Here is a 115,343-nt window from a genome sequence, read left to right as displayed (position 1 = left end):
CTCGGATATTCACATAGAGCCACGACGGACGGTTACCCAGGTGCGTTTCCGGATCGACGGGGTGCTGCACAACGTCTACGAATTCCCGGAACACGTGGGCGTTGCCGTCACCAGCCGCCTGAAAATTCTCGGGCGTCTGAATGTGGCCGAGAAGCGGCGGCCACAGGACGGCCGAATCAAAACCCGCAAACCCGACAACCGGGAAGTGGAACTGCGCCTGGCCACCATGCCCACCGCCTTTGGCGAAAAGATGGTGATGCGGATCTTTGACCCGGATGTGCTGCTGAAGTCCTATGAGCAACTGGGCTTCGGCAAGGACGACCGCGAACGCTGGCAGACCATCACCTCCCAGGCCCACGGCATTGTGTTGGTCACCGGCCCGACAGGCTCGGGCAAGACCACCACCCTGTACTCAACCTTGAAGCAGATCGCATCGCCGGAGCTGAATGTCTGCACCATCGAAGACCCGATCGAGATGGTGGAGCCCGCCTTCAACCAGATGCAGGTCCAGAACAACATCGATCTGACTTTCGCCGCGGGCGTGCGGGCACTGTTGAGACAGGACCCGGACATCATCATGATCGGCGAAATCCGCGACCTGGAGACCGCCGAAATGGCTGTTCAGGCCGCCCTCACCGGCCATCTTGTGCTCTCCACCCTGCACACCAATGACGCGCCCAGCGCCATCACCCGTCTGATGGAACTGGGCATTCCGCCCTACCTGATCCGGGCGACTGTTCTGGGGGTTATGGCCCAGCGTCTCGCCCGCACCCTCTGCCCACATTGCAAGGCACCGGGGCCGGCGGATGAGCAAGCCTGGCAGACCCTGACCCGGCCCTGGAAAGCGCCGGTACCGAAACAGTTCTACCAGCCGGTTGGCTGCCTGGAATGCCGGAATACCGGTTACATGGGACGCGCGGGTGTGTATGAGATCATGAGCCTGTCCGGCAACCTGACCCGGCAGATCACCGAGCGCTGCGAACTCGAGCAGCTGCGGCTGGACGCCTACAAAGAAGGGATGAAGTCACTCAGACTGGGTGGCGCTCAAAAAGTCGCCGCGGGGCTGACAACCGTGGAAGAGATCCTGCGGGTGACACCGGAAAGCCAACGCTGATTCGCCAGCGAGTTCAGGCACCGGGCCGCATTCCACACTGTTCCAGCAAGGCCTGCCAGCTTTCAGTATGGCGCGCCATGGCGGCGTCCAGCTCAACCCACAGGCTGTCGTCTGCCACCTGAGACAGGTGCTTGCGATACCAACGGGCGAACTCGGGCGGCATCACCGCCCTTTGTCGCTCCGCCATCATCGCCAAGGGTTCGATCAGCTCAACCCGGGCCCGGCGAAGATCACTCATGTAGGGCTGTATCTTTTCGATGTAAACACTGAAGAACATGCTCTGGACAATCTCTGACTGATTGTTCGGCTTGCCCTTGAGACACAACGGACGTTTTTGAATTCGCTGTTGCAGCAATGCGGTGGCGTCATTCAGTCGAGTTTTAACCAGTGCGGCACTGTTGATCAGCTGGCCGGCTCGGTATTCCGCCTGCCAGCGTTGCTGGACCGCACCGGCAAACTCCAGCGCGCTTTCTTCCAGCGCCTCCTTTCCCAGAGCATTTGCCTCTAGCGCATTCGCTTCCACTTTTCCCGCCAACAGCGCGCCCACGACCTGATTCATCCGATCACTGTCGCGGGCCAGATCCGCCACCGGATTGCCCTCACTCTGAACCGGGTAATAACCTTTGGCCAAGGTAAACAGGGTCTCGATCTCCTCGACGCCCCAGGTGGCATTCCAGATCGCAATCGGCAGGGTTTCCCGCTTGCTGGCAATGGCTTCGTTCAGCACCTCCACCAGATCTTCGTCTTCGGTTTCCGGGATACAGTCCTGGGCTGCGCGAATAAAGCGCAGCTCATAGCGCAGCCGGTTCAGCGGCTGCATAACCTTGCCCATCACCGAATTCTTCTCACCTACTACGAACTGCAATTCACAGCCGTAGAGCGAGAGGAAATCGAGCATACCCAAATCAAGCTCGGGCATGGTCAGTACGCGGTCACGGCGACGGGGAATGTGGGTGGGGGAATCGATGGCAGAAAGCTCGGGCTCTGTTTCCAGAACCCGGGCAACCCGTTCGACGTATTCGTCCATCATCGGACGGGCTTCAGAGAAAGGATTACAGGCGCTCAGCACCACCATCAACAGGCCCGGAACGCACATCCTGATCCATCCTGTACCGGGCATGAATATCTCCTGATGGGTTACGCCAAGGGCGGATTACCGCTTCCGAAGCAGGGTATCCACCTCCGAAAAAGTGCGGGCGACAAAGCGGCCAGTGTCCGGCAGGTCTCCATCGCGAACCAGCCAGGCCGTCTGCATTCCTGCCGTTTCGGCCGCTTCCAGTTCCGCCTCAACGTCGGACAGGAACAACACCGTGGACGGTTCTACCCCCAGCTCACCGAGGATGGCCTGATACGACCCGGATTCTTTCTTGCCTCCGACCCGGGTATCGAAATAGCCGGAGAAGTACGGGGTAAAGTCGCCCGCCGTGGTATGGCCAAAAATCAGCTGCTGGGCTTTAACCGACCCGGAAGAATATACGAACAGACGCAGGCCCCGATCATGCCAACGCTGCAGGTAATCGGCGGCGTCATCGTAGATGTGGCCCTTGAGTACGCCCTGCTGATAACCCTGCTCCCAGATCAGGCCCTGGAGAGTCTTCAGCGGCGTTTCCTTGCGATCCTCACGAATCCAGGCCTGAAGCCTGTCGATCAAGCCATCGATATCTTCGCGATCAACGCCAGCGGTGGTCGCCACCGCATCCAATTGCTCCGCGACCAACGGGTTGTCCGCGTGCTGAGCCCGAACAAAGTCAGCCAGGTGCTCGCTGGCATACGGAAACAGGACATCGTGAACGAAGGAAATCGAACTGGTGGTGCCTTCGATATCGGTCAAAACAACCCGAATCATTCGACCGCTCCCGCCAGCGCTTCGTAGCGTGGCAACCGTCCGGCAATGTCTTCGCCAGTGAAGTCGGCAACCCAGCCTTCCGGATTGGTAAACAGGCGAACGCAGGTAAACGCAGGTTCCGGCCCCATATCAAACCAGTGCCGGGTGCCATTGGGCACACTGATCAGATCGTTCTTCTGGCACAGTACCGCCAGCACCTGGTCACCAAAGTGCAGATAGAACAGTCCCTGCCCTCGAACAAAGAACCGTACCTCGTCTTCGCTGTGGGTATGCTCATCCAGGAATTTCTGGCGAAACGCTTCTTTCTGCGGGTTGTCCGGGTTCAGGCTGATGACGTCGGCAGTCTGGAAACCGTTCTCGGCTTTCAGGGTCGAGATTTCGTCCTGGTAAGCCGCCAGAATGTCTTCCGAGGAAGCATCGGCCGGCAGGTCACGGGTCGGCCACTGTTCAAAGCGCACGCCGTGCTGGGCCAGCAGGTCGCGAATTTCCGACGGGTTGTCGGTTACCGTATTGGCCGTCGCTGGCTGGCTTTGATCAAAAACACTCAAGGTAGTCATGGGCGAACCCTCATGGTTTCAAGCTCACATTCAAACAAAAATTCGAAGGCTTCGACATGGCGCAGGCAATCGGCCATGGTTTTGCCCCAGGTGTAGAGGCCGTGACCGCGAATCAGGTATCCGGGCTGATCCGGATGGGTGCTGAACCAGGCTTTGGTATCGCGAGCCAGGGCGTCGATATCCTGGGTATTGTCGAACACCGGCACGGACAACACCGACTCATGGGTATCGACACCGCTGAACGCCTTTTGCAACTCGTAACCTTCCAGCACCAGCGGCTCACCCGCTGCCAACAGGCGGCTCAGCACCGTGGCCTTGACCGAATGGGTGTGCAACACGGCGCCGACCTCCGGGAAGACCTCGTACAGCACCGTGTGCAGACGGGTTTCGGCGGACGACCGGCAATTACTCTGCACCGGCTTACCGGCCAGATCCACCACCATGACGTCGCCCGCACCCAGCTGTCCCTTGTGACGACCGGATACGGTGATCGCAATGTGCTGGTCATCAACGCGCGCGGAATAGTTGCTGCTGGTGGCCGGTGACCAGCCTCGCTGGTACAGGAATCGACCGGCACCGACGATCTCGTCGGCCGCGATGGCATATCGGGTTACATCAAACACAGATTCTCCCTCAGGATCTGACGCCTCTTTCGAGGCGTTCACGTGAGGACATTATAGGGATGGTGAGGCGGCCCGCAAATGGTGACGCGCGGCAATCAGATCGGCGACCACGGAGATGGCGATCTCAGCGGGAGTCTTACTGGGAATGCTGACACCAATAGGGGCGCGCAACCGGTCGAGAGCCTGTTGATCCAGGCCCAGGGAGGCCAGCCGAGCACGGCGGGCGTCTGACGTTTTCTGGGATCCCATGGCGCCGACATAGAATGCAGGCGTCGTCAATGCCGCCAGCAGGCCCATGTCATCAATGCGCGGATCGTGCGCCAGAGCGAGCACCCCGGACCAGGGATCAGCGAAGCGCTGGGCCACCAGGTCGTCCGGCAACTTCCGGTTCAGCGGGATATGCGGGTGACCCCAGCCTTCGGCAAAGGCATCCCGGGGCTCACAGATTGTCACTTCGAAATCGGCCGCCATGGCAAACTCGGCGACATAGCGGGCAACCTCACCGGCGCCGATCAGCAACAGCCGACACTCAGGCTGCAGTACCTGCGCCAGGCATTCGCCATCGAAGTTTACCGACGAACCGGGCTGACCCACGGCCGGCTCAAGCTCCGGGGGCGCATCCAAACGGACCCGCCGCAATACTGGCTCGCGGCGATCCAGCGCTGACGCCAGGGCGGCAACGTGCTCAGCGGCATCAGCGCTGTGCAGTGGCTCCACCAATAACCGGATCCGGCCACCGCAGGGGAGCTGAAAGTTATCGCGATCGTCGTCGGTGATGCCATAGTCAATGAGCACCGGCTGTTCCGGCCCATCGCTGGCGGTTCGGCGCAGCAAGTCCTCTTCCAGACAGCCACCCGATACCGAGCCACTCCAGCGCCCTGACTCGCTGACCGCGAGCCAGGACCCTACCGGTCGTGGTGACGAACCCCAGGTTTCGACAATGGTACAGAGCCAGACTCGCTCGCGCTCACCTGCACCTCCACCCACACCTTCGCCCTCGCCCAGACCTAGCCAGCGAGCAACATCATGAATGACCGAGGCGTGGCCGGAGGTCAGTGCGCGCGTGTTCGACATATCAGGCATCCGCGGTTAACGGTAGGGAGCGCTGACGTTTCCCTGTGAGCGCAAAAAGCGCGTTGCCTAGAGCCGGGATCACCGGCGGTACACCAGGCTCGCCAACACCGGTCGGCGCCGCCTCGCTGTCGACGATATCCACCGTCACCTCCGGGCGTTCATACTGGCGCATCAGCCGGTAGTCGTGGAAATTGCTCTGCTGAACCTCGCCCTGCTCCAGGGTAATCTCGCCATACAGAGCAGCGGTCAAGCCGAACAGGATGCCGCCCTCAATCTGGTCCTCGACGATTCTCGGATTCACCACCTGGCCGCAGTCAACGGCACAGGCAACCCGGTAGACGCGGATTTCACCGTGCTCGATGCCGGCTTCGACCACCTGAGCAACGTAAGTGCCAAAGCTCCGGAACAGGGCAATGCCCCGAGCCCGTCCCTCGGCCAGAGGTTCGCCCCAGCCCGCCAACCTGGCGGCACGGTCGAGCACCTCCTGGTGCCGTGGTTCATCCGCCAGCAGTTTCCGGCGGAACTGATAGGGATCCTCCCCCGCCTCATGGGCAAGCTCGTCCATGAAGGTTTCGACCGCAAAGCCATTGTGGGAGAAGCCCACGGATCGCCACCAGGTCACCGGCACCCCGGGATCTGTGTGGGTGTGACGGATATCGATGTTGCTCACTCCGTAGGGGTATTCGATCGCGCCCTCAATGGCAGACATGTCTTTGGGAGTGGCAATACCCTCAAACAATAGCCCAGCAGAACCCAGGCTTTTGTAAAGGAACTTGGGAGCCCAGGGGTATTGAGCGGGCGCGGCGTTACGCACGTACCAGTCCAGAATTTGGGGGCCGACAATCTGGTGATGCCAACCGGTCAGTTCGCCGTCCGCCAGCGAGGCTTTCATCCGGTGCAGCATGGCGGGCCGGAACAGGTCGTGACGGGTATCCTCTTCCCGGGACCAGATCACCTTAACCGGCTTGCCAATCTTGAAGGAAATGGCAGCCGCCTCCTCAATAAAATCCTGAGTCAGCCGACGCCCGAAGCCACCACCAAGAAACGTGGTGTGGATGGTGACGTCGCCTGGGGACAGGTCGGTCACCCGGGCCACGGCAATCTGCCCAAGATCCGGAGCCTGGGTCGGCGCCCACACTTCGGCCCGATCGCCCTGGTACCAGGCTGTTGCGTTCATCGGCTCCAGGGTGGCATGGGCCAGGTACGGCTGCGCGTATTCAGCGGAAAGTACCGTCGACGCTGCTTCGGCGGCGTCATCAAAATCGCCTTCACTGCGCTCGGACTCGCCCCGATCCTCGTCCGCGGCCTTGCGATAACCGTCGAATACGTCACTGGTGGACACTGACAGGGCGTCGGAGAAATCCCAGGTGACAGTCAGTGCAGCCTGGGCTTTCCGTGCCCGCCAGTATTTATCGGCGACCACGGCGACGCCCCGCTCAATCTCGACCACATCGACAACGCCAGGCATGGCCCGGACTTCGTCGCCGTTAAAACTGCCAACCCGGCCGCCGTAACGGGGTGATCGAGTCACCACGGCGTAAACCTGTCCCGGCAACTCAACATCAATGCCGTACTCGGCGGTGCCGGTGGATTTGGCCCGGGCGTCCAATCGGTTGCCTTGCTTGCCAATAAGCTTCCACTCACTGCGCGGCTTGAGCGAAACCTCGCCCCGTATCACTTCCTTGGACGCCAGCTCCACCAACTGGCCGTAGCGCAGGGAATCAATTCCATTCGGATGAACCACATGGCCATCTCGAACCGTGCAGGCATCGGCTTCTACCTCCCAGATTCGGGCCGCAGCCATTTTCAGCATCTCCCGAGCCGAGGCCCCGGCAGTACGCAGCGGCTCCCAGCTGGTGGCAATGCTGGTACTGCCACCGGTGAGCTGCAGATTGTAGAGGGGGTTGCGGTATTCCGGTGCCGCCGGCGCAAACCGTGGCGTGATGGCGGCGGGCGCCACCTCCAGTTCTTCGGCAATCAGGGTAGTCAGTCCGGTGTAGGTGCCCTGCCCCATCTCAACCCGTGCCAGGGTAAAGTAGATTTCATCATCACGGGTCAGCTCAAGCCAGGCATCGGGCTTCCACTCTCCGGTTTCGGGCTCGTAACCGGTTTGCACGCCGGCGCAGCCGGGCAAAGACAACGACAACATCAAGCCGCCGGAAGCACCGGCGCCTGCTTTCAGGAACGCACGTCGGTTCATGGTCATGTTACGCGCCCCCCTGCTGATCCGGGCGCGAATCCGCAGCCACGGACTCTACCGCGGCGATGATGCGGGAATAGGTGCCGCAGCGGCAGATATTGCCCGTCATGGCGGCAACGATATCGTCACGGGAAGGCGATGGATTGCTAGCCAACAGATGGGCGGCACTCATGATCTGACCGGACTGGCAGTAGCCGCACTGTGGCACGCCCTGTTCGATCCAGGCTTCCTGCAGCGCGTGCAGGCGATCCTGGTCGCCCAGGCCCTCTATTGTGGTGACCTGAGCCCCGGCAGCCAGCTCAACGGGGGTTGAGCAGGAACGCACTGGCTGACCATTGAGATGCACCGTGCAAGCACCACACAGCCCTGCGCCGCATCCAAATTTGGTGCCTTTCAGCCCCAGTTCATCCCGAACCACCCACAACAGAGGGGTATCTCCCTCCACTTCGAGCAAACGCTCCACGCCATTGACCGTCAGGCTCGCCGCCATGTTTCTACTCTCCCTCACACGCCCCCGGCTTATCCAGGCGCACAGTTTTATTGTTTGATTATCCCAGGCGCGTTCGGAACGAGCCGTTTACTTAACGACGTCTTCGCCTTCCTTGTTGACCCAGATTTTGCGTTCACCGTCTTTCATCTGGCCGTTGGTGTCCCATACTTCGCGGTTCTCGGTAGCGCTTTCCAGCTCGCCGTTGTCATTCCAGATAACCCGATCCTGACAACCGGCCAGTGCGGCCACAGCTACTATCATCAATACCAGTTTCTTCACCTTGCATACCTCTCAGGGGTCATTTGAGTAATCATCGATGGGGGCGAAGCGATTATCGCCGGCTATGAAGCTCACGGTTGTGCTGCTTGTCTCGATCGCCCTTACGAACCATGACATAGACAGCACCTGTGCCACCATGGTGTTTCTGGGCCGAATGAAAGGCCATGACATCGTCCAGCTCTGGCAGCCACTTAGCCAGGTAACTTTTCAGCTGGGCAACGCCATCAGGATTTCGCTCACCCTTGCCGTGCAGGATGATAACCGAACGCAGGCCATAGCGAACGCAGTCGCCAATAAAGCCAAACACTTCCCGCCGGGCCTGCTCGACCGTCATCCGATGCAGGTCCAGCCGTGCCTCAATTGGATACTGACCCAAGCGGAGCTTGCGAAAGACACCGTGCTGGATGCCGGGGCGCTGCCAAGTCAGAACGTCGTGGGCCGTCAGCGGCTCCACCATATCGGACGTTAATGGGTTACTGTCCTTGACGGCCTTAGCCACGGCTGCACGCTGACGCTCCAAATGACCAGGAGTGAGATCCCTGGGCGTCTGGACTTCCGCACGGTTGGGCTTTTTGATCCGCCGGACATCTTTCATTTCTTCCAGAAAGCTCAGGCGTTCTTCTTTAGTCGTCATGGCAGTGCTACTAATACCTAATGAATTCGGAAACTTTACCACCCGCTCCGCTTACCATAAAGAATCGTCGCGCGGTCTCAACTTTTCCTTCAAACTCTTGCCGTTCGGCGTACATTCAGTGAACTACACTGGAAACGGAAACATCACTGAAGCAAAGGCTCCCTTCATGGCAGCAGCAAATCCGGACAGCTCCCGACCGCAGAATACTCGTGCCATCATGACGTTTCTCCGGGAGCATGCCCCCTTCTCCAGCATGGACGATACCCATCTCGCCCATTTCGCCGAGCACGCGACCCTGCGTTTCTATGCCGATGGCGATGAAGTCATTTCGCCGGACGACGGCGTCATTAAACGATTTTACGTGGTCAAGCAGGGACGGATTCGCGGTGAACGTCACAACGCCAAAGATGACCGAACCGACACTACGTTCGAAATCAGCCTGGGCGAGTGCTTCCCCCTGGCCGCGCTGATCGGTGAGCGACCTACCAGGACCCTGCACCGGGCCGCCGGCGACACCTTCTGCCTGAGCATCGAACAAGACGCCTTTATCACGCTGTTTTCCGCCAGCGACCCGTTCCGGGATTTCTGCCTGCGCGGCGTTAGCAGCCTGCTTGATCAGGTGAACCAGCGCATCCAGTCCAGCGCCATGGCGTCCATTGGCTCCAGCAATTCCCTGGATACACCACTGGAACGCTATGCGCTCAGAAACCCCATCGTCTGCTCGCCCGATCTGCCAGTCGACAAGGCTGTGGCGCGAATGCATGAAAACAGCGTTGGCAGCATTATTGTTACCGACGACAACCGGCATCCCACCGGCATTTTCACGCTCCGGGATCTGCGCACCCTGATCGCTGAACACAAAGCCCCACTGGATTCGCCCATCCGCCAGGTTATGACTCAGGATCCTATCTGCCTGCCGGCCCACGCCGATGCCTTCGAAGCGGCGATGCTGATGGCGGAGCATCATTTTGCGCACCTGTGCGTGGTGGACGATGAACACTGCCTGATCGGCGTGGTGTCTGAGCGCGACCTGTTCTCCCTGCAGCGGGTCGATCTGGTCAATCTGGCCCGCACCATCGGCACCGCAACCCATTTGCGTACCCTGGTCAGCCTGCGGGCCGATGTCTCCCGCCTGGTCGACGCCATGCTCGCGCACGGTGCTGATTCAGGCCAGGTGGTGAAGATCATCACCACCCTGAACGACGTCACCGTGCGCCGGGTGCTGGAACTGAACATCAAGAAAAACGACCCGGGCATCCCCTTCACCTGGTTGACCTTCGGCAGCGAGGGGCGCCAGGAACAGACGCTGCTGACCGACCAGGACAATGGCATCCTGTTCGAGACGCCGGAGGGAATGACAGAGGATCAGGTACGGGAGAAGCTGCTGCCGTTCGCGCAGACCGTCAACCAGGAACTGGCCGAGTGCGGCTTCACCCTGTGCAAGGGCAACATCATGGCCAGCAACCCCAAACTGTGCCTGAGCGCCGACGAGTGGGACGACTGGTTTATCCGGTTTATCGATGCCTCAACACCCCAGAACCTGGTCTATTCGTCGATATTCCTGGACATGCGAGCGGTGTTCGGACCGACCAAACCGTTGGAGGAGTTACTGGACAAGGTGCTATCCCGCATCCACAAGAACGCCCTGTTCCAGAAAATGCTGGCCGGAAACGCCTTCCAGCGGAAGCCGCCCCTGACCATGTTCCGCAACTTTCGCTACGTGACCGATGGCAACAGGCAGGCCCTGGACCTGAAGCGACAGGGCTTGGCACCGTTCGTGGAATCAGTGCGGGTGTTTGCCCTGGCCAACGGAGTGGGCACCGCCAACACTCTGGAACGGATGGACGAGCTGGCCAAGAAAGGCGTTTTTGACCCGAAAGACGCCAATGCCTGGAAAGAAGGCTACAGCCTGATTCAGGCCATTCGCATGCGCTCGCACCAGGAGCAGCTGAATCGCGGCGAGGAACTCAGTAACCTGATCGACCCGGACGATCTGAACCCTTTGGACCGTCGCATTCTGAGGGAATCGTTCCGTCAGGCCCAGCGCCTGCAGCAGAAGCTGGAGCTAACCTATCAACTCTAATCGAAACTCCGGGGAGTCGGGTCTGAACCATGCTTGATCAAATCAAACAATGGCTGGATCGGCGCCGGGGAAGCCGGGGCGGCCACCTTGATCTGGACAACCTGCCCAACGCGAAAGCTCCAGGCGACCAGCTGTTGTCCGATTGTCGGCTGATTGTTCTGGACCTGGAAACCACCGGCCTGAATGCCGCCAAGGATGAGGTCATCGCCATCGGCGCTGTCGCCATCAGTGGCGGGGCAATTCAGCTCAGTGACCAGTTTGACCTGATTCTGCGGCGGCCGGAACTGGACATCACCGAAACGGTACTGATCCACGGCATCGGCAACGAAGCCCTGACCCAAGGCCACGAAACCGAGGACGCCCTGCTCTACCTGCTAGAATGGATGAACGGCGACCCGGTACTGGCGTTCCACTCGGCCTTCGACCAGAAGTTCCTGGAGAAAACTCTCCGTAGCCAATTAGGCTACACCGCCAGTCACACCTGGATGGACGTCGCCGACCTAATGCCGGCCTTCTTACCAAAAGCTAAACCGGGTGGAAAAGGCCTCGATCACTGGAGCGAGTGGTTCAGCCTGGAGGCAAGCGCCCGCCACAATGCCGCAGCCGACGCTCTGGTGACCGCGGAACTAACCCTGGTGGCTTTAAACAAGGCTCAAAAGGACGGCGTGAAAACCCTCCGCCAATTGCACGACAAACTTCACTACCACCGACGCCTCCAGAACATGCATCGATTCTGAAGCAGGCTCAATTCAGCACGCTAAAATACAATCAAATCTTGGCCAAACGACTGAGATTTAGACTTATTGCCAATATCCATAAAGCAGTTGACGGGTAAAGTCAGAGGGGACGACAAGTCGGAGCTTTACTATATGAATAACAAATGCTCTATCCGGAAAACCCCATACAAGAACCGCTCGTTCGCCAAAACAAAAATACAGGAGTGAACCTATGTCAGGTCATAGCTACGACGCTGAAAATTATTGGAAGGCAAACCTGCGCCTGATTGTCGGAAGCCTGGTCGTTTGGGCCCTGGTTTCTTACGGCTTTGCGATTCTGCTTCGCCCCATGCTCGCCGGTATTCCCATCGGCGGAACCGATCTGGGCTTCTGGTTCGCCCAGCAAGGCTCAATTCTTACGTTTATCGCCCTGATTTTTCACTACGCATGGCGCATGAACAAAATCGACGAAAAATTCGGCGTGCATGAGGAGTAAGAACCAATGAGCCAATTTGCTATCAACATAATTTTTGTAGGGGGCTCGTTCCTCCTCTATATCGGTATTGCGATCTGGGCAAAAGCCGGCAGTACCAAAGACTTCTACGTTGCCGGGGGCGGCGTGCACCCGATCACCAATGGTATGGCGATCGGCGCTGACTGGATGTCCGCAGCATCGTTCATCTCCATGGCGGGCCTGATTGCCGCCGGCGGTTACGCCAACTCTACTTTCCTGATGGGCTGGACTGGCGGCTACGTGCTGCTTGCCATGCTTCTGGCTCCCTACCTGCGGAAGTTCGGCAAGTTCACCGTACCCGAGTTCATCGGTGATCGCTTCTACAGCAAAAACGCACGCCTGGTAGCGGTTCTCTGCCTGATCGTAGCATCGGTGACCTACGTTATTGGTCAGATGGCGGGCGCCGGCGTTGCCTTCTCGCGGTTCCTTGAAGTAGACGCCACCCTGGGCCTGATCATTGCCGCAGTCGTGGTCTTCATTTACGCCGTTCTCGGCGGTATGAAGGGCATCACCTACACCCAGGTGGCGCAGTACTGCGTGCTGATCATTGCCTACACCATTCCTGCGGTGTTCATTTCGGTCCAACTGACCGGCAACCCGATTCCCGGTCTTGGTCTGTTCTCCACTCATGTGGACTCTGGCGTGCCGCTGCTCACCAAACTGAACCAGGTCATCACTGATCTCGGTTTTAACGAGTACACTGCGGACGTCGACAACAAGCTGAACATGGTGCTGTTTACCCTGTCACTGATGATCGGTACTGCAGGCCTGCCCCACGTCATCATTCGCTTCTTCACCGTGCCGAAAGTTGCCGATGCGCGCTGGTCCGCCGGCTGGGCCCTGGTATTCATCGCCCTGCTGTACCTGACCGCGCCGGCTGTTGCTTCCATGGCACGCCTGAATCTGATGACTACCATCTACCCGGATGGCACCGCGGCCGCCCCGATTGAATACGACGAACGTCCGAACTGGGTCCGGGAATGGGAAGTCACCGGTCTGATCCAGTTCACCGACAAAAACGAAGACGGACGCATTCAGCTTTACAACGACAGCCCGGCGTTCGAATCTGAGGCGCAATCCCGCGGCTGGGAAGGCAATGAACTGGTGGTCAACCGGGACATCCTGGTACTGGCCAATCCGGAGATTGCCAACCTGCCAGGTTGGGTCATTGGCCTGATCGCAGCCGGTGGTCTGGCGGCCGCCCTGTCCACGGCGGCCGGTCTGTTGCTGGCAATATCCTCGGCCATCAGTCACGACCTGATCAAAGGCTCGATCAATCCCAACATCTCCGAAAAAGGTGAACTGCTGGCAGCACGGATTTCCATGGCCGTCGCGATAGTGGTGGCCACCTGGCTGGGCGCCAATCCCCCGGGCTTTGCGGCCCAGGTGGTGGCGCTGGCGTTCGGTATTGCCGCAGCGTCGCTGTTCCCGGCCCTGATGATGGGTATCTTCTCCAAGCGGGTTAACAACACAGGTGCTATTGCCGGCATGCTGACCGGTCTGGGCTTCACCCTGGCGTACATCTTTGTGTACAAGGGTTGGCTGTTCATTCCGGGCACCAACAACCTGCCAGACACTCCGGAGAACTGGGTGCTGGGCATCTCTCCGCTGTCCATCGGCGCGGTTGGTGCAATCGTCAACTTTGCGGTAGCCTTCGTGGTATCCAACGCTACTGAAGAGCCGCCCGTTGAGATTCAGGAGCTGGTTGAGAGCGTTCGTTACCCACGTGGTGCGAGCCAGGCTCAAGACCACTAAGCTACACGCGACCTGATTCAATACATTGACAGGTTGTACTGGACGGGCTTCCTCGCCGAGGAAGCCCGTTCTTTTTTAAGGAAACGACTTTATGTTCTGGACCTTTGTCGCCACTGTTTTCTGTGGCCTGGGCGCCGCCGGGATTGCCCTCGGCATTCGTGCCGCCACCCGCAACCACGCCCCCAAGTGGATCATCCCGGCGTTTGCCGGACTGGGTATGCTTGGTTACCTGATTCACGGTGAGTACACCTGGTACGACCACAAGAAAGACATGCTCCCCGAAGAAGCGGTGGTCGTGGACACCGAAACCGACGGCATCCTCTGGCGCCCCTGGACCTTTGCCTTCCCCTATGTCACGGCTTTCTCCACGGTCGACACCAAGAGCATTAGCCAGGATACAAACAACCCGGACATCATTCGCTTCACGCTGTACCGTTTTGAGCAGAAGCTGACGGACGCCATTTCTCATCGGGTCCATATTCTCAACTGCCAATCCCGGGAACTGGTGCCACTGGGTTCCGATGGCACACCGCGGATCGATAACATGAAACTGCTCGACACCACGGATAGACTGCTGACAACCGTCTGCACCAGCTGATATGACGATCCCAGAATGCCTGCAACCGAGAGAACCGCGTATCCATGATTAGTGCCTGGCTGCTGGTTTTAATTTCCATCACCTACATCTCGGTGCTGTTTTTCATTGCCTGGGCCGGTGACAAACATCCCGGGCTTTACCGGCGCAGGTTCGCGCGCACGCACATCTACGCGCTGTCCCTTGCGGTTTATTTCACCTCATGGACCTTTTACGGCGCGGTTGGCCGCGCCACCCAGGAAGGGCTGGGCTTTCTCCCCATCTACCTTGGCCCCCTGCTGGTGTTCATCTTCGGCGCCCCCTTGCTGCGCCGGATCATCTACATCAGTAAGCGCAACAACAGTACTTCGATAGCCGATTTCATTGCCTCGCGCTATGGCAAGTCCCAGTCACTTGCCGCCATGATCGCAACCTTTGCACTGATTGGCAGCGTTCCCTACATTGCATTGCAACTTAAAGCCATATCCATGGGCTTTAACGTACTTTCAGAAACCGGACCAGCTATTCATGTAGGCAGCAGCGCACCCTGGGCCGACTCGGCCTGGTACATCACGCTGGCACTGGCCGTGTTTACCGTGTTGTTCGGCACCCGCCACCTCGAATCCACCGAGCACCATCGGGGCATGATTCAGGCCGTCGCATTTGAGTCCCTGATCAAGCTGGTGGCGTTCGTGGCCGTGGGCCTGTTCGTTGGCTACGGACTCTACGGTGGCTTTGGTGATCTGCTTGGCCGGGTGCAGGACGCCGACCTCGTTGGCACCCTGACCATGGACGGTGTTGAGGCCCCGGCATTTATCACCCAGACCCTGGTGGCAATGCTGGCGATCATCTGCCTGCCGCGACAATTCCATGTCATGGTGGTCGAAAACACCGATCATCGAGATTTCGAAGTCGCACGCTGGGCTATGCCCATCTATCTGATTGTTGCCAGCGCCTTTGTGCTGCCGATTGCCGCCGCTGGCCTGCTGTCGCCCGGGGGCGTGACCGGTAACCCCGACATTCTCATCCTGCAACTGCCGATCCAGGCTGGTGAGAAATGGCTCGCCATTCTCGCCTTCCTGGGCGGCGGTTCAGCGGCCGCGGCCATGGTGATTGTCTGCTCGGTGGCCATCGCCACTATGGTCAGCAACGAAATCATCATGCCGGCGCTGTTGAAATTTTTCCGGCCCCGAATGAACCGCCGTGCCGACCTAAGCCACCTGTTGTTAAGAATCCGCCGGATTGCCATTTTTGTGGTGCTGCTGACTGCTTACGGCTTCTACCGCATGGCCAGCGAAGACTACAGCCTGACGGCGTTTGGCCTGTTGTCCTTTGCCGCCGCCGCGCAGTTTGGCCCTGCTCTGGTCGGCGGTATCATCTGGCGCCGAGGTAACTACATGGGGGCGGTCTGGGGGCTGGCACTGGGTTTTTTGATGTGGTGCTACACCCTGCTGTTGCCGGCCCTGGCGACCACCGGCTGGATGACTGACACCCTGATTGACCAGGGCCTCTGGGGCCTCGGTTGGACTCGCCCGACGGCACTGTTCGGCTCTGACCTTGACCAGATCAGCCACGGCATTATCTGGAGTCTTGGCATCAACACTCTGGCCTACGTGGTGCTGTCGCTGCTGACACGTCAGCGGGTGCGCGAGAAGATCCAGATTGCGTCGTTCTTCCATGACCCACAACCCAGGGCCGAAACGCCCCAGCACCAGAGCTGGCAAGGCGAAATCCTGACCTCGGATCTGCAAGCATTGACCGACCGGTTCATGGGTGAGGAGCGGTCCGAGACTATTTTGCGCAATTACGAACGCCGCAATGCCATTCGCCTGCACCCTCAGCGTCCTGCCTCCAATCACCTGATGAAGTACATTGAGCGCCAACTGGCCTCGGTGATTGGCGCCTCCACAGCGAGGGTGGTCCTGGAATCGACACTGACCGGCCGTGACATGCAGATCGAGGACGTCGTCAGCATTGTCGACGAAGCCTCCCAGGCCATGACCTTCAGCCGGGAGTTGCTGCAATCTGCTATTGAAAACATCCGCCTGGGGGTATCCGTGGTCAACCACCAGCAGCAACTGGTGGTCTGGAACCAACGTTATCTTGAGCTGTTCACCTACCCGAAAGGGTTCGTACGAGTGGGTCGGCCAGTGGAAGATCTCATGCGTTATAACCTGACTAACGCTAACCTGTCAGCCCGACGCATTGATGAAATTATTGCCGACCGCTGCGGCAGCATGCGTCATGGCCAACCCATGTCGTACGAGCGCCAACGGCCTGACGGCACTGTGATACGGGTCGATGGCAGCCCCATTCCCGGCGGCGGCTACGTGACCACCTTCCAGGACATCACCGCCATGCGCCGGACCGAGCAGGCGCTGAAGGAAACCAACATCTACCTTGAGCAGCGGGTCAAAGAGCGTACCCAGGAACTGCAGGTCATCAACGAGCAGATGTTGAAAGCGAAATCCGTTGCTGAACAAGCAAACCAGAGCAAGACCCGCTTTCTGGCATCCGCTAGCCACGACTTGCTTCAGCCCCTCAACGCTGCCCGATTATTCACCTCGGCGCTGGCCGGAAAGTCTCCAGAGGGCGAAGAAAAGGATCTGGTTGATCACATCGACAGCTCCCTCGGTGCGGCTGAGGAAATCATCAGCACGCTGCTGGACATTTCCAAGCTGGATGCCGGAGCGCTGGAGCCGGACATTGGCGTATTCCCTGTTAACGACATCCTGCGCCACCTGGCCACCGATTTCTCGGCGATCGCCAAGGATCAGGGGCTGGAGCTGCATGTAGTGCCGAGCACAGCGTGGGTACGGTCTGACGCCAAGCTGTTGCGCCGGGTGGTACAGAACTTCCTCTCCAACGCCATTCGCTACACCCCAAAGGGCAAGATTCTGCTGGGTTGTCGACGCCTGAAAGGCTTTCTCCGGATTGATGTCTGGGATACCGGTCCGGGTATTCCGGAAGACCAGCTAGCGCACATCTTCGAGGAATTCCGCCGCTTCCAGACCGGCCGCGACAAAAAAGGCCTGGGTCTCGGCCTGGCCATTGTCGACCGGATCAGCGGTATGCTCGACCACCCGGTCACCGTGCACTCCATCCAGGGTCGTGGCAGCCTGTTCGGCATAACCGTCCCGTTGGCGGCACCGGAACAGATACCCGCCGTTGCTCCACAGCCCGCAACCGGATCCCGCCGGGTTTCAAGCCTTGGCGGCCTCCATGTGCTGTGTATCGACAACGACCCCGCCATTCTTCAGGGCATGGTCGCGCTGCTGGGTAACTGGAAGTGCGATGTCACCGCCGCGGAAAGCCTGGATGACGCCACCGACCAGCTCAACGGCCACGCTCCTGAGATCATCCTCGCCGACTACCAGCTGGACGATAACAAGAACGGCCTGGATGCCATGGACAGTCTGAGAGCAGCGTTGAGTGAGAACATTCCGGGAATCCTGATTACCGGCTACATGGCGCCGGAAGTGCGAGAAGATGCCATTACCAGGGGCTACCATCTGCTCTATAAACCTGTGAAGCCCGCTGCACTGCGGGCTCTGGTCAACAAGTTGCTGAAGCAGAAACGGTCATGAGCGAATCCAGCTACCAAGCGGACGCCTTTCACAAACTAACGTACCTGGTCATCGACGACTTCGAGAACTTCCGTCTGTCCCTGCGGCAGATGCTTCGAGCCTGTGGGGCCGATCAGATTGAACTGGTTGGCAACGCCAAGCAGGCAATCAAATACTGCACTTACAATCATGTGGATGTGGTGCTATGCGACTACAATCTTGGTGAGGGCAAAAATGGCCAGCATGTGCTTGAGGAGCTGCGCCATAAGAACCTGCTGAGACGCTCATCGCTGTTTCTGATGGTCACTGCGGAAACCTCCAAGCAAATGGTGATGGGGGCACGGGAGAACCAGCCCGATGGCTATCTGACCAAACCCATCAACCGTGCCATGCTGGAGCAGCGTCTGATCACACTGCTTGACCAACGCAAGGCACTGTTGCCGATTAACCGGGAAATCGACCGGGAAAATTACCCAGAAGCCATCTCACTCTGCCTCCAAGCCCTGCCCCGGAATCCCCGCCATAAGACCTGGCTCTTGAAGACACTGGGTGATCTCTACTTTCGCCTGGGGGATTTAAGCCACGCCGCCAAGGTCTTTGACGACGTACTTCAACAGCGGGAACTATCCTGGGCCAGGCTCGGGCGCAGCCAGGTGCTGCTGGCTAATCGCAGCCACGATCAGGCCGTCGCCAATCTCAAGCAGCTAATCGATACCCACCCCGATTATATGGAAGCCTACGACCTGCTCGCCGACGGCCTACGCCAGCAAGGCAAACTTTCTGAAGCACAGCAGGTGCTCGAACAGGCCATCGTGCAATCACCCAATGCCCTGCTACGGCAAAAGCAGTTGGCGGAGGTTGCCGAGGCCAATCAGGACATCGACGCCGCGGCCGATGCCTGGCGCCGAACGGTATCACTCGGCACCCACTCGATACACGACAGCGCCGACCATTATCTGGCCTTGGGACAGAGCCTGTCAGAACTCGGCGAGGACGAAGACAATGCTGAGGCCGTTGAACACGCCACCGAGGCCTTAGAAATTCTTGGCTCCATGGAGAAGCGCTTTGCCGACCAGCCGACCGTGGGTCTTCGCAGCCGAATTGTTCAATGCCGAGTGCTGTTTGGACAGGGACAGCATCGAGAGGCAGAGGCACTTCACAACAGTCTCAAGGCGGAATTCGACAGTAACCCTCTGATTGATCCCGACACCAGCCTGGACTACGCCAAGACCCTATTTCGAGTTGGCCGGGACGGGGACGCCAGAGATCTTCTGGGACGCCTCGCTGAGCAGCACAGCGACGAGACAGAGCTCCTGAAACGCATCGAAGCTCTGCTGGATGAACCGGTCGGGTTCCGCCAAAAACTAAAGGCCCGAAACCTTACCCGTGATGGCATAAAAGCGTTCGAGGCTGGCGACCTCACAGCCGCGGCCGCAGCGTTTACCGAAGCGCTCGTAGTGGTTCCAAACCACACTTCGCTAAACCTGAACCTGGTTCAGGTCTTGCTGAAAATCTACGAGGCGGATCCAACCAGTCGCGAACCACTGGAACAGTGCCGGGCAAGACTGGACCGCCTGCAGGGGTTGCCTGAACAACATCGACAACATCGGCGCTATATCGCACTGAGCCAGAAACTGAAGGGATTAACCGCATGACCGATCCCAAGGACCTCACCAACCGTCCCAACCTCGCCAATGACAGCGACCAGAGCATCGACTTCTCCATGGTCCTGGCCTCAACCGTCCATGACATGAAAAACTCGCTGGGGATGCTCCTGAACTCCCTGGACGAGCTAAGAACCGAACATGGCTCCACCTTCGATGGCTCCCCACGGTTCAACACCCTGCAGTATGAAGCCGAGCGCATGCACAACGATCTGGTGCAGCTGCTGGGAATCTATCGTCTGGGTGAAAAGAAACTGTCGGCTCACGTTGAGGAACATTACCTGCCCGACTTCCTGGACGAGCATATGGCACGCCATGCGCCACTGCTCCAGGGCCTGGGTATAGAAGCGTCAATCGAAGCTGGTGATATCACCGGGTTCTTTGACGCCGACCTGTTGACCGGGGTGCTCAACAACACCATCAATAACGCCCTGAGATACTCCCGAAGCAAGATTCGCCTTACGGCCGAAGTACGGGATGGTTATTTGGTATTGGGAGTAGAAGATGACGGCGAGGGTTATCCCGAGAGCATGCAACACACAGGGACCCTGAGCTTTAAATCCCTGGACTTCAACACCGGCAGCACCAGCCTGGGGCTGTTCTTCGCGTCCTCGGTTGCCGGGTTGCACCGGGAGGGCAACAGAACCGGGTCTATCAAGTTGCACAACGGTGGCCAGCTTGGTGGCGGTTTTTTTGAGATCTGGCTGCCCTAGCCAAAACGACCCCAAACACCTCCAAAAACGCTCTTCCAGCTTATTCCTCGCTGTGACTTTCGTTCAGGCAATAAAAAACCCCAGCCTCGAGGAAGCTGGGGTTTTCGGTATTAAGAGTCTGACGATGACCTACTCTCACATGGGCAAGTGCCACACTACCATCGGCGCAGGCTTGTTTCACTTCTGAGTTCGGGATGGGATCAGGTGGTTCCAAGCCGCTATGGTCGTCAGACAAAACGGTTGATCACTGGGGGGACGAGAAAGAAGTGTGATGTTGATTTCGTTGCGTTATCCGCAATTGTCTTGGGTGTTATATAGTCAAGCCGCACGAGCAATTAGTATCGGTTAGCTCAACGCCTCGCAGCGCTTACACACCCGACCTATCAACGTCCTGGTCTTGAACGGCTCTTTAGGGACCTTAAAGGTCCAGGGAGATCTCATCTTGGAAGGGGCTTCCCGCTTAGATGCTTTCAGCGGTTATCCTATCCGAACATAGCTACCGGGCAATGCGTCTGGCGACACAACCCGAACACCAGCGGTTCGTCCACTCCGGTCCTCTCGTACTAGGAGCAGCTTTCCTCAAATCTCCAACGTCCACGGCAGATAGGGACCGAACTGTCTCACGACGTTCTAAACCCAGCTCGCGTACCACTTTAAATGGCGAACAGCCATACCCTTGGGACCGGCTTCAGCCCCAGGATGTGATGAGCCGACATCGAGGTGCCAAACACCGCCGTCGATGTGAACTCTTGGGCGGTATCAGCCTGTTATCCCCGGAGTACCTTTTATCCGTTGAGCGATGGCCCTTCCATACAGAACCACCGGATCACTATGACCTACTTTCGTACCTGCTCGACGTGTCTGTCTCGCAGTTAAGCGGGCTTGTGCCATTACACTAACCGCATGATGTCCGACCATGCTTAGCCCACCTTTGTGCTCCTCCGTTACGCTTTGGGAGGAGACCGCCCCAGTCAAACTACCCACCACACAGTGTCCTCAACCCCGATAAGGGGTCCAAGTTAGAACCTCAAACATGTCAGGCTGGTATTTCAAGGTTGGCTCCATGAGAACTGGCGTTCCCACTTCAAAGCCTCCCAGCTATCCTACACAAACATGCTCAAAGTTCACTGTGAAGCTATAGTAAAGGTTCACGGGGTCTTTCCGTCTAGCCGCGGATACACCGCATCTTCACGGCGATTTCAATTTCACTGAGTCTCGGGTAGAGACAGCGCCCCCATCGTTACGCCATTCGTGCAGGTCGGAACTTACCCGACAAGGAATTTCGCTACCTTAGGACCGTTATAGTTACGGCCGCCGTTTACCGGGGCTTCGATCAAGAGCTTCGCACGAATGCTAACCCCATCAATTAACCTTCCGGCACCGGGCAGGCGTCACACCGTATACGTCCACTTTCGTGTTTGCACAGTGCTGTGTTTTTAATAAACAGTCGCAGGGGCCTGGTATCTTCGACTGGCGTCAGCTCCACCCGCAAGGGGTATCACCTACAACCAGCGTGCCTTCTCCCGAAGTTACGGCACCATTTTGCCTAGTTCCTTTACCCGAGTTCTCTCAAGCGCCTTGGTATTCTCTACCTGACCACCTGTGTCGGTTTGGGGTACGGTCTCGAATAGCCTGAAGCTTAGAAGATTTTCCTGGAAGCATGGCATCAATGACTTCCCGCTCTAAAAGAGCAGTCGTCGTCGCGTCTCAGAATTGTGGACCCGGATTTGCCTAAGTCCACTCCCTACACGCTTAAACCGGGACAACCGTCGCCCGGCTCACCTAGCCTTCTCCGTCTCTCCATCGCAGCTATCCAAGGTACGGAAATATTAATCCGTTTCCCATCGACTACACCTTTCGGTCTCGCCTTAGGGGCCGACTCACCCTGCGCCGATTAGCGTTGCGCAGGAACCCTTGGTCTTCCGGCGTGCGGGTTTTTCACCCGCATTGTCGTTACTCATGTCAGCATTCGCACTTCTGATACCTCCAGCAAGCTTCTCAACTCACCTTCGCAGGCTTACAGAACGCTCCCCTACCCCGCATACAAAGTATGCAGCCGCAGCTTCGGTGACCAGTTTGAGCCCCGTTACATCTTCCGCGCAGGCCGACTCGACTAGTGAGCTATTACGCTTTCTTTAAAGGATGGCTGCTTCTAAGCCAACCTCCTAGCTGTCTGAGCCTTCCCACATCGTTTCCCACTTAACTGGTACTTGGGGACCTTAGCTGGCGGTCTGGGTTGTTTCCCTCTTCACGATGGACGTTAGCACCCACCGTGTGTCTCCCGGATAGTACTCACAGGTATTCGGAGTTTGCATCGGGTTGGTAAGTCGGGATGACCCCCTAGCCGAAACAGTGCTCTACCCCCTGTGGTATTCGTCCGAGGCGCTACCTAAATAGCTTTCGGGGAGAACCAGCTATCTCCGGGCTTGATTAGCCTTTCACTCCGATCCACAAGTCATCCCCTGGCTTTTCAACGACAGTGGGTTCGGTCCTCCAGTTGATGTTACTCAACCTTCAACCTGCTCATGGATAGATCGCCCGGTTTCGGGTCTATGCCCAGCGACTAAATCGCCCTATTCAGACTCGGTTTCCCTACGGCTCCCCTAAACGGTTAACCTCGCCACTGAACATAAGTCGCTGACCCATTATACAAAAGGTACGCCGTCACAGAACAAGTCTGCTCCGACTGCTTGTACGCATACGGTTTCAGGATCTATTTCACTCCCCTCACAGGGGTTCTTTTCGCCTTTCCCTCACGGTACTGGTTCACTATCGGTCAGTCAGGAGTATTTAGCCTTGGAGGATGGTCCCCCCATATTCAGACAGGATACCACGTGTCCCGTCCTACTCGATTTCACTAAACTCAGGTTTCGGATACGGGGCTATCACCCACTATGGCGGCACTTTCCAGAGCCTTCTCCTACCAATTGTTTAGCTTAAGGGCTAATCCCCGTTCGCTCGCCGCTACTTAGGGAATCTCGGTTGATTTCTTTTCCTCGGGGTACTTAGATGTTTCAGTTCCCCCGGTTCGCCCCTTACACCTATGTATTCAGTGCAAGGTACCCGACCGAAATCGGGTGGGTTTCCCCATTCAGAAATGTCCGGATCACAGCTCGTTTGCCAGCTCCCCGAACCTTATCGCAGGCTTCCACGTCTTTCATCGCCTCTGACTGCCAAGGCATCCACCGTATGCGCTTAGTTGCTTGACTATATAACCCCAAGACAACTGTGAACGAAGCAACGCTCGTTACCAGGCAAGCCTGATAAAGAGGTTATTTCGAGACAGTTCCTTGAAGCGATATCACAACCACTTCAACGACAACACCGGATAACGCTTGAAATCGCTATCACTTGAATACGTCCTCTCGGAGATAATGAGAGAATCGTACTCGTGTTCTTTCTCGTCCAATTTGTTAAAGAGCAAATCTGACCCAGTGATCAGAAAGAAGAACTTCGCTTAACAACCGATGTCATTAAACCGAAATGCTTGTTTCTGGACACTGCTAACCGAAGTTAGTCAGTAAATATTGGTGGAGCTAGGCAGGATCGAACTGCCGACCTCCTGCGTGCAAGGCAGGCGCTCTCCCAGCTGAGCTATAGCCCCATTTAAGCTACCTCAAATTGTCCAACTCCAGGAGTTGAGCAATTTTGGTGGGTCTGGGTGGACTTGAACCACCGACCTCACCCTTATCAGGGGTGCGCTCTAACCACCTGAGCTACAGACCCAATGGTACGGGCCTGATAGACCCATCTGCTCTCTTTATTAATCAACCAAGTAATTCGTGTGGACTCTGACCGAAGCATTCGGCTTCGTTTAAGGAGGTGATCCAGCCGCAGGTTCCCCTACGGCTACCTTGTTACGACTTCACCCCAGTCATGAACCACACCGTGGTGATCGTCCTCCCGAAGGTTAGACTAACCACTTCTGGTGCAATCCACTCCCATGGTGTGACGGGCGGTGTGTACAAGGCCCGGGAACGTATTCACCGTGACATTCTGATTCACGATTACTAGCGATTCCGACTTCACGGAGTCGAGTTGCAGACTCCGATCCGGACTACGATGCGTTTTGTGAGATTAGCTCCCCCTCGCGGGTTTGCAGCCCTCTGTGCGCACCATTGTAGCACGTGTGTAGCCCTGGCCGTAAGGGCCATGATGACCTGACGTCATCCCCACCTTCCTCCGGTTTGTCACCGGCAGTCTCCCTAGAGTTCTCAGCCGAACTGCTAGCAACTAGGGATAGGGGTTGCGCTCGTTACGGGACTTAACCCAACATCTCACGACACGAGCTGACGACGGCCATGCAGCACCTGTGTCAGAGTTCCCGAAGGCACCAATCCATCTCTGGAAAGTTCTCTGCATGTCAAGGCCAGGTAAGGTTCTTCGCGTTGCGTCGAATTAAACCACATGCTCCACCGCTTGTGCGGGCCCCCGTCAATTCATTTGAGTTTTAACCTTGCGGCCGTACTCCCCAGGCGGTCAACTTAGTGCGTTAGCTGCGCCACTAAGGATTCAAGATCCCCAACGGCTAGTTGACATCGTTTACGGCGTGGACTACCAGGGTATCTAATCCTGTTTGCTCCCCACGCTTTCGCACCTCAGTGTCAGTGTTGGTCCAGGTAGCCGCCTTCGCCACTGGTGTTCCTTCCTATATCTACGCATTTCACCGCTACACAGGAAATTCCACTACCCTCTACCACACTCTAGCCTGACAGTTCGAAATGCCGTTCCCAGGTTAAGCCCGGGGCTTTCACATCTCGCTTATCAAACCACCTACGCGCGCTTTACGCCCAGTAATTCCGATTAACGCTTGCACCCTCCGTATTACCGCGGCTGCTGGCACGGAGTTAGCCGGTGCTTCTTCTGTGAGTAACGTCAAGGCTAGCCGATATTAACGACTAACTTTTCCTCCTCACTGAAAGTGCTTTACAACCCGAAAGCCTTCTTCACACACGCGGCATGGCTGGATCAGGGTTGCCCCCATTGTCCAATATTCCCCACTGCTGCCTCCCGTAGGAGTTCGGGCCGTGTCTCAGTCCCGATGTGGCTGATCATCCTCTCAGACCAGCTACGGATCGTCGCCTTGGTGGGCCTTTACCCCACCAACTAGCTAATCCGACATAGGCACATCCAATAGCGCAAGGTCCGAAGATCCCCTGCTTTCTCCCGAAGGACGTATGCGGTATTAATCCGGGTTTCCCCGGGCTATCCCCCACTACTGGGCAGTTTCCTATGCATTACTCACCCGTCCGCCGCTCGTCAGCGGGTAGCAAGCTACCCCTGTTACCGCTCGACTTGCATGTGTTAAGCCTGCCGCCAGCGTTCAATCTGAGCCATGATCAAACTCTTCAGTTTAAATCATACAAGAATCCGAAGATTCTCTATTCTTGCTCAAGACAAAACTCAATTTCGACGAGTCACTGTCCTGATATTTCGTATCCGAAATACCTCGGCCAGCGCCCACACGAATTACTTGGTCAATTTTTTAAAGAGCGGTTGAGCTGCTGCTCAATCAAGGTGGCGTATTCTACATCGTGTCGCCGCCTTGTCAACCGTTTATTTTCAATGTTTTCCGTCTCCGGAAAGCGCCGAAAATCAACCGGCTTACTGCTTGTTTCGAGAGGCGCATTCTACAGCGAATCGAGCCTCTGTCAACCGCTTTCTGAAGAATTTTGAAACTCAATTTCTTCAGCATTTTCAAACGGTTGCCTTCCTCGGTAGCCGCTGCGTCAGTGGCTTGTCCCTCAGAAGAGATGCGCATTCTACAGACCTGCCCCGAGGTGTCAACGGTTGGTTTTAACTTTTTTCAAAAACCGTTTCTGACCGCCTCAAACCACCCTCTCACAGGGCCCTCTATTGTAGACCACTATAGACAATCCCGCCTGGCTAGAGTTCCACCTTTACGGCCGTCGCTGCTGCACGGGCTTGATCACGCGCCTGCTCAACGGTTTCCCCGCGAGCCAGGGCTACACCCATACGCCGCCGACCCTTCAATTCCGGCTTGGCAAACAGGCGCAATTGAGTGTCTGCCTGAACCAAGGCATTTTCCAGACCGGAGAAACGAACATTGTCAGACTCCCCCTCGGGCAGGATAACCGCAGAGGCCGACGGGCCATTCTGCCTGATCGCCGGAATCGGCAAACCAAGGATCGCTCTTGCATGAAGGGCAAACTCAGACAGCTCCTGGGAAACCAGGGTAACAAGACCGGTGTCATGGGGACGCGGTGAGACTTCCGAAAACCAGACCTCGTCATCCTTTACAAACAGCTCTACGCCATACAGTCCGTAGCCACCCAGATTGTCGACGACAGCACGGGCAATTTCCATGGAACGGTCCAGCGCCAACGGCGACATTGGTTGGGGCTGCCAGGACTCCCGGTAATCACCATCTTCCTGCCGATGCCCGATCGGGTCACAGAAGGAAACGCCATCGCGATGCTTCACCGTGAGCAGAGTGATCTCGTAATCGAAATCGACAAAGCCCTCGACAATCACCCGCCCCTTACCGGCACGACCACCAGACTGGGCATAATCCCAGGCAGCATCCACACTATCGTCACCCTTTACTGTGCTCTGCCCTTTACCGGACGAACTCATCACCGGTTTGACCACAAGAGGAAGACCTACTTCCTTAATAGCAGCGAGATATTCATCCCGGGTGCCCGCAAACCGGTAAGGTGAGGTTGGCAACCCAAGTTCCTCAGCGGCAAGCCTGCGAATACCCTCGCGGTTCATGGTCAGATTCACAGCACGAGCGGTTGGGATTACCCGATAGCCCTCGTCCTCCAACTTCACCAACTCTGGCGTCGCGATGGCTTCGATCTCAGGAACAATAAGCTGGGGCTGCTCCTGTTCAATGACCCGACGCAGACTGGCGGCATCCAGCATATCAATGACGTGACTTCGGTGTGCCACCTGCATGGCAGGCGCGTCGTCATAACGGTCGACGGCAATCACTTCCACGCCATAACGCTGAAGCTCAATCACCACCTCTTTACCCAACTCGCCTGCGCCGCAGAACAAAACCTTGAATGCGCCGTCTTTATAGGGAGTGCCGATTCGAACCGTGCTGGTCGTTTCTGTCATGCCTGAACCTGTTTTCCGTTTAGGGGAGTTTCAGTAGCCTGGGGTCAAAGCGCCACGCTCTCTTCGCGCACGGCTACCTGGCGCAGCACTTCCCTGCGCTCGTCGTTGGTCATTTGTGTCCAGCGGAGAATTTCATCACCCGTACGCTGACAACCAATGCACATGTCGTTTTCATCTAGAGCGCATACCTGCACACAGGGAGAGCGCACGTTATCGGCCACACTCATCGGGACGGCTCACAAGGTTTCAGCTTGGCCAGGTAACGAGCGCCATTTTGCACATAGTGCTCCGCGCTCATCTCCAGCATCTTTTTCTGGTTGTCATTCAGCTCCCGTTTGATCTTGCCGGGCGAGCCAACCACCATGGATCCATCCGGGATCTCCATGCCTTCGGGAATCAGGGTATTAGCCCCGATCAAACAGTGCTTGCCAATTTTTGCACCGTTGAGCACCACCGCGTTAATGCCAATCAGGCTGTAATCGCCGATATCGCAGCCATGGAGCATGGCCTTGTGGCCGACGGTAACGCCCCGCCCCAGGGTCAGCGGAATGCCCGGATCGGTATGAAGCACCGAGCCATCCTGGACATTACTTTCAGGGCCAATGGTGATCAGCTCGTTGTCACCACGAATAACCACGTTGAACCAGACACTCGATTTTTCCATCAAGCGCACACTTCCTATAACTGACGCGTTGTCCGCAACAAACTGACCTTCGCCACTCAGTTCGGGGATTCGCGTATCCAGTTCGTAAAACATATCAGCCTCCAAAGCCTGCATCGGGCGGTTCGAGCAAATCGATACCGGCATCGTACACAGCGTTCATAAAATCAACCAGAACCACCGCCGACAACCCCCATATCTGATATCGATCCCAGCGATAACACGGCACGTAAAATGTGTGATTAAGGAAGTTCAGCGCGTCCGTACGCTCACGCCGATCTTCAAGTAAAAACGACAAGGGAACACGAAATACGCTCTCAATCTCATGTGGATTGGGTTCCATGGGGTGGTCCACGGGTATTACGCCGACATAAGGCGTGACCAAAATGCCGTATCGGGACATCACCTGGCTCAAGGGGGCTATGATCTGCACTTGCTCAGGAGGCAAGCCGATCTCTTCGTGAGTCTCCCGCAATGCGGTGGCAGCCAGCGATGGATCCCCGGGATCCCGCTTTCCGCCGGGATAGGCAACCTGGCCCCGATGAGTGTTCAGATTCGAGGATCTCAACGTAAAGATCATTTCCGGGTTACGATGATCGTCTGTAATAGGCACGAGGATACCGGCTTCCGGATAATCCAGTGCCAGCTGCCTGGGTGCATAGCCCGCCAAACGTTCGGCAAGTAAATCGCGCAAATTGTTGCTCCAGGAGTACATCGCAGGTTGGATGAGACAGAGGCAGCCACGATCGTTAAACTGACTACCAAACCAATTTCCAGTATACGGGGAAACACATGAAGTACTGCAGCACATGCGGCCATCTGGTTGAACAACGCATCCCCGAGGGCGACAACCGCCACCGCTATGTTTGCGTAAGCTGCGAGACCATACATTACCAGAACCCTCGCATTGTCGCCGGCACGGTTCCCATCTGGCAGGGCAAGATCCTGCTGTGCCGCCGTGCCATCGAACCCCGGTACGGCTACTGGACCCTACCAGCAGGCTTCATGGAAAACGCCGAGACAACCGTAGAGGCCGCTGAACGGGAAACACGGGAAGAGGCCCTGGCCGAGGTCGACATCGAGGGCTTGTACTCGATCATCGATGTGCCTCATATCAACCAGGTGCACATGTTCTACCGTGCCACCCTGAAAAACGGCGAATTCGGAGCGGGTGAGGAGTCACTGGAAACCCAGCTGTTTGCCCTTGAGGACATTCCGTGGAACGAGCTCTCCTTCCCAACGGTCCGAAAAACCCTGGAACTGTTTCTTGAGGACTTCCGAAAAGAATCCTTTGGCGTCCACGTGCAGGACATCCGGCACACTATGTCCGCAGCATCCCGCAAGGACTGATCACAGCTCCTCGATTCTGTATACCTCGTAGGCAGGCTCTTCATAGGGATGGGCCTGCTTCAGTGCCTTCAGCGCCTCACCGACCAGGGCGTCTTCACACACCAGCTCCACCTTGTACTCCGCTACTACCTCCAGCTCACCCTGATTGCCCAGGAAAGGATCGCTACCTGCCAGCGGTCGAAACTGACCCTGCCCCAGAGATTGCCAGGCACAGCTGTCGTAATCACCGATCCGGCCTGCACCGGAATTGAACAGCGCATTCTTGGTCTTTTCCAAGTGAGTCTCGGGCACGAAATAGCACAATTTATACATGGCACTCCCCCTGAATATTCGGATATTTTTTGTACAGATTAATGGCTTAGAAACTTACCCACAGAATCTGTGGATAACTCTGGGGAAAGTTTTTGGGAACACGCCCCAAAACCCCGGAATTACTGCACTCGTGTCAAATTGGCGACAAAATCACCCGATTGATTTTATCGTTATTTATCAACACGTTATATTAGGCGCACAAAAATTGAACCTGCTTCTCATTCTTTGTTCACAGAACGCACAACCAAGCACCGTCAGTGTGCATAAAACAAATGAGTCAAGGGCTATTTTGCCAAAAATCCGGGTTTTGGGCCTTGATATTTGCGTCAATTACGGGAATCCATGACATAAAAAAACCGGCCGTGGGAAATATCGTCGTCAGACATTCCCAGGGCCGGCTTTGTTCAGTCCGCAGCTTTAGGCGAACCAGTGCCTCGCATTCCTGAACATGCGAATCCAGGGACCGTCCTCTTCCCAGCCCTCGGGGCGCCAGGAGTGCTGCACAGCCCGGAATACCCGTTCCGGGTGAGGCATCATGATGGTCACCCGACCATCGCGGGTCGTCAGGCCTGTAATACCACCTTCAGAGCCGTTCGGGTTGAACGGATAGCGTTCCGTTGCCTGACCACGGTTGTCGACATAACGCAGTGCTACCAATTCGTTTTCGGTGAAACTGGCCGCATTACCCACACCGTTGAACTCGATCCGGCCTTCGCCGTGAGCGACGGCTATGGGCATACGTGAGCCCGCCATACCATCAAGGAACGCCGACGGTGACTGCATCACTTCCGCCATTACCAGGCGAGCCTCGAACTGCTCAGACTGGTTGCGCACAAACCGCGGCCAGCCCTCGCTACCGGGAATCAGTTCATGCAGATTGGACAGCATCTGGCAGCCGTTGCAGACTCCCAGAGCAAGCGTATCCTGACGATTGAAGAAACCGGCAAACTGATCCCGAACCCGATCACTGAACAGAATTGACTTTGCCCATCCTTCACCCGCACCGAGCACGTCGCCATAGGAGAACCCACCGCAGGCCACCAGACTATTGAAGCGTTCCAGCGTGACCCGTCCGGACAGCAGGTCGCTCATGTGAACGTCTACTGATTCGAAACCGGCCCGATCGAACGCAGCGGCCATCTCTGTCTGGCCGTTAACGCCCTGCTCTCTGAGCACTGCAACCTTCGGACGCGCGCCTGTATTGATATAAGGCGCGGTGATGTCCTCGTTGATGTCGTAAGTGAGCTCGGCACTCAAGCCCGGGTCTTCGGCATCCAACAGGTTGTCGAATTCCTCCTGGGCGCAATCGGCATTGTCACGCAGGGACTGGATACGGTAACTGGTTTCAGACCACAGACGCTGCAGTTCAACACGTGGCTCATCCACCACGGACTCACCCTCGAAGCTCAGCCGCAGCTGATCGTCGTCGTTCAGGGTACCAATCACGCTGGTATGGTCACCAAGGCCGGCGCCAGAGAACTGTTGCAGGACAAAGTCGGTGTCCTCACGGCGAACCTGAATGACCGCACCCAGCTCTTCATTGAAGAGTTCGCGGGCGAATTGCGACGCATCTTCTGCCAGCCCATCGAGTTTGACGTCAACGCCGGTGCGGCCAGCGAAGCTCATCTCGGCCAGGGTGACAAACAGACCACCGTCAGAACGATCGTGGTAGGCCAGCAACTTCGCATCGCTGATCAGACCCTGAATAACCGCAAAGAACGCCTTGATGTCTTCTGGATCATCGAGATCCGGGGCCACCGCGCCTACCTGGCGATACACCTGGGCCAGCGCTGAACCACCGAGGCGGTTCTGGCCGGCAGCCAAATCAATCAGGATAAGGTCAGTGTCACCGGCATTGGTGATCAGCTGCGGCGTCAGGGTCTTGGCCACATCGGTGACCGGCGCAAAGCCACTAACCACCAGGGAGAGTGGCGCAGTAACACTCTTCTGCTCACCGCTGTCCTCTTCCTCCCACATGGTCTTCATGGACATGGAGTCCTTGCCCACCGGGATAGTGATACCCAATTCGGGGCACAGCTCCATACCGACAGCCCGCACGGTTTCGTACAGGTTTTCGTCCTCGCCCGGATGACCCGCAGCGGCCATCCAGTTGGCGGACAGACGAATATCGGAAAGCTTGCTGATCGGGGCAGCCGCCATGTTGGTGATCACTTCACCAACCGCCATACGGCCTGAGGCCGGCGCATCGATAACCGCAACCGGAGTGCGCTCGCCCATGGCCATGGCTTCACCGGCACGGACGTCGAAGGAACTGGAAGTAACCGCCACATCGCTGACCGGCACCTGCCAAGGGCCAACCATCTGATCACGGGCGACCAAGCCTGTGATGGTCCGGTCGCCGATGGTGATCAGGAAGTTCTTGGAGCCCACCGACGGCAATCGCAGAACCCGGCGGATGGCATCGTTCAGGTCAATCTTGGTGGAATCAAAGATTGGCTTGGTAAAGGAAACGCGGCTGACACTGCGGTGCATGCGTGGTGGTTTACCAAACAGCACGTCCATCGGAAGATCAACCGGCTTGTCATCGAAATAGGAATCGCCCAGCTCGAGGTGGTGGCTCTCGGTAGCCTCACCGATCACGGCATATGGGCACCGCTCACGACGGCAAAGCGAGTCGAACCGGTCGAGATTCTCTGGCGCCACCGCCATGACATAGCGCTCCTGGGATTCGTTACACCAAATCTCCAGCGGAGACATGCCCGGCTCATCGCTGGGAATATCCCTCAGCTCGAACTTGCCGCCGCGGCCGCCGTCCTTCACCAGCTCCGGCATGGCGTTGGACAGACCGCCGGCACCCACGTCATGGATAAAGCAGATCGGATTGTGATCGCCCATCTGCCAGCAGCGGTCGATCACTTCCTGGCAGCGACGCTCCATTTCCGGGTTGTCGCGCTGAACCGATGCAAAATCGAGGTTCTCGTTACTTGAACCAGAATCCATGGACGAAGCGGCACCACCACCCAAACCAATCAGCATGGAAGGACCACCGAGCACGATCAGCTTGGCGCCAACCGGGATATGGCCCTTCTCCACGTGATCTTCACGAATGTTGCCCAGACCACCGGCGATCATGATCGGTTTGTGGTAACCGCGTACTTCGTCGCCCGCCGCACCCGGCACCTTTTCCTCAAAGGTACGGAAGTAGCCGGCCAGGTTCGGGCGGCCAAATTCGTTATTAAATGAAGCGCCGCCAATGGGCCCCTCAATCATGATATCCAACGCTGAAGCAATGCGCTCTGGCTTCCCGTACCCGATTTCCCACGGCTGGGTATCGCCCGGAAGGTTCAGGTTGGACACCGTGAATCCGCTCAGCCCCGCCTTGGGCTTGGAGCCACGCCCGGTGGCACCCTCATCACGGATTTCACCACCGGAGCCTGTGGCCGAGCCCGCGGCCGGCGCGATCGCGGTCGGGTGGTTATGGGTTTCCACCTTCATCAGGATGTGGATGTCTTCCTGGTTGTAGCCGTAGACCCCTGTCTCCGAATCCGGGAAGAAACGGCCACCACGGCTGCCACGAATAACGGACGCGTTGTCCTTGTAAGCAGACAGCACCCCTTCGCTGTTCATTTCGAAGGTGTTGCGGATCATCGCAAACAGCGATTTTTCCTGACCTTCACCGTCGATATCCCAAGAGGCGTTAAAAATCTTGTGCCGGCAATGTTCCGAGTTGGCCTGGGCAAACATCATCAGTTCAACGTCGGTTGGATCCCGCTGAAGATCAGTGAACGATTTCGCCAGATAATCAATCTCGTCTTCTGCCAATGCCAGGCCCAGGCGACTATTGGCCTCGACCAGGGCCGTACGACCACCCGCCAGAACCGGCACCCGGCCAAGCGGCCGAGGCTCTTCATGACTGAACAGCAGTTCGGCGCCGCCCATCTCATGGAATACCTTCTGGGTCATGCGATCGTGGAGCAGTGCCGCAATTTTCTCGCGCTGAGCGAGCCCCAGTTTCTTGCGGGCACGGATGTAAAAAGCCGTGCCACGCTCAATACGGTGAATCTGGCGCAGGCCACAATTACGGGCGATGTCCGTCGCCTTACTGGACCAGGGCGACAAGGTGCCGGGCCTGGGAACAACCAGGAACAGGACGCCGTCAGGCTCCTCAACGGGAACGCTGGGACCGTAGGTCAGCAGTCGGTCGAGGATGGCCTGTTCAGACGCTGACAGGCTGTCTTCCAGATCGACGAAGTGCATGAACTCGGCGTATACATGCTCGACTTCAGGAACAGCATCCTGGATACGAGTGTGTAATTTGCGGGAGCGGAATGGCGAAAGCGCGGGAGCGCCGCGAAGTTCAAGCATGATATCAACCTGTATCGCGCGAAACGGGGGATGTCTGGGTGCAATTTTGAAAGGCCGACATGATACTCGAAAGCGAGGTCGGGATACAGCGCCGTGGTAGGGAATTCCCCGGAGTACAATTGACATTGTTTTGCATGTAAATTGATCAACTTTGTTGACCCGCTCACCGGCAGCGACGATCATAAAGGTGTGGCAATGGAGGCTACACCGAGTGTGACACAGGGTGCGTCCAATACTCACACACTGACGTATCCCGACGATTCAGCTGTAAGGGAGTCCAGGGAATTGCTCAGATTCTTGACTGCTTTCGCAGCCGCACCGATTCAGATGATCCTGTTGATCAGTGCAGCTGTGGCCTTAGTTGGCTGCTCGCGCCCCAGTACACTGCAGGAGGTTCTCGCAGAGGACGTTCTGCATGTGATTACCCGTGAAGCCCCCTCGATTTATTACGAAGGGCGAGACGGTGCGACCGGCTATGATTACGAACTGGCAAAACGGTTTGCCGATGAACTCGGCGTCGAGCTGAGAGTTCGCGTGGCCGACGATAACACCGAAATTCTGTCCGTACTGTCCAGAAATTACGCCCACGTCGGCCTCGCCGGTTTGTCGGGTCAGCCGGGCATTGCCGGCCAATACCGAGTGCTGCCCACCGGAATCACCGCGCAATCGGTGGTGGTATATCACCGGGATCTTATGCGCCCGAAATCTCTGGACGACCTGACGGGCCAAACCCTTCACCTGGTTGCTGAAAGCAATCATGAACACCTGATCGCCGATAAGAATCAAGGTTTCGACTGGCGGGTTCATCCCAGCATTGATGCGGCCGGTGTTCTGGCGCGGGTGGAAAGTGGTGAGTTTGCCTATGCCGTGGTGTCATCCAACGAACTGGAACTGAACCACGTTTTCTATCCCCACGTGAAGAAAGCCTTTTACCTGGGAGAGCCAGAGGAACTTGCCTGGCTTTTCCCCGCCGACCAGGACAACACACTGGTCAACGCCGCCAGCGAATTTCTGGACAAATTGGAGGCCGATGGCACGTTGGACCAACTCGCTGAGCGCTTCTACGGCCACCTCGATCAGCTTAACTATGTCGGCGCACGGACCTTCATGCATCACGTGGACAACCGCCTGCCCAAGTACGAGGCGCTGTTTCAGGACTACGCCAGCGATTTCGAGATCGACTGGCGGTTGCTCGCCGCTATTGGCTATCAGGAATCCCACTGGCGCCCCAATGCGGTTTCGCCAACGGGTGTGCGTGGGCTAATGATGCTGACCCGGAATACCGCCAGCTACATCGGTATCAATAACCGGATGGATGCCGAGGAAAGCATTCAGGGTGGCGCCAAGTATTTCCGAATGGTGCATCGGAAGATCCCGAATCGGATACCGGAACCGGACCGCACCTGGTTCGCGCTGGCCTCCTATAATGTCGGCTTTGGACATCTTGAAGATGCCCGTCGCCTGACTGAAGGCGCCGGCAAAAACCCAGACCGGTGGATGGACGTTAAAGAGTTCCTGCCGCTGCTGGCTCAGAAGGAGTGGTACACCAAGACACGTTTCGGCTTCGCCCGGGGCCACGAACCGGTGCTTTACGTGCAGAATATTCGCCGATATTACGATGTCCTGGCACGAATTACCGAGCGGGCACAGCCTGATGCTGCCCCGGCGTCTGAGGTGGTGAATCTGGAACCCCGGAACCCGGATACCGCCTCTGGCCCAAAGAGCCAGCCAGACATGCGGGCAAGCCTGCCGCCCGAATTGGGTCTGATCCCGCCGACGCTTTAGCAACCCGTCGGCGGTTACTGCTCGGGATTCCTTACTTCCAGCGCACGTTCAATCTGACTCCCGGAATATCCGCGACGATTCAGAAATCGGGCCTGACGCACCTTCTCATCCCAGTCATTCTGCAGGTTTTCCAGGCCAAATCGCTTTTCCCTGAGCAACACAGCGCGGCGGCACCAGTCTTCTTCGGTCATTTCATACAGGCACTCCGGCGTTCGGTGCACACCCCGCTGCTGAAGCTCCCCGAGAATGCGCAACGGTCCGTAACCGACGTCTATCCGCTGCCGGGCGTACACATCCGCAAACCGGTCGTCGTCCAGCCATCCCTCGGCCTCATACTCGTCCAGCACCGTCTCAATAATGGCCGATTCGATCTTGCGCTGGCGCAGTTTCAATGACAGCTCGAGCCGGCTGTGCTCGCGCCTGGCCAGCAGCCTCAACGCCGACGAGCGGGCCTTGTATTCCTGATCATCCTGATTTTCCGGTTTTGCCATTTAAACCCTTCCCGCGCGCGTCTTCAAAACGCTAGACTAGCCACCAAATTCATTCCTGCCGGAGCACACCGGCAGGCCGTATCCGGCTTCCTGATTTGGCAGCCGATGGCCGGTGGCGGCTTACTTTGCCCGACACCGTGAACTGGTTTCAATCCTAAAGGATACCTTCATGGCCGCATTCCTCCAGAAACTGTTTAAATCCCGCAAATCCCCGGGCACAACCACCAAACCGCAAAAGCAGCTCAAGACGCCGGACATTGAGAAGGCTGAGCAAGCGGAAAAAGCCGAGAAGGACGAAGCACGAGCCAACCTCAGGGAATCTCAGTTGAAAGCCCTCCAGGGCTCACCTACTCAGAGGGAACTTGCCGACTTGGCCATCAGCGGTGTCACCGCCGAAGTGCGCCTGAATGCAGCGACCCGTTTGACCGACGACGACTGCCTGCAGGAGGTTCAGAAGAAGGCAAAAGGCCGGGATAAGAGTGTCTACCAGGCGGTCCGGCAATCGCTGCAGAACCTTCGTGAGGAACAGGCCCGGCTTGAGGCTATTTCCGAAGCCATCACGGCCCTGATCAAAAACGCAAACGAGCAGGCCCGGAGCGATGATACCAAGCTCTACGAGGCACGCCTGGAAACCCTGAACCAGAAATGGGCCGGGTTGGAAGCACACGCCACCGAAGAACAGGCGCAAGCGTTCCTCGAAGCCAGCTACGGCTGCAAGGAACGACTGCGGGCCATTCAGTCAGCCCGCGAGGAAGAGGCACGCCATCTGGAGCAGACGCGGCAACGGGAAGAAACCCTGAGCCTTCTGTCTACTACCCTGGAAGACTTGCGTGGCCAGTCCCCGGACACCCTGCCCTCCCTGTCGTCTCTGGATGCCCTGCAAAAAACCCAGGAGAACCGCTGGCTTGAAGCCACTCGCGACACACGCGTGGACAAGCAGCAGCAGAAAGCCTACGAGGCCACCATGTTGGGACTGCGAACGTACATAACCGCTGTTCGCCAGATTGGTCAGGTCAGGGAGACACTAACAGAACTGGCCGAAGCGGCTGCGTCCGAGGCCGTTTCCGATGAACAGCGCGCCCAGGCCAAAGCCCTGAGTCAGGACATCAACTGGCCCGACGGCTTCCCGATGCCGTCCCTGCTGGTGCCGATTCACAAGCTGGCTGGCCAGCGCAAACAGGCGGCACCTGCCAAGGCAGAAGATCTGAAAAAGCAGAAAACCATCGCTGCGGATCTGGACGCCACCATTGCCAATCTGGAAGCCGCGTTGGAAGCCAAGCAACTGAAAGAATCGCGGCAGCTGTACAGAGGCGCGCAACAGCAGTTCAAATCACTGGATCATCGCCACGGCAAGCCATTCCAGGCTCGAATGCAACTGCTCACCGGCCAACTCCGGGAACTCAGCGACTGGCTCGGCTTTGCCACCGAACCGAAACAGATCGCCCTGTGCGAACAGATGGAACACCTGGCCGAGCAGCCCATAGAGCCGGAAGCGAAGGCCGAGCGCATCAAGGAACTCCAGAACGAATGGCGCAACCTTGGCGGCTCTTCAGACCGGGAGCTCTGGTCACGCTTTAAAGCTGCTTCGGACAAGGCTTACGAGCCTTGCAAGGAATACTTTTCCGCCAAGTCGGGCCTCAAACGCGCCAACCTGGACACACGCCGGGCGATCTGCGCGGAGCTGGAATCTTTCCTCGCCAACGCTGACTGGTTCAGCATCGACTGGAAGGCCGCTGAAAAGATCCACCTGACGGCACGCCAGGAATGGAAAGCCGCCTGGCCTGTGGAGTTTCGGGAGAACCGACAGGTACAGAAGCATTTCGACAGTCTGCTTAAAAAGCTGGAAGCTCCGCTGGATGAAGAACGTCGGAAAAACGAAGCCCTGAAGCAAGAAATCGTCGACAAGGCCGTTGCCCTGATCGATCACGAGCCCCTGCAAGATGCCATGAACCAGGCGAAAAACCTGCAGTCCGATTGGAAAGCCATTGGCATTACCCGGCACCGTGAAGATCGCAAACTCTGGCAGGCTTTCCGTAAAGCCTGTGACCAGATTTTCGCCCGGCGCGATGCCCAGCGCAGTGAACAACAGCAGGCCACTCAGGCCGCTGATGGCGCCGCCGTGGCAGCACTGCAGGAAACCCAGGGCATTCAACGGGGCCAGGATGTCAGCGTGCTGACCGACTCGCTGACGACGCTGAACAACCTTCAAACGCTCGCGCTGTCATCCGACGTAAAGGAGCGCGTTCAGGAAGAGAAACGGCGATTAAAAAAGGCCGTGGCCGATCAGCAAATGCTGCAGGACATCAGCACCTGGCAATCACTGGTGTTGGCCCGTACCAACGGGCAGCCAGAGCCGGAGCAGGTACCCAAGCACTGGCCGGATCTGGCGGCAGAACAGCAGGGGTGTGATCACGGCGAACTGGTGATACGAGCCGAAATCCTCGGCGGCGTCGATTCGCCCGCCTCGGACCGGCAGCGCCGTATGGAAATTCAGGTGCAGCGCCTGGCAGAAGGCATGGGGTCTTCAGAACAGAATACCGATCAGATGGTGGAGCTGGAGAAACTGGTCGCTAACTGGTGCCTCAAGTCCGCAGGGCAGGCACCGGATCAGGCCCTGGCGAAACGACTGAATAACGCTCTGGCCGCCGTGGCTTCGGACTGAACAGCCAGTTCACTCACGCTGATGCTCCCGAACGAAATCCCTGGCGGACATGACCTCTGCCAGGGATTTTTCTTTCATACTCTTGAGTTCCTCATCCGCCAGGTAGAACATCATATCGATGGAATGTCGGTAATACCGGTTCGGCAGACGGTTCAACGCCACGCACATCACATCGGTCAGATAGTCGGTGGTATCCGCCTCCTGCCGCGTGGCGTCAATCGCGTCCAACACCAGCCGTTCGTAAAAGTTGTCGATGGCATCTCGAAGGGACATGTCACTGCGCCTCTCGTGGTTTCATACACTTACCATTAACCATAGAAGTCCCCAGTGGCGTTGTCATATTGGCTGAGCAATTTCGCCAATTCGATTGGCAGCCCCCGTCATTACCCCCACTCCCCTCAAACCGCTATGGTTACGCCATCAGCATTTTTATCCGTAACAACAACGATCAGAGGACAGACCATGACCACCGAGGCGTATATTTTCGACGCAGTCCGCACGCCGCGAGGAAAGGGTAAAAAAGACGGCTCGCTGCACAGCGTCAAGCCGATCACCCTGCTCACCACCGTGTTGAACGCACTCCAGCAGAGAAACCAGCTGGATACCGCGCAGGTTGACGACATTGTCATGGGCTGTGTCACTGCCGTCGGCGACCAGGGCGCGGATATCGCAAAGACCGCGGCCCTGGCCGCAGACTGGGATGAGAAAGTGGCCGGTGTGACCCTGAACCGGTTCTGTGCCTCTGGCCTGGAAGCCGTCAATCTGGCGGCGATGAAGGTTCGCTCCGGCTGGGAGGACTTGGTGGTTGCGGGTGGTGTCGAAGCCATGTCCCGAGTACCCATGGGCTCCGACGGTGGTGCTTGGGCTTCCGACCCCGATACCAACCTGCACACCGGTTTCATGCCCCAGGGCATCGGCGCCGACCTGATCGCCACCCTGGAAGGATTCAGCCGGGAAGACGTGGACAGCTTTGCCGTGAAATCCCAGCAGAAAGCCGCCAATGCCTGGGCCAACGGCTATTTCGCCAAATCCATCGTACCGGTCACCGACCAGAACGGCGTCACCATTCTCGACCGGGACGAGCAGGTTCGCGCCGACACGACCGTCGATTCCCTGGCAGGCCTGAAACCCTCGTTTCAGATGATGGGCGAAATGGGCTTTGATGGCGTGGCCCGGGAAAAATACCACTACGTCGAGAAGATCAACTACGTGCACCACGCCGGTAACTCCTCGGGCATTGTCGATGGTGCCACCGCCGTATTGATTGGTAGTGAGGCCAAGGGCAAGGCCATGGGCCTGACACCGCGCGCCCGCATCGTCGCCACCGCCGTGACCAGCACCGATCCCACCATCATGCTGACGGGCCCGGCGCCGGCTGCGCGCAAGGCCCTTGAGAAGGCCGGAATGACTGTCGACCAGATTGATCTGTTCGAAGTGAACGAGGCCTTCGCCTCGGTGGTGATGCGGTTCCAGCGGGAACTGTCGGTTCCGGATGAAAAGGTCAATGTGAACGGCGGCGCCATTGCCATGGGTCACCCGCTGGGTGCCACCGGTGCCATGATCCTGGGTACGCTCCTGGACGAACTGGAACGCCGGGACTTGCGCTTTGGCCTCGCCACCCTGTGTGTGGGCGGCGGTATGGGCATTGCCACCATTATTGAACGCGTCTGAACCCGACCCATTTCTGACAGGAGAACTGATTATGAGTGCTATCCGTTACGACCTGGGTTCAGACCAGATTCTGACCCTTACGATCGATATGCCGGGCCAGTCGGCCAACACCATGAATGGCGCGTTCCGTGAGGCGCTGACCGAGACCGTCGCCCGGGTGAAACGCGACCTGGACGACCTGCGCGGCATCATCATCACCTCGGCCAAGAAAACCTTCTTTGCCGGGGGCGACCTGAAAGAGCTGCACAAGGTCACCCGCGACGATGCGCAGGCGTTCGAAACCATGGTGAACGGCCTGAAAGCCGACATGCGTACGCTTGAAACCTGCGGCAAACCCGTGGTTGCCGCCATCAACGGCAGCGCCCTCGGCGGCGGGCTGGAAATCGCCCTCGCCTGTCATCATCGAGTGACATTGAACGACGACAAACTGCAACTGGGTCTGCCCGAGGTCACCCTCGGCCTGCTGCCCGGTGGTGGCGGCACCCAGCGTCTGCCCCGGATGATCGGTCTTGAGGCGGCGTTTCCCTACCTGATGGAAGGCAAGAAAGTGAATCCGGCCGCAGCCTTGAAGGCCGGCATTGTCGATGAACTGGTCGACACACCAGAGGATCTGATTACCCGTGCCCGGGCATTCATCGAAGCCAACCCCAGCTGTCATCAGCCCTGGGATCAGAAAGGCTTCAAGCTGCCCGGCGGCGCGCCACAGCATCCTGCCATGGCGCAAAAACTGGCGATTGCACCGGCCATGCTGAAGCAGAAGACCAAAGGCTGCTATCCGGCGCCGGAGCGCATTCTGTCGGCAGCCGTTGAAGGCGCTCAGGTCGATTTTGATAACGGCAGCCTGATCGAAACCCGATACTTTGCCGAGCTGGTTATTGGCCAGGTCGCCAAGAACATGACCGGCACCTTCTGGTTTCAGCTCAATACCATCAAGGCCGGCGGCAGCCGTCCCGAAGGCATTGAGAAGGAATCCTTCCGGAAGGTCGGAGTGCTTGGCGCCGGCATGATGGGCGCGGGCATTGCCTACTCCACCGCCTCCCGAGGCATTGAAGTGGTGCTGAAAGACGTTTCGGTCGAAAACGCCGGAAAGGGTAAAAGCTATTCGGACAAGCTGCTGGCCAAGAAAGTCAGCCGGGGCCGGATGACGGAAGAGCAGAAGGCAGAGGTTCTTGGCCGCATCAAGGCCACCGACAGTGCTGACGATCTGGACGGCTGCGATCTGGTCATCGAGGCGGTATTCGAGGACAGCGACCTGAAAGCCAAGGTCACCCAGGAAGCGGAGTCGAGGCTTACGCCCAATGGCATCTTCGCCTCCAACACCTCCACCATTCCCATTACCCAGTTGGCCGAAGCCTCCAACGCGCCGGAAAATTTCATTGGCCTGCACTTCTTCTCACCCGTGGACAAAATGCAGCTGGTGGAAATTATCGTGGGCAAGAACACCTCCGATGACACCCTGGCCCGGGCGTTCGATTACGTGCAGCAAATCGGCAAGATCCCCATTGTGGTGAATGACAGCCGCGGCTTCTTCACCTCCCGAGTGTTTGGCACCTTTGTAAACGAAGGCATCTGCATGCTCGGCGAGGGCATTCACCCCGCCAGCATCGAGAACGCCGGCGTTTTGTCCGGAATGCCGGTTGGCCCTCTGGCTATTTCCGATGAAGTCAGCCTGACCCTGATGCGTCACATCCGCGACCAGAGCAAGAAAGACACTGAGGCGGCTGGCAATACGTGGCGCCCTCACCCGGCCGAGGCGGTGATCGATCAGATGCTGGATCGCCATGCCCGCAAGGGCAAAGCCGCCGGCGCCGGATTCTACGAGTACCCGGCCAACGGCAAGAAATACTTGTGGCCAGAGCTGGAAACCCAGTTTGTCGATGCAGACAAGGCCCGCTCGGTGGCGTTGCAGGATCTCAAGGATCGGATTCTGTTCATTCAGGCCATCGAAACCGTTCGTTGCCTGGAAGAAGGCGTATTGCGCACCATCGAAGACGCCAATGTGGGCAGCATCTTCGGAATCGGCTATGCGCCCTGGACCGGTGGCGCTATCCAGTTCATTAACCAGTATGGCGTCCGTGCGTTTACCGAGCGGGCCCGGGAACTGTCGCAGCAGCACGGCGAACGATTTGCACCGCCGAAACTACTGCTCGACCAGGCCGAGGCCAACACCCCGTTCGCCTGACCATCCTGTGAGAGGGGCCCTGCCCCTCTCTTCAACACCAACTGTCCGACTCAACACCAACTGTCCGACGTCATACATGACAATTTCATGGACAGATTGTCACGAACCGAAACCACATGCCTATGGCAACGGTGATAGCGCTTGCCTACAATAAATTGATTCGCCAACGGGTTTGAACGGTTCTGTAATTCGGACCGGCGCCCAGCACCGTCAGGTAAGCATTTATGACCATCGCGGAAAGATTTATCGCCAAGCACACCCCAGCCAGACCCACCCGAACCAGACTCTGCAAGGCCCTAACCATGGCTCTGCTGGTCGCGGTGCCCTGGGGGCTGCAGGCGAAGGTCGATGAGTCGCTGACTTATGAGCCCGTTGCGCCGACCATCGATCAGGCCCGAGCCAACATCCTGATTGCCCGCCAGCTGCAGTTCACCCATTTTCGGGATCTGGGTATCAGCGACGAGCTGTCCGGCGACGTGTTCGACGCCTACCTGGAATACCTGGACGGCCAACGAATTTATCTTACCCAGCAGGACCTGAACAAGATCAACCGGGTTAAGAGCCAGCTAGGCGCGGCCCTGAAAACCGGCCAGCTCCAACCCGGATTCGATATCTACAACCTGGTTCAGCAGCGGGTCATCGAGCGGCTCCAGTTCGCCCTGGATCTGATCGACGACGGCATCACCGAACTGGACTTCAGCGTCGATGAAAGCATTCTGCTGGATCGCTCCGATGCCAAATGGGAGGCCGACACCAAAGCGCTGGACGCACTCTGGGTAAAGCGCATCAAAAATGCCGTGCTGGCGCAGCGACTGAATGGCACCGACGACGAAACCATAGAAGAGAACCTGCGTCGCCGATACGAAGGCCAACTTAAGCGGGCCTACCAGGCGCGTAGCGAAGATGCCTTCCAGGCCTACATGAATGCCTTTACTGGCATGTGGGATCCGCACACCTCCTACTTCTCGCCGCGCACCTCCGAGAACTTCAACATCAACATGAGCCTGTCGCTGGAAGGTATTGGCGCGGTGCTCCAGTCTGATAACGAATACACCAAGGTGGTTCGCCTGGTTCCTGGAGGCCCCGCCTCCAAGCAGGGTCAGCTGCAGCCCGCCGACCGCATCGTCTCGGTAGCCCAGGACGACAAAAAACCGGTCAACGTCATAGGGTGGCGCCTCGATGAGGTTGTCGATCTCATTCGCGGACCGCGGAATTCCGTGGTTAGCCTGGAGGTGATTCCGGCCAACGCCAGCGATGAAACCATCACCAAGACCATTGCCATCAAGCGCGACGAGGTCAAGCTGGAGGAGCAAAGCGCCAGCAAGGACGTGATTGAGCTTGAGCGCGGCGGCGAAGAATACACCGTGGGCGTAATCACCATTCCTACTTTCTACGCCGACTTCCAGGCGATGCAGGCCGGTGATCCAAATTACAAGAGCACTACCCGGGACGTGCGCAACCTGATTACCGAACTGGAACAGGAAGACGGCGTTGATGGTCTGGTCATTGATCTGCGCAACAACGGCGGTGGCGCCCTGCACGAAGCCAACGATCTGGTTGGCCTGTTCATCGACAAGGGGCCGACGGTTCAGATCCGCAACGCCAACAACGACGTTCAGATACTCAACGACGAGGACCCGTCGGTTTCCTACGACGGCCCGCTGGTGGTGCTGACCAACCGGATGAGCGCGTCTGCGTCTGAGATCTTTGCTGGCGCCATTCAGGATTATGGCCGCGGCCTGGTGGTGGGTTCGCAAACCTTTGGCAAAGGCACGGTACAGGCCGTTCGGCCTTTGAACCATGGTCAGCTGAAGATTACCCAATCCAAGTTCTACCGGGTGTCCGGCGGCTCCACGCAGCACAAAGGGGTGATTCCGGACATCGAAATTCCATCCCGGATCGACAACGACCGTATCGGTGAAAACGCCCTCGACCACGCCCTGCCCTGGGACCAGATCGAAGCGGTTCCCCATAATCGTTACTTTGATTTCAGCGGTATTATTGATGAGCTGAGAGACCGTCACGAGGCACGATTCTCTGACAGTCCCGAGTTCAGCCTGCTGCAGCAGGAAATCAACTTTCTGAAAGAGCAGCGCAATCTGGATTCCGTGAGCCTGAACTTCGACACTCGCAAGAACCAGCACGACCAGATCGAGCGGACCCGGCTGAACATCGCCAATGCCCGTCGCGAACTACGTGGAGAGGAGCCTTTTGCGACCCTGGAAGACCTCGAAGATTGGCAGGATCAGCAAGCCGCTGAGCTGGACAATACTGACGACGAGCTGGACTTTGTCATTCGAGAAGGCGGACACATCATGGCGGACATGTTGGAGCTGGATCGGCAGATGGCCTCCATTCTGACGCCGCGTCAAATTGCGGCGCAGGCACCAGCCCAATAATCGGAACGGGACGGAGTATGTCAGAGAACGACAAGGACGAGCCGTCCCGAGCTTCACGACGCGCGCTTCAGGACACCCTGCTGGATGCCCTGCACGCAATGCGGTCGATGGAGGAAATCAAGAAGCTGGAAACCGCCAGTGATCAGGAACCCAAGGACTCCGAAGGCCTGATTGACCGGCTGACCAATCTTACCGGCTCGGCCATCCGCTTTGGCGTTCGGGCAACCGATACTTCCATGCGCGTTGGCCGTGCGCTGATTAACTCCCAGGACCAGCTTCGAGCTATGCTCACCGCGGGCCAGTCCCTGAAAGACATCCGCGAAGTGGCCGGCCTGACCCTCTCGGAGATGAGCGAAGCTCTGGATCTCAGGGACAAATCGGTGCTTGAGGCTATCGAAGACGGCACCAGCACGCTGTCTTTCGAACTGATCCTACGCCTTGCCGCCCTGATTGCCCGGAATGACCCCATCCCGTTCATCATGCGCACCACCCGCAACTACAACCCGGAAGTCTGGCAGATGCTGAACGATTGGGGGGTTGGCCGGCTGCCGTTGCAGTTCGAGCGGGAACGGGAGTTCATCAACATTTTCCGCCGGCACGATGACGCGCGGAACCTGTCCGATGAAGGTTTTCAAAAGGTGCTGGAGTTTACCCGTCAGAGCTTCGAAATGTCCCTGCACTTCGTTGAAGAACAGGAAAAGCAGGTGGCCGAGCTGAAAGCCACCCATGCCGAAAACCTTTCCGAATCAGCCGCCGAAACCACAAAGCCTGGCAAAAAACCGCCAGACACCCGGGGCAGCAAGCCCTCAGCCAAATAACTGACGCATCCCGTTGATGTCCGGGTTGTGAACCACCCCTTTTTCGGTAACGATCACGTCGATCAGATTCGCCGGCGTGACGTCGAACACCGGATTGAACACGTCCACGCCCTCCGGCGCAATCGGGATGCCACGAAACTCCCGGATCTCCGTTCCCTCGCGCTCCTCAATGGGAATGTCCTTACCCGACGCCAGTGCCATATCCACGGTGCTGGACGGTGCCACCACCATGAATCTAACCCGATGGTGACGGGCCAGAACGGCCAGGCTGTAGGTTCCGATTTTGTTGGCCACGTCGCCATTGGCGGTGATGCGATCAGCGCCAACCACCACCCAGCGCACTTCCCTGCTCGCCAGGATGGACGCTGCTGCACCATCGGCGTTCAGAGTGACCGGAATGCCCTCCTGCGCCAGTTCCCAGGCAGTCAAACGGCTACCCTGAAGCCAGGGGCGGGTTTCATCCGCGTACACCCCGTGCAGTAATTTCTCCTCATGCAGGCGGCGGATCACGCCCAGGGCCGTACCATAGCCGCCGGTGGCCAGGGCCCCCGTGTTACAGTGGGTCAGTACCGACAGTGGCTGTTCCGGCTGCATGGCTGCCAGGGCGTGATCCGCCATGGCCAGATTGGCGGCCAGATCTTCCTCATGGATTGCCACGGCCTCTGCAGCCAGGCGCTCGCAGGCTTCAGCCAGGGAATGGCAGTCGTGGAACACCCTCTCCATGCGCTGCAACGCCCAGAACAGGTTAACCGCTGTTGGTCGGGACGCCGCCAGCTCGCGGATTGCCTGTTTGATGTCCGCTTTCCAGTCGCCACCACCGGCATGGCGGGCCGCGAGCGCCACCCCGTAGGCGGCACTGATGCCAATGGCCGGAGCACCCCGCACGACCATGTCGCGAATAGACTGGGCAACCCCGGATGCGCCCTCCAGCGTGATCCAGTGTTCCTCGGCAGGCAGGAGCCGTTGATCCAGTAAGTCCAGGCAGTGCTCATGCCAACGCATTGCCACGGTTCCAACCACTCTTGAAGAGGCGGGCGAAGAAGGACTCGACATAAACACAGCTCCGGTTCTGAAACGCTGAAAAGCGCCAGTATAACGTTTATACTTCCGGGCTACATTTTCAAAGCGTGGAACTCCGCGCCCGGCTCTGAAGGCAGGTAAATGACGGCAGACACCATCACCGCAGCCGATATCCGCATTAACGCCCGTTGGGTGATTCCCATCGAACCCGAAGCCACGGTCCTGGAGCACCAGGCCATCATTATCCAGGGCAACCGGATAGCCGCGGTGATCTCCCGACAGGAGGCCGATGAGCGCTTTCGCACCCGTGAGACCGTCGATCTGGATCATCACGTGGTCATGCCCGGCCTGATCAACCTGCATGGCCACGCGGCCATGTCGCTGTTCCGGGGTTTGGCCGATGACCTGCCGCTGATGACCTGGCTAAACGACCATATCTGGCCGGCCGAGGGTGAGTTCATCAATGAAGACTTCATTGCGGACGGCACCCAACTGGCCATGGCCGAAATGCTGCGCACCGGTACCACCACGTTTTCCGATATGTACTTTTTCCCGGAGATCGCCGCCCAGGCCGCCCACGATGTTGGTATGCGCGCCCAGATTGCCTTTCCGCTGCTGGATTTCCCGACGTCCTGGGGTTCGGGGCCGGATGAGTACCTGAGCAAGGGCGAAGCCTTCATTAACAGCTGGCAAAACGACGATTACATCACCCCTGCCATTGGCCCCCATGCGCCTTACACCGTCTCCGACGGCCCAATGCAGGGTGCCATCTCACTGTCGGCCAGCACCGGCGCACCTATCCAGATCCACCTGCATGAAACCGAGTTTGAAGTCGCCGACGCGACCGAGAAACTCGGCCAGCGCCCCTTGGCGCGCCTGGCCGATCTCGGACTCCTGGGGCCGAACACCCAGTGCGTGCACATGACCCAGGTGAACGATCAGGACCGGGAAGCGGTCGCCCAATCCGGCGCCCACGTCATCCACTGCCCCGAATCCAACCTCAAGCTGGCCAGTGGCCTGTGCCCGGTTCAGCAATTGATGGATTCCGGGATAAACGTCGCCATTGGCACCGACGGTGCCGCCAGCAACAACGATTTGGACCTGTTCGGCGAACTGCGCACCGCGGCAATGATTGCCAAAGTAGTGGCCGATGACGCCTCTGCCCTGTCTGCCCACCAGGCTCTCACCATGGCCACTCTAAACGGTGCCAAAGCCCTCGGCCGTGACCATGAGCTTGGTTCGCTGGTATCGGGAAAACTGGCGGACCTCATTGCCGTGGATCTGAGCGACCCGTTCCTGCAGCCGGTCTATGACCCCGCGTCCCACCTGGTCTACAGCAACCACGGCCGGGCAGTAAGCCATAGCTGGATTAACGGCGTACCTCAATTACAGGATGGCCGCCTCACCCGCATTGATGTAGCTGATCTGATGCTCAGGGTGGATAGCTGGAAGGAACGCATCCGTCAGCAGCAGGCCAAATAACCATACTTCGAAGGATTTCTCAGGCATCAGACCATGACAAACCAGAACGTAGACCGGAATGAAATTGCAAAGTTTGAGGCGTTGGCCAGCCGCTGGTGGGATCCCACCAGTGAATTCCGGCCGCTGCACGACATCAACCCGTTGCGTTTGAACTACATCGATGAGCGGGTGCCGCTGGCCGGCAAACGGGTGTTGGACGTTGGCTGCGGTGGCGGCCTGTTGTCCGAAGGCATGGCCCAGCGCGGTGCTCATGTCACTGGTATCGACATGGGCGAAGCCCCATTGTCGGTGGCGAAGCTGCATGGGCTGGAAAGCGGCATCACCGTCGATTACCGGCAGATCACCGTTGAGGAGTTGGCCGAGGATGCCGACCACTCCGGTCAGTACGACGTCGTCACCTGCCTGGAAATGCTCGAGCACGTGCCCGACCCGGCTTCTGTGATCAAAGCCTGCTCTGCCATGCTCAAACCTGGTGGCCATCTGTTCGTGTCCACCATCAACCGCAACCCCAAGTCCTTTCTGTTTGCGATTGTCGGTGCGGAGTATGTACTGAACCTGCTGCCCCGGGGCACCCACGAGTGGAAGAAGTTCATTCGGCCCTCGGAAATGTCCGATCACCTGCGCCACGCCGGGCTGGAAGTGCTGGAGCTGACCGGCATGACCTACAACCCCGTCACCAAGATTTACAAACTGGGCCGCGACGTCGACGTTAATTACATGATGCATTCCCGAGACGACCGTGAAGCCTGACGCCACCCCTTCAGCCGTCCTGTTTGATCTCGACGGCACGTTGATCGATACCGCCCCGGACTTCATCCGGTGCCTGAACCAGCTGCGCCAGCAGCATGGGCTGGCATCCCTGCCGGCAGCTCACATTCGCCGGTCCGTATCCAACGGCGCCCGTGCCATGGTACGGGTGGGCTTCGGCCTGGAGCCGGAACACCCGGACTACCTCGCCAAGCACACCGCCTTTCTTGATCTCTATGAGGAAGGGGTTGCCGTGGAAACCCGCCTGTTCGAGGGTATGGACCCGATCCTGCTGGGGCTGGAGCAGCGCGGCATTCCCTGGGGCATTGTTACCAACAAACCGGTGCGCTTTGCCGCCCCGCTGGTTCAGGCCCTGGGGTTGGCGCAACGCTGCGCGGCGGTAATCTGCCCGGACCATGTGGCAGAGCGCAAACCACACCCGGAGGCCTTGTTCCTGGCTTGCGACCAGATTGGTGTGGCGCCAGACCAGGCTATTTATGTGGGCGACCACGAGCGGGACATCGAAGCTGGGCGCAACGCCGGGATGAAGACTATTGCCGTGCGCTACGGCTACATCGAAGAGCCTGCGTCCGTTGACCACTGGCAGGCCGACATCATCGCCGACACCGTCAGCGACCTGGCAAAGCTGTTACAATAAGCGCCAGATTTGAACCCGGTTCCCAAACCGGCAACTGCCTGACACGGAGACAGGTTATGCACGATTACCACGCCCCCGCCGATCTTCTGCAAGACCGCATCATCATGGTGACCGGGGCTGGCAGCGGCATTGGCCGGACAGCTGCCCTGGCCTACGCGGCCCACGGCGCCACAGTGATCCTGGTCGGTCGTACCGTTTCCAAACTCGAAACGGTATACGACGAAATCGAAGCCGCCGGTCATCCCAAGCCGGCCATTGTGCCGATGAACTTCGAGGGTGCTGCGGTTAAAGACTACGAAGAACTGGCAATGACTCTGGAAGACAATTTCGACCGCCTGGATGGCATTCTCCACAATGCCGCCATCCTGGGAGACCGCAGTCCGGTTGAGTTGTACGACCCGGAAATGTGGAACAAGGTGATGCACGTGAATGCCACCGCGCCCTTCCTGCTGAGCCGGGCGATGATTCCCCTGCTGCGCAAATCCACCGACGCCTCGGTGATCTTCACCTCCTCCGGTGTCGGCCGCAAAGCTAAGGCGTATTGGGGTGCTTACGCGGTGTCCAAGTTCGCCGTGGAAGGCCTGAGTCAACTGATGGCTGATGAGCTGGATGACGAACGCCACAACGTGCGCGTGAACAGTCTGAATCCCGGCGCTACCCGTACCAATATGCGGGCGCACGCCTATCCGGCCGAGAACCCGCAGCAGAACCCCGCACCGGAAGAGCTGATGCCCATTTACCTGTACCTTATGGGTAAAGACAGCCAGGGCGTTAACGGTCAACAACTGGATGCGCAGCCAAAATAATGGAGCTGCTGTTCTATACCACTACCCAGTGCCACCTGTGTGAGCTGGCCGAAGCGCTGCTGGTCAATACGCCTATGCCCGCGCCGATTCCGGTCGACGTGGTGGACATTGCCCAGTCCGAAGAACTGGTTGAGCGTTATGGAACGCGCATACCGGTCCTGCGCCGTAACGACACTGGCGCCGAACTGGACTGGCCATTCACCAGGGATCAGTTACTCACGTTTCTTCAATGAGGATTGCCTGACATGCTTATGGTCATTTCTCCTGCCAAGACCCTCGATTACGAGAGCCCCCTGGCGACGGAATCCCATACCCAACCGGAGTTTCTCGATCACGCCTGCGAGCTGATCGATCAACTCAAGGAACTCGAACCTCACCAGGTCAGCAACCTGATGAGCATCAGTGAAAAGCTGGGCCAGCTCAACGCCGAGCGCTTTCAGAACTGGCACACGCCGTTCAACCTGGATAATGCCCGCCAGGCTGCGCTCGCGTTCAAAGGCGATGTCTACACCGGGCTGGCCGCCGAGAGCTTCAGCGAGGACGATTTTGCCTTTGCCCAGAACCACCTGCGCATGCTCTCAGGGCTTTATGGTCTGCTGAGGCCGCTCGATTTAATGCAGCCTTACCGGCTGGAAATGGGCACTAAGTTCGAGAACAGCCGCGGTAAAGATCTCTACGCCTTCTGGGGCAGCATCCTGACCGAGGAGCTTAACCGCCTGCTCGCCGCCGACGACGGAGTGCTAGTGAACCTGGCCTCCAACGAGTACTTCAAGAGCGTCAAGAAGAAAGAACTGAATGCTCGCCTGGTCACACCGCAGTTCAAGGACTGGAAAAACGGCCAGTACAAAATGATCAGCTTCTACGCCAAGAAAGCCCGCGGCTTAATGTGCCGCTTTGCCATCGAAAACCGGATCACCCAGGCCGATGATCTGAAAGGCTTTAACCTCGACGGCTATTACTTCAGCGAGGAACAGTCCGAAGGCAACAACTGGGTGTTCCTGCGGGACCAAGCTTAGCTATTGAACCAAGGTTTTCTACCCGATGAATGAAGCAGTGTTTTCACAAATCGCCATGCTGGTGCTACTGACCGGACTTATTGTCTGGATGGGCATCATCGTCTGGGACCTGGCCAAGAAATCCAAGGCCGGTAAGTTTGGGACCTTGGCGCTTTTTATTGTTCTTGGGGCCGGGGTCGTTGGTTTTCTGGTCAAGACCGTGATGGTGGAGATTATGAATCTCTGAGCTCTGACGCCTGAGTCGTCACTTTACGGCCACTAACCGGTGGCCGTATCATCCCTGCCCCTTTTTCGTTTTCTGAATCGTCTAATCTTTTAAACGCAAGGATCAAGCCTGATGTGGTTTCGTAATGCCCGTGTTTTCCGATTTACCAAACCCTTTGATATCTCAGCTGAAGAGCTGGAAGAAAAACTCCAGGCCGACACCTTCAAGCCCTGTGGCCCCCAGGAAACTAACCGGCAAGGCTGGGTGCCTCCGCTCGGCAAGCACGGTGAGCTGCTGGTTCACAGTGCCGATGGCTACCACCTGATTGCCCTGCGCAAAGAAGAAAAGATCCTGCCCGGCGCGGTGGTGAAAGAAGCCGTTGAGGAGAAGGCGGAAGCCATCGAAATTGATCAGGGGCGAAAGGTTCGTCGTAAGGAAAAAGACGAAATCAAAGAGCAGGTCATGCTCGAAATGCTGCCCCAGGCGTTCTCGAAGAACCGCCGCAGCTTTGCCTACCTGGCTCCGAAAGACGGCGTTCTGGTGGTCGATGCCGGATCTGCCAAGCAGGCCGAAGACCTGGCCTCAACCCTGCGCAAGAGCCTCGGTTCGCTGCCAGTCCGGCCGCCAGCGGTGGAACAGGCACCGGCGTTTACGTTTACCGGCTGGCTGAACGAAAGCATCGACATTCCCGGAAAAGTGGTTCTGGGCAACGAGTGCGAACTGAAGGATCCGTCAGAAGACGGTGGTGTTGTTCGTTGCAAGGGGCTGGACCTGAAGGCCGACGAAATCCGCAGTCACCTGGACGCCGGCATGCAGGTCACCAAGCTCTCCCTCACCTGGGACGATAACGTGTCGTTCGTGCTAGACGAAGAGTTGGGCATCAAGCGCCTGAAATTTGGTGAGACCCTGCAGGAGCAGCTGGATGACATCGATACAGATGATGCCGCTGCCAAATTCGACGCCGCCTTCACCCTGATGACCCTGGAGCTGTCCCGGCTGATTCCGGGCCTGCTCGAAGCCATGGGTGGCGAGGACCGTTCGGCCATCGTCGAGGAATAAGTCTTGCGGACAGGAGCTTCCCTAGTGGGAGCTCTTGCCCAGCCGCTCCCGCTGCCAATCCTTTTCCGGCTCATTCAACACCAGCCGGAGATCCATCACTTCTTCTTCCAGATTGTACTTGACCTCAAAGCCCAGATGCTCTGCCAGTTGTAGCATTGGTCGGTTATCAGGTAGCACATTACCCACCATTTCCACCGTGCCGCGAGCTCGACAGTAATCGATCATCTTCTGCATCAGCGCGACACCCAGGCCCTCGCCTTTCATCTTGTCGTGCACCATCACCGCGAATTCGCACTGCAGGTTGTCGGCGTCGGTCCAGGTGCGCACCGTGCCCAGGGTTTCCTCGCCCTCAGCGTCTTCACGGGGCGCATTCGCAATGAACACCATCTCGCGATCGTAATCAATCTGGACCATCTGCGCCACATCTTCCCGTGAGAAGTGTTTGCGGTATTGGAAGAACCGGTAACGAATGGATTCCGGAGACTGCAGCTCATGAAAGGCACGGTGTGCCGGCTCGTCCTGGGCCAGTACCGGGCGAATGATAACCCGGCGCCCGGATTTCGGCAGCACGATCCACTCCTCCAGCTCCCGGGGATAGGCCTGAATGATTGGCTGGCTCGGTTGGTCGCAGACACTGATAGCAATGTTGACGGCAACGGCGCCCTGCTCGTTAAATAGCAGCGGCGAAATTTCCAGGCCCTGAATTTCGGGAATGTCGATCACGATCTGGGACAGGGTCACCAGGGTTTCGGACACTGCCCGAACGTCCTCGTCCGGTTGCAGGCTATTTTCTTTCAGCAGCTTGTACATGTAGGTCCGCCGCAGCAACTCCCGCGCCAGCACCATATTCAACGGTGGCAATGCAATCTGACGGTCGGTGGTAACGTTGATCTCGGCACCAGAGGCCCCGCACACCACCAATGGCCCAAACAGCGAATCCCGGGTGATGCCAACGCTGAATTCGACGCCACCGACGTGCTGGTACGAATACTGGACGGCAAATCCCAGGAAGCCGCTATCAGGAAAATGCAGCCGGTACTCTTCCATCAAGTAACGGCATGCGTCGATGATCGCCGGCTCGCCGTTCAGCTTCTGCATGGTCCCCTTGTAACGACGCTGACTGGGGCTAAGCTTGACGAACGGCTGACAGGCCTGCTCATGAATGATGGTGATATCCACCGGCCGGCGCTCCACCGCAAAGGCCTCGAGCACTTCCTCCATGTCGTCGCAGTACATGGTGTCGATGGTGTTAATGCCGTAATCCGCAGTCAATTCCCGCGCTTCCTGGTTCGACAGATGATTGCGGCCAGCACGCAAGGCCTTGAGCACTACCCGTCGGGTATGACTGCGATCGGCATAATGATCAGTGAACGACTCCGGGGTTTCAGTCAGCAAGCGTTGCACCCGCTGGTGCCGAACATGCTGCATGAAGGCCATGACCGCTTTTTCCGGGCTAAAGAACGAAGGCACCCCTGCCTGATAGAACTCGTCCCGGGCATCCATCACCGTGCTCTGGCCGAGCCAGCAGGTAAACACGTTCAAGCGCGTACCCTGAGCGGCCTGGACCACCGCATCGGCGATCTGCAGACTGTCTTCAGTCAGACTGGGCGCGTACATGACCAGCACGTTGGCCACTTCCGGGTCTTTGGCCAGCACCTTGATGGCTTTTGAATACAGCTCAGGCGAGGCATCGTAGTTGAGGTCGATGGGGTTTCGGCGAGTCCAGTACGGTGGCAGCATTTCGGCCAGCGCTTCGATGCTTTGATCTGATAGCTGGGCCAGTTCTCCGCCCAGATCCGCCAACCGGTCAACCGCCAACACACCCGGCCCTACCCCATTGGCCATGATGGCCAGGGTTTCGCGGCGTAGCGGCCGCATCCGGGTCAGCGTTTCCAGGGCATCGAACATCTGGCCAAGGCCATCCACCCGCAACACACCGGCTCGTTGCAGCATAGCGTCGTAGATCGGATCACTTCGATACAAACCAGCCGGAAGCTGGTGGGCAAACCATTCCGACTCCGGCACACGACCGGATTTCACCGCAATCACTGGCTTGGTCCGGGACGCAACCCGGACCGCCGACATGAACCGGCGCGGGTTGGGTATATTCTCAATGTGCAGCAGGATAGCGCGAGTCTGGGTATCCTGCGCCAGGTAATCGATCAGGTCATCGTGATCGATGTCCATGCCATCACCAAGAGTCAGGAAATAGGAAAAACCCACCCCCCGGGCGAAGGCCCAGTCTATTACCGAGCTGGCGATGGTACCGGACTGGCCAACGAAGGCCACCTTGCCGGGAATCGCACCCATGTGCGCGTAGGTCGCGTTCAGACTCCGGGCCGGCACCATCAGCCCGATGGTGTTTGGTCCCAGCACGCGAATGCCAGTCTCCCGCGCGGCTTCGCGTACCGAATACATCAGCGGCTGCCCGGTTTTACTGTGAGTCCGGGACATGCCCCCGGTCATTACAATGGCCGTACGCACGCCCGCTTCGCCCAGCCGCTTGATGGTCTTGGCAACCGTGTCCGGCGGCGTACAAATAATCGCCAGCTCTGGCGAAAAATCCATCTTGGCGACCTTTTTGACGCAGGGAACGCCATGAACGTTGTCGTAATCGTTCTGGTTGACCACCAACAGCTTGCCGGGATAGCCGCCGCCCATGAGGTTTCGCAGCACCATGCCACCAAGGCTGTTCGACCGCTCCGACGCACCAATTACGACGATGGAGGCGGGATTAAACAGACTTTCAAGGTATCGGGTACTCAAACAGACTCTCCTTGGGTGTCAGGCGCTTGGCGCTAAAGGTGGTAACTCTCAGAAATCAGGTAAGTTATGACTGACCTTCTTATCTTAGGCCCAGATCGATCGATGTAAAACGGCTAGCCCTGGCTTTACGACCAAAGAAACACGGCAGCCTAGTTTATTCCCTGATAACATTGGTGAAAATACAAGCAGATTCAGGGCGTTCAGACACGTATGACCACGGCATTTTTTTCCCACGACGACTGTTTGAAGCACAACATGGGCCCGGGACATCCGGAGTGCCCGGAGCGGATTTCAGCCATTCTCAGTTACCTTGCCGAAACCGGTCTGGATCAGAATCTGGACTGGGTCCGCCCGGAAGAAATCACCCGTGATCAATTACTGACCGTACATCCTGAACAGTATCTGCACCAACTCGACCTGATGCAGCCGACCCGTGGCCGGGTGTTTACCGATCCTGATACCGCAATGATGCCGGATACCTTGCGGGCCGCTCGTCTGTCAGCTGGCGCCAATGTGCAGGCCGTGGACATGGTTATGAGTGGCCAGGTAACGAATGCCTTTGTCTGTGCACGACCACCTGGGCACCACGCTGAACGGGCAAAATCGATGGGGTTCTGTTTCTACAACAACATCGCGTTGGCCGCGATGCGGGCCCTGACCTTCCACCAGCTGGAACGGGTGGCCATCATAGATTTCGATGTGCACCAGGGCAATGGCACGGTGGACATTGTCGGTGGCGATGAGCGCATTCTCATGTGCTCAAGCTTCCAGCACCCGTTCTACCCGCACTCCCACGTTCACAGACAGGCCAGCAACATCATCAACACCCCGATTGCCGCTGGCTGCGCTGCCATCGAATACCGCAAGACCATCGAGAATGCCTGGATGCAGAGACTGCGAGACTTTGATCCTCAACTGATCCTGATTTCAGCCGGCTTCGATGGCCACGCGCAGGATCCCCTGGCGGAACTGAATCTGGAAGTGGAAGACTATCGCTGGTTAACAGAAATGATTGTCGGCGTGGCCCGTGACCACGCCAATGACCGGGTCATTTCAACCCTGGAAGGTGGTTATCACCTCAAGGCCCTGGCTGAAAGCGTTGCGGCTCATGTACAGGTACTAAAGTCGGTCAATTAACCCGGACCATCCTCGGCTGAATCGCCGCCATAACCGTTGGCCTGCTGAAGCTCGGGGCGCTCGCCCTCACGCTGCAAGCGAATGTTGGTTCGGCGGTTGTCCGCCGGGCGCCGTGAAACCGGGTATTGGTCGCCATGGGCACGCACGGTAATCAAATCCTCGGACATACCTCGGGCTTTCAGATAGTCCGCCACCACATTGGCGCGCTTTTCAGACAGCGCCCGATTGTCAATCCGGCTGCCCAGGCGGTCACTGTGGCCATCAACGAAGACTCTCTCGACGCTGGGGTCAGCCAAAACAAAGGTGACTACGTTGTCCAGCAATGCCCGATCGCCGTCGGACAGACTGGAACTGCCACTGGCGAACGGAATGCGGGAACGGCGGATCTGGTCGTAATTCACCGGCAGCAGATTCGCGGTGCAGGCCCGGTAGTTCTGGAACTGCCCGGAGAAATTGACGTTAGATACGTGCACTCGCACCAGGCGGCCATCAAACCAGGATTCCCGGCTGACGGTGGGGCGCATACCTTGCAACAGGCCCTGGACTAGCACCATAGCCTGACGGGTATCCAGCAGCACCGGACGATTACTGTCCGACACCGTCACTTTGCCCATGGACCTGGGCGCAACACCTGGCCGCCAGGCCGGTGCTTCCACCACCAGAGTACCCCGGCCCGGTCGCATCAACGGGGATGACGATTCGAGGAAAAACGTCAGTTGCTCCCCTGCCCGGTGCCGGAAGACCGCCTTGCCGTATCCGGGAACTTCATGCACCAGGGCGCATTCAAAAACGGACTCCGACAGGTACCACTGACTGTTCTCGATACCGGCACCGTAGCTCGCGGCATCAACAGAGGCCGACACCCCAAGCGCCAAGGCGCCGAGCAGATTCGGAAATGATTTGGGAAAGCTGGATGCCATAACGGTTTACCGACGCTCTTGGGTATTTCAGCATATAGCCTGTTTAACGGCGCCCGTCGCACCGACTTTAGCGCCGGATACAAAAACAAACACTCGCCCCTTCTGCTATAATCCGCAAAATTTTCTCAGGGCCATGGCCCACTGACCGAATCGCGGAAACCGCCCATGACCGATCAGATCACCCTCACCCGGCCCGACGACTGGCACCTGCACGTTCGCGACGGCGACATTCTCGCCGACGTGGTGCCAGCCACCGCAGCCTGCTTCGGGCGAGCCATCATCATGCCGAACCTGGTACCGCCGGTCGTTACGGCGACTGACGCGACGGCCTATCAGGACCGAATCCTGGCGGCCGCCGAGGGCACCGACTTCCAACCGCTGATGACTCTGTATCTGACCGAGGGAACCACGCCAGAGACTATCCGAGAAGCCAAGGCTGCGGGTGTGGTGGCTGCAAAACTCTACCCGGCCGGTGCGACCACCAACTCGGCGTCGGGTGTGAAGGATATTCGCAACATCTACCCCGTACTGGATGCCATGGCCGAATGTGGCATGTTGCTGCTGGTTCACGGCGAGGTCACCGACGCAGACATCGACATTTTCGACCGTGAGAAGGTCTTCCTGGAGCGGGTTCTGGCCCCGACCATGGAAGCCTTTCCCAACCTGAAGGTGGTTCTGGAGCACATCACCACCGCGGATTCCGCGGAGTTTGTGCAACAACACAAGGGTGACAACCTGGCCGCAACCCTGACGCCCCAGCACCTGATGTACAACCGCAACCATATGCTGGTGGGCGGTATTCGGCCGCACCTGTACTGCCTGCCAATTCTGAAGCGTAACCGCCATCAACAGGCCCTGCGCGATGCCGTCGCCAGCGGTGACAAGCGTTTCTTCCTGGGGACCGATTCGGCGCCCCACTCCAAGGACCGCAAGGAAGCCGCCTGCGGTTGCGCCGGCTGTTACTCAGCCTACGGCGCACTGAGCCTGTACGCAGAGGTGTTCGATGAGCTTGGCATTCTGGACAAACTGGAAGCATTCGCCAGCTTCAACGGCGCAGACTTCTACGGTCTGCCGCGCAACAGCGACACCGTTACCCTGGTGCGCGAGCCCTGGACCATGCCGGACCAGCTACCGCTGGCCAACGGCCACATCGTGCCACTGAAGGCGGGTGAAACCGTTCACTGGCGCCTTGCGTAAAAAACCATCCTGACTTTTTATCACCTGGCACGACCGGAGTTTGAGTGACTGACGAAAACAAAGAACCGCATCCGCTGTCCCGCCGCTTTCGCGGCTTTTTACCCGTGGTTGTTGACGTGGAAACCGCAGGTTTCAACCCGGAACGGGATGCCCTCCTTGAAGTGGCCGCCGTGCTGCTGACCATGGACGAAAACGGCTACCTGGTGCGTGGCGAGACCCACGTACAACAAATCGATCCGTTTGAAGGCGCCAACCTGGAACAGTCGGCCCTCGATTTCACCGGCATTGATCCGTGGAATCCGGAGCGGGAAGCCGTCCCCGAACGGGAAGGCCTGAGCGAAATTTTCACGCCTATTCGGAAGGCAGTGAAAGCCTTTGACTGCAAGCGAGCGGTGCTGGTGGGCCACAATGCCACCTTCGACCATAATTTCGTCTTTGCCGCTGCCATGCGTTCGGACATCAAGCGCAATCCGTTCCACCCTTTCTCAACGTTCGACACCGCTACCCTGGCCGGTCTCGCCTATGGCCACACCGTTCTGGCCCAGGCCTGCAAGCTGGCCGGCATTCCGTTCAACAACAAGGAGGCGCACTCCGCCGCCTACGATGCCGAAAAAACCGCCGATCTGTTCTGCGGCATCGTCAACCGCTGGAAAGAGCTGGGTGGGTTTCCACCGCCACCGGTGGAAGAATCGGAGTAACAGTCATAAAAAACCCCGCCAAGGCGGGGTTTTTCATCACTGGGCGCTAGCTTACCAGTAGATGCCACGCATGATCGCCGCGAAGGCCACCTGCTCGGACGACACCTTCGGCTTCTGGCCAGACTTGCTGCCCGCCGCTGCCGGTGAATCCGGGAACATGCGGTAGCCGGTGTTCATCACGATCTCACCCATCTTCGGCGCCAGTGCATGCAGTACCTGGGCAAAGATACCCAGACGCGTTGCAATGCGCTTCGGACGGTAGACAATGGCTTCGGCAACCATGTCGGCTGCTTCGTCCGGAGTCAGAGTCGGCACAGAATCGTAGATCTTGGTCGGCGCGATCATCGGCGTCTTCACCAGCGGCATGTTGATGGTGGTGAAGGTGACGTTGCGATCTGACCACTCAGCTGCCGCACAGCGGCTGAACGCATCCAGGGCGGACTTGGACGCTACGTACGCGGAAAAACGCGGCGCGTTGGTCAGTACACCGATGGAAGAGATGTTGATCACGTGTCCGCGACGACGCTCCAGCATCTTCGGTGCGAAGCCCATGATCAGGCGCACGGAACCGAAGTAGTTCAGCTGCATAGTGCGCTCGAAATCGTGGAAACGGTCGAAGGCCAGATCCAGGGAACGGCGGATTGACCGGCCGGCGTTGTTAACCAGAACATCGACATGACCGTGGTTGTCCAGAACGGTCTGCACGAAACGGTCGGCGTCTTCCATCTCTGAGAAGTCACACTGGTAGGCGTGCACACTGGCGCCGCGGGATTCAAGGTCCTCAGCCACTTCTTTCAGGCGCTCCGGCTTGCGGGCACCGATAACCAGGATGGCACCTGCGTCCGCCAGCTTTTGCGCGGTGGCAAGGCCGATACCGGAGGTTGCGCCAGTCACAACACACACCCGCCCCTCAACGGTTCCGCGCAGAGTGCGATCTTTGAACAGGTCGGGATCCAGGTTGCGCTCCCAGTAATCCCAGATCACTGCGGAGTAATCGGTGAGCCGCGGCACTTCAATACCGGTATCCTTCAGCACCCGCTCAGTTTCACGGGCGTCGAAACGGGTTGGGTAGTTGATGAAGGACATGACGGAAGGCGGAATGCCCATGTCATCCAAGAGTGCGCTGGTCAGTCGCTTCACCGGCGGCAGGTTCTTCAGGCTCTGGCGGATGAACGGCGGGATGAATCCGAACATACGGGAGTCAATGCGCATACCCATCTTGGGCGCGTGACCCGCTTCCGAGAAGATGTTCAGGATTTCGCCAACCTTGTACGGGTCGGAATCCACCAGGTGGAAGCACTTACCGTCTTCACCGTCCAGATGGGCAATGTGGTCCATGGCGTTAACCACGAAGTCCACCGGTACAATATTCAGTCTGCCGCCCTCGATACCAATAGTGGGAACCCACTGCGGTAGCGCGTGACGAATTTTCTGGATCATCTTGAAGAAGTAATAGGGACCATCAACCTTGTCCATTTCACCGGTCTTGGAATGGCCAATGACCATGCCCGGACGGTAGATACGGAACGGAACCTTACACTCCTCGCGCACCAGCTTTTCAGATTCATGCTTGGTGAGCAGGTAGGGATGATCCAGCTTCTCCGCTTCTTCAAACATATCTTCGCGGAAGGTGCCCTTGAACATACCGGCGGCGGCAATGGAAGACACGTGATGGAAGTGCTTGGCACCCATGGCTTCAGCAGCATTCACTGCAGCGCGAGTGCCTTCAATGTTGGTCGCCTGCTGGGCTTCTTCGTCGGCACCCATGTCATACACGGCAGCCAGGTGGAAGAAATGATCGATGTTACCTTCCAGCGCTTTCATGGCCTTGGCATCGATGCCAAGGTTCTTGCTAGTGAGATCGCCAATAACGGCCTTCACCTGCGACTCGTCTGCACCCCAGCGCTCTCTCAGCTGGTCAAGCTTGCCGAGCGACTGCTCGCGCACGAGTACGTGAACCGTGCCCCCACGTGCCAACAGTTTTTCAACGAGAAAACGGCCAATGAATCCGGTGCCACCGGTCAGGAAATAGTTCATCAATTCTCCACCCTGGTTGTTGCCTATTTATTGTCTATCCATGCCGGTACCCTCTTAGACTTTAGTCGTAAGAATTGCCGGGAATGACGGCATTGTACTTAATTGCAACCTTCATGTATCGAACTTTTTTAGAGCATTTGCTCTGTAACTTGTTGTTTTTATTAGAGCCATTACTCTAACTTTAGACAGGGAGCCGCTCGGGGCGCCTGTCTGTCGAGCCGACACAACGGTTCTGAGATTAGCACATCAAGCGATCACTGCACGCCCTTGCGCTCGATTACCGGAAAGCAATGAAACACCCCGCCAGCAATGACATAATCGGGAACTTATTGCGCCGCCTGGCGTCATCAACACAAGCTCCAATCAAGCACTTGCGGAAACCATCATGAACAAAGACGATCCCAACGCCGAACGTTACATCACCATTGCCCGCGCCTGCCTCAAGGCCATTAATGATACCGCCGAACATTCCGGCAGCCGCGAAGAAAAGATTCAAGCGGTGTACCAAGCCATCGATTCCGCATTCCAGGCTGAATTCTCTGAGTACCGGCAATCTGTTGCCATCATGGCCACCGTATTAGAACGTATCGCTTCCGGCCAGCTTAATGCCGATAGCGCCGCAGACCTGGCCCGGAAAACTCTTGATCAGCAGCCGGAAACTACCCGCAACGCTCTGATGCACTGAGCAAGTCTGAACTCGCAATCAAAGAACGAGGCCTTATGAGCACTGGCACCCTCCGTACCACCATCGCGCGCCCACGTTTCGCCGGCAGCCTGGCTTTGATCGCCCTGCTCTTCAGCAGTGCGTTGGCCCTTGCCGCCGAATCGCCCACCAAGAGCCCAGGCGACGATAATGACTATCGCATCCTTGAGCTGGATAACGGCCTGCGCGCAGTGTTGGTCTCGGATGAGGACGCCGACAAGGCGGCTGCTTCGTTGAATGTTGCCGTCGGTAGCGGCGACGACCCAGCGGATCGTGAGGGACTTGCCCATTTCCTCGAGCACATGCTGTTTTTGGGTACTGAAAAGTATCCGGAGCCCGGCGAATACCAGCAGTTCATCAAGAGCCACGGCGGCAGTCACAACGCGTTCACCGCCTTCCAGGACACCAACTACTTCTTTGATGTTGAGGCCCAGTTTCTGGAGCCTGCGCTGGACCGGTTTGCCGAGCAGTTTGCGGCCCCTTTGTTTACCGCGGAACTGGTAGACCGTGAGCGCAATGCTGTGCATTCAGAGTTCAGCTCCAAACAAAAGGAAGATGGTCGGCGCTTTTACTCGGTCAAAAAGGCGGCCAGCAACCCCGAGCACGCCTTTAACCAGTTTGCAGTGGGCAACCTCAGTACGCTGGAGAATACCGAGGACAACCCGCTGCGGCCCGATCTGATTCAGTTCTGGAAAGACAGCTACTCCGCCAATCTGATGACCTTGGCAGTGTATGGCCCGCAACCGCTGGATAAGCTAGAGCAGATGGTACGCAGTCGCTTCGATGCCATTGAAAACCGCCAGCTCACGCAGAAACCACACCCGGCTGCCTTTTACCTCCCTGAAGCACTGCCAGCTAAAGTCACTGCTGATGCCATCAAGGATGTGCGAAGCCTGACTCTGTCGTTCCCCATTCCGTCCCAGGAAGCGAATTACCGCACCAAACCGGCAAGCTACATCGCCAACCTGTTGGGCCACGAAGGCCCGGGCAGTCTGTTCGATGTACTCAAGCGCGCGGGACTGGTGGAAAGCCTGTCCGCCGGACTGGGCATGGATACCGGCGAGAGTGCCACGCTGGAAATCAGCATGACGCTGACACCGGAAGGATTGCGCCGCGATGACAACATCCTTCCGCTGATGTTCGAGTACATCGCCCAGGTTCGAGCCAACGGCATCAGCGAACAGCGCTTCCGGGAAATGCAACAACTCGCCCGGATCGATTTCCGGTTCCGGGAACAAAGCGACCCCATCCATGAGGTCATGTCCCTGTCCCGGCAGCTGCAACACTACCCGACCAAAGACGTTCTCAGTGCGCCCTGGTTGCTGGAGCGCTATGCTCCCGAGCAATATTCGGCCATTCTTGATCGCCTCACCCCAGAGAACCTGATGGTGTTTGTGCTGGCCCCGGAACCGGCCCTTGAGAGCCCGCAGCAGACCGCCTGGTACGGCGCCGAATGGCAAAAGCAGGCCCTTGAGCCAGAGCGCCTGCTACGCAACGCACTGCCAAAACTGGCAACCCAGCTTCGCCTGCCCCAGCCAAACCCCTTTGTGCCTGAAGAACTCGGCATGGTGCCCGGCCCAAGCATGAACCAGCCAACTCAGCTGGCCAGTCGCGACGGCCTGGAAATCTGGTTTGCCCGGGATACCCGGTTCAATACGCCCAAGGCCAACGTTTTCCTGAGCCTGAGAACCCCGGCGGCGCGGGTGTCGGCCCGCAGCACCGTGCTGACGCAATTGCTGGTGGATGCGGTGAACACCAACCTGAACGCCTGGGCCTACTCGGCGCGTCTCGCCGGCCTGGACTACAGTGTGTACCCGCACCTGCGCGGCGTGACCGTGCGTGTCGGCGGTTACAGCGACAAGCTCCACACCCTGATGAACCGCATTCTTATGCAAGTGGCAGAGCCGACGCTGACCCGTCAACGGTTTGATATTGCCCGCCAGAATCTGGTGGACAGCCTGGAGAACAAAGCCAAAAATCGCCCGGTGGAACAAACCTCCGAGTTCATCCAGACCGCACTTATCGAAGGTGCCTGGAGCACCGAGGACAAATTGGCCGCGGCCCGGGAAGTCACTCTGGACGAACTGAAGTCGTTCTCAAAGGCATTGCTGGCCGAGGTGGACCCGGTGATGCTGGCCCACGGCAACCTCACCCACGCCTACGCGCTCAACCTGGCGCAGCAGGTTCGGGCGGTCGTGCTTGATGACAGCGCCATAGCCACCGTCGACCGGAGCCGGGTACGTCAGCTTCCGGCACAGGAAACCCAGGTGACCCTGGACGTTGAACATCCGGACACCGGCTACACCCTTTACACTCAAGGCGACAATACCGGCTTTAAGGAGCGCGCGCGTTTCCGGCTGCTGGCGCAAATCATCAGCAGCCCGTTCTACGAAGAACTGCGCACCAACCGGCAGCTTGGGTACATCGTCTACGCTACGCCTTTCGAGATACTGGAAACCCCGGCTCTTGGTTTTGTAGTGCAGTCTCCAGGCGCCAGCCCGGCGCAGATTGATCAGGCCGTGCGGGAGTTTTCCGAAGGGTTTGAAGCGACTATCTCTGGCCTGGACGAAGCCAGCCTAAAGCGCGAAAAGCAGGCGGTGATCAGCAAATTACTGGAACGCGACCGCAAGCTCGGAGACATTTCCAGCCGTTACTGGCGCGAAATCGACCGCAACGCCGCCGGCTTTGACTCCCGAGAAAAACTGGCCAACGCCATTGCATCCGTAACCAAAGCGGAACTAGTGGAGACGTTCAAGCAGGCAATTATTGAACGGCAGCGCGCCTTGCAGGTGGTCACGGGCCAAGAGAAAACCAATGCCGATGGCAGCCTGAGCCGATTGATGGCCCTGCCACCGGTGCCAGCCGGCTGAACTAGGCCTCAATCAGGCGCTGAAAGCGAGCCCAGTCTTCGGGCTCGTCCACATCCCAGCGGGGCTCCAGCAAACTGACGCAGAGCCCCAGCTGTTCAAGCCGGGCCTGGGTTTGCGCCAGAACCCGCTCACTTCCCCAGTCAATGTCATCCAGCATACCCGGCACCACGCGGCTGGCGCCGATCAGGACGTAGCCGCCGTCATCAGACGGACCGAGCACCACATCAAATTCATTCAGCTTATCCAGCGCCTGACGCACGTATTGTGGATCCACCGAGGGGCAATCGCTGCCAATCACCACGGCCCGGGAGTGCTGCTCCAGAGAAGAGGTCAGCGCAGCCAGCATCCGGTCGCCGAGCGTCCCACCTTGCTGGATTTTCTGCTCCAGGCCAGCGCATTCCAGGTTATGCACGATAGAATCGGCCTCCAAAGGAACCCGTTCAAGTTCGCGATCCCACCAGAATTGCACCGGATAACCGGTGGCACAGAGGTTGTCGAGAACCGCCAGAGTCAGGGTGACGTGAGCGCGAAGAGCACCACCGGCACCGAGCGCCGGCATCAAACGTGTCTTTACCCGGCCCTCTTCCGGCCATTTAGCGAATTGCATTAACACTGCTTTCGAGCAGTTGGTATCAGGCATTGCGGACATCCGAGCGGTAGGCCTGGGCCAGGGATTCCGGCGACTCGCCGCGCCAATAGCGCCAGCGTAACCGCCACATCAGAAAAATCGTACGCCACGGCCCCAATTTTTCCCAGCGCCGGCTGTCGGTGATCACGGGCGAACGAACACAAAACGGACGGGAGGCCAGACGCAGGCGCCGGGAAAACTCGACGTCTTCCATCAGCGGCAGCAACTGAAAACCACCCAGAGCTTCAAACACATCACGGCGAACGAACATAGCCTGATCGCCGGTGCAGATTCCCGTCAACCGGGACCGGGTGTTCATGAACCAGGCTATCACACGAAACAGAGGCCGCTGCGCGCTCAAGCGCACATCGAACCGACCCCAGGCACGGCGGGTCGCCATAAAGTTCTGTAAACGCGGGAGAGCATCGGAAGGAAGCCGGGTATCGGCATGCAGGAAGAGCAACAAATTGCCACGGGCGACCGTTGCACCGGCGTTCATTTGGGCGGCACGGCCCTTTTCCGCATCGACAACCCGATCGCACAGTGGCCGTGCGAGCGCAGCAGTGCCATCGTCACTGCCAGCATCCACCACAATGATTTCGTGGCCGGCACGTCTCAGCGGCGCCAGCGCTTTGAGGGTACTTTCAATGCCGGTTGCTTCGTTCCACACCGGCATCACCACACTTAGGAAAAACTGATCAGGCAACGTTCACTCCGGGATACCTAGGAATCTGGGCTACACCTTGAGCCGCCCGCTTCAGACCGCTATCATACCGCCCTTCCTGAGAAATTGCCCCCGTAGCTCATCTGGATAGAGCGTCCCCCTCCTAAGGGGAAGGTAGCAGGTTCGAGTCCTGCCGGGGGTACCAGTTACCCTTCCATCAAGACCCTCCACATCCAATCGTTTTAAAACGATTTCTACCTGAAATCCAGTCCGTCCTTAGTCCATCTATATCTATGCTCAGCCACAACCTTTTGGGTACACCCAGACGTTTCACTGAAATTCGCCCGAAATCGACAGTCCGAGGCACGAGCGTTAATCGCTGACGGCGTAGACCCCGATGAGTTCAAAAAGCAGGAGAAAGCCGCTGAGCAAGAGAAAAGCGATACCTTCAAGATAGTGGCTGAGAACTGGCTGAAGCTGAAAAAAGCAAGCTCTCCGAAGGCACCCTGAGGATTGCACGCAGAAGACTGGTGACTTGGGCCTATCCGAGACCAGGCCATCTAACTATCGCGGGAGTGGGGATTGGTACTGAAGCGCCAGCCGTCGCGGCAGCATACCCACAATAGGCACCTGCATAAGCACCGACCACACCAGCCGTTTTCCTTCCGTAGTTGTTCTTGCCAATCCGCCGGGACATGCAGTTGAGGCATTAAATATTACCTCTGTGAATTGGGAAGAAAGGTAGCGTGAGTGCGTTAGTGACTTGGTTCTCAGAGGTGGTATCGGTATAACCTAGCCCAGTGCTTGACGTATGAGCAGCTCAAGGGTTTTATGATCACCTTTGGTATTTAATCCGGGTCGACCAATGCTCTTCCGAAACGTCACCACCGCATTGCTAAGTATTCTGCTTTTGCTCGGCACCGTACCATCGGGTCTAGCTGGGGTAGCAATGGGTGCCACTGATGCGATTGGCAGTGAGACTCATTGCCGTGGAATGGGTCAAGATTATTCGGCTGATTTGGAATCTGGCACCGCCAAGGTACCGACGAACTGCAGTGATCCTGAGAAGATGAACTGTTTGCGGATCGCAGCGCAATGCCCCTTAATACCGCTATATGCGCTAACAGGCGCAAGCTCCATTCCAAGTATTCGGCCCACCACAGGTTTTCGTGCCGCACCGATCAGTGCGGAATATCAGAGTCCTATCTCAGACGTTCTCACGCCCCCACCTGATTCTCGCTCCTGAACCACTGTTCCGCCGAGTCCGGGCTCCAAAGCTCGGCACAAGAATATCCGCTCGAACACAAAAGCAGTTCTGGCAATGGCTACACGGATCCGGATCTGCGCGTAAGGAGAATGACGATGAAAACCACTACGTTCAAAATGATCGGTGCAGGTGCTGTTCTTGCCGCCGCCATCGCTAGCGTTTCCGCTTTTGCCCACAAGCCTGAACAGCAAGGTATGGGCATGATGGGCGAACACATGGAGACCATGGGCGGCATGATGGGAATGATGTCCGGCATGTCCGCCGAGGATCGTTCCAAAATGCAAGCGGAACCCACTCTAGTAAACGGCGTATCGGGTAAAACCGATCATGCAATTACCGTTTACAAGAGCCCCAATTGTTCATGCTGTGCCGACTGGGCAGAGCACCTTGAGAGCAATGGATTCGAAGTGAACATTGAGAACACGAGCAACATCAACGAAATCAAAACCCAACATCAGATTCCACGGGACATGGCTTCTTGTCATACCGGCATTATCGACGGCGTGGTGATCGAGGGTCATGTTCCAGCGGACGACATCAAGGCCTACCTGAAATCACGTTCTCAACCATTCGGCGACAAAATACTCGGCCTCGCTGTCCCTGGCATGCCACATGGCACACCAGGCATGGAAACCGGCAGGCAGGATAACTATGACGTGATGGCATTTACCGCCGACGGCAAGGCTCAAAGCGTCAAACGATACGAGTTCTGATATGCCGGACCTCGCAACCTGGGGCACTCTGGCCGCCTTTCTCGGCGGCCTTGTGTCCTTCTTCTCCCCTTGTACCCTTCCGCTCGTACCGGGTTATCTATCCGTTGTGACCGGCGGCGCGGTAAGCGAAGCCTCAAATAGGTTGAAGGCTTTTTGGTTGAGCCTTTGTTTTGTGATGGGGTTCAGTTTGGTTTTTGTCGCGCTCGGTGCGAGCGCCAGCCTCCTGGGCCAATGGCTGATGGCCTACCGTCAGGAAGCCAATCTGGTGGCAGGCACACTGATTTTGCTGATGGGGCTATTCATGCTGGGTTGGTGGAGCATGCCCGCACTGCAACGCGACTGGCGCCTGGGGCAGACACTGGAAGGTGGGAGGCCAACGGCGGCCTTTTTGCTGGGTGTGGCCTTTGCCGTCGGATGGACGCCCTGTATTGGTCCCATACTTGGGGCCATTCTGGCTCTGAGCTCTACGCATGCCAACGCCGAAACGGGAATGCTGTATCTGGCAATATATTCGTTGGGACTGGCGTTGCCTTTTCTTGGGAGCGCCCTGTTCATTGAGCATTTTCGCAAGCGCATGCGCGGCCTGAGCCGCTGGAGCAGGTTTCTGAGAGCGCTGGCTGGTTTGGTGTTGATTGTCATGGGCGTGATGGTGTTAACCGGTCAAATGACTCGGCTTGCCACATGGATGCTATCCACATTTCCAGTTTTGGGAGAGCTCGGCTAATGTTTTTCAGGAAGTGAGAATGCCTTGGTCTTCGAGTCGCAATAACGGTCTGCTTCAAGCCTCTGTGGTTTCGATGATCCCGGTGTGCAATGACGCAATTAGAGGACAATGAACGTCCCCTTTTTGCCTATGGCATCGGGCGACCATGTCGCTCAGAACATTCTCAATCCTCTCGAGCTTTTTGATCTTTCCACGTACGGACTCCAGTTTGTGCTCGGCCAGGATACTGGCTTCCTGGCAGTGGGCGCCATCTTCCAGCCGAAGCAGGTCGATAATCTCGTCGAGACTGAAGCCCAGGTTCTGCGCCGATTTCACGAACGTCAATCGATCAATATCGGCAGAACCATAGCGTCTAATTCCGCCGGGAGGGCGCTGGGGCTCCGATAACAGACCCCGCCGTTGGTAATAGCGAATGGTCTCGACATGGACACCGGTTGCCTTGGCCAGCCCCCCGATAGTCAGTGGATTTACTTTATTCACCATGCGGGCTTACTCCGTAGTTGACTACGGCATTAGTTTACTTCATCAACTAAGGTCACTAATAGAGCATTTGCCCATGCAAATCATGGACTACCTTACCTTATCCTGCACAGCAGGATAGTTGTTTGACATCCTTGGTAAAGGTTTGAGCGCACAGCTTCAAACCTTCTACCATCGTCAGGTACGGGAACAGCTCATCGGCAATCTCGTTGACGGTCATGCGCGCACGTAGCGCCATCACCGCAGTCTGGATCAGTTCGCCGGCCTCACCCGCCACGGATTGCACACCCAGTAACCGCCCGCTTTCACGTTCCGCGACCAGTTTGATGAAGCCTCCGGTATCAAAATTGACCAGGGCCCGTGGCACGTTGTCGAGGGTCAGGGTGCGGCTGTCAGTGACCAAGCCTCTTACCTCGGCGTCGGCTTCAGACAAACCGACGGTCGCAATCTGCGGATCGGTAAAGACCACTTCGGGCATGGCGCTGAGATCGAGCCGCGCATCACCACCGGTCATATTGACCGCTGCCCGACTGCCACCGGCAGCGGCGACATAAACGAACTGCGGCTGGTCGGTGCAGTCCCCAGCAGCATAGATGTCGGGCACCGTGGTACGCAGACCGTTATCGACTAAAATCGCCCCGCGGGCAGCCTCGACGCCGATAGCCTCCAGGTTCAGTTTGTCTGTGTTCGGTGTGCGTCCCACGGCCACCAGCAGCCGATCGGCCCGCAGCTTCCCCGCGTTCGTGGCGAGAACGAACTCCTCATTGGTATAGCTGATCTGGCTCGCCTGCGTGTTATTCAGAACCTTGATACCCTCGGCCTGGAACGCGGTTTCAATGGCCTCGCCAACCGCCGGGTCTTCACGGGAAAACAGCCGGCTACGCGCCAGGATGGTCACCTCACTGCCCAGCCGGGCAAACGCCTGTGCCAGCTCCACTGCCACGACGGACGCCCCGATGACAGTCAGCCGGTCTGGAATGGTGTCGCTGGCCAGTGCCGTGGTGGACGTCCAGTACGGCGTATCGGACAACCCCGGAACCGGAGGAATGGCTGGCCGCGCACCGGTACCGATGAACGCTCTGTCAAAGCATACTTCGCTTTCCGTGCCGTCAGCTCCCGTCACTGTCAGCGTATTGGAATCGGTAAAACGGGCCTCACCCTGCAGGACAGTGATCGCCGGATTGTCTTCGAGAATCCCCTCATATTTCGCAAGACGAAGTTCATCGACCCGGGCCTGTTGCTGGGACAGCAACCGGGGCCGATCAATCGAAGGCTCGACCGCCCCAATGCCCTCGTCGAACGGACTGGTGCGGCGCAGATGGGCTACGTGAGCGGCGCGGATCATGATCTTAGATGGCACGCAGCCGATATTGACGCAGGTGCCACCAAGAGTGCCACGCTCGATCAGCGTTACCCGGGCTCCGCGTTCCGCCGACTTCAAAGCGGCGGCCATGGCACTGCCGCCACTGCCAATCACAGCAATGTGCAGATCGTTATCACTCATAAACACCACTCCTGAACGAATGTGCTATTGCAACAAAGTCTTGGTTTTTGATGGCTACTCCTGTTTTTCCAGGGTCTGTTTGAGCGTGGATGGATAGCCCGCGTTGGTGGTGGCCTGAGTTAATGCTTCAACGGAGGTTTTCTCATCGTCGAAAATAACCGTCGCATCACGCTCCTCATAGCGGACCTGGACAGAACTCACCCCATCAACCCTCTTGAGAGCGGCTTTGACGGTGATCGGGCAAGCCGAACAAGTCATTCCGGGAACCGACAAGGTCACCGTCTTTTGCGCCGCCAAGGCAGGCAGGCTGAACAGCGTGAACACTACGGCAGTGATCAGGGACTTTTTCATGATGTATGGCCTCTCAGTAAAATAGCGGTAAGACGAAAGGGAACGCCAACGCAATCAGTACGAGCAGCGCGACGATCCAGAAGGTGATCTTGTAAGCGGTGCGCACTTGCGGTACTGCGCAGACCTCGCCCGGCTGGCAATCCTGTGCAGGCCGGTATATCCGACGCCAGGCAAAGACCATCGCCACCAGAGCAGCACCAATAAACCACGGCCGGTAAGGCTCCAGAGCGGCAAGATTGCCGATCCAGGCACCGGAAACACCGAGGGTAATCAGGACCAGAGGGCCAAGACAGCAGGCCGATGCGAGCACTGCTGCGACCCCGCCTGCGATTAACGATCCCCGACCGGATTTGAACTCTGATTTCAACTCTGACATTACGACGGTTCCCTTCATGACTTTGCTGGCTATCTTCAAAATACTTCCGTAGTCGGCTACGGAGTCAAGCCCTGCAGTCCTATAGAAAGTTCAGCGCTCTTGACCCCGTACCGTGGTACGGGCACTAAACTTATATCTCGAATCTATTGGGTGGGAGTTCTGCCATGACAGACATGACCATTGGCAAAGTGGCTGACGTGGTGGGCGTTGGTGTCGAGACGATTCGTTTTTGCGAACGCCCCCCGCGCCGATGCCGGTGATGGGCGGCAACGGGCGCTGGCAAAGCTGAACGATGTCGACCAGAAGATTGGCCAGTTACGACAAATCCGACAGGGGCTTGAGGCACTTGTCGACCGTTGCCCCGGACAGGGTGCGGGCTATTCCACAAACCTCATGAACCGGACAGAGTAATTCCTTAACGCCGTTTCTTGGTACGGAGTCTACCGTCGAAACGCAGTTTCATCTCACCAGAGGGACGCGTCATGTCAAAGCAATATTTCTTGGTTTTAGCAGCCCTAATCTTCAGCGTTTCGGCGATAGCAGCCGACAAACACTACGTATTGGGCGTGGACGGCCTGGCCTGTCCCTTCTGTGCCTATGGCATCGAAAAACGTCTGAATAAAGTAGATGGCGTCACCGATGTGCAGGTCGATGTGGGTGAGAGTCTGGTGCGTGTCACTCTTGAAGAGGGCAAGACCCTCTCAGAGGAGCGGGCACGTCAGGCTGTCGACGAGGCCGGCTTCACGCTGCGCTCATACTCAGAGGCCGAAGGTGAAACAGGAGGCAGTGATGCGAAATAACAACCAGTCAATAGGCTTGTCCCTGCTGGTCGGCGCCCTGGTACTGATCGGTGTGCCTTCGGCACAAGCAGCACCCAACACCTTTAACACGGCTCTGCCCGTGCCGCAGGGTGAAACCATCTGGCGGGAGCAACTGGTCTTGCGGGAACGTTCCGACGGTGGCCCCATGGATCGTGAGGTCTCGGTCCAGGCTCTGGGCAGCGTACTCGGCTATGGCATTACCCCGAAGCTCGCGGTGTTCGGCGTTATCCCTTACTTTTTCAACAAGGCACTGGACGTCACCACTCCCATGGGCCGAATTGAGCGGGATACCGGCGGCATCGGCGACGTCTCGCTGTTCGGGCGTTACACGGTTTACCAGGACGACTTCACCGGCGGCACCTTCCGGGTCGCGCCGATTTTCGGGCTCACTGCACCAACCGGGGACAGTGACGACCGCGATCGTTTTGGCGAACTGCCACGCCCATTGCAGGTTGGTGACGGAGCCTGGGATGGGTTTGGCGGTGTGGTAGCCACCTATCAGACGCTGCAGTACCAAATGGACGCGCAGTTCCTTTACCGCGAAAATGGGCGCCACGACGGCTTCGCTCACGGCGACGAGACCCGCCTTGACGCCTCACTGCAATACCGGGTGTGGCCGCTCAGCCTTGAAGGCGTCTCCGGCACACCGGGCTTTACCTACGCCCTGCTCGAATCCAGTTTTGTTCACCACGAGCGCAACGAGATTGGCAGGGTTACGGATGCCAATTCCGGTGGTACTCAGTGGCTGCTGGCGCCAGGCGTGCAATACATCACACGACGCTGGGTCGTCGAGGGCACAGTACAACTGCCCGTCGCCGAAGATCCCAATGGCGACGCCATTCAGGACAATTACATTGTACGCGTTGGCTTTCGCCGCAACTTCTAGGGTTTGAGGGCATCATGAAAAACGTTGGACAATGGCTGGCCTACATTGCGCTCGGGTTGGTGGCAGTAATCACTCTGCTTGGCTACGCAGGCGGAGCTATCAACCGGAATCAGGAACCGCCCTACTCGCTGACGCTTGCCTGGGGCGAAAAAGGCAGTGCTCCAGGGCAACTCAATGATCCCACCGGTGTTGCGGTAACAGACACCGAGGTTTTCGTCTCCGATGCCCGCAACGGACGTATCCAGGTTTTCGATCACCAAGGACACTTCAAGCGTAAATTCGGTACGCCCGGCGATGAGATCGGTGAACTCGGGCGCCCCATGAATCTGACCATTCACGACGATAAACTCTACGTGCCCGAATACATGAACGACCGGATTCAGGTGTTCAGCCTGACTGGCGAGCCGCTGAGTATGATTGGCAGCCCCGGGAAGGGGCCTGGCCAGTTTAACGCGCCCGGCGGTGTTGCCGTAGCGGACAACGGTGATCTGTTCGTGGCGGACTTTTATAACCATCGTGTACAGCATTTGCGGGCGGATGGCTCTTTCGTACAACAGTGGGGAACAACCGGTGTGACAGGCAGGGGTGCCGGGAAGTTTACCTATCCCACCGACGTAGCGCTGGGAAAGGATGGGATGCTCTACGTGGCCGATGGCTACGGTAATCGTGTCCAGGCCTTCGATACGACGGGCGACTTTCTGCGCAAGTGGGGAGGCCCCTTCGCCATCGGCCTTTACGGGCCGTTCAAAAGCTGGTTCACAACCACAACGTCCATCGCCTTGGGGCCCAACGGTGAGGTCTTTGTGGCCGACTTCTACAATGACCGGATCCAGACATTCACCGCTCGGGGCGACTATCTCACCGCATTCGGAACGCCACCTGAGAACCCCGGCCACACAGCGATGGCGGTTGACGTTGGCCGCGATGGAGCGGTGTGGAGCGTGAACTTTGCCGACAACCGGGTTGAGAAATGGAAAGCTATTAACCCATAAGGCTTTCCATATCCCGAATTCAACCCGGTTTTTTATGCCCTGATTAAACTCCGGGCTTACCGATTTCGCAGGTATTTGATCAGTGCCAGGATGCCCAACACCAGTAGCGTGATCAGCAGTAGCGGCATAATCATCATGGGCAGCATCATCCAGCCCATGCCAGACATCATGGAATTGCACGCCTCCCAGAACCCACTCTCGGGGGCCGCTAGCGCAACCCCGGGTAACAGAATCAGTGTGGATAGCACGACCAAAAATAGTTTCATGGTTAATCTCCTTTTAGTTTGATACACCGGTGATTTGCAGGGCTTCGTAGCGAGCCCTGGCACTAAACAGGTCGCGAATGACCGCTTCCCGGGTGAGCTTTACGCCAGTGAGCTGTCTTGCGCTGTTGATGGCATCTTCCAGTCTGCCCGTGCCGCTGGCCAGCTCGTTCAGGTTGGCTTCCCAATGGGCGCGCTGGTTGGGAAGGTGTCGCTGATCAAGAATTTCAAGGCGGCCGTAGCCTGCCTGAACGGAAGCCTTTACATCACCAATTGACGCCAGCAAATCGCGGTGGGCCTGAGTGGTTTGCCACTGTCGCTGAGAGACTTCAGCCGCCGCCCTGCGAACGGCACTGTTCTGTCGTTGCCCGCTGAGCGGAATCTGAACGCCCACGCCCACCGTCCAGCGCTTGCTTTCGTCAGCCCAGAGGCTGTTGTAGCCCGCACTGGCTGAAAATGTGGGTCTGCGATCGGCTTCCGCTGCATCCAGCCGGGCCCGTGCTTTTGCGGTTCGCGCCTTGGCGGCCTGAACCAGTGGGTGATCAGTTGCCACGGGGATATCCGCCACCATTGGCATGCGGGGAGGCACGGGCAACACCAGCTCGGATGGTTGCGGGCGACGCCCCAATAAAGAAATCAGGCTGGCGGAGAGGCGACCCTGTTCAGCCTGAAGCTCAACCAGTTGCGCATCCAGAGTGTCCAGTTCCGTTTCTATCCTGAGCAACTCGCTCTGGGTACCTTCGCCATATTCCAGTCTTTGCCGGGTTATATCCGCTAATTGTTCCACCAGGGCGCGGGTCTCGTGATGCAACTCAATGGCCCGGTCCGAATACCACAAGCGGGCATAGGCCTCCTTAACGGAAGCAGTCAGTTTCCGTGTCTGCCACAGGGTGTCCTGTCTTGCCGCACGCACGCCCGCCTCCGAGGCGCCACGGGACGCCGATAGCTGATCCGGCCAGGGCAGCTTCTGACTGACCTCAAACCGGTGCCCGACCACATTGGGACCTTCAAGCGTTTCGGGTGCAATGCCGTACTTGACGACAGGGTCAGCCCAGGTATCCGAACCTTCCACGTTCGCCTCCGCTGCCTCGATTGCAGCTTGCTGCGCACTCAGGGAGGCGTTGTTGGCCAGCGCCTCCGCAATCCATTGCTCCAACGTTTCACGGGTTTCCGCCACAGCCGGCATCGAAAGTGCGATGAATGCCGCCAGAGTTGCCTGAATTCCAAGGCGTCGAATCATTGGATCGCTCCTTTTTGGGCAAGCTTTTTCAAACGGGCGCGCTGCCAGAGATAGAAAATCACCGGAATCAGCAGCAAGGTCAGGATCAGCGTGGTGACCATGCCACCGATCATCGGGCCGGCGATGCGTTGCATCACTTCCGAGCCGGTGCCACTGCCCAGCATGATGGGCACCAGGCCAGCTACAATGGCCGCGAAGGTCATCATGATCGGACGCACCCGTTGCGCAGCCCCCTGGCTGATCGCCTGGCGCAGGGCATCCGCCGACAGTTTCCCGGGCTGATGTTCAACGGTCTCCAAAGCGTTGTGCAGGGACTGGTTCAGGTACACCAGCATCAGTACACCGATTTCCACCGCGACTCCGGCCAGGGCAATAAAACCGACGGCCACGGCTACGGAGAGGTTGTAACCGAGCAGATACATCAGCCAGATGCCGCCGATCATGCCGAATGGCAGGGTGCCGAGGATAATGCCCACCTCGGTCAGGTTGCGGAAGTTCAGGTACAACAGAATGATGATGATCGCCAGAGTCAGCGGGACTACCAGCGTCAGGCGTTCCTTGGCACGCTGCATATACTCATATTGGCCGGACCAGGCCAGGGAGTAGCCGGCGGGCAGATCGATCTGTTTCTGCACCACGGACTGCGCCTCCGTTACCCAACTGCCAAGATCCCGGCCCTCGATATCCACCAGAGTCCATCCATTGATACGGGCGTTTTCCGACTTGATCATGGGCGGCCCCCTGTCGATCCGGATATCCGCAACATCCGCCAGCGCGATACGCTGGCCGTTGGGTGTCACCATCGGCAGCAGGCGCATCTGCTCCACCGAATCCCGGTAACCCTGGGGATAGCGCAGATTGATGGGGTAGCGCTCCAGACCCTCCACTGTGCTGGCCACGTTCATACCGCCAATCGCGGTGCGTACAACGGATTGAATGTCTGCGATGTTCAGCCCGAAACGGGCGGCAGCCTCGCGCTGGATATCCACCTTGATGTACCGTCCGCCGGCCACCCGCTCGGAAAACGCAGAGGCTGTGCCGGGTATGTCAGTCAATACCCTTTCGAGCTCTTCCCCTATACCCTGGATCACCGCCAGGTCAGGACCGGCCACTTTGATGCCGACTGGGGTCTTGATGCCCGTGGATAGCATGTCGATACGGGTTTTAATGGGCATGACCCAGGCGTTGGTAAGGCCCGGAAGTCTGACGGTTTTGTCCAGTTCCCGGCGCAGGGACTCCGGGGTCACGCCGGGTCGCCACTGGTCCCGTGGTTTGAACTGGATAAAGGTCTCAATCATGGTCAGCGGGGCCGGATCGGTGGCCGTCTCGGCGCGGCCGATTTTGCCGAATACCGTTTCCACTTCCGGAATACTGGCGATCAGCTTGTCGGTCTGTTGCAGGATCTGCCGGGCCTTGCCAATGGAGATACCGGGATAGGTGGTGGGCATATACATCAGATCCCCCTCGTCCAGGGGGGGCATGAACTCACTGCCCAGCTTGTTGGCCGGCCAGAAGCCGATGATCAACACCACCAGGCCTCCGGCAAGCATCAATGCCGGCCGTCGCAGGGCCCAGCCGATAGCCGGTCGGTACAGGGCGATCAGCATCCGATTGATGGGGTTGCGATGCTCTGGCAATACCTTGCCACGGATAAAATAGCCCATCAGTACCGGCACCAGGGTGATGGCCAGCCCTGCAGCGGCTGCCATGGCGTAGGTTTTGGTGAACGCCAGGGGAGCGAAGAGCTTCCCCTCCTGAGCCTCCAGGGTGAAGACCGGCAGAAAGCTCACGGTGATGATCATCAGTGAGAAAAACAGCGCCGGCCCGACCTCGCCAGCAGCCCGCGACATCACGGCCCATCGGTTTTCCGGTGTCAGCGGGGTTCGCTCCATGTGTTTATGGACGTTCTCCACCATCACGATGGCCCCGTCCACCATGGCGCCGATGGCAATGGCAATACCCCCGAGGGACATGATATTGGCGTTGATGCCCTGGGCGTGCATCACCACGAACGCCGCAAGGATACCTACGGGCAGGCTGACGATGACCACCAGCGAGGAGCGAAGGTGAAACAGGAATACCGCGCAGATCAGGATGACCACCAGGAATTCCTGCAGCAGCTTTCCATACAGATTGTCCACAGCGTTGTTGATCAGCGTGGAACGATCGTAGGTGGGCACGACTTCTACCCCATCCGGGAGGCTGGCCTTGATCTCCTCAAGCCGTTGTTTAACCCCCTGAATGGTTTCCAGTGCGTTTTCGCCGAAGCGCATCACCACGATGCCACCGGCCACCTCGCCTTCTCCATTCAGTTCGGCGATACCCCGACGTATCTGGGGCCCTAACTGGATATCTGCCACATCCTTCAGCAACAGGGGCTTGCCATTGTCATTAACACCCAGCGGCACCTGGCGCAGATCATCCTCGTTCTGCAGATAGCCGGTAACCCTGACCATGTATTCCGCCTCGGCCATCTCCACCACAGACGCGCCGGTTTCCTGGTTAGCGCTGTTGATGGCGGCATGAATGCGCTGCAGCGTGACGTTGTGGGCTCTCAGTCGGTCCGGGTTCACCACCACCTGGTATTGCTTGACCATCCCACCGACACTGGCCACCTCGGATACACCAGGCACGGTCTGCAGTTCAAACTTCAGGAACCAGTCCTGAATGGCCCTCAGTTCCGACAGGTCATGCTGACCGGTGCGGTCCACCAACGCGTAGGAGTACACCCAGCCAACGCCGGTCGCATCCGGCCCCAGCTCTGGTTTGGCGGCATCAGGCAATTGCCCGGCCACCTGGCTCAGGTATTCGAGTACCCGGGAGCGGGCCCAGTACAGATCGGTGTCGTCATCAAAAATCACGTAAACAAAGGAATCGCCGAAGAAGGAATAACCCCGAACCGTCTTGGCGCCCGGTACCGACAGCATGGCGGTGGTGAGCGGGTAGGTCACCTGGTCTTCCACCACCTGGGGTGCCTGGCCCGGATAGGGGGTTTTGACGATCACCTGTACATCCGACAGGTCCGGGATGGCGTCAATGGGTGTTTCCTTGACGGAATAGAATCCCCACCCCGTCAGCATGAGGGTGGCGAGCAACACAAAAAAACGGTTATGGAGTGACCACTGGATAATGGCGTTAATCATGAGCTGAATCCGGTTTGGTGATCGAAGTCACCTGCTGGCCCTTGCCAGCGGGCGTCAGGGTGAAGACCACCGTGTCATCCTTGCTCAGGCCATCCAGCGTTACTTCGGGCGCGACTGAAAATCCCATGGTCATGCTCGGCCAGTTCAGAGCCGGAATCGGCTCGTGATTCAGCGTTACCTTGCGTTCTTCAGTGTTGATCTCGGTGATCACACCCCGGCTCTGGATCGGGCCCGCGGACTCGTTGGTCTCCATACCGGACATCGAACCCATACTGTTATCTGCCATCCCGGCAGTGTTCTGCTCCTCGGGCTCAAGTCGCAGCATGGCGGCCTCAAGGCTGGTTTCTGAATCAATCAGGAACTGGGCGGACACCACTACCTGCTGCCCTTCTTTCAGCCCCTCGCGAATGACCACCCTGTCGCCTGCTTCCTGGCCGGTCTTGACGGGCACCGGACGAAAATAGCCGTCATCCTCTGCCAGCAGCACGTGCTGACTGCCGCTTCGCTGGATGAGCGCCGGGCGCGGGATAGTGAGCAAGTCCCCACCGATGGGAGCGTCCATGGTGAGATTCACGAACATATTGGGGCGCAGCTGGCCATCCGGATTGGGGACGCGCACCCGAGCCCGCAGAGTCCGCGTCTTCGCATCCAGCTCCGGATAGACGTAATCGATGGTGGCGTCCCAACGGGTGCCCGGCATGGATGGCGTGGCGAATTCAACGGTCTGGCCGGCCGTGACCAGCCCGGACTGACGTTCGAAAAACTCGGCGATCACCCACACCGTATCGCGGCTGCCAATGGCCATGATTTCGGTATCCGGGCGCACGTACATACCCGCACGGGCGGGCAAGGCGGCCACATAACCAGAACCGGGGGCAAACACGGTGATGCGTTCACGCACTTTTCCGGTTTTTTTCAGGTTGGCAATCTGGCTATCCGTCATGCCCAGGGCGCGCAATTTTCCGCCGGTGGCCGTCGCCTCTGACCCTCGCCTAAGGCGCTCAGACATCAGGAATTCCTGCTGGGCGTTTACCAGTTCTGGTGAATAGATCTCGTAGAGTGGCTCGCCACGGTTAACCTTCTCCCCCATCGAACGAACGTGCAGAACTTCTACCCAGCCGGCGATGCGGCTGTGTACATGGATCAGTTGGTCTTCATCGTCGGTGACGTAGCCCACGGTTCGGACCGGAACAGAAACCGCACCCCGGGACACCGCCTGGGTTTTAACGCCCAGATTGGCCCGGACGGCGGCGCTTATCGTCACCCCGCCGTCGTCCCGTCCGCTGTTTTCCTCGGCGTATACCGGCACCAGGTCCATACCCATGGGAGACTTGCCGGGCTTGTCACGGCGGTAGTTGGCGTCCATGGGTGCCACCCAGTACAAGGGCTTACTATCAGACGACTCCTCAGCAGGGTTACCAGAACCGGCTGACTGAGACATCGGCATGGTTTGGTGACTGGTCAGCCAGCCAAGACCAAAGGCGACAGCGATCACTGTCACGATCAGGGCAATGCGCATTGGTATTTCCTCGTTTAAAGCTTTTGAACGCTCGTTAGTTCCCTGAAAGCAGGGTGAACGTGCAGATTAAAGAGTCAGTTCAGGCTTTAGAGGTATTGGGGGGTGGTGTGAGGGTATCGAGGATGATGCTGATATAGCCTTCATGGGGCGGAAAACGGGCGGGGTCAGACAGAGATTGCACCGGTGCAACGGCTTTTACAGAAACCAGTGCACATAGCATCGTACCGCAGTTGCCCTGAGTGGCGGCGACAGCACAATCCGCCGATGCCATATCGCCACAGGCCATATTCTGTTCTGAACGCCCGTTATTTGAGGCTAAACCAGCGTTGCAACAATCCATCGTCGCCAATTGGCTGAAACGGGCGGGAGGTTCCGTTGCGTCTGCCGTAAATTGCGCAAACGCCAGCACCGGCTGTATTGCCATGATCAGCAACAGCAGGTTAACAAGGGCTTTTGGCGTTATCGAGCGTGGCAATTGGAGTGACCTAGATTAATGATTATAAAATTCTTTGATAAATATGTGCACACATCAAGAGCCAGTGCATATCACTGACCCTCCCCGACCGTTGATCACCATTACATGGGGTTCGCAGCGGCTGATGCTTTGCTACTCCCATCCACCAAGACGGTATCCTTAGAGTTGGCTTTAAGGTCAAGTCTTTTGTTGCCTGGATTTTAGTGGAGTGGGCCGTGGCATTACCCTCTCTGAGCAATAGCTTCGACAATCGGGCAGTCGTCCATCGGCCCCTCGCCGGAACATGCCTCCAGAGAATCCGACAGGACCGCCTCAATGCGGGAAAGACTCTGGATCTGATGTCGAATCTTTTCCAACTGCTTTCTGGCGATGCGTTTGGCATCGGCTCGATCACCGTTGGCGTCCTGAAGCATCAGCAGTTCACGAATTTCATCAAGGGTGAAACCCCATTGCTTGGCATGGATGATGAATTGCAACCGGTCAATCGCATCCTCGGGGTAACGGCGGTAGTTGGATTGGGTTCGCGCAGGCTCGGGCATGAGATTCTCCCGCTCGTAGAAGCGGATCGCATGGCTGGCAACACCACTTTTTTCGGAGAGCTCACCGATATTGAACGTTTTCATTCACGCACCTCAGGCGTAATCTTGTAAGCACGAGGGCTAACAGTAACCTTGAAGTAGAGTTTAAGGTCAATAGCTTTTTTGACACGCCAGAGCAGCTAGCAAAATACGTGGATTTCTTCGGTGACAATAATGTAGGACTCACCGGAAAAGAATCCCAGCTTCGCGAATTGGCCAATTGATATCGTACAACTTTTGGCAATGACGGACCTGGCCACGATGGAAATTATGCGGTATCACACACCTGCGCGATTTATGTATTTGATCGCGAAGGTAACCTCCGCCTTTTAATGCGGCCCCATTTGAGTGGGGAAGAAATTCGGCATGACCTCGTTGCTCTCATTCAGGAGGGTTCCTGAACTCAGTCGGAGTTGATACCTCGGTTCACATTTCCGAGTCGACGATCACCTTTGTTGGAAAAAATGTGAAGCACGTGCCAAGGCAGCCGATGCTAAGACTTCCTTGTCACCGTTCAAAAGCCTGCTTTCAACTTATAGCCCTCTTCGTACCTCTGAAATTGCGAGATGCCAATCGAAGAACTATTCGAGTCTTACAGCACATAGGTGGGAACCAGTTCCGATTACACAAATAATTTTGGGGGCACGTAAAAGGAACACTAAATTTAATGTTGTTATAATACAAATAGTTAATGCCAAAGGTGAATCCCGCCGGGCGTACCAGCTACCCTTCAGATGTAATTCGGTATAACTGAGGGCCTCTATTTCTTTTCGGATGGCCAGCAGCTCGTCGAACGCATCGGAAAGCTCCTTGATTCGGCTGAAGTCCAAAATCTCCCCTCTGCCCACTCGATACAGATAACACAAGGCACATTCAGCAAAATTGGAAGCTCTTGTTAGCTGTCGAGGCAGCTACCGATCTCAACCGTCACGCGATGAAGGTTGTCGTGACGGCTGGATGTGTAATGCCACCCAATCCGCTGACTGAGAGTTGTGGTCAGTTCCAATCCAAGTCCGTAGCCCGTGTTTTCTGATGTTTTTGGGGACGCATTCTGTGCTTCTGGCTCTGCGGGGTTGCTGATCGTAACGCAGTTCCCGTGTTGCTCGATAACGACGGTGCCTTCCCAGCAATGTTGATACGCGTTCCGAATCAGATTGCCCAGAATGATGCGTGCTGGCACCAACGGTACAACGCAGCTGAACGGAGAGGTGCTTATCTCCCTGGTCACAGGCTTTCCGGCCAGAAGATACGACATTTCATCCGCAAGCTCCCTGATCAGCCCAGGCAAATCAACGGATTCATGCTGAAGTGGCGTATCCGGCTCATGATTCAGCCAGAGCAGCGTTTCGGTAAGGTGCTTCATGGTCAGGCTAGCGCGGTCGATGCGATCCACAATGCTCTTTTCGTCCTCGTACTTTTCCCTTTTCTCTGCCAGCTTTCGCTGTAGCTCGATGTTGGAGCGAATCGTGCTTATAGGTGTCCGGAGCTCATGGCTCGCGTGTCTGAGAAACCGCCGCTCGCGGTCCAGTGCCTGCTCAACCGTGGAAAGACTGTTTCGGATAAGTTCCGCCATTTCGTTGAGCTCGGGATACGAAAAATCCGGCACAGGGTGCGAGAGTTTGTCGTTGTCCAGGGAATGGGTCCAGGCTCTCAGTGCGGCCATGGGGCGGGACACATGCCGTAAGAGAAGCCAGCCAACAATAGAAATAAATCCAATCACCAGGATACTGACGGTCAGCGTGAGCAATCGGTTTTTCAGTGCAGCTTGAGGTAGCACCTCCGATGCTTCTGGAGGCGTGAGTTTCCGGCTCAGGTAAAGCGGACCGATGGCGGTGTCGTAGCGCATCGCAAAGATGATAGAGCTTGGGCGGCTCAACCAGGTGCTGTCTTCTTTTTTCAGCAGCTGGCCCGATTCGCTCGGTCCATTGGGGAAGGCTTCAAGGGTATAGGCCGGTAAACTTTCCCATTGCAACGCAACGTCAAAACCGCTGAACTCTCTGGCTTGCTCTCTCTGGCCCGAGCCTATTACCTCGCTGAATGTGCGGGCGGTCTTTTCCATGTTGCTTGCCATTGCCGCATCCAGCCCCCGAATGAAATGCTCCTTTGCAACCATGGAGTAGGCAACAACCAGAATGAGACCCAATGCCAGAAAGGACGATATAAGCAGTGCCCTGAGGCTAATCCCGACTTTAAACATTGGGCGCGCCTGTTCCGGAAGGTCTGATGACAAAGCCGACTCCGCTGATGGTGTGCAGAAGCGGCTCGGAAAAGGGGCCGTCGATGGCCTTACGAAGGTTATACATGTGAACTTTCAGGCTGTTGCTGTCAGGGTGGTCGTCTCCCCAAACGGCGTCCATCAACGCTTCACGGGTTACTGGAGATGGTGAGGCTCGCATCAGGCATTCAAGCAAGCGCCACCCCGTAGGCGACAACTTCAGGGCCTGACCGTTTCGCAACAAGCTTTTCTCACTGAGGTTCATCTGCAATTCACCACACGTGAGTTTTCGGACCTGGCCACTTCGCCGGTGCGACAGTGCACGCACCCGTGCCAGCAACTCCTCCATCTCAAAGGGTTTGATCAGATAATCATCGGCGCCAGCATTAAACCCCAATAACTTGTCATCAAGCTGACCACGAGCTGTCAGCATCAGGACGGGTATATCGTTTCCCTGCTCCCGTATACGCTGGCAAAGGCCAAATCCATCCAGGCGGGGCATGTTGATATCCAGCAAAAGGACGTCGTAGCTGTTTTGTTTAATCAGGTTCAGTCCGGCTATGCCATTGCTGACATGGTCACAGATGAATCCCTCCAGCTCCAGGTACTGCACCAGTGTCTGAGCAAGGTCCAGATCGTCTTCTGCCAATAACAATTTCAGCATGGATCTGCCTCTTTTTTATCTGGCCTCACAGTAAACCAGTGGCGGATATCTGTGAATCGCTCGACCACATCGTGCTGAATCGCCACCAAAACCGGGATCAGAATCAAGGTAATCACAGTTGCGAACATGATTCCATATCCCAATGCGACAGCGGCGGGTATCAAGAACTGGGCCTGAGCTGATGTTTCTGACAACAATGGGTAAAGGCCTGCAAACGTTGTAAATGAGGTCAACAGAACCGCTCGCAGGCGACTCCGGCTGGCTTTACTGATCGCTTCAATCTGGTGGTCCGCATCGGATTTCAACTCATTGTAACGGGATACCAACAAAAGACTGTCATTCACCACGACGCCGCTAAGGGCAATAATCCCATTCAAGGACAGAATACTGATGGACAGGTCATTCATCCAATGGCCAAGGATGGCACCGACGATGCCGAAAGGGATAGCCGTCATGATCAGTATTGGCTGGACATAAGACTTCAGAGGAATGGCCAATAGCATATAGATGACCAACATGGCGATGAGGAACACGTGCACCATGGAGCTCTGTGTTTCTGCCTGCTGCTCTGCTTCACCGGCAAAACTGATGTCGAGCCCGGGGTATTGGCGCTTCAGCTCCGGAACCAGATCCTGTTGAAGGCCGGCCACCAGTTCCGAAGCCGACAGAATTTCCTTGTCCACATCGGCGGAGAGATAGAGTGCCCGCTTTCCATCAATGCGGGTGATGGTGTCCCGAGAGTAGCCGTAGGTCACTGTGGCAACACTGGACAAAGGAAGCACTGTACCGTCGTCGGTGCGGATATTGGCGTTCAGCACGTCCGTAGGGTTTTCTCGCGCGTCTTCCGGGTAGCGGACTTTAACCTCCACTTCGTCGTTACTGCGCTGAAAGCGCTGAACTACCTGGCCACTGAAGGCTTGAAGGACCTGCTTAGCCAGGGTATCGGTGCTCAGTCCCAGAGACTTACCCTGTGCATTGAGCTCCAGAAGCAGACGGGGCTGGCTGGCTTCGATGTTGTCTTCGATGCCACTGATCGCCGGGATTGTTGAGAGCTGTTCCTTGATATCCCGGCCGGCTGCTGTCAGCAAGTCATCGTCAGAAGCCTTCAATTCAATACGAAGTGCGTCTACCGTTTCGCGCCGGCTGGCGACGCTAAGGGTTCGTACACCCTCAGGCAGGCTGGCGATGCGTCTCCATTGATTGGAAAAGGCGTTGATGTCGTACGGGGAGTCTGTTGTCAGTTCCACCGTTACTGTTCCGGCCTGGTCGCTTTCGGAGAGTACCTGAAGGTTGGCAATGCCGGTCTCTGAACCGACGTTGGCACGTTCAATGAGCTGCTTATCCACGAGATGGGCTTTTTGCTCCAGGGCAAGCAAGGCGGAATGAGTCAGGCCAAAACTGGCATCGGTTTCCATGGTGATGTTCGCTCGGACCGTTTCACCCGGTATGTTCGGAAAAAAACTGGTTCGAACGGTACCGTTGAAAGGCATGGCCATAACCAGAGCAAACAGCGCAAGGAACAAAACCAGTACTGCATACCGGTACGTGAGTGCCCAGCCGATCACCGCTTTATAGATCCGGTCGTTGAACCACTGAAGACCGGAATCGGCTCCTTGCTGGATACGTCGCCAGATTTCAAGGAACGGGTTTCGACTGGCCCTGCGATGAGTATTCAGGTGTGCCAGGTGGGCCGGAAGAATTAGCTTGGATTCCACAATGGACAACAACAGACAAATGGTAACAACAGCAGCGAACTGGGCATAAATCTGCCCGAGCTTGCCGCTGAGATTCGACAGAGAATAGAAAGCCACCACGGTGGTGAACACGCCAAAGAGTGTGGGCACAGCCACCCGCAAAGTGCCCCGGATGGTGTTGCGGAGGGTGTCACCCTCCTGTTTCCGCACGGTGTATACACTTTCACCCACGACCACAGCATCATCCACCACAATCCCCAGGGCCATGATGAAACCAAAGGTGGTGAACTCGTTGAGGGAAAGACCGGCAAAGCGGTCACCCATGAAGTACATCGTTCCGAAGAAGATAAAGGGCAGCCCCATGGATACCCAAAACGCCACTGTCAGGTTCAGGAACAGGGCCAGAAGAACAAACACCATTACAATGCCGGTCAGTGCATTAGTGACAAGCAGGTCCAGTCGTTCACTGATAGAGCTACTGCGGTCATACCAGCTGGTGAGCTCGATGCCCTGAGGCAGATTCCCGTTGCCATGCCATTCTTCGACCACCTGTTTGGCGGCTTCCACCGTCTCGGTGATGTCGTCCAGCCCGGTGGTGATCACCTGCAATGCAACACTGTTTTCGCCCGCAAAACGGGACAACACAGCGGTATCATCGTCGTAGGTATCGTTAATGAAAGCGACATCACCCAGGGAGACAACCACCCCATCGCTGCTGGTAATCAGAGGAATTACCGCAAACTCTTCCTTTAGATAGGCCTGTTGGGACGCTTTCAACTGCAAATAAACCTGTTCGTTTTTCAGGACCGCTGTCATCGTGCTGGACGATCCCTGATTGATCGCATCTTCGACATCGGACAGGGACAATCCGTAGGCCTGCAATCGCCCCTCATCAATCTCTATCAACATCATGGGATCAATCCAACCGGATTTGCTGACCCGGCTGATGTCAGCCTTTGCAAGCAAGTCGGATTTCAGTTCTTCAGCCAGTTGTTGCAGGGTGTGGCGGTCTGCTTCGCCATGGAGCTGCAACCAGAGCGAGTGCTCCTCACGTTCCGCTTTTTCAATAACCGGGCTCTCAGCGTTGGCCGGAAATGTGGAAATGGCATCCACCTTGTTTTTGACATCTCGTAACAGCACATCCAGGTCGTAATCGCTTTGCTTTTCAACCGTGACTGTCGTACCGCTGGCAGTCGATGTACTGGTGATGTCATTAATGCCGTTAACATCTTCGAGTTGTTCTTCAATCTTGATGGCCAGCCCTTCTTCCGACTGCTGCGCTGAGCCACTGTCGTAGGTTACCGAGATCGTCAGGCTGTCCGGTTCCGTGCTCGGGAACGCTTCTTTACGGAGATCTCCGGCCTGGAGAACACCAAGGCCAATGACCAAAATCAGCAGAAGATTGGCCGCCACCGGATTATTGGCAAACCAGGGAATGATGCCTTTGTTCCAGCTCTGATCAGTCATCGGATGCCTCCACCGGATTGACGGCCATGCCTGGCGTATAGGTGCTCAATGGGTGGGTCAGCACGTTGACGGGCTGGTCGAAGAGCGAATCCGGTGGACGGATATAGATGGCCTGCTTGTCACTGGCAATCGAGTCCGCGGAGAACTTGGCCAGAATGCCATTGAGTACGTACCAGACTTCTCCTCGTTGGCTGAGTGATGACGAGGGTAAGCGCCAGAGATCGTTCAGTTCCCGGCCCTCAATTTCCGCCCTGAGAAATGTCCCGGGCGCCAGCATGTTGTTTTTTTCCAGTGGGCGGTCAACCGCAGCGATCACTGACTGCTGCCGGTTCGTGCCATCCAGGTGAAGTTCCGTTCGCTGGATATAGCCGCGCCATTGCTGCCCGGTTTCGACTGAAATCAGGCTTACCGGCCACTGTCCCTGGTCCAACACGTCGAAATCAGGAAGCTTCTGCCAGTCGAGCTGTGAAACGGGCAAAGAAACTTCGATCCGATCAGTGCTGTAGAGTTCGGCCACATCGTTTCCGGCCTGCAGGTAACTGCCCGTTGAGACGGTGCGGCTGACAATCAGCGCATCGAAGGGTGCCCTGACACGGGTTTGTGCCAGGTCTTTTTCGGCACTGGCCACCGCAGCCTCTGCGTTAGCAACCGCTGCTCGGGCTTGCTCTACTTGAGGTTCATGCAACACCAGCGGAGAATCCGGCTCGCCGGTCATTCCAGAGCCCTGCCACTCTGCTATTGCCTGCTCGGCCTCTCTTTCGGCCTCAAGAAGATCTACCTGCGCAGTGGCCAGGTTGTTTCTTGCACTGGCAAGCGCCGCTCGATAATCGCTGTCTTCCAGTGTCAAAAGAAGATCGCCCTTGCTTACGATACGTCCAGATTCAAACGTTGTTGCAAGTTCAGAGACCTGGCCGGAAACCTGGGCCGTGAGCGTCATCTGATATCGAGATTTGGCCGCACCAAAGGCTTCAACATTGACAGTATGAGCCTCACTTATGACCTGTATTACACCTACATCCGGTGCAATGCCGGCTTCCTGTTTCGAGGGCAGAGGCCGACTTTCTTGAGCTCTTAGTTTCTGGCCGTTGTAGCTGAACACACTGATCAGCACGCCGATGGCGGCCAACAATACAAGCCATTTTGCGTATGGTCGGATCATGACTGACCGGTCTCCTTTATGCCCAGCCCAAGAGCGAGCCCGAGTGTGATTCGGTTGCTCAGGCGTTCGTAGGTTAAGTCGTTAAGTTGCGATTCCAGATCAAAGGTCTGCTGTTGCACTTGGAGTAGATCCAGTACAGAAACCAGACCATTCCGATACTTCTGCTGGTACTGTTGATAGTTGCGACGGGCGCTCAGCAGTGCGCTGTCTATCTGCTGTTGCTGTTGGGCAAGGCTCGATTCCTGTCCAATCGCATCCTCAACTTCCTGTACTGCCTTCAGCAGCGTTTCCCTGTAGGCCTGATAGCTCCTGGCTGTGGTTAATTCTGCAGCTTCGGCATTCGCTTGAAGCTCACCGCCACGGAACAGAGGTGCTGTCAGTTGACCGAGCAATGACCACACCGGATTTCTCAACAAAGCTTCACTTGGCGATGTTCCTGTATCGCTGAGTGCCGCTTCCAGGCTTATCGATGGCAGCATCTCTTTGTAGGCAAGGGAGGCACGAAAGTCGCTTGCTTCAATCGCCACATAGGCAGCTTTCAAGTCTGGGCGGCGCCGTAGCGTTTGGTCGGCAAGGTCAGCCAGGGGTAAAAGAACCTGCGGATAACTGGAGGCAATGACGGTGTTGCCATGACTCCGCCCGAGCAACAGGTTCAGAACCCTTTGCTGTTGCTTCAGGGATTCCTGAACAGCAATCAAGGTAGCTCGCGCGCTGGCAGCCGAGCTCTGGGCACTGTCGAGGTCTTCAAGGTCACCCAGACCGGACCGATAACGCTGGAGAATCCACTGTTCGTTTTTTTCAAGCAGTTCCACACGTTGCGTTTCAATGGCAACGGATCGATCTAAATTGACCAGCTTCAACCAACCCTGAATGACCTCGGCCGCAAGCGTATCCCGGGCAGCCTGGTAGAGGGCTAACTGTTCAGCGACGTCACCGGCTGCGGCCGATGCCTCGTCGGAGATCTTTGACCACAAATCGAGCTCCCAACTTACGCTGACGGATCCGGTGTAGGCGGTACCGAGATCTTCCGTTCTGTTGGCGCCTAATCCTGCCTCGACGTCGGGGAGTTGATCCGCCTGAGTCGCTCGGTATTGGGCACGGAGAATGTCGAGCGAAAGCAGTGTTTGCCTAAGGTCAGGATTGGCTGCGCGCGCTTCGGCGATCAGCGCATCCAGGTCGCGGCTGTTGACCAACTCATTCAGGTAGGTTGTTTCAGAACCAACGTCCATCTCTGACCAGGAGACGACATTCTGACGGTCGGAATCGGCCTGAGAGAGATAATCCGGGCTTGTAGACAACGAACTGCAGCCAGCAACAGCCAGGCAGAGGAAAACAATCAGTGATACTTTCGAGCAGGGGAAACGACACATAAACAAAGTCCAATCAGGTGCGGTCGGGTCTGCGGTAAACGATTGGGCTTAGACTATCTAGAGGCTGGTTAATGGAGGGTTAAGATCGTCAGGGGCGGGGTTCCACCATGACAAATGGTCCCTGCAAGACCTTATCTTCAATACAGGCTTAGCGGTTCGGTTCTACGTATGGAGACGGAAAATAGTCGTCGGCGTTCACTACGCCCTCCGGCTTCATCAGGCAACCATCTAAAAATCTCGTGGAAATCTGATGACTTACAGGAACTTCCGTTACCACCTTTTGTCTTTGGAGCGCCCGTTCAAAAACCAAAGGAGATAAGAATGCCCAAACAGTTACCTCTCGCCCTACTGCTGCTCAGACTCGGTATATTCAGCGTGTTTCTATTCTGGACCCTGGACAAGCTCGTAAATCCCGAACACTCGGCCAAGGTCTTTTCGGCGTTCTACGGCATGGGCGGTCTTGATCTAAATATGTTCTACGTTTTCGGCGTTGCGCAGCTTGCGCTAATTCTAGCCTTTGTCGCGGGGGTCCTGAAAACCTGGACCTATGGCGCCATCCTGGTGTTTCACGGGGTATCCACGCTGTCTGCATTTGCCAAATACCTGCAACCGTTCGACAACCTTCTGTTCTTTGCCGCCTGGCCGATGCTGGCCGCCTGTATCGCCCTATTCCTGCTTCGGGATTACGATACGCTGACGCTGTCCCGGCAGCCTGCTCCCGTCACTGCCTGACAGGTAGCGAACACCCTAACGACTTGGTCTGCCTTTTTGCTGTTTGCCCAACCACGCAGTTTGTGGCAAAAAGCGCAGACCATTTCGACTCAAGTCCGGGCCTATGACTTCTCAAGTGACAACGGTGCCAGCATTTCCTAAAGCGACCATGGCGACCCTTCTGGCACTTTACGTCGCCCAAGGACTGCCCTCCGGACTGTTCGCCCACGCCCTGCCGGTTTTTTGGCGAGAGGCGGGCATTAGTCTTGCCTGGATCGGCGCACTGAAACTGCTGGCATTGCCATGGATTCTGAAAGCCTTGTGGGCGCCGGTCATTGATCGCAGCCTCTGGCAAGTGGCTCCCGTGCGCTGGGTGTTCGGGCTGCAATCAGCGGCCGCCTTGTGTCTGATTGGGCTGGGAATAGTTGGCCTGACACCTCATGGCCCCTGGCTGCCACTGACGGTTGCTGGGATCTTATTGATCAACCTGCTGATGGCGACCCAGGACATCATTACCGATGGCCTGGCGGTTCGGCATGTTCCCGCTAAATGGCGAGGCCTGGCCAACACCTTGCAGGTGGCCGGGTACAAAATTGGCATGTTGGCTGGCGGCGCTTTTTTGCTGATCCTGGCCAGCCACGTTGACGCACAGATCGCTCTCTTGCTGCCCGCAACTCTTTTGATTCTTCTGCTGGTGCTGATTTATCGCGCCCCCATTCTTCGTACTCCCCATCGGCTCTCCAAGTCAGCGGACGAACCGCAGCCGAGCATCATTGACGGCTTCATTGGCCTTATTCGCCAGCCAGAGATGCTTTTCTGGTTGGGCATTGTGGCCTGCTACAAAGTCGGTGATGCTATGGGGTCAGGCATGGTCCGCCCAATGTTGACCGACGGTGGCTGGACATCTGAAGCCATTGGCAACTTCACCCTGGCGACCACTGTGGTTGGACTATTAGGGGCGGCCATCGGCGGATGGCTGTACACCAAACTAGGTGGCCGGCGCAGCCTGATCTGGGCAGGTATCGCGCAGGCCGTAACGATTAGCGCCTGGGTACTGGTCGCTATTAAGGGCACCAGTGCTGCCTTGATATACGGAGTTGGCATCGCAGAACAACTAGCCGATGGCGCATCCACGGTGGTGTTGTTTGCGATGATGATGAATCTGTGTAGGCAGCAATGGGCAGGTACAGACTTTACCGTGCAGGCATCCATTCAGGTCGTGTTTGCGGGCCTGTTTGGGTTAGCAGGTGGCGTATTGGCGGACAGTGTCGGATATAACTATACGTTTCTTGTCGCGGGCGCGGCTGGGCTGCTCGTTACTCTGCTCTACCTCTTCAAAACTCGAACAATGGCTCAAACATCGCCGGCTTGATGGCCACCTCCTCCCGCACTGGCCCGATTCATGCATCCTCCCTAACAGACGATGATTTTCCGGCACACCACGCCGTGAGCCAAGGGAGCACACTACGCCATGTCGCTACTGACATCACTGATTCGAGCCAGCACCCAGTTTCAGCAGGCTATGGAAAAGCGCCCGGCGCCAGAGGGTTCGGGGCAAGGCGCTCCCGCCAAGGCAGAAGCGGCGCAGCCCCAGCCGGCTGGTTCGCCAGGAGACGACCGCTTTACTCCATCCGGTGACAACGTTGCAGACCTGGCCAACCAGAAGTCCCGCAAGCTCGCCATGGCAGATTACAAGCAAACCGTGGGGCAGGATCTTGCCTTTGTGCGGGAAACGCTGCGGCACAAGCTTGCCGAGTACAACCTGCAAGCCGGTACCGCGCTCAGTGTGAACCGGAGTGAATCCGGTAGCGTTCAGGTTTCAGGCGGGATTCCGGATCAGGCGAAAGCCTCGATCGAGAACGATCTGAATGTGAACAAGAATTTCAAGGACGCCTTCGGCCGGCTGAGCATCAACGAGCCAACACTCGGATTCATGGACAACGCCCTGAAGCTCAACCAGGCCTACGGCGTGAACAACCCGTTGCTGGACACCTTGGTCAGCGAGAACCAGCAGTTCAACGGGCTGCAGGATCTGGTGCACCGTTACGACAGCTTGCGGCGCTCCGCTGGCGCTGAACAATTTGAGGTGGCCGGCAACAGTCGGGGCTACGCGTTCAATCTGAATGCGCGCGCCTGATCGTCAGACATTGCCTGATCATTAGACATTAAAAGGGGCGGGATCGCCTTTTCCGACCCGGGTAACCACCGGTGCCTCGCCGGTGAAGTCGACCACCGTGGTGGCTTCCATACCGCAGAAACCGCCGTCGATAATCAAGTCCAGTTCGTGCTCCAGGGTTTCCCGGATATCGTAGGGGTCAGTCATCGGCTCGGTCTCACCGGGCAGGATCAGCGTACTGCTCATGATGGGCTCACCCAGCTCCCCCAATAACTCCTGAACAATGGCATTGTCCGGAACCCGCACACCAACCGAACGGCGCTTGGGATGCAACAGCCGGCGAGGCACTTCGGTGGTCGCATCCAGAATGAAGGTGTAAGGCCCGGGCGTGAAATTCTTGAGCAATCGGTACTGGGTATTATCCACCTTGGCATACACGCCGATATCGGACAGATCACGGCACACCAGAGTGAAGTTGTGCTTGTCGTCAAGGCGTCGAATCCGCTTGATTCGATCCGCCGCCTGCTTGTCCCCCAGGTGACAGCCAATGGCATAAGCTGAATCCGTGGGATACACGATTACCCCACCCCGGCGGAGAATATCCACGGCCTGATTAATAAGGCGTTTTTGTGGAGTTTCCGGGTGAATCTGGAAAAACTGGCTCATGCGTCCTCCCCCTGACCGGTGGGCGCTGTCATGGCTGGGTCCGTTTTCGATCCACCCAGGCAATTGGGTGACTCCGGTGCGGACTGACCTGTTGCTTCCCACTCCTCGGGCGAATACAGATGCAACGCCAGGGCGTGTACTTCTCCCGCCAACTCTTCGGCCAGAACCCGATAGATTGCCTGGTGGCGCTTAACCTTCATCTGACCTTCAAAGTCCGCTGAAACCAGGGTTACCTTGAAATGAGTCTCCGAATTCGGTGGCACGCTGTGCTTGTGGCTTTCGTTCTCCACATGCAGGAGGCGGGCATCGAAAGCCTTGTTCAGCTTTGTTTCGATTGCGTTCTGGATCTTCATAATTCGTCCATTCTCCGAATACGTTCTGTGACTGCAGTCTACTACACAAACCGCCAACCACCCGAACCTTGACAGCAAAGAGCCAAACGGCCACATTCCCATCCCGATTCAACCGCACACACGCTCATGCATCTGTACATCGCCGAAAAACCAAGTCTCGGGCGCGCCATCGCCGCTGCCCTGCCCGGCCCACACCAGAAAGGCCAGGGCTGGATCCGTTGTGGCAATGGCGAAACCGCCGCCACCGTCAGCTGGTGCATAGGCCACCTGCTGGAGCCGGCCGAACCTGCCCGCTACAACCCGGCCTGGAAAAAATGGCGCCAGGAAGACTTGCCCATGTTCCCCGACAAATGGGAGGTTATGCCCAAGGACAGCGTGCGCCAACAATTGAAGGTGCTCGAGTCTCTTATCCGGCAGGCCACAACCATTGTCCACGCGGGCGACCCGGACCGGGAAGGTCAGCTGCTGGTAGACGAGGTCATTCGGTACGTTGGCACCGAGGCGCCAGTCCAGAGGGTACTGATCAACGACCTGACGCCCGCGGCCGTGGCCAGGGCCGTTCAGGCGCCCAAAGACAACCGCGAGTTCCGTCGGCTCTCGCATTCTGCCCTGGCCCGCCAGCGCGCAGACTGGTTGTACGGCATCAACCTGACCCGTTTTTACACCCTGAGTTACCAGCGGCCCGGCGAACAGGGCGTTTATTCTGTCGGGCGGGTTCAAACACCGGTTTTGGGACTGGTGGTTGAGCGTGACAGCACCATTGAGAATTTCGAACCAAAACCCTATTTCCGAATTGAAGCTCAGTTTTCAGCCCAGGAAGACGAGGCCGACCAGAGCCCTTTCACCGCCCGCTGGCTGCCTGACGAACAATTCCAGGACCACTTGGACGAAGAAAACCGGTTACTGGACCGAGCCACGGCGGATCAAATTGCCGCCGATGTACACGGCCGCCCCGGCAACATCACTGAGTCACGGTTCCGGGATCGCCCCGAAGCGCCACCGTTACCGCTGTCACTCTCGGCCCTGCAAATCGAGGCCGGCCGGCTGTTTCGAATGGGCGCTAAAGAGGTGCTCGACACCGCGCAGAATCTTTACGAACGCCATCAGCTTATCACCTATCCCCGGTCAGACTGTCGCTACCTGCCCGAGGGCCATTTCGCGCAGAGGGAACAGGTTGTTCGCGCCATTTCGAGAGTAGCTCCGGATTTGGCAGAAGCTTGCCAGCAAGCCGATACCGAGCGCCGCACGGCAGCCTGGAACGACAAGCAGGTTGATGCCCACCACGCCATCATTCCCACCAGCCGCCCGTCACCGAACGGGACGCTGACCGCTGCCGAACAAAAGCTTTATGGACTGATCAGTCGCTACTACCTGATGCAGTTCGCCGCCGACGCGGTTCACCGGGAGGGGAAGCTCACGGTTCGGGTGACCAACCACCAGTTCAGAGCCACCGAAACTGCCATTCTGGTTCCGGGCTGGAAAACTCTGGAACTGAAGCTTCGCGAAGGCCGCAGCGAAACGTCAAAGGCACCTCTGCCACGCCTGGACAAAGGTGAGCCGGTGTTGTGCGGCGATACCACTATCGCAGAGCGTAAGACCCAGCCGCCACAGCACTTCACCGACGCCACACTGCTGTCGGCGATGACCAACATTGCCCGCTTCGTGACCGACCCGCACCTGCGGAAAACCTTGAGGGAAACGGATGGCCTGGGCACGGAAGCTACCCGTGCCGCCATCATCGACACCCTGTTCAAGCGGGAGTACCTGTACCGCGACAGCCGCCATATTCGCGCCACCGATAAAGCCAAGGCATTGATAACCGCCTTGCCGGAGTCGGTCAGCAAACCGGACCGGACCGCAGTCTGGGAAGCCACACTGGAGAGCATTCGTCGTGGCGAAGGTGATCCACGAGAATTTCTCGACACTCTGAAACAGGAAGTGCGGGGCTTCATCAATCGTCCCCAGGGCGCTCCACACAACAGCCCGGCCGAAGATTTGGCCGAGCCAGCGCAGGACGGCCAGGTGCATTGTCCAAAGTGCCGGGCTCCCATGACCGAAAGGGATGGCAAGTTCGGTCGCTTTTTCGCCTGCACACGCTATCCCCAGTGCCGGGGCACCCGCCCTCTCGAGGATGCGGCGCCGGAGGACGGCACCGGGCAGAAACCCATCCCCTGCCCCCACTGTTTTTCCCCACTGGTCCGCAGGAAAGGGAAAAAAGGCTGGTTCTGGGGCTGCAGTAATTTCCCGGCCTGCCGACAAACAGTCAATGACGACAACGGAAAGCCAGCACTCCACTTACGCAACTCTACATAACGATACTGAACGAACAGCCGGTTTTTGTGATAATCGATTGATATAAACCGGTAATCTGTTCCGTGCCCGGGTATTAGCCACGGCCACAGTCGCAAACACCCACGGAGAGGTCTGATGCGCATTGCTCTGCTTGAAGATGAATATGAACAGGCGCAGCACGTCCAGTCGATGCTGTCAGAGCGAGACCACCACTGTGACACCTTTCCAACGGGTCAGGCATTTCTCAGCGCCGTTCTCCATCGCAGCTACGATCTGCTGATCCTCGACTGGCAAATACCGGACATGACCGGCATCGACGTACTCGAAAGTGTTAGAGCACAGCTCAACTGGGTGGTTCCGGTGGTATTCCTGACCCAACGTGACAGCGAAGCCGATGTTGTGCGCGCATTGGATGCCGGCGCTGATGACTACTTGGCCAAACCTGCCCGGGCGGCAGAGTTGGTGGCACGCATTAACGCCCTCGCTCGCCGCAGCAATCCAGACAGCGAAAAAGAAGTTCTGAAGTACGGCCCCTTTGAAGTGAACACCCAGCGCCGAACCATCACGCTGCACGGGGACGAACTGAGCCTGACCGATAAGGATTTTGACCTGACCCTGTTCCTGTTTCAGAACCAGGGCCGCCTGCTGACCCGGGAAATGCTGCTGGAGCGTGTCTGGGGGCTGGCACGGGAAATCAACACCCGTACCGTCGACACCCATATGAGCCGATTGCGGCGTCGCCTCGGCCTGAACCCAGAAAATGGCTTCCGGATCAAAACCATTTATCAGCGCGGCTACCGGCTTGAATCCATGCAGCATCAGCAAGCGGACCATACGGCCATGACTGGCTCCGAATTAAGTGAGACCGACCGGGCTGCGAATGAGTAGAGCTGGAACACTAAGAACGCTTCTGGCGCTTGCAGCTTCGGTCATTCTCTGGACAGCAACGACTGCCCAGGCCGAGCTGTCCATCACCCAAGGCTCGGGCCTTCCGTCTTCTCAGGCGCCCTCAGCGGCGGCGCAGGAATGGCTCTACACGTTGCGCCCGGGCGAAAATTACCATCAGGTCGCCAAGGAGCTGCTGGCTCGTGGCTACAGCGCATCGCGCCTGCTGCAATTCAACAATATCGCAGAAGATACCCTTGTAGCCGAGGGCGACAGCATCCGAATTCCCCTGCACTGGCTCAAACGCCAACCCGACGCAGCGCGGGTAACCACGGTCTCCGGCTCGGTGCAGCTGATATCCAGGGCAAATGGCCGGAAAATTCCGCTTACCCCCAACACCCTGATTCGGGCTGGTGATGAAATTGTCTCCAGCGCGGGCTCCGCGACCGTCAGTCTGGCGGACGGATCGGAAGTCCGGCTGGCACCCGATTCCCGATTGATCTTCAACCGGCTCACCCAATACGGCAAATCCGGAATGGTAGACACCCGGCTGCGCCTGAATAAGGGCGAGGTTCACACCCGGGTCAAACCGGTGATTGAGGGCGGTGCCCGATTCGAAATTGAAACACCATCTGCCGTTGCCGCAGTTCGAGGCACTGCCTTCGCCCTACAAACGTCGGCAACCGGCAGCAGCCTCCAGGTTACCGAAGGTGTGGTTGATTTTGGTGCCCCCGGGAAAACCCGTCGAATTCCGGCCGGCTACAGCGCTACGGTTTCTACCCAGCCAAGTGGCGGACTCACCATTCGCCGCCTGCCACCGGCGCCCGACGTTAAGCCACTGCCAGCCACACTGACCCAATTACCCGCCACATTGAAATGGGCGCCCAGCCCGGCGACACAGCACCGTCTGGATATTTTTGAATCCGGAAGCGGACGCTGGGTGGAAAGCCGAGAGCTTGACGGCAGCCAATTCGACATCAGCATGCTGGACAATGGCGCCTACGAGATTCACTTGGCGGCACTAACCACCCGTGGCACCACCGGCCTGCCTGCCGTTGTACCGGTAAAAGTGGATCTGCAGGCAAAGGCCGCGAGCCTGATTACGCCTGAGGAAGGCGGCTTGGCAGACGATGATATGCCCGAATTCAGCTGGCGCCTGAATGGCCAGAACGAAGTTGCACGAGTGGAAGTGGCAGAGGACGACAGCTTCAACGATCTGGTAACTTCGAGTGAGTGGGCACCGGAAACCTCAGCCCTGCCCCTGCGCCCGCTTAGTCCGGGTCAGTATTACTGGCGCGTTGTCACTGAAGCAGGTGGCACCTCGGTGGCCACCAGCAAAACCAGGAAAGTGGTAGTGAATGGCAGCCTGCCGCCAGTGCGCATCATCAGTATCAACTACGTTGACAGCCAGGTGCGGGTGTTCTGGGAAAAGGTCCGGACCGCTCAGGAATATCACCTTCAGCTCTCAGAAGAACCGGAATTCCAGAACATAATCAAGGAGGCAACGCTGGCTGAGACGACCGCAGCCTTGCGTCTGATTCCCGGAAGACGGTATTTTGTGCGGCTGAAAGCTCTTTCAGATGCCCCCCTGACCAGTCGTTGGGGCCCCGGGAGGGAACTTTACCTGGAATAATCCATTGATCGACCGATATAGCAGGACGCATGAACCGGGATTGGCTGCCAATAAAAACGACTCCCTGGACCATGGGCCTGCTTCTGAGCCTGCTGATCCTGCTTATCCAGGCATCGGCGCTGCCTGATCGCCTCAATCTCTGGCTTTACGACATAGCCACTACCTCCCTGCCAGCGGAGCCGTCCGATGATGTTGCCATCGTCGCCATTGATGAACTCAGTCTAAACCGCATCGGCCGATGGCCCTGGCAACGCAGTGTCCATGCAGAAGTCATCCGAAAACTGCACGCCGCCGGCGCCGAGACTATTGTCTTCGACATTCTGTTTCCGGAGCCGTCGCCAGACGATGCGGCACTGGCCGGGGCCATGGCTGAGCACGGCAACGTCGTGTTGCCGGTCTACTTATCGCCTCCAGCGTCCAACTACTTGCTGAGCGAACAGCTGCCAACGTCACAGCTGGCCTCTGCGGCCGCCGCAATGGGCCATGCCCACGTGGAACTGGATACCGATGGGGTTGCCCGAGGTCTTTATCTGTACAATGGCCTGGGGCACCATTTATGGCCGAGCCTTTCTGCAGCCGCTACCCGAACGGCCCAACCGAACACCCGTTCCCACGCTGCACCACCGTTTGTGAATGTCCGAGACGGTTATCATGCTGTGCCGCTGGCCGGTGGCGCAGGAACCTTGCCCACTCATTCCTATGTTCGAGTATTGAACGAGCCGGCCAATCCCGGGTTATTCAATGGAAAAACAGTGTTTGTTGGCGCCACAGCGGCGGGCTTCGGGGATATTCTGCCGACCCCCTTCTCAGGATTAAGCCGGCCCATGTCAGGCGTGGAATTCCACGCCAACGCGTACTCCGCGCTGAGCCAGGAGTTAATAATTCAGACGGTGCACCGCTGGGTTGGTCCGGGCCTCGCGCTCGTCACCATCCTTCTGTTGGCCATGTCGCTCCCTAGAATGCGCCCCACTCGCACCCTGTTCGCTTGCCTGTTTACCCTGGCGGCCGTGACAGCTTTATTTCTGCTTGGCCTGTTCACGGCCCGGATCTGGATACCCGTCGCCAATGCATTACTGGTTCCACTGCTGGCCTTCCCGGTATCGAGCGGTTTCCGTCTGGCTATGACCAATCAGTTCCTGAATCGACAGCTGGACGTGCTCGCCCGTACACCCCACGTTTCCGTTCCGGACCCTGCCCGCAGGCACCCACCTCAGCTTCTGGAGCATCTGCAGGCACTACTGCAGCCCCATGGCTGGCTCCTGAGCGAAAACCAATTCATCCTCTCCGCCAAGGAACTTTCTGCGGAGGACATTCCGCCACAGCTGGCTTCCGGACAATGGCATCACGACAGCAATCGCAGCTGGGTGCAATTAATACGAGGCAAAACCATCTACACTCTGGGCCTGATTCTGCCCAACGACCTGAGCCGGGACGCTATTCAGCGCTACCTCCGGCGCCTGCACCTGGAATTATCTCAAGATTCCAAGAAGACCGAGCGCCCGCGAGAGAATATTTCCGCGCGAATCCAACGAGTACGCATGGCCACGGAACGGCTCAATCACATGCAGCAGTTTATTCGCCACAGTTTTGAGCGCATGCCCGATGGCATCATCGTGACCGATGAACTCGGGGTAATCCGGTTCGCCAACGGCCATATTGAAGAATGGTTTAAAGAACCCATGCCCAGTCTTGGCGGGCTGCCGCTGGCGAGGCTTCTGGAGGGCCATGATCCCCGGGAAACGCCCCCCTGGCATGAGACCGTGTCCGAGACGCTGACGCTACAACAGAGCCGGACAGTGGACCTGCACATCCACAACAAAGACTTCCTCATTCACTTTGCACCGTTTGCCCTGCCAGACAGCGACCAGCACGGTATCATCGCCAACATCTCTGATATTTCCGAGCTTCGCGAACAACAACGGCAGCACCGCGAAGCGATCGACTTCATTTCCCACGATGTCCGTTCGCCACTGGTCTCCCAACTGGCCCTGATCGAGCAGCTTAAACGCGACCCCAGCCATATCGACCAGCAACAGCTGGATCAACTCGGCAGATTGGCTCGACGCAGTTACCACCTGGCTGAGGAGTTCGTACAGCTTGCCCGCGCCGAACAACTGACGGAGACACGCTTTTACGAGTGCGAAATCTTGGCAATTGTGGAGAATGCACGCGACAGCGTTAGCGAACAGGCGGCCGAAAAAGGCATTCACTTCCATCTTCAGGGTACTGAGGATCTCTGGCTACGAGGTAATGCGGAGTTGCTTGAGAGAGCAGTCATCAACCTGTTGACCAACGCAGTCCAGTACAGCCCAGCAGAATCGGCAATCGACATTCAGGTATTCCGTGCCGGCCACCTGGCTTGCCTGACCATTGGTGATGAAGGCAGTGGGATTGACGCAGAAGAGCTTCCCCACCTGTTCGACCGTTATCGCCGTCAGAAGCGCAGTGAACTGGCCGGAGTGCACGGCACCGGTCTTGGCTTGTCATTCGTGAAGACAGTGGTTGAAAAGCACAGAGGACAAATTGCAGTAGCCTCGGAACCCGGGGAAGGATCGACTTTTACACTGAGGCTTCCAATAGCCGACCCTCTTGCCTGAGACAGCGCTCCTTCAGGCAGACGGGTAAATCGCGGTTAAGACTGTACAGATTTGCTAACAACGTCTGACGGCTCACTAATGAGACCGCTGGTGTCCTCAACCTGAATGGTAAAGTACCAGGTACCATTATCGAGCCCGCTGATTTCGTAAGACATCTCAGCCTGGGCCTGGGCATTGGTTACCACTACTTCTTCTGTAAGGTTCTCGTTGTCTTGGCCGTAACGGATCACATACCGGTCCAGCTCACCCATGGGAATGCTTTCACCGTTGACGCGAGTCAGAGGTGCATTCCAGCTCAACACCGCCGTACGCACGCCCGATGACCCGCCGACACCCGCTGATGACGAGCCCGAACTGCCAGAGCTTGAAGTGCCTGAGCCGGAAGATCCGCCACCACAACCTGTTAAAAGAGCTCCCATCAAAAACGCGGCGATCCATGCCGTTGACATTTTGCTGACGCGTTTCATGCTTATACCCACCATTATTCCGTCGATTTTGTAAAATTGTATAAAACGAGGACGATATTAAATGTGACAAACGTCGTTTTCCTAATTACAAATTGGTCAATTTTTCGACAGATCCAGGTAATAATTGGGCTTATAACACTGTTTTCTGGGCAATTTTTTGCCCAAAATGACAAATAAGTAAGTACTATCACGTACAAAATAGACAGAAAACAGGCACAGAAATACGCCAGATGAACGAGTTTTTATGAAAGGTACTGGAAGGGGGCGCCAAAATTGCGCCAGCTTTCCATCACCAAAGCTAAGAAAGTGCGTCAAACAATCGGCAAAAGATCAGCGAGCGCCTACGACGAGACAGGTGAACAGGCCGCACCCAAGAAATTCGACTTTTCCGGGGCACAAAAAAAAGACGGATCAGCAAACTGATCCGTCTTTAAAAAATGGTAGCGGGGGCAGGATTCGAACCTACGACCTTCGGGTTATGAGCCCGACGAGCTACCAGACTGCTCCACCCCGCATCAAAACTGGTTGTTTACCGGGGCAACCCCCGATCAACGTGCGCGTATAATAGGGAGCTAACGGCGCCCTGTCAATCACTATTTTCAAACAAATCAGTTGGAAAGGACAGGTCTTCGGTACCCACGCGCTCAGTCGTTCTAGGCGACTGCCAAAGACCAACCGCGTCAATGGCTTCACGAACCGGGCGGAAGGAGCGACGATGTTCAGGAGTCGCGCCCAGGCGATTCAGTGCCTCCAGATGTACGGGCGTCGGGTATCCCTTGTGCTTGGCCAGTCCAAAGCCCGGGTACGTCCGCTCCAACACCTCCATCTCCCGATCCCGCGTCACCTTGGCCAGGATCGATGCGGCACTGATTGCCTCAACCCGGCTATCGCCCTTCACTACCGGTTCGGAGGGCCAGCGCCAGTTCGGACAGCGATTGCCGTCCACCAACACATACTCCGGCTCAACATCGAGGCCCTCAACCGCACGCTTCATGGCCACCATCGTAGCTTGATAGATATTCAGCGTATCAACCTCATGAGCCTCGCAACGACCAATGCACCAGGCCTCAGCCTTGGCCATAATCTCGTCGTAGAGAGCGTTGCGCTTTTTCTCCGTCAGCTTCTTGGAATCGGCAAGCCCGGCAATGGGCCGGTCCGGATGCAGAATGACCGCAGCGGTAACCACTGCACCGATCAATGGCCCGCGTCCCACTTCATCCACACCCGCCAACAAGGAGCCCCGGTAAGAGCACTCGAACGGCGGAAGCTCAACACGCGCCATGATTAACCTCGTCTTCCTTCCAGCAATTCTGAAACCGCCTGCGCGGCCTTTTCATCCGCATCTTGTCTGAGGGTGTGGTGCAACTCGGTAAAGGCATCGACTAGCCGCTGACGTTCACTCTCATTTTCCAGACGTTCGAGTACGGCCGCGCCCAGGGATTCAGGGCTGGCGTCGGCCTGCAACAATTCGGGAACCAACGCCTTTTTCGCCAACAGGTTCGGTAACGCAACATGGGGAATTTTCACTAATCGGGACAGCAACGCGTAGCTGAAATCGCTCAGCCGATATCCAACCACCATCGGCTTTTTCAGCAACATCGCCTCCAGAGTAGCGGTACCAGAGGCCAACAGGACCACATCGGACGCCGCCATCACCTCCCGTGAACGACCTCGGACAATGGTTACCTGCAGCTTCACTTCCAGTGCATCTACCAGGTCCCGCACCTGCCGCTCCCGATCTCGATTGACACAGGGGATCACCAGTTGCAGATCCGGCCGCTTTTCCTGGATCCAACGCGCGGCTTCAAGGAACAGGGTACCCAGACGCTCCACCTCACCAGCCCTGCTTCCGGGTAGCACAGCCAGCAACGGCGCCTGATCATCCAGCCCCAGTTCCTGGCGAGCCTTTCCCGTTTCCGGAACCATCGGTATCCGATCGGCCAACGGGTGCCCGACAAACGCCACAGGCACCTGATGCTCTTCGTAGAAACGAGCTTCAAACGGAAACAGTGTCAGCATCAGATTAACGGACTTGGCAATCTTGAAGATGCGCTTCTGGCGCCACGCCCAGACCGAAGGACTGACATAATGAACAGACGGAATGCCCGCATCACGGCAGCGGCGTTCGATAGCAAGGGTAAAGTCCGGGGAATCGATACCGATCACCACGTCCGGCGGTGTGGTAAAGAAATACTCCAGCAAGCGAGCTCGAATCTGGAACAGCTCTCGGATACGGCCCAGCACTTCAACCAGCCCCATGACGGAAAGCCGTTCCATGGGCACCAGGGAGTGAAAGCCTTCGGCGATCATGTCGTCGCCGCCAATGCCGACGAACCGGGCCTTGGGGTAGCGAGCACGAAGAGAGCGGATTAAACCAGCACCCAGAATATCGCCGGAAGCCTCACCGGCAATGATTCCGAATGTAATAGCGCGGTTGCTGACAACCGCGCACTGCGTAGGATGGTCCATCACCAGCAGGCTCCCGCCAGATTAGCGTATGATGCCGCGGTGCGCTCCACGGAGGGAGTCGATGAGAGGAAGTATCTCGGGAATGTCCGAATAGGCTTTGCTCAACTCTTCCACCGCCTGCTCGGTAGTGAGTCCCTGGCGATAGATCACCTTGTAAGCCCGGCGCAGAGTCAGCAGAACCTCCTTGCTGAACCCACGACGTTTCAGTCCTTCCACGTTCATGCCATGGGGCTCGGCGGACTGTCCGCTGGCCATAACGTAGGCAGGAATGTCCTTGAGCACAATGCTACCACCAGCCGCCATACTGTGCGGGCCGATGTGGCAGAACTGATGCACCATGGTGCCACCGCCCAGAATAGCGAAGTCACCCACGTTCACGTGGCCCGCCAGAGTCGCGCAGTTGGCCAGAATAGCGTTATCACCCACCACACAGTCGTGAGCAACGTGCACGTAGGCCATCAGGAGATTGCCGCTGCCGATTCGGGTTTCGCCACGATCCTGGATCGTGCCCCGATGAATGGTGCAATTCTCACGAATGACGTTGTTATCACCAATCGTCAGCGTCGTCGGTTCACCGGCGTACTTCTTGTCCTGACATTCCTCTCCGATACTGGAGAACTGGAAAATCCGGTTGTTGCGACCGATCACTGTCGGACCCTTAACAACTACGTGGGACAGTATTTCAGTGCCTTCTCCGATTTCAACGCCGGGCCCTATATAGCTCCACGGGCCAACGGTCACGTTGTCCGCGAGTTTGGCTGATGGGTCTACAATCGCTTGAGGATGAATACCCGACCAGTCACTTGTCGCCATCAAACTTCTCTCTCAGCGGTCAGAATCTCTGCCACGCACACGACGTCACCGTCGACTAGTGCCCGACATTCGAATTTGTAGATGCCACGCTTGCCGGTAATCAGCTCTGACTCCATGCAGAGTTGGTCTCCCGGCAACACAGGACGCTTGAAGCGTGCCTTACTGGATCCAGCTAAATATTGTACCACGCCGTCTGCGGGTTTCCGTCCCACGGTCACAAATCCAAGAATCCCGGAAAGCTGCGCCATGGCCTCAATGATCAGCACACCTGGCATGATTGGGTTATTGGGGAAGTGGCCCTGAAAGAAGGGCTCGTTGACTGAGACGTTTTTATAACCCTTGATCGATTTCCCTTTCTCCACTTCGGTAACCCGGTCCACTAGCAGGAACGGATAGCGATGCGGCAGGTATTCCAGAATTTCGTCTATTCCCATCATCTTGCTTGGCCTCAGCCCTTTGTTTTCTTTTCCAGGTCTCTAATTCGTCGCGCCAGATCGTCCAGCTGCCGGAATCGAACGGCATTCTTGCGCCACTGCCGGTTGGTATCCGCACTGGTGCCCGAGGAATACACGCCCGGTTCCCGGATATCGCCAGTCACCAGGGTCATCCCGGTCAAATGCACCTGGTCCGCGATTTCCAGGTGACCCGCAACGCCGGAGGCGCCGCCAAACACACAGTGGCGACCAATACGCGTACTGCCCGCGATACCGACCATGGCAGCCATGGCACTGTGATCACCAATTTGCACGTTGTGCGCGATCTGAATCAGGTTGTCGAGCTTCACGCCGTCTCCGATCAGAGTATCGTCAAGCGCGCCTCGGTCGATGGTGGTGTTTGCACCGACTTCCACATCATCACCCAATACCACCCGGCCTAGCTGGGCAATCCGTTGCCAGACGCCTTTCTCGTTGGCAAATCCAAATCCATCCGATCCAATCACAGCGCCGCTCAAGATGTGACAACGCTGTCCCAGAACCACATCGTGGGCCAGGGTCACGCGCGGCCGGATCACTGCGCCGGCCCCAATTTGGGATCGGGCACCAATGACTGAGCCGGCGCCAATCACAACCTGCTCGCCAACTACAACGCCGGCCTCGATCACCACGTTGGGGCCAATCGAAGCGGTGTCCGCCACGCGGGCATCCGGGTCCACGACGGCCGCCGGGTGAATGCCTGGCTGGGCAACGGGCTCTGGATCAAACCAGTGACTCAGACGAGCGTAGCCAAGATAGGGATTATCGAGTAACAGTACATTGGTTTCAGAGTCGCCGGCGGCTGCCGGAGACATGATCACAGCCGACGCCTGGGTATTCGCCAGGTACTTGGCATAGGACGGGTTCGCCAGAAAACTGATCTGACCCGGTGTCGCTGCCTGCAACGTGGCGAGCCCGGTCACCTCAAGGTCTGGATCACCCTTGAGTTCGGCGCCCAACGCCGTGGCGATTTCGCCGAGCCGGAAGGACTTCTTTGTCATCACTCGCTCCCTAAAAACAGTCCGGGGACAGCCGCTTGGAACTTAACGGTTCAGCTTCTCAAGCAGCTGCGGGGTCAGATTCATCTCCGGCTTCACATAAACCACCGCTTCGCTGGGCAGGATAATGTCGAGATCGTTCTCTTCAAGCAACTCTTCCACAGCGAGATCGACTTCCGGGCGGGCCTGCTCAAGGAATGCTTGCTTACGCTGTGCGACGGCACTATCAAGACGCTGCTTCAGGAAGTTGAATTCCTTCACCTTTTCCTGAAATTCGCCAGTCAGCTTGCTGCGCTCGCTTTCGTTCATCATGGCGCCATCTTTTTCCAGACGCTCTTTGAGCTTACGAGCTTCTTCCTGCACTTCACGTACTTTGGCTTCGTCAGCAGCAAAGTCCTTCTGCAGTGACTCACTGAAGCTCTTGGCATCGTTGGACGAGAACAGTGCCTGGCGCAGGTCAACGACGCCGATGCGGGTCTCGGCCATCGCCGGAAACGATAGCACCATCAGGGCCGCTGCAATCATCATGAAAATTCGGAACATTGGGTTTCTCCTACGTTTAATCCGTTGTTTTTACGCTCTACATTCGTCAGAAAGTCTGGCCCAGCGAGAACTGGAAGACCTGGGTTTCATCACCAGCTTTGTCGTTCAGTGGCTTCGCCAGACTGAAAGCCAGCGGGCCGACGGCGGTAATCCACTGGAAACCGACACCAGCGGACAGCCGCACTTCGTCAAGCTCGGGCTCAAAATCACGGTCAGTATCAAACACCTGCCCTGCATCCACGAAGAACGCGGTCCGCATCGAGCGACTGTCACCGGCAAACGGTGTCGGGAAAATCAATTCAAGGCTACCCTCGGTCAGCACATTACCACCGAACGGATCTGGGTCCGACAAATCGTTGGGGCTGTTGGTGGCCAGCGGCCCCAGGGAGTTGGCCTCGTAACCCCGGACGGAACCATAACCACCGGCGTAAAAGTGCTCGTAAAACGGCATCTGGGTGCGATCGCCATAGCCATCGCCGTAGCCGATGTCTGAGCGGGCCCGGAAAATCCAGTTACCGGAATCGGTGATCGGCTGATAAAAATCAGTCTTATGACTTACCTTGTAGAACGTAAGGTCGCTACCCGGAACCGCCACATCGAGTGACACTGAATGGCTGTAGCCATCGGTTGGCAGGACACCCCGGTTCAGGGTGCTTCGACGCCAGCTACCGAACAGGAAGTAGTTATTAAAGGAGTCACCTTCCTCATCAATGAAATTATTCACTTCCTGGGACGTGAAGGTACCGGCCTTGATGTTGGACTGGGTGTAGCCCAGTCCAAAGTTCAGACGGGTTATGCTATCCGTAGGATAACCGAAGGTAACCCGGCCACCGTATTCATCCAGCAGGTACGAGGAGATGTCCTCGTCTTCGTAGTCGGTCTCACGGGCGAACAGACTGAAGCCACGGCTCACACCGTCCACCGTGTAGTACGGGTCCAGGTAAGACACATTGGCGCTTTTCACTGAGTCACTGACGTTGACGCCAAACGAGACTCGCTTACCGGTACCGAAGAAGTTGTTCTCAGAGACATTAGCACCAAGGATAACCCCCGAATCCTGGGAAAAACCAACGGACGCAGAAAGGCTGCCCGTGGGCTGTTCTTCGACACTGTAGTTCACATCCACCAAATCGTCGGTGCCGGGAACCGGAACGGTTTCAACTTCCACTGCTTTAAAGAAGCCCAAACGTTCGAGCTTGGTCTTGGAAAATTCAATTCGATCGGAGGAAGCAATGCCCCCTTCCATCTGCGTCATCTCCTGGCGCAGGACATCGTCCCGGGTCGAAACGTTGCCATCGAACTTCACCCGGCGAACGTAAGCACGCTTGCCGGGCTCAACAAAGAAGGTCACCGCAGCGGTATTGTCTTCGCCCGGCTCGGGCACAGCATTGACGTTGGCGAAGGCATAACCCTCACGACCCAGCCGGAAAGCCAGTGCCTCGGAGATCGCGGTCATGCGGGCACGGGAGAAAACATCACCCTCTTCCACCGGAATCAGCTTTCGCAGTTCCTCTTCACCGACGATCAGGTCGCCGCGCAGGTTGATTTCGGAGATGGTGTACTGAGGCCCCTCGTTGAGCGCGATGGCAATAAATACCTGCTGCTTATCCGGAGAGATGGAAACCTGGCTCGATTCAACGTTGAAATCCAGGTAGCCGCGATCCAGATAGAACGACCGCAGCGACTCAAGGTCACCACTCAGGCGCTCACGAGCGTATTTGTCGGAGTTGGTAAGAGAGTTCCACCAGGTGCTGGTCTGGAGTTCGAACAGCCCGAGTAACTCCTCGTCCTTGAACTCCTCGTTACCCACGATATTGATATGGTGGATGGCAGCTACCGTGCCCTCATTGATCTCCAGGCGAATAGCAACACGGTTTCGTGGCTGGTCTTCTGCGGTCGCCTTGACGCGGGCGTTGTAGCGGCCCTGGGCGATATAGGAACGGAGAATTTCCAGCTCCAGCCGCTCCAATGTCGCTCGGCGGAACACCTGGCCTTCCTGCAATCCCGCGCCCGAAAGCGCGTCCATCAGCATTTCAGTCTCGATGTTCTTGTTACCCTCAATCTCAATGGAGCTGATGGAGGGACGTTCCCGAACGGTCAGAATCAGAACTCCGGCATCGCGGCTGGCTTCAATATCGGTAAAGAGACCGGTCCGGAACAGGGATTTGATGGCATCGGCCAGCTCGGAGGGATCGACCTGCTCACCAATGTTTACTGGGAAGGATGAAAATACCGTACCGGCAGATACCCTTTGCAGGCCCTCAACCTCAATATCCGCAACCGTAAATTCGTCTGCCGTGGCTGTATTTATGCCAGTCGCGGCTACAGCGAGGCCAATGGCTACACCTAGAAGAGAACGTCTCATTCAAATATTTCGCCTGGTTAATGCGCGTAAAGAGCTCGCAATTCTCACAACCGCATCAGGTCGTTGTAAAGAGCAAACACCATTAATGTAAGAATCAATGCCATACCAATCCGTAATCCGAGTGCCTGGGCCTGGTCAGAAAGCGGCCGCCCCCGGATGGCTTCGATGGTGTAATAAACGATATGCCCACCATCGAGAATGGGCACTGGCAACAAATTAAGGACGCCGAGGCTGATGCTGAGATAGGCCAAAAACCGGACAAAATCTTCGAAACCCGAACTCACGCTGGCTTCTGCAACCCGGGCAATGGTGATCGGACCACTCAGATTGGTCGGTGACAGCAGCCCGGTCACCATTTTCTTGATAGCAACGAGGGTCAGCCTTGTATCTGCCCAAGTTTCATTCACCGCGTGGGGAATCGCTGCCAGCGGGCCATAACTGACTTCCCGCAGCGCTTCCTCGGGCCAGGACACGGGCTGAACACCGGCTCCAACAAACCCAATGGCCTCACTACCCTCAACGGCTTTTGCTTTCGGTGTTATCTGAATCGTGCGTTCGGCACCGTCGCGCAGAATGGTCAGGGTCAGGGTTTGTTCTGGCGCTTTCTGAATGAAGCCCACCAGATCAAACCAGTTCGCCACCGGCTCACCATCTACGGCCAACACCTGATCGCCGGTTTGCAAGCCAGCCTGCTGAGCACGGCCGCCTTCTGAGATCTGTCCAAGTACCGGCGGGATGTCAGGCCGCCAGGGCGTAATCCCGAATTCAGCCAAAGGATTCGGAGATTGCTCGCTCAGGCGCCAACCACCCAGCTCACCCGCGATGGTTCCTCGCGCGCCATTGTCGGTGACCTCCATGGCAATGTTGCCACGCTCACCGGCTCGCTCCAGCAGGCGCATGTTTACATCGCGCCAGGACGAAACCCGATGACCATCCACCGCGTGCAGCTCCATGCCTTCGCGCAGGCCCATCTGTTCCGCCACGGTATCCGGGGCGACGTCGCCCACAATGGGAGCGACCGAGGTGACCCCGACAACACCCAGCAACCAGTACGCGGCCAGGGCGAACAGGAAATTGGCCACGGGGCCAGCGGCGGCAATGGCAATGCGCTGGGACGGTGATTTGGACGTGAAGGCCTGATCCTTCAGCTCTGCCGGAACTGGGCCTTCACGCGCATCCAGCATCTTGACGTAGCCACCCAGGGGAATCGCCGCAACCGCGAACTCCGTGCCATGACGGTCGTACCAGGAAAATAGCGGCTTACCAAACCCCACCGAGAATCGGAGCACTTTGACGCCACAACGGCGGGCAACCCAGAAATGGCCGTACTCGTGCAATGTGACGAGAATGCCCAGGGTCAGCGCAAGCGCCAAAATGGTTTCGATTATTTGCATAGCATTCCCGGTTAGTGGCTAAAACGCACAAGCACAATGTTCGAAATTTCAGACAGTTAACATTCCAATCTGTTCCCGGGCATGCTGTCTCGCTTCAAAATCCTTAGCGAAAATCGCCTCAAAACTGTCTGCTGGCATCACTGTCGTGGCCGCCAGCGTCCGCTCTATGATAACGGGGATGTCGGCAAAACACAGGTTACCGGCCAGAAAGGCTGCGACAGCCTCCTCGTTGGCGGCATTCAGCACCGCTGGCGCTGTACCGCCCTGGACAAATGCCTCGGCTGCCAACCTCAGGCAAGGGAAGCGTACCAGATCTGGCCGCTCAAAATGGAACCGGCCTATGGAAAACAGATCCAGCGGTGCAACCCCGGCGTCTATGCGCTCGGGCCAGGCCAGGCCATTGGCAATAGGAGTACGCATGTCCGGGCTACCCAACTGGGCCAGCACCGATCCATCCACATACTCAACCATGGAGTGAATAATGCTCTCAGGGTGGACGTGTACCTCAACCCGCTCGGGTGTGGTATTGAAAAGCCAGCACGCTTCAATCAGCTCCAGCCCCTTGTTCATCAGGGTGGCAGAATCCACTGAAATTTTCTGGCCCATTGACCAGTTGGGGTGAGCACAAGCCTGGGCCGGAGAAACTGATCGCAATGCCTCAGCGCTATGCTCCCGGAATGGCCCGCCTGAGGCCGTCAACAGAATCCGGGCGACGCCGGCGCCTTTGGGATCGCGAATCCGGTCCGAGGGCAGGCACTGGAATATGGCATTGTGCTCGGAGTCAATCGGTAGCAGCTCGGCGCCAGAATCGGCAACCGCATCCATGAACAGCTTACCGGACATCACCAGCGCTTCTTTGTTCGCCAACAACACCCGCTTGCCAGCGCGCACGGCCGACAGGGTTGGCGGCAGGCCCGCTGCACCAACGATAGACGCCATGACAGTATCCGCAGCCGGGGCCGACGCCACCTCACAAAGCCCTTCAGCACCGCTAAGAACACGGATACCAGGCAGATCAGACAAAAGCCCAGCAAGCAGCTTCGCCGCAGCCTGGTCGGCCATCACCGCCACCTCCGGCAGGAACTCACGACACAGCGCCGCCAGCTCGCTCGCCCGAGTACCGGCTGTTAGCGCATAAATTGAAAAACGATCGGGGTGGCGCCGGATCACGTCCAGTGTGCTCAAACCAATAGAACCGGTCGCTCCGAGTATCGTAAGGCGGCGCGTTTCCATGGTTACCACTGTCCGGCGGTGAGCCAGCCAAGTTGGGTGATGATTAAAGCAAACACGGGAATAGCTACGGTCAGGCTGTCGATGCGATCCATGATACCACCATGGCCGGGCAACAGCTGACTGCTGTCTTTAACACCGCGAAACCGTTTGAGCATGCTTTCCAGCAAATCACCCAACACCGACACCAACCCGGTCGCCAGACTGGCGAGGATCAGGAACATTGTTTCAGGAACACTGGCCGACACAATCAGACTGACCAGCAGTGCGAAGACACCGACGGCAACCAGTCCGCCCCACACACCCGCCCAGGATTTACCCGGGCTGACTCGGGGCGCCAGCTTGGCTTTGCCAAAAGCGCGGCCGGCAAAGTAGGCACCGATATCAGCAACCCAGACCACACAGAATACATAGAGGATCGCCCACAGGCTGTTGCTGACAGCACCGAAGTCCAACACGCCGGTGCGAAGGTGATTCAAACCTACCCAGGCCGGCAGTAGCACAAGTAAACCCATGATGGCGCGGGCCGGCACACTGCCCCAGCCGGCCGATCCGGTGGGATAACTTCGAACCAAAAGGAAACTGACAAACCACCAGGCCAGTGCCAACCAAAGGACAGCAACGGCCGGTACGTTCAGCAGCCCATAAAGAATCGCGGCAATGACAGCTGCGTAGGCCACTCGGCCGCCCTGCCCCTCAATCCCGGACAGATTGGCCCACTCCCAGGCCCCAAGCGTGATGATGGCACCGGTGAATAGGGCAAAACCAAGAGGCGGCAAAAAGAAGATGCCACCAATAGCGATTGGGGCCAGGATCAATGCGGTAATAATTCGGGTTTTTAACACGGTGAACGTCGCTATGGTTTCGTTATTGTTGTGAGGCTTTGGCGGCTATCTGGTCATCGGTCTGGCCGAAACGGCGCTGACGACCAGCGTAAGCCTGCAGCGCCTTGCGCATCTCGTCGGCCTTGAAGTCAGGCCAGAACACAGGAGAAAAGTACAGTTCCGTGTAGGCAAGGTGCCAAAGCATAAAGTTACTGATGCGCTGCTCACCCGCAGTGCGGATCATCAGATCCGGCATCGGCAGGTCACCAATGCTAAGGTGCTGCTGAATCAGGTCATCGGTGATATCGGAGGGTTCAAGCTCACCCGCGCGCACCTTAGCAGCAACCTTGCGGCTAGCCTCGGCGATGTCCCAGTGTCCGCCATAGTTGGCGGCAATGACCAGGGTCATCCGGGTGTTGTGACGAGTCAGTTCTTCCGCCTCATGCATGTGATCCTGCAGCGCGGCACTGAAGGCTGAACGATCACCAATGATCCGCAACCGGATGTTGTTGCGGTGCAGTTTCTTAACCTCACGTTCGAGAGCAAACAGGAACAGCTTCATCAGCGCCGACACTTCGTCTTTCGGGCGCCGCCAGTTTTCACTGGAAAACGCGAACAGAGTGAGCACCTCTACTCCTTCGCGCCCGCAGGTCTCCACCACGGCCTTGACGGCATCCACACCCGCCTTGTGCCCGGCGACACCTGTCAACCGATGCTCTTTCGCCCACCGGTTGTTACCATCCATGATAATTGCCACATGCCGCGGCCGGCTTTCTGCCGACATCGGAATCTCTGCGGATACCGTTCCCGTCATGAAACCCTCTGCTCGACCGGAGGAGAATTAGCCCCCGGATCATCGTTCGCGTGCAAGAAGATCCTGGCGATCAAACCGCCATCAGATCCTCTTCCTTGGATTTCAGAGCCTTTTCGACTTCGGCAATGTAGCGATCTGTCAGCTTCTGGATCTCGTCCTCGCCTCTGCGCTCATCATCCTCGGTGATTTCCTTTTCCTTCAGCAATTCCTTGATGGTGCTGTTGGCATCGCGACGGGCGTTGCGAATAGAAACCCGGCCATGCTCGGCGTCAGCCTTGGCCTGCTTGACCATTTCCTTACGGGTCTCTTCGGTCAGCATCGGCATCGGCACACGAATAACGTCGCCACTGGTGGCCGGGTTAAGGCCCAGGTCAGAGGTCATGATGGCCTTTTCGATGGTCGGCACCAGGTTCTTCTCCCACGGAGTAACCGTGAGCGTACGGTTATCTTCGGTGTTAACGCTGGCTACCTGCTTCAGCGGTGTGGGCTGACCGTAGTAGCTCACCATGACGCTGTCCAGAATGGCCGGGTTCGCCCGACCAGTACGAATTTTCTTGAAAGCCGAATGGAGCGACTCCAGGCTATTCTGCATTTTCTTTTCGGCTTCTGCTTTGATGTCGTTAATCACTTCAGCATCCTCGATTCATTCGTCAAATCATGTGTTGCCGTGGCTTCAGGCCAATAGCCCCAAAGCCCGACTACTCGATCAGTGTACCTTCTTTCTCGCCGGTTACGATGCGCGTCAGGGCGCCCGCCCGGTTCATATCAAACACTCGCAGCGGAATGCCGTGATCCCTGGCCAGACAGATTGCGGTCAGGTCCATGACACCCAGCTTCTTGTCCAGCACTTCGTCGTAAGTCAGGCGATCGTACTTTTCGGCACTGCTGTCCAAGTAGGGGTCTGCGGAGTATACGCCATCAACCTTGGTCGCCTTGAGAACGGCATCCGCCTCGATTTCAATGCCACGCAGGCAGGCCGCCGAATCGGTAGTGAAAAAGGGGTTACCGGTACCGGCACAGAAGATGACTACGTCACCGTCC

The 115,343-nt window shown here is 57.4% G+C and carries 98 protein-coding genes, 4 tRNA genes and 3 rRNA genes (2 of these 105 only partly in view); 45 read left to right on the top strand and 60 right to left on the bottom strand.

Annotated features, from left to right (window positions below; all coding sequences use genetic code 11):
• On the top strand, window positions 1–1,114 hold the 3' portion of the coding sequence (gene tfpB, locus QUE89_RS06590) for a type IV pilus assembly ATPase TfpB (RefSeq protein ID WP_286222413.1). Its footprint begins 704 nt before the window's first position; only the last 1,114 of its 1,818 coding nucleotides appear in the window; the start codon falls outside the window, past its left edge; its stop codon occupies window positions 1,112–1,114.
• A gap of 13 nt (window positions 1,115–1,127) precedes the next feature.
• On the opposite strand, the gene QUE89_RS06585 is transcribed toward tfpB, so the two are convergent.
• From QUE89_RS06585 to smrA, 9 genes are all read right to left on the bottom strand, one after another.
• On the bottom strand, window positions 1,128–2,234 hold the full coding sequence (locus QUE89_RS06585) for a DUF3080 domain-containing protein (protein WP_286222412.1): 1,107 nt from the start codon (window positions 2,232–2,234) through the stop codon (window positions 1,128–1,130).
• 33 nt (window positions 2,235–2,267) lie between these two features.
• Window positions 2,268–2,960 carry an acireductone synthase gene (gene mtnC / locus QUE89_RS06580; RefSeq protein WP_286222411.1) on the bottom strand — a complete coding sequence of 231 codons (693 nt, stop codon included), beginning with the start codon at window positions 2,958–2,960 and terminating at the stop codon, window positions 2,268–2,270.
• A complete protein-coding gene (locus QUE89_RS06575) occupies window positions 2,957–3,517 on the bottom strand; it encodes a 1,2-dihydroxy-3-keto-5-methylthiopentene dioxygenase (RefSeq protein WP_286222410.1) in 561 nt (186 codons plus the stop codon). The genes mtnC and QUE89_RS06575 overlap by 4 nt, the downstream gene beginning before the upstream one ends.
• A complete protein-coding gene (locus QUE89_RS06570; RefSeq protein WP_286222408.1) occupies window positions 3,514–4,140 on the bottom strand; it encodes a methylthioribulose 1-phosphate dehydratase in 627 nt (208 codons plus the stop codon). The genes QUE89_RS06575 and QUE89_RS06570 overlap by 4 nt, the downstream gene beginning before the upstream one ends.
• Window positions 4,141–4,191: 51 nt before the next feature.
• Complete coding sequence (locus QUE89_RS06565) at window positions 4,192–5,214, bottom strand: XdhC family protein (RefSeq protein ID WP_286222407.1); 1,023 nt, start codon at window positions 5,212–5,214, stop codon at window positions 4,192–4,194.
• A 1-nt stretch (window position 5,215) separates the two neighbouring features.
• Window positions 5,216–7,420: a xanthine dehydrogenase family protein molybdopterin-binding subunit gene (locus tag QUE89_RS06560; protein ID WP_286222406.1), complete on the bottom strand. Its 2,205-nt coding sequence runs from the start codon at window positions 7,418–7,420 to the stop codon at window positions 5,216–5,218.
• Between the two features lies 1 nt (window position 7,421).
• Window positions 7,422–7,904 carry a (2Fe-2S)-binding protein gene (locus tag QUE89_RS06555; protein ID WP_286222405.1) on the bottom strand — a complete coding sequence of 161 codons (483 nt, stop codon included), beginning with the start codon at window positions 7,902–7,904 and terminating at the stop codon, window positions 7,422–7,424.
• 87 nt (window positions 7,905–7,991) lie between these two features.
• Complete coding sequence (locus QUE89_RS06550; RefSeq protein ID WP_286222404.1) at window positions 7,992–8,183, bottom strand: membrane lipoprotein lipid attachment site-containing protein; 192 nt, start codon at window positions 8,181–8,183, stop codon at window positions 7,992–7,994.
• Between the two features lie 52 nt (window positions 8,184–8,235).
• Window positions 8,236–8,817, bottom strand: coding sequence for a DNA endonuclease SmrA (gene smrA / locus QUE89_RS06545; RefSeq protein ID WP_286222403.1), 582 nt, complete (start codon window positions 8,815–8,817; stop codon window positions 8,236–8,238).
• A 166-nt stretch (window positions 8,818–8,983) separates the two neighbouring features.
• Here smrA and QUE89_RS06540 point away from each other — a divergent pair, with 166 nt between their 5' ends.
• The 8 genes from QUE89_RS06540 (at window position 8,984) to QUE89_RS06505 (ending at window position 20,402) form a co-directional block, all read left to right on the top strand.
• Window positions 8,984–10,900 (top strand): putative nucleotidyltransferase substrate binding domain-containing protein, encoded by a 1,917-nt coding sequence (locus QUE89_RS06540; protein ID WP_286222401.1) that lies wholly within the window; start codon window positions 8,984–8,986, stop codon window positions 10,898–10,900.
• A gap of 29 nt (window positions 10,901–10,929) precedes the next feature.
• Window positions 10,930–11,637 carry a 3'-5' exonuclease gene (locus QUE89_RS06535; protein ID WP_286222400.1) on the top strand — a complete coding sequence of 236 codons (708 nt, stop codon included), beginning with the start codon at window positions 10,930–10,932 and terminating at the stop codon, window positions 11,635–11,637.
• A 211-nt stretch (window positions 11,638–11,848) separates the two neighbouring features.
• Window positions 11,849–12,112, top strand: coding sequence for a DUF4212 domain-containing protein (locus tag QUE89_RS06530; RefSeq protein WP_286222399.1), 264 nt, complete (start codon window positions 11,849–11,851; stop codon window positions 12,110–12,112).
• A 6-nt stretch (window positions 12,113–12,118) separates the two neighbouring features.
• Window positions 12,119–13,885, top strand: a complete 1,767-nt coding sequence (locus QUE89_RS06525) for a sodium:solute symporter family protein (RefSeq protein WP_286222398.1) — start codon at window positions 12,119–12,121, stop codon at window positions 13,883–13,885.
• A 91-nt stretch (window positions 13,886–13,976) separates the two neighbouring features.
• Window positions 13,977–14,483 carry a hypothetical protein gene (locus QUE89_RS06520; protein WP_286222397.1) on the top strand — a complete coding sequence of 169 codons (507 nt, stop codon included), beginning with the start codon at window positions 13,977–13,979 and terminating at the stop codon, window positions 14,481–14,483.
• A gap of 44 nt (window positions 14,484–14,527) precedes the next feature.
• Window positions 14,528–18,046: a PAS domain-containing hybrid sensor histidine kinase/response regulator gene (locus tag QUE89_RS06515; protein ID WP_286222396.1), complete on the top strand. Its 3,519-nt coding sequence runs from the start codon at window positions 14,528–14,530 to the stop codon at window positions 18,044–18,046.
• A complete protein-coding gene (locus QUE89_RS06510) occupies window positions 18,043–19,680 on the top strand; it encodes a tetratricopeptide repeat-containing response regulator (protein ID WP_286222395.1) in 1,638 nt (545 codons plus the stop codon). The genes QUE89_RS06515 and QUE89_RS06510 overlap by 4 nt, the downstream gene beginning before the upstream one ends.
• Entirely contained in the window at window positions 19,677–20,402 is a 726-nt protein-coding gene (locus QUE89_RS06505) for a sensor histidine kinase (protein WP_286222394.1), read from the top strand. Before QUE89_RS06510 ends, QUE89_RS06505 begins: the two co-directional genes overlap by 4 nt.
• A 116-nt stretch (window positions 20,403–20,518) precedes the next feature.
• Here QUE89_RS06505 and rrf read toward each other — a convergent pair.
• From rrf to QUE89_RS06460, 9 genes are all read right to left on the bottom strand, one after another.
• Window positions 20,519–20,634 (bottom strand): 5S ribosomal RNA (gene rrf / locus QUE89_RS06500).
• Between the two features lie 82 nt (window positions 20,635–20,716).
• Window positions 20,717–23,611, bottom strand: a 23S ribosomal RNA gene (locus QUE89_RS06495).
• A gap of 319 nt (window positions 23,612–23,930) precedes the next feature.
• Window positions 23,931–24,006: transfer RNA gene (locus QUE89_RS06490), tRNA-Ala, on the bottom strand.
• Window positions 24,007–24,051: 45 nt separating this feature from the next.
• Window positions 24,052–24,128 (bottom strand) — tRNA-Ile (locus QUE89_RS06485).
• Window positions 24,129–24,217: 89 nt separating this feature from the next.
• A 16S ribosomal RNA gene (locus tag QUE89_RS06480) occupies window positions 24,218–25,757 on the bottom strand.
• Together the 16S, 23S and 5S rRNA genes with 2 tRNA genes alongside form the textbook arrangement of a ribosomal RNA operon.
• Before the next feature lie 531 nt (window positions 25,758–26,288).
• The gene (purT, locus tag QUE89_RS06475) at window positions 26,289–27,488 is read right to left on the bottom strand and encodes a formate-dependent phosphoribosylglycinamide formyltransferase (RefSeq protein ID WP_286222393.1); all 1,200 of its coding nucleotides are present in this window, start codon (window positions 27,486–27,488) and stop codon (window positions 26,289–26,291) included.
• Window positions 27,489–27,532: 44 nt separating this feature from the next.
• On the bottom strand, window positions 27,533–27,715 hold the full coding sequence (locus QUE89_RS06470; RefSeq protein ID WP_286222392.1) for a DUF1289 domain-containing protein: 183 nt from the start codon (window positions 27,713–27,715) through the stop codon (window positions 27,533–27,535).
• Complete coding sequence (locus QUE89_RS06465; protein ID WP_286222391.1) at window positions 27,712–28,245, bottom strand: gamma carbonic anhydrase family protein; 534 nt, start codon at window positions 28,243–28,245, stop codon at window positions 27,712–27,714. The genes QUE89_RS06470 and QUE89_RS06465 overlap by 4 nt, the downstream gene beginning before the upstream one ends.
• A 1-nt stretch (window position 28,246) precedes the next feature.
• Window positions 28,247–28,843, bottom strand: a complete 597-nt coding sequence (locus QUE89_RS06460) for an NUDIX hydrolase (protein ID WP_286222390.1) — start codon at window positions 28,841–28,843, stop codon at window positions 28,247–28,249.
• A 98-nt stretch (window positions 28,844–28,941) separates the two neighbouring features.
• On the opposite strand from QUE89_RS06460, the gene QUE89_RS06455 reads away from it, so the two are divergent.
• Window positions 28,942–29,499, top strand: coding sequence for an NUDIX hydrolase (locus tag QUE89_RS06455; RefSeq protein ID WP_286222389.1), 558 nt, complete (start codon window positions 28,942–28,944; stop codon window positions 29,497–29,499).
• On the opposite strand, the gene QUE89_RS06450 is transcribed toward QUE89_RS06455, so the two are convergent.
• Window positions 29,500–29,811, bottom strand: coding sequence for a YqfO family protein (locus QUE89_RS06450; RefSeq protein WP_286222388.1), 312 nt, complete (start codon window positions 29,809–29,811; stop codon window positions 29,500–29,502).
• A gap of 417 nt (window positions 29,812–30,228) precedes the next feature.
• On the bottom strand, window positions 30,229–34,137 hold the full coding sequence (gene purL / locus QUE89_RS06445; RefSeq protein ID WP_286222387.1) for a phosphoribosylformylglycinamidine synthase: 3,909 nt from the start codon (window positions 34,135–34,137) through the stop codon (window positions 30,229–30,231).
• Window positions 34,138–34,464: 327 nt separating this feature from the next.
• Here purL and mltF point away from each other — a divergent pair, with 327 nt between their 5' ends.
• Window positions 34,465–35,922: a membrane-bound lytic murein transglycosylase MltF gene (gene mltF / locus QUE89_RS06440; protein ID WP_286222830.1), complete on the top strand. Its 1,458-nt coding sequence runs from the start codon at window positions 34,465–34,467 to the stop codon at window positions 35,920–35,922.
• 14 nt (window positions 35,923–35,936) lie between these two features.
• Here the strand turns inward: mltF and QUE89_RS06435 are convergent, their stop codons facing one another.
• Window positions 35,937–36,413, bottom strand: a complete 477-nt coding sequence (locus QUE89_RS06435) for a regulatory protein RecX (RefSeq protein WP_286222386.1) — start codon at window positions 36,411–36,413, stop codon at window positions 35,937–35,939.
• 169 nt (window positions 36,414–36,582) lie between these two features.
• Between QUE89_RS06435 and QUE89_RS06430 the strand changes: the two genes are divergently transcribed.
• Window positions 36,583–39,075: a DUF349 domain-containing protein gene (locus QUE89_RS06430; RefSeq protein ID WP_286222385.1), complete on the top strand. Its 2,493-nt coding sequence runs from the start codon at window positions 36,583–36,585 to the stop codon at window positions 39,073–39,075.
• Between the two features lie 9 nt (window positions 39,076–39,084).
• Here QUE89_RS06430 and QUE89_RS06425 read toward each other — a convergent pair whose 3' ends face one another.
• Window positions 39,085–39,348, bottom strand: coding sequence for a late competence development ComFB family protein (locus QUE89_RS06425; protein WP_286222384.1), 264 nt, complete (start codon window positions 39,346–39,348; stop codon window positions 39,085–39,087).
• A gap of 189 nt (window positions 39,349–39,537) precedes the next feature.
• Here QUE89_RS06425 and QUE89_RS06420 point away from each other — a divergent pair, with 189 nt between their 5' ends.
• From QUE89_RS06420 to QUE89_RS06405, 4 genes are all read left to right on the top strand, one after another.
• Window positions 39,538–40,746 carry an acetyl-CoA C-acetyltransferase gene (locus QUE89_RS06420; RefSeq protein ID WP_286222383.1) on the top strand — a complete coding sequence of 403 codons (1,209 nt, stop codon included), beginning with the start codon at window positions 39,538–39,540 and terminating at the stop codon, window positions 40,744–40,746.
• A gap of 31 nt (window positions 40,747–40,777) precedes the next feature.
• On the top strand, window positions 40,778–42,928 hold the full coding sequence (locus QUE89_RS06415) for a 3-hydroxyacyl-CoA dehydrogenase NAD-binding domain-containing protein (RefSeq protein WP_286222382.1): 2,151 nt from the start codon (window positions 40,778–40,780) through the stop codon (window positions 42,926–42,928).
• Between the two features lie 224 nt (window positions 42,929–43,152).
• Complete coding sequence (locus tag QUE89_RS06410; RefSeq protein ID WP_286222381.1) at window positions 43,153–45,327, top strand: carboxy terminal-processing peptidase; 2,175 nt, start codon at window positions 43,153–43,155, stop codon at window positions 45,325–45,327.
• 17 nt (window positions 45,328–45,344) lie between these two features.
• Complete coding sequence (locus QUE89_RS06405; protein ID WP_286222380.1) at window positions 45,345–46,145, top strand: helix-turn-helix domain-containing protein; 801 nt, start codon at window positions 45,345–45,347, stop codon at window positions 46,143–46,145.
• On the opposite strand, the gene mtnA is transcribed toward QUE89_RS06405, so the two are convergent.
• Window positions 46,134–47,198: an S-methyl-5-thioribose-1-phosphate isomerase gene (gene mtnA, locus QUE89_RS06400; protein WP_286222379.1), complete on the bottom strand. Its 1,065-nt coding sequence runs from the start codon at window positions 47,196–47,198 to the stop codon at window positions 46,134–46,136. The genes QUE89_RS06405 and mtnA overlap by 12 nt on opposite strands.
• A 108-nt stretch (window positions 47,199–47,306) precedes the next feature.
• On the opposite strand from mtnA, the gene QUE89_RS06395 reads away from it, so the two are divergent.
• From QUE89_RS06395 to rdgC, 8 genes are all read left to right on the top strand, one after another.
• Complete coding sequence (locus QUE89_RS06395; protein ID WP_286222378.1) at window positions 47,307–48,647, top strand: TRZ/ATZ family hydrolase; 1,341 nt, start codon at window positions 47,307–47,309, stop codon at window positions 48,645–48,647.
• Window positions 48,648–48,680: 33 nt separating this feature from the next.
• Window positions 48,681–49,397 carry a bifunctional 2-polyprenyl-6-hydroxyphenol methylase/3-demethylubiquinol 3-O-methyltransferase UbiG gene (gene ubiG / locus QUE89_RS06390; protein ID WP_286222377.1) on the top strand — a complete coding sequence of 239 codons (717 nt, stop codon included), beginning with the start codon at window positions 48,681–48,683 and terminating at the stop codon, window positions 49,395–49,397.
• Window positions 49,387–50,052, top strand: a complete 666-nt coding sequence (gene gph / locus QUE89_RS06385; RefSeq protein ID WP_286222376.1) for a phosphoglycolate phosphatase — start codon at window positions 49,387–49,389, stop codon at window positions 50,050–50,052. Before ubiG ends, gph begins: the two co-directional genes overlap by 11 nt.
• A gap of 56 nt (window positions 50,053–50,108) precedes the next feature.
• Entirely contained in the window at window positions 50,109–50,858 is a 750-nt protein-coding gene (locus tag QUE89_RS06380) for a YciK family oxidoreductase (RefSeq protein WP_286222375.1), read from the top strand.
• Window positions 50,858–51,091 carry a glutaredoxin family protein gene (locus tag QUE89_RS06375; protein WP_041342924.1) on the top strand — a complete coding sequence of 78 codons (234 nt, stop codon included), beginning with the start codon at window positions 50,858–50,860 and terminating at the stop codon, window positions 51,089–51,091. Before QUE89_RS06380 ends, QUE89_RS06375 begins: the two co-directional genes overlap by 1 nt.
• Before the next feature lie 12 nt (window positions 51,092–51,103).
• A complete protein-coding gene (gene yaaA / locus QUE89_RS06370) occupies window positions 51,104–51,874 on the top strand; it encodes a peroxide stress protein YaaA (protein ID WP_286222374.1) in 771 nt (256 codons plus the stop codon).
• A 25-nt stretch (window positions 51,875–51,899) separates the two neighbouring features.
• A complete protein-coding gene (locus QUE89_RS06365) occupies window positions 51,900–52,100 on the top strand; it encodes a DUF2788 domain-containing protein (protein ID WP_041342919.1) in 201 nt (66 codons plus the stop codon).
• Between the two features lie 111 nt (window positions 52,101–52,211).
• Window positions 52,212–53,138 carry a recombination-associated protein RdgC gene (gene rdgC, locus QUE89_RS06360; protein ID WP_286222373.1) on the top strand — a complete coding sequence of 309 codons (927 nt, stop codon included), beginning with the start codon at window positions 52,212–52,214 and terminating at the stop codon, window positions 53,136–53,138.
• 21 nt (window positions 53,139–53,159) lie between these two features.
• On the opposite strand, the gene QUE89_RS06355 is transcribed toward rdgC, so the two are convergent.
• On the bottom strand, window positions 53,160–55,904 hold the full coding sequence (locus QUE89_RS06355) for a bifunctional acetate--CoA ligase family protein/GNAT family N-acetyltransferase (protein WP_286222372.1): 2,745 nt from the start codon (window positions 55,902–55,904) through the stop codon (window positions 53,160–53,162).
• A gap of 210 nt (window positions 55,905–56,114) precedes the next feature.
• On the opposite strand from QUE89_RS06355, the gene QUE89_RS06350 reads away from it, so the two are divergent.
• Window positions 56,115–57,041 carry a histone deacetylase family protein gene (locus QUE89_RS06350; RefSeq protein ID WP_286222371.1) on the top strand — a complete coding sequence of 309 codons (927 nt, stop codon included), beginning with the start codon at window positions 56,115–56,117 and terminating at the stop codon, window positions 57,039–57,041.
• On the opposite strand, the gene QUE89_RS06345 is transcribed toward QUE89_RS06350, so the two are convergent.
• Window positions 57,038–57,961 carry a flagellar protein MotY gene (locus QUE89_RS06345; RefSeq protein ID WP_286222370.1) on the bottom strand — a complete coding sequence of 308 codons (924 nt, stop codon included), beginning with the start codon at window positions 57,959–57,961 and terminating at the stop codon, window positions 57,038–57,040. The two genes, QUE89_RS06350 and QUE89_RS06345, sit on opposite strands and share 4 nt — an antisense overlap.
• A gap of 165 nt (window positions 57,962–58,126) precedes the next feature.
• On the opposite strand from QUE89_RS06345, the gene pyrC reads away from it, so the two are divergent.
• Entirely contained in the window at window positions 58,127–59,158 is a 1,032-nt protein-coding gene (gene pyrC, locus QUE89_RS06340) for a dihydroorotase (protein ID WP_286222368.1), read from the top strand.
• Window positions 59,159–59,202: 44 nt separating this feature from the next.
• Window positions 59,203–59,856 carry a ribonuclease T gene (rnt, locus tag QUE89_RS06335; RefSeq protein ID WP_286222367.1) on the top strand — a complete coding sequence of 218 codons (654 nt, stop codon included), beginning with the start codon at window positions 59,203–59,205 and terminating at the stop codon, window positions 59,854–59,856.
• Between the two features lie 51 nt (window positions 59,857–59,907).
• Here the strand turns inward: rnt and QUE89_RS06330 are convergent, their stop codons facing one another.
• A complete protein-coding gene (locus QUE89_RS06330; RefSeq protein ID WP_286222366.1) occupies window positions 59,908–61,893 on the bottom strand; it encodes an SDR family oxidoreductase in 1,986 nt (661 codons plus the stop codon).
• 385 nt (window positions 61,894–62,278) lie between these two features.
• Here QUE89_RS06330 and QUE89_RS06325 point away from each other — a divergent pair, with 385 nt between their 5' ends.
• Both QUE89_RS06325 and QUE89_RS06320 read left to right on the top strand, forming a co-directional pair.
• The gene (locus QUE89_RS06325) at window positions 62,279–62,578 is read left to right on the top strand and encodes a hypothetical protein (protein WP_286222365.1); all 300 of its coding nucleotides are present in this window, start codon (window positions 62,279–62,281) and stop codon (window positions 62,576–62,578) included.
• Window positions 62,579–62,613: 35 nt separating this feature from the next.
• Window positions 62,614–65,466, top strand: coding sequence for an insulinase family protein (locus tag QUE89_RS06320; protein ID WP_286222364.1), 2,853 nt, complete (start codon window positions 62,614–62,616; stop codon window positions 65,464–65,466).
• Window position 65,467: 1 nt separating this feature from the next.
• Here the strand turns inward: QUE89_RS06320 and QUE89_RS06315 are convergent, their stop codons facing one another.
• Together QUE89_RS06315 and QUE89_RS06310 are read right to left on the bottom strand one after the other, a co-directional pair.
• On the bottom strand, window positions 65,468–66,073 hold the full coding sequence (locus tag QUE89_RS06315; RefSeq protein WP_286222363.1) for a TIGR04282 family arsenosugar biosynthesis glycosyltransferase: 606 nt from the start codon (window positions 66,071–66,073) through the stop codon (window positions 65,468–65,470).
• A gap of 25 nt (window positions 66,074–66,098) precedes the next feature.
• On the bottom strand, window positions 66,099–66,800 hold the full coding sequence (locus tag QUE89_RS06310) for a TIGR04283 family arsenosugar biosynthesis glycosyltransferase (protein ID WP_286222362.1): 702 nt from the start codon (window positions 66,798–66,800) through the stop codon (window positions 66,099–66,101).
• An 86-nt stretch (window positions 66,801–66,886) separates the two neighbouring features.
• On the opposite strand from QUE89_RS06310, the gene QUE89_RS06305 reads away from it, so the two are divergent.
• From QUE89_RS06305 to QUE89_RS06295, 4 genes are all read left to right on the top strand, one after another.
• A tRNA-Arg gene (locus QUE89_RS06305) sits at window positions 66,887–66,963 on the top strand.
• A 53-nt stretch (window positions 66,964–67,016) separates the two neighbouring features.
• Entirely contained in the window at window positions 67,017–67,268 is a 252-nt protein-coding gene (locus tag QUE89_RS17350; RefSeq protein WP_353506803.1) for an integrase arm-type DNA-binding domain-containing protein, read from the top strand.
• 1,035 nt (window positions 67,269–68,303) lie between these two features.
• Window positions 68,304–68,738: a DUF411 domain-containing protein gene (locus tag QUE89_RS06300; protein WP_286222829.1), complete on the top strand. Its 435-nt coding sequence runs from the start codon at window positions 68,304–68,306 to the stop codon at window positions 68,736–68,738.
• Between the two features lies 1 nt (window position 68,739).
• Complete coding sequence (locus QUE89_RS06295; protein ID WP_286222361.1) at window positions 68,740–69,462, top strand: cytochrome c biogenesis CcdA family protein; 723 nt, start codon at window positions 68,740–68,742, stop codon at window positions 69,460–69,462.
• A gap of 54 nt (window positions 69,463–69,516) precedes the next feature.
• Here QUE89_RS06295 and merR read toward each other — a convergent pair whose 3' ends face one another.
• The 4 genes from merR to merT all read right to left on the bottom strand — a co-directional run bounded on the left by merR (window position 69,517) and on the right by merT (window position 72,173).
• Window positions 69,517–69,945, bottom strand: coding sequence for a mercury resistance transcriptional regulator MerR (merR, locus tag QUE89_RS06290; protein WP_041343125.1), 429 nt, complete (start codon window positions 69,943–69,945; stop codon window positions 69,517–69,519).
• Between the two features lie 97 nt (window positions 69,946–70,042).
• Entirely contained in the window at window positions 70,043–71,446 is a 1,404-nt protein-coding gene (gene merA, locus QUE89_RS06285; protein WP_286222360.1) for a mercury(II) reductase, read from the bottom strand.
• 54 nt (window positions 71,447–71,500) lie between these two features.
• On the bottom strand, window positions 71,501–71,797 hold the full coding sequence (gene merP, locus QUE89_RS06280; RefSeq protein ID WP_286222359.1) for a mercury resistance system periplasmic binding protein MerP: 297 nt from the start codon (window positions 71,795–71,797) through the stop codon (window positions 71,501–71,503).
• Window positions 71,798–71,810: 13 nt separating this feature from the next.
• The gene (merT, locus tag QUE89_RS06275; protein ID WP_286222358.1) at window positions 71,811–72,173 is read right to left on the bottom strand and encodes a mercuric ion transporter MerT; all 363 of its coding nucleotides are present in this window, start codon (window positions 72,171–72,173) and stop codon (window positions 71,811–71,813) included.
• A 482-nt stretch (window positions 72,174–72,655) separates the two neighbouring features.
• On the opposite strand from merT, the gene QUE89_RS06270 reads away from it, so the two are divergent.
• From QUE89_RS06270 to QUE89_RS06260, 3 genes are read left to right on the top strand one after another with little or no spacing between them, the layout of a single operon-like run.
• Window positions 72,656–72,973, top strand: a complete 318-nt coding sequence (locus tag QUE89_RS06270) for a heavy-metal-associated domain-containing protein (protein WP_286222357.1) — start codon at window positions 72,656–72,658, stop codon at window positions 72,971–72,973.
• Window positions 72,963–73,880 carry a transporter family protein gene (locus tag QUE89_RS06265; RefSeq protein WP_286222356.1) on the top strand — a complete coding sequence of 306 codons (918 nt, stop codon included), beginning with the start codon at window positions 72,963–72,965 and terminating at the stop codon, window positions 73,878–73,880. Before QUE89_RS06270 ends, QUE89_RS06265 begins: the two co-directional genes overlap by 11 nt.
• A gap of 14 nt (window positions 73,881–73,894) precedes the next feature.
• Window positions 73,895–74,872 carry an NHL repeat-containing protein gene (locus QUE89_RS06260; protein WP_286222355.1) on the top strand — a complete coding sequence of 326 codons (978 nt, stop codon included), beginning with the start codon at window positions 73,895–73,897 and terminating at the stop codon, window positions 74,870–74,872.
• A gap of 56 nt (window positions 74,873–74,928) precedes the next feature.
• Here QUE89_RS06260 and QUE89_RS06255 read toward each other — a convergent pair whose 3' ends face one another.
• From QUE89_RS06255 to QUE89_RS06230, 6 genes are all read right to left on the bottom strand, one after another.
• Window positions 74,929–75,138, bottom strand: a complete 210-nt coding sequence (locus tag QUE89_RS06255) for a hypothetical protein (protein ID WP_138440360.1) — start codon at window positions 75,136–75,138, stop codon at window positions 74,929–74,931.
• A 13-nt stretch (window positions 75,139–75,151) separates the two neighbouring features.
• Window positions 75,152–76,375, bottom strand: a complete 1,224-nt coding sequence (locus QUE89_RS06250) for a TolC family protein (RefSeq protein WP_286222354.1) — start codon at window positions 76,373–76,375, stop codon at window positions 75,152–75,154.
• A complete protein-coding gene (locus tag QUE89_RS06245; RefSeq protein WP_286222353.1) occupies window positions 76,372–79,518 on the bottom strand; it encodes an efflux RND transporter permease subunit in 3,147 nt (1,048 codons plus the stop codon). Before QUE89_RS06245 ends, QUE89_RS06250 begins: the two co-directional genes overlap by 4 nt.
• Window positions 79,511–81,037: an efflux RND transporter periplasmic adaptor subunit gene (locus QUE89_RS06240; protein ID WP_286222352.1), complete on the bottom strand. Its 1,527-nt coding sequence runs from the start codon at window positions 81,035–81,037 to the stop codon at window positions 79,511–79,513. The genes QUE89_RS06245 and QUE89_RS06240 overlap by 8 nt, the downstream gene beginning before the upstream one ends.
• Window positions 81,038–81,116: 79 nt before the next feature.
• Window positions 81,117–81,512 (bottom strand): hypothetical protein, encoded by a 396-nt coding sequence (locus QUE89_RS06235; protein WP_286222351.1) that lies wholly within the window; start codon window positions 81,510–81,512, stop codon window positions 81,117–81,119.
• A 221-nt stretch (window positions 81,513–81,733) separates the two neighbouring features.
• Window positions 81,734–82,135, bottom strand: a complete 402-nt coding sequence (locus tag QUE89_RS06230) for a MerR family transcriptional regulator (RefSeq protein ID WP_286222350.1) — start codon at window positions 82,133–82,135, stop codon at window positions 81,734–81,736.
• A gap of 107 nt (window positions 82,136–82,242) precedes the next feature.
• On the opposite strand from QUE89_RS06230, the gene QUE89_RS17430 reads away from it, so the two are divergent.
• A complete protein-coding gene (locus QUE89_RS17430) occupies window positions 82,243–82,314 on the top strand; it encodes a hypothetical protein (RefSeq protein ID WP_434784102.1) in 72 nt (23 codons plus the stop codon).
• A gap of 671 nt (window positions 82,315–82,985) precedes the next feature.
• Here QUE89_RS17430 and QUE89_RS06220 read toward each other — a convergent pair.
• Genes QUE89_RS06220 through QUE89_RS06200 form a run of 5 tightly spaced genes read right to left on the bottom strand, consistent with a single transcriptional unit; the run spans window position 82,986 to window position 90,587 of the window.
• A complete protein-coding gene (locus QUE89_RS06220; protein ID WP_286222349.1) occupies window positions 82,986–84,287 on the bottom strand; it encodes a sensor histidine kinase in 1,302 nt (433 codons plus the stop codon).
• The gene (locus QUE89_RS06215; RefSeq protein ID WP_286222348.1) at window positions 84,280–84,969 is read right to left on the bottom strand and encodes a response regulator transcription factor; all 690 of its coding nucleotides are present in this window, start codon (window positions 84,967–84,969) and stop codon (window positions 84,280–84,282) included. Before QUE89_RS06215 ends, QUE89_RS06220 begins: the two co-directional genes overlap by 8 nt.
• Window positions 84,963–88,130, bottom strand: coding sequence for an efflux RND transporter permease subunit (locus QUE89_RS06210; protein ID WP_286222347.1), 3,168 nt, complete (start codon window positions 88,128–88,130; stop codon window positions 84,963–84,965). The genes QUE89_RS06215 and QUE89_RS06210 overlap by 7 nt, the downstream gene beginning before the upstream one ends.
• Entirely contained in the window at window positions 88,123–89,289 is a 1,167-nt protein-coding gene (locus QUE89_RS06205; RefSeq protein WP_286222346.1) for an efflux RND transporter periplasmic adaptor subunit, read from the bottom strand. Before QUE89_RS06205 ends, QUE89_RS06210 begins: the two co-directional genes overlap by 8 nt.
• Window positions 89,286–90,587, bottom strand: a complete 1,302-nt coding sequence (locus tag QUE89_RS06200) for a TolC family protein (RefSeq protein ID WP_286222345.1) — start codon at window positions 90,585–90,587, stop codon at window positions 89,286–89,288. Before QUE89_RS06200 ends, QUE89_RS06205 begins: the two co-directional genes overlap by 4 nt.
• Before the next feature lie 393 nt (window positions 90,588–90,980).
• On the opposite strand from QUE89_RS06200, the gene QUE89_RS06195 reads away from it, so the two are divergent.
• The 3 genes from QUE89_RS06195 to QUE89_RS06185 all read left to right on the top strand — a co-directional run bounded on the left by QUE89_RS06195 (window position 90,981) and on the right by QUE89_RS06185 (window position 93,507).
• Window positions 90,981–91,391, top strand: a complete 411-nt coding sequence (locus tag QUE89_RS06195) for a hypothetical protein (RefSeq protein ID WP_286222344.1) — start codon at window positions 90,981–90,983, stop codon at window positions 91,389–91,391.
• A gap of 124 nt (window positions 91,392–91,515) precedes the next feature.
• Window positions 91,516–92,742, top strand: coding sequence for an MFS transporter (locus QUE89_RS06190; RefSeq protein ID WP_286222343.1), 1,227 nt, complete (start codon window positions 91,516–91,518; stop codon window positions 92,740–92,742).
• 99 nt (window positions 92,743–92,841) lie between these two features.
• The gene (locus tag QUE89_RS06185; RefSeq protein WP_286222342.1) at window positions 92,842–93,507 is read left to right on the top strand and encodes a hypothetical protein; all 666 of its coding nucleotides are present in this window, start codon (window positions 92,842–92,844) and stop codon (window positions 93,505–93,507) included.
• A gap of 21 nt (window positions 93,508–93,528) precedes the next feature.
• Here the strand turns inward: QUE89_RS06185 and QUE89_RS06180 are convergent, their stop codons facing one another.
• Window positions 93,529–94,152: an L-threonylcarbamoyladenylate synthase gene (locus QUE89_RS06180; RefSeq protein WP_286222341.1), complete on the bottom strand. Its 624-nt coding sequence runs from the start codon at window positions 94,150–94,152 to the stop codon at window positions 93,529–93,531.
• Window positions 94,149–94,505 carry a BolA family protein gene (locus tag QUE89_RS06175; RefSeq protein WP_286222340.1) on the bottom strand — a complete coding sequence of 119 codons (357 nt, stop codon included), beginning with the start codon at window positions 94,503–94,505 and terminating at the stop codon, window positions 94,149–94,151. Before QUE89_RS06175 ends, QUE89_RS06180 begins: the two co-directional genes overlap by 4 nt.
• Window positions 94,506–94,631: 126 nt before the next feature.
• On the opposite strand from QUE89_RS06175, the gene QUE89_RS06170 reads away from it, so the two are divergent.
• From QUE89_RS06170 to QUE89_RS06155, 4 genes are all read left to right on the top strand, one after another.
• The gene (locus QUE89_RS06170) at window positions 94,632–96,818 is read left to right on the top strand and encodes a DNA topoisomerase III (RefSeq protein ID WP_286222339.1); all 2,187 of its coding nucleotides are present in this window, start codon (window positions 94,632–94,634) and stop codon (window positions 96,816–96,818) included.
• A gap of 114 nt (window positions 96,819–96,932) precedes the next feature.
• The gene (locus tag QUE89_RS06165; RefSeq protein WP_286222338.1) at window positions 96,933–97,685 is read left to right on the top strand and encodes a response regulator transcription factor; all 753 of its coding nucleotides are present in this window, start codon (window positions 96,933–96,935) and stop codon (window positions 97,683–97,685) included.
• Window positions 97,678–99,315, top strand: coding sequence for a FecR family protein (locus tag QUE89_RS06160; protein WP_286222337.1), 1,638 nt, complete (start codon window positions 97,678–97,680; stop codon window positions 99,313–99,315). The genes QUE89_RS06165 and QUE89_RS06160 overlap by 8 nt, the downstream gene beginning before the upstream one ends.
• 29 nt (window positions 99,316–99,344) lie before the next feature.
• Window positions 99,345–101,912 carry a CHASE2 domain-containing protein gene (locus tag QUE89_RS06155; RefSeq protein ID WP_286222336.1) on the top strand — a complete coding sequence of 856 codons (2,568 nt, stop codon included), beginning with the start codon at window positions 99,345–99,347 and terminating at the stop codon, window positions 101,910–101,912.
• A 35-nt stretch (window positions 101,913–101,947) separates the two neighbouring features.
• Here QUE89_RS06155 and QUE89_RS06150 read toward each other — a convergent pair whose 3' ends face one another.
• The gene (locus QUE89_RS06150) at window positions 101,948–102,226 is read right to left on the bottom strand and encodes a fibronectin type III domain-containing protein (protein WP_286222335.1); all 279 of its coding nucleotides are present in this window, start codon (window positions 102,224–102,226) and stop codon (window positions 101,948–101,950) included.
• 426 nt (window positions 102,227–102,652) lie between these two features.
• On the opposite strand from QUE89_RS06150, the gene QUE89_RS06145 reads away from it, so the two are divergent.
• Window positions 102,653–102,802: a hypothetical protein gene (locus QUE89_RS06145; RefSeq protein WP_286222334.1), complete on the top strand. Its 150-nt coding sequence runs from the start codon at window positions 102,653–102,655 to the stop codon at window positions 102,800–102,802.
• Window positions 102,803–102,817: 15 nt separating this feature from the next.
• On the opposite strand, the gene QUE89_RS06140 is transcribed toward QUE89_RS06145, so the two are convergent.
• The 14 genes from QUE89_RS06140 to pyrH form a co-directional block, all read right to left on the bottom strand.
• Window positions 102,818–102,894, bottom strand: a tRNA-Met gene (locus QUE89_RS06140).
• A gap of 71 nt (window positions 102,895–102,965) precedes the next feature.
• The gene (gene rnhB / locus QUE89_RS06135; RefSeq protein WP_286222333.1) at window positions 102,966–103,661 is read right to left on the bottom strand and encodes a ribonuclease HII; all 696 of its coding nucleotides are present in this window, start codon (window positions 103,659–103,661) and stop codon (window positions 102,966–102,968) included.
• 2 nt (window positions 103,662–103,663) lie between these two features.
• A complete protein-coding gene (gene lpxB, locus QUE89_RS06130; RefSeq protein ID WP_286222332.1) occupies window positions 103,664–104,848 on the bottom strand; it encodes a lipid-A-disaccharide synthase in 1,185 nt (394 codons plus the stop codon).
• 21 nt (window positions 104,849–104,869) lie between these two features.
• Complete coding sequence (gene lpxA, locus QUE89_RS06125; protein WP_286222331.1) at window positions 104,870–105,661, bottom strand: acyl-ACP--UDP-N-acetylglucosamine O-acyltransferase; 792 nt, start codon at window positions 105,659–105,661, stop codon at window positions 104,870–104,872.
• Window positions 105,661–106,098 (bottom strand): 3-hydroxyacyl-ACP dehydratase FabZ, encoded by a 438-nt coding sequence (fabZ, locus tag QUE89_RS06120; RefSeq protein WP_286222330.1) that lies wholly within the window; start codon window positions 106,096–106,098, stop codon window positions 105,661–105,663. The genes lpxA and fabZ overlap by 1 nt, the downstream gene beginning before the upstream one ends.
• Window positions 106,099–106,109: 11 nt before the next feature.
• Window positions 106,110–107,135, bottom strand: a complete 1,026-nt coding sequence (gene lpxD, locus QUE89_RS06115; RefSeq protein WP_286222329.1) for a UDP-3-O-(3-hydroxymyristoyl)glucosamine N-acyltransferase — start codon at window positions 107,133–107,135, stop codon at window positions 106,110–106,112.
• 42 nt (window positions 107,136–107,177) lie between these two features.
• On the bottom strand, window positions 107,178–107,675 hold the full coding sequence (locus QUE89_RS06110) for an OmpH/Skp family outer membrane protein (RefSeq protein ID WP_041342527.1): 498 nt from the start codon (window positions 107,673–107,675) through the stop codon (window positions 107,178–107,180).
• 46 nt (window positions 107,676–107,721) lie between these two features.
• Window positions 107,722–110,040, bottom strand: a complete 2,319-nt coding sequence (gene bamA, locus QUE89_RS06105) for an outer membrane protein assembly factor BamA (RefSeq protein WP_286222328.1) — start codon at window positions 110,038–110,040, stop codon at window positions 107,722–107,724.
• Between the two features lie 44 nt (window positions 110,041–110,084).
• Window positions 110,085–111,434: an RIP metalloprotease RseP gene (gene rseP, locus QUE89_RS06100; RefSeq protein ID WP_286222327.1), complete on the bottom strand. Its 1,350-nt coding sequence runs from the start codon at window positions 111,432–111,434 to the stop codon at window positions 110,085–110,087.
• A gap of 48 nt (window positions 111,435–111,482) precedes the next feature.
• Window positions 111,483–112,667: a 1-deoxy-D-xylulose-5-phosphate reductoisomerase gene (gene ispC / locus QUE89_RS06095; protein WP_286222326.1), complete on the bottom strand. Its 1,185-nt coding sequence runs from the start codon at window positions 112,665–112,667 to the stop codon at window positions 111,483–111,485.
• Window positions 112,668–112,669: 2 nt separating this feature from the next.
• A complete protein-coding gene (locus tag QUE89_RS06090) occupies window positions 112,670–113,509 on the bottom strand; it encodes a phosphatidate cytidylyltransferase (RefSeq protein ID WP_286222325.1) in 840 nt (279 codons plus the stop codon).
• A 22-nt stretch (window positions 113,510–113,531) separates the two neighbouring features.
• Window positions 113,532–114,302: a polyprenyl diphosphate synthase gene (gene uppS / locus QUE89_RS06085; RefSeq protein ID WP_286222324.1), complete on the bottom strand. Its 771-nt coding sequence runs from the start codon at window positions 114,300–114,302 to the stop codon at window positions 113,532–113,534.
• Between the two features lie 70 nt (window positions 114,303–114,372).
• Complete coding sequence (frr, locus tag QUE89_RS06080; protein WP_041342515.1) at window positions 114,373–114,930, bottom strand: ribosome recycling factor; 558 nt, start codon at window positions 114,928–114,930, stop codon at window positions 114,373–114,375.
• Window positions 114,931–115,000: 70 nt separating this feature from the next.
• Window positions 115,001–115,343: the end of a UMP kinase gene (gene pyrH, locus QUE89_RS06075; RefSeq protein ID WP_041342512.1), read on the bottom strand. It continues 386 nt past the right edge of the window; only the last 343 of its 729 coding nucleotides appear in the window; the start codon falls outside the window, past its right edge — the gene reads right to left on this strand; the stop codon is at window positions 115,001–115,003.

Source organism: Marinobacter sp. LA51, assembly GCF_030297175.1.
Taxonomy (GTDB): Bacteria; Pseudomonadota; Gammaproteobacteria; order Pseudomonadales; family Oleiphilaceae; genus Marinobacter; species Marinobacter apostichopi.
Note: the sequence above shows the minus strand (reverse complement) of the source record. Positions and strands in the feature narration are given on the sequence as shown.

Bases quoted from the DNA above. Each gene is read 5' to 3' on its own strand.
- QUE89_RS06585 (WP_286222412.1), bottom strand. From the start codon at position 2,234: ATGCCCGGTACAGGATGGATCAGGATGTGCGTTCCGGGCCTGTTGATG.
- mtnC (WP_286222411.1), bottom strand. From the start codon at position 2,960: ATGATTCGGGTTGTTTTGACCGATATCGAAGGCACCACCAGTTCGATT.
- QUE89_RS06575 (WP_286222410.1), bottom strand. From the start codon at position 3,517: ATGACTACCTTGAGTGTTTTTGATCAAAGCCAGCCAGCGACGGCCAAT.
- QUE89_RS06565 (WP_286222407.1), bottom strand. From the start codon at position 5,214: ATGTCGAACACGCGCGCACTGACCTCCGGCCACGCCTCGGTCATTCAT.
- QUE89_RS06560 (WP_286222406.1), bottom strand. From the start codon at position 7,420: ATGACCATGAACCGACGTGCGTTCCTGAAAGCAGGCGCCGGTGCTTCC.
- QUE89_RS06555 (WP_286222405.1), bottom strand. From the start codon at position 7,904: ATGGCGGCGAGCCTGACGGTCAATGGCGTGGAGCGTTTGCTCGAAGTG.
- smrA (WP_286222403.1), bottom strand. From the start codon at position 8,817: ATGACGACTAAAGAAGAACGCCTGAGCTTTCTGGAAGAAATGAAAGAT.
- QUE89_RS06540 (WP_286222401.1), top strand. From the start codon at position 8,984: ATGGCAGCAGCAAATCCGGACAGCTCCCGACCGCAGAATACTCGTGCC.
- QUE89_RS06535 (WP_286222400.1), top strand. From the start codon at position 10,930: ATGCTTGATCAAATCAAACAATGGCTGGATCGGCGCCGGGGAAGCCGG.
- QUE89_RS06530 (WP_286222399.1), top strand. From the start codon at position 11,849: ATGTCAGGTCATAGCTACGACGCTGAAAATTATTGGAAGGCAAACCTG.
- QUE89_RS06525 (WP_286222398.1), top strand. From the start codon at position 12,119: ATGAGCCAATTTGCTATCAACATAATTTTTGTAGGGGGCTCGTTCCTC.
- QUE89_RS06520 (WP_286222397.1), top strand. From the start codon at position 13,977: ATGTTCTGGACCTTTGTCGCCACTGTTTTCTGTGGCCTGGGCGCCGCC.
- QUE89_RS06515 (WP_286222396.1), top strand. From the start codon at position 14,528: ATGATTAGTGCCTGGCTGCTGGTTTTAATTTCCATCACCTACATCTCG.
- QUE89_RS06510 (WP_286222395.1), top strand. From the start codon at position 18,043: ATGAGCGAATCCAGCTACCAAGCGGACGCCTTTCACAAACTAACGTAC.
- QUE89_RS06505 (WP_286222394.1), top strand. From the start codon at position 19,677: ATGACCGATCCCAAGGACCTCACCAACCGTCCCAACCTCGCCAATGAC.
- purT (WP_286222393.1), bottom strand. From the start codon at position 27,488: ATGACAGAAACGACCAGCACGGTTCGAATCGGCACTCCCTATAAAGAC.
- QUE89_RS06470 (WP_286222392.1), bottom strand. From the start codon at position 27,715: ATGAGTGTGGCCGATAACGTGCGCTCTCCCTGTGTGCAGGTATGCGCT.
- QUE89_RS06465 (WP_286222391.1), bottom strand. From the start codon at position 28,245: ATGTTTTACGAACTGGATACGCGAATCCCCGAACTGAGTGGCGAAGGT.
- QUE89_RS06455 (WP_286222389.1), top strand. From the start codon at position 28,942: ATGAAGTACTGCAGCACATGCGGCCATCTGGTTGAACAACGCATCCCC.
- QUE89_RS06450 (WP_286222388.1), bottom strand. From the start codon at position 29,811: ATGTATAAATTGTGCTATTTCGTGCCCGAGACTCACTTGGAAAAGACC.
- purL (WP_286222387.1), bottom strand. From the start codon at position 34,137: ATGCTTGAACTTCGCGGCGCTCCCGCGCTTTCGCCATTCCGCTCCCGC.
- mltF (WP_286222830.1), top strand. From the start codon at position 34,465: ATGATCCTGTTGATCAGTGCAGCTGTGGCCTTAGTTGGCTGCTCGCGC.
- QUE89_RS06435 (WP_286222386.1), bottom strand. From the start codon at position 36,413: ATGGCAAAACCGGAAAATCAGGATGATCAGGAATACAAGGCCCGCTCG.
- QUE89_RS06430 (WP_286222385.1), top strand. From the start codon at position 36,583: ATGGCCGCATTCCTCCAGAAACTGTTTAAATCCCGCAAATCCCCGGGC.
- QUE89_RS06425 (WP_286222384.1), bottom strand. From the start codon at position 39,348: ATGTCCCTTCGAGATGCCATCGACAACTTTTACGAACGGCTGGTGTTG.
- QUE89_RS06420 (WP_286222383.1), top strand. From the start codon at position 39,538: ATGACCACCGAGGCGTATATTTTCGACGCAGTCCGCACGCCGCGAGGA.
- QUE89_RS06415 (WP_286222382.1), top strand. From the start codon at position 40,778: ATGAGTGCTATCCGTTACGACCTGGGTTCAGACCAGATTCTGACCCTT.
- QUE89_RS06410 (WP_286222381.1), top strand. From the start codon at position 43,153: ATGACCATCGCGGAAAGATTTATCGCCAAGCACACCCCAGCCAGACCC.
- QUE89_RS06405 (WP_286222380.1), top strand. From the start codon at position 45,345: ATGTCAGAGAACGACAAGGACGAGCCGTCCCGAGCTTCACGACGCGCG.
- mtnA (WP_286222379.1), bottom strand. From the start codon at position 47,198: ATGTCGAGTCCTTCTTCGCCCGCCTCTTCAAGAGTGGTTGGAACCGTG.
- QUE89_RS06395 (WP_286222378.1), top strand. From the start codon at position 47,307: ATGACGGCAGACACCATCACCGCAGCCGATATCCGCATTAACGCCCGT.
- ubiG (WP_286222377.1), top strand. From the start codon at position 48,681: ATGACAAACCAGAACGTAGACCGGAATGAAATTGCAAAGTTTGAGGCG.
- QUE89_RS06380 (WP_286222375.1), top strand. From the start codon at position 50,109: ATGCACGATTACCACGCCCCCGCCGATCTTCTGCAAGACCGCATCATC.
- QUE89_RS06375 (WP_041342924.1), top strand. From the start codon at position 50,858: ATGGAGCTGCTGTTCTATACCACTACCCAGTGCCACCTGTGTGAGCTG.
- yaaA (WP_286222374.1), top strand. From the start codon at position 51,104: ATGCTTATGGTCATTTCTCCTGCCAAGACCCTCGATTACGAGAGCCCC.
- QUE89_RS06365 (WP_041342919.1), top strand. From the start codon at position 51,900: ATGAATGAAGCAGTGTTTTCACAAATCGCCATGCTGGTGCTACTGACC.
- rdgC (WP_286222373.1), top strand. From the start codon at position 52,212: ATGTGGTTTCGTAATGCCCGTGTTTTCCGATTTACCAAACCCTTTGAT.
- QUE89_RS06350 (WP_286222371.1), top strand. From the start codon at position 56,115: ATGACCACGGCATTTTTTTCCCACGACGACTGTTTGAAGCACAACATG.
- QUE89_RS06345 (WP_286222370.1), bottom strand. From the start codon at position 57,961: ATGGCATCCAGCTTTCCCAAATCATTTCCGAATCTGCTCGGCGCCTTG.
- pyrC (WP_286222368.1), top strand. From the start codon at position 58,127: ATGACCGATCAGATCACCCTCACCCGGCCCGACGACTGGCACCTGCAC.
- QUE89_RS06330 (WP_286222366.1), bottom strand. From the start codon at position 61,893: ATGAACTATTTCCTGACCGGTGGCACCGGATTCATTGGCCGTTTTCTC.
- QUE89_RS06325 (WP_286222365.1), top strand. From the start codon at position 62,279: ATGAACAAAGACGATCCCAACGCCGAACGTTACATCACCATTGCCCGC.
- QUE89_RS06320 (WP_286222364.1), top strand. From the start codon at position 62,614: ATGAGCACTGGCACCCTCCGTACCACCATCGCGCGCCCACGTTTCGCC.
- QUE89_RS06315 (WP_286222363.1), bottom strand. From the start codon at position 66,073: ATGCAATTCGCTAAATGGCCGGAAGAGGGCCGGGTAAAGACACGTTTG.
- QUE89_RS06300 (WP_286222829.1), top strand. From the start codon at position 68,304: ATGCAAGCGGAACCCACTCTAGTAAACGGCGTATCGGGTAAAACCGAT.
- QUE89_RS06295 (WP_286222361.1), top strand. From the start codon at position 68,740: ATGCCGGACCTCGCAACCTGGGGCACTCTGGCCGCCTTTCTCGGCGGC.
- merR (WP_041343125.1), bottom strand. From the start codon at position 69,945: ATGGTGAATAAAGTAAATCCACTGACTATCGGGGGGCTGGCCAAGGCA.
- merA (WP_286222360.1), bottom strand. From the start codon at position 71,446: ATGAGTGATAACGATCTGCACATTGCTGTGATTGGCAGTGGCGGCAGT.
- merP (WP_286222359.1), bottom strand. From the start codon at position 71,797: ATGAAAAAGTCCCTGATCACTGCCGTAGTGTTCACGCTGTTCAGCCTG.
- merT (WP_286222358.1), bottom strand. From the start codon at position 72,173: ATGTCAGAGTTGAAATCAGAGTTCAAATCCGGTCGGGGATCGTTAATC.
- QUE89_RS06270 (WP_286222357.1), top strand. From the start codon at position 72,656: ATGTCAAAGCAATATTTCTTGGTTTTAGCAGCCCTAATCTTCAGCGTT.
- QUE89_RS06265 (WP_286222356.1), top strand. From the start codon at position 72,963: ATGCGAAATAACAACCAGTCAATAGGCTTGTCCCTGCTGGTCGGCGCC.
- QUE89_RS06260 (WP_286222355.1), top strand. From the start codon at position 73,895: ATGAAAAACGTTGGACAATGGCTGGCCTACATTGCGCTCGGGTTGGTG.
- QUE89_RS06255 (WP_138440360.1), bottom strand. From the start codon at position 75,138: ATGAAACTATTTTTGGTCGTGCTATCCACACTGATTCTGTTACCCGGG.
- QUE89_RS06250 (WP_286222354.1), bottom strand. From the start codon at position 76,375: ATGATTCGACGCCTTGGAATTCAGGCAACTCTGGCGGCATTCATCGCA.
- QUE89_RS06245 (WP_286222353.1), bottom strand. From the start codon at position 79,518: ATGATTAACGCCATTATCCAGTGGTCACTCCATAACCGTTTTTTTGTG.
- QUE89_RS06240 (WP_286222352.1), bottom strand. From the start codon at position 81,037: ATGCGCATTGCCCTGATCGTGACAGTGATCGCTGTCGCCTTTGGTCTT.
- QUE89_RS06230 (WP_286222350.1), bottom strand. From the start codon at position 82,135: ATGAAAACGTTCAATATCGGTGAGCTCTCCGAAAAAAGTGGTGTTGCC.
- QUE89_RS06220 (WP_286222349.1), bottom strand. From the start codon at position 84,287: ATGTTTAAAGTCGGGATTAGCCTCAGGGCACTGCTTATATCGTCCTTT.
- QUE89_RS06215 (WP_286222348.1), bottom strand. From the start codon at position 84,969: ATGCTGAAATTGTTATTGGCAGAAGACGATCTGGACCTTGCTCAGACA.
- QUE89_RS06210 (WP_286222347.1), bottom strand. From the start codon at position 88,130: ATGACTGATCAGAGCTGGAACAAAGGCATCATTCCCTGGTTTGCCAAT.
- QUE89_RS06205 (WP_286222346.1), bottom strand. From the start codon at position 89,289: ATGATCCGACCATACGCAAAATGGCTTGTATTGTTGGCCGCCATCGGC.
- QUE89_RS06195 (WP_286222344.1), top strand. From the start codon at position 90,981: ATGCCCAAACAGTTACCTCTCGCCCTACTGCTGCTCAGACTCGGTATA.
- QUE89_RS06185 (WP_286222342.1), top strand. From the start codon at position 92,842: ATGTCGCTACTGACATCACTGATTCGAGCCAGCACCCAGTTTCAGCAG.
- QUE89_RS06180 (WP_286222341.1), bottom strand. From the start codon at position 94,152: ATGAGCCAGTTTTTCCAGATTCACCCGGAAACTCCACAAAAACGCCTT.
- QUE89_RS06175 (WP_286222340.1), bottom strand. From the start codon at position 94,505: ATGAAGATCCAGAACGCAATCGAAACAAAGCTGAACAAGGCTTTCGAT.
- QUE89_RS06170 (WP_286222339.1), top strand. From the start codon at position 94,632: ATGCATCTGTACATCGCCGAAAAACCAAGTCTCGGGCGCGCCATCGCC.
- QUE89_RS06165 (WP_286222338.1), top strand. From the start codon at position 96,933: ATGCGCATTGCTCTGCTTGAAGATGAATATGAACAGGCGCAGCACGTC.
- QUE89_RS06160 (WP_286222337.1), top strand. From the start codon at position 97,678: ATGAGTAGAGCTGGAACACTAAGAACGCTTCTGGCGCTTGCAGCTTCG.
- QUE89_RS06155 (WP_286222336.1), top strand. From the start codon at position 99,345: ATGAACCGGGATTGGCTGCCAATAAAAACGACTCCCTGGACCATGGGC.
- rnhB (WP_286222333.1), bottom strand. From the start codon at position 103,661: ATGGCGCGTGTTGAGCTTCCGCCGTTCGAGTGCTCTTACCGGGGCTCC.
- lpxB (WP_286222332.1), bottom strand. From the start codon at position 104,848: ATGGACCATCCTACGCAGTGCGCGGTTGTCAGCAACCGCGCTATTACA.
- lpxA (WP_286222331.1), bottom strand. From the start codon at position 105,661: ATGGCGACAAGTGACTGGTCGGGTATTCATCCTCAAGCGATTGTAGAC.
- fabZ (WP_286222330.1), bottom strand. From the start codon at position 106,098: ATGATGGGAATAGACGAAATTCTGGAATACCTGCCGCATCGCTATCCG.
- lpxD (WP_286222329.1), bottom strand. From the start codon at position 107,135: ATGACAAAGAAGTCCTTCCGGCTCGGCGAAATCGCCACGGCGTTGGGC.
- QUE89_RS06110 (WP_041342527.1), bottom strand. From the start codon at position 107,675: ATGTTCCGAATTTTCATGATGATTGCAGCGGCCCTGATGGTGCTATCG.
- bamA (WP_286222328.1), bottom strand. From the start codon at position 110,040: ATGAGACGTTCTCTTCTAGGTGTAGCCATTGGCCTCGCTGTAGCCGCG.
- rseP (WP_286222327.1), bottom strand. From the start codon at position 111,434: ATGCAAATAATCGAAACCATTTTGGCGCTTGCGCTGACCCTGGGCATT.
- ispC (WP_286222326.1), bottom strand. From the start codon at position 112,667: ATGGAAACGCGCCGCCTTACGATACTCGGAGCGACCGGTTCTATTGGT.
- uppS (WP_286222324.1), bottom strand. From the start codon at position 114,302: ATGACGGGAACGGTATCCGCAGAGATTCCGATGTCGGCAGAAAGCCGG.